Raw genomic sequence first — 111,174 nt, forward strand, 5'->3', positions numbered from 1 at the left:
GTCAGCGTATGCGCGTTTTGGGCCGGGTCGCTTTTGCCCGTCCCGAATTCGTAGAAGTTGTTGTAGGTGGTGATCTCTTCGAAGGTGTTGGGCTCCAGCGCATCTTGCGCCCGCGCCCGCCCGCCGATCATCCCGGCTCCCAGCAGCGCCGCGCCCCCTGCCATCAACTGGCGGCGGTTCATGTAGACCGACCGGGGCGTAACATCCGCCCATGTGAGGTCCGAGGTGTAACGATGGGCCATGGCCATTCTCCTTGATGCGTCTGTTCGCAGCCTGCACCGGATATGGGCCTTGTCCCAAGCACGGACATGCAGCCTCACGAAACTGTTGGCAAATCAACGGTCCGACTGAAACAAAACCCCTGTTTCGGGTCACGGATGATCACACCGTGTCACACCGTTTTGACTGGAACGGCGAAACTTCCGCCGCTTAGTCACGTTGCGCTGCCCGTCAAACGCCCCGGCGGAAATTCGCTTCGGTTGAAAGGATTTTTCGGCTGGCCATCTCGATGGGACACCGGGGGCGACCTGCCTCCGGTCCCACTCGAAAAGGAGCTATGACATGCGCAAGACACTTCTCGCCCTCACCGCCACCACCGCCCTCGCGGCACCGGCCATGGCGCAGGACATGAACATCGTCGAAACCGCGGTCGGCGCCGGTAACTTCACCACGCTTGTCGCTGCAGTCGAGGCCGCGGGCCTTGTCGAAACCCTGTCGGGCGACGGCCCCTTCACCGTCTTCGCCCCCACGGACGAAGCCTTTGCCGCCCTGCCCGAAGGCACGGTCGAAAGCCTGCTTCTCCCCGAGAACCGCGACCAGCTGGTGTCGATCCTGACCTACCACGTCGTCCCCGGTGCGGTCATGTCGACCGACCTGTCCGACGGGATGACCGCCGCAACCGTGCAAGGGTCCGAAATCACCATCGACCTCGACACTGGCGTCATGGTGAACGAGGCCAACGTGGTCACCGCGGATATCGCGGCATCGAACGGCGTCATCCATGTCATCGACGCGGTCATCCTGCCGCCGATGTAAGCCTAGGCTGCTCCGCAGGTCCGGCCCCGCGCCGGACCTGCACACCCGCAACTAAACGATCAGCAATACCTCACGTCGATTCTCGCTGTCTCTTCACCACCTCCGCCTCGGCATCGGTGGGTGGGCCGTCCTTGGTCGCGCACCTCATGCCACTCCCCGATCACCGACCAACGTTCTGCGCTCGCGGTGATCGGCAAAACCCGTAGCAAATGGAAACGCCCCCGGCCTTGCGGCGCGGGGGCGATGTGCGTCGTGGCACCGGGATCAGTAGCCCCGGGGCAAGTTGACGATCCGGCCATCGGCAAGCGTGATCGCATCGGCATAGATCTCCATCCGGAGACCGTCATCGACGACCCCCTCCACCCGGACAAGATCGCCGGGACGGACGGGCATGGCATTGGGCCCGATATAAACGCGGATCTCCCCGGTCGTGTCGGCAAGGATGAATTCATCCTCGTCCGTGATCCGTTCGACATTCCCCTCCACCACGGCCATCATCCCACGGCGCAATTCGCCGATTGCGATCGTCTCGGCCAGAACGGCACCGGCGGTCAGGGCCATCGTTACCCCCAGAAGCAAAGCGCGCATAATCTCGGGCCTCAATCCAGCGCCACGAGAACCACGATCAGCGCAACCACTCCGCCAAGAACCAGCGCCCAACCGGGCAGCGTCACGGTCACGTCCGATTTCAGCCAAGCCCGCAGCCGCTCGGTCGAATTGGTCCCGGTCGGGGTCGGGTTGTTCGTTTCTGTCATCTGTCCGTCTCCTTGATCGGTCGCACAGGACAAGAAATGGAGGGATGGACAAAACGATCAATCCTATCGTGTGGCGTTTTTCGATAGCTTTATCCTAACGTCACCGCCCCTACCCTTATAAGGACAGGGGCGGCGACCATCCGTGCCACCAATCAATGCACAACAGCATCCTCCGGCTTGGGCCTGGTCGAGGGTGCCACGCGGCTCCCCACGATCAACCCGTCGACCCCGGCATGGACCTCGACGGTGCTTCCATCCGTGACCTCACCCGCCAGGATCATCTCGGCCAACTGGTCCTGCAAGCTGCGCTGGATCACCCGCTTCAGCGGCCTTGCCCCGAACACCGGATCATAGCCTTCATCCGCCAGCCACCCCAGCGCGGCGTCATCCAGCGCCAGCGTGATCTTGCGCTGCGCCAACCGCTTCTCCAACCGCTTGAGCTGGATCTTCACGATCCCGTCCATGTCGTCCCGCGTCAGCCGGTCAAAGACGATCATGTCGTCCAGCCGGTTCAGGAACTCGGGCCGGAAATGCGCCCGAACCGCATCCATCACATCACGCTTGGCTTGGGCCGCGTCCGAACCGTCGGGCAATTGGCTCAACGCCTGCGACCCCAGGTTGGAGGTCAGCACGATCAGCGTTTGCTTGAAATCGACGCGCCGCCCCTGTCCATCGGTCAGGATGCCATCGTCCAGCACCTGCAACAGAACGTTGAAGACTTCCGGATGCGCCTTCTCGACCTCGTCGAACAGGATCACCTGGTAGGGCCTGCGGCGAACCGCTTCGGTCAGGACACCACCCTCGTCATAGCCGACATATCCCGGCGGGGCGCCGATCAAGCGCGCGACGGAATGCTTCTCCATGAACTCGCTCATGTCGATGCGCACCATGGCCTGATCATCGTCGAACAGGTATTCGGCCAGCGTCTTGGTCAATTCGGTCTTGCCCACGCCAGTCGGCCCGAGGAACAGGAACGACCCCAGCGGCCGGTTTTCGTCCTGCAACCCCGCCCGCGCGCGCCGCACGGCGCGGCTGACGGCCTGCACCGCCTGCATCTGGCCGATGACCCGCTTGCCCAGTTCCTCTTCCATCTTCAGCAGCTTCTCGCGCTCGCCTTCCAGCATCTTGGACATGGGGATACCGGTCCAGCGCTCGACCACCGCTGCGATCTGTTCGGGGCGCACGGCCTCTTCGACCATGACATCCTCGTCCTGCGCCTCGGCGGCGACCAGATCCTTTTCCAGCTGCGGAATGACGCCATAAGAAAGCTCGCCCGCGCGCGCGAGATCGCCGTTGCGCTTGGCCTGATCCAATTCCGCGCGTGCCTGATCCAGCCGCTCCTTGATGGTGCGCGCCTGATCCAGCTTGTCGCGTTCCGCCTGCCATTTCGCCGTCATCGCGGCCGATTGCTGTTGCAGATCGCCCAACTCCCGCACCAGCTTTTCCAGCCGATCCTTGGAGGCCTGGTCATCCTCTTTCTTCAGCGCCTCCGCCTCGATCTGCATCTGCAGGATCTGACGGTCGAGCGCGTCCAGTTCCTCGGGTTTGCTGTCGACTTCCATCCGCAACCGGCTGGCGGCCTCGTCCATCAGGTCGATGGCCTTGTCGGGCAGGAACCGGTCGGTGATGTAGCGATGGGACAGGGTGGCGGCCGCCACCAGCGCGGCGTCCGAAATCCGCACGCCGTGGTGCAGCTCGTACTTCTCCTTGATGCCGCGCAGGATCGACACGGTATCCTCGACCGTCGGCTCCTCCACCATCAGGGGTTGGAACCGCCGCGCCAGCGCCGCGTCTTTCTCCACGTACTTGCGGTATTCATCGAGCGTCGTGGCCCCCACGCAATGCAACTCGCCCCGCGCAAGCGCCGGCTTGATCAGGTTGGCGGCATCCATCGCACCATCCGATTTGCCCGCGCCCACCAGCGTGTGCATCTCATCGATGAAAAGGATGATCTCGCCGGCAGCCGCCGTGATTTCGCCCAGAACGGCCTTCAACCGCTCCTCGAATTCCCCGCGATATTTCGCGCCCGCAATCAACGCGCCCATATCCAGCGCCATCAGCGTCTTGTTGCGGAGCGATTCCGGCACATCGCCGTTGACGATGCGCAGCGCCAGACCCTCGGCGATGGCGGTCTTGCCCACGCCGGGTTCCCCGATCAGCACCGGGTTGTTCTTGGTCCGGCGGCTCAACACCTGCATCGCGCGGCGAATTTCCTCGTCGCGCCCGATGATCGGGTCGATCTTGCCCGCCCGCGCGGCCTCGGTCAGGTCGCGGGCGTATTTCTTGAGCGCCTCGTAACTGTCCTCCGCACCGGCGCTATCCGCCGTGCGGCCCTTGCGCAGATCGTTGATCGCGGCATTCAGCGCCTGCGCATTCACCGCGCCCGCCTCCAGCGCCTCGCGCGCCGGGCTTTGCACCACGGCCAGCGCGGTCAGCATGCGCTCCACGGCGACATAACTGTCCCCGGCTTTTTTCGAGATTTTCTCGGCCTCGTCCAAAACCTTGGCAGTCTGCTTGTCGACATAGATCTGGCCCGCGTCGCCCGTGACCTTGGGCAGTTTGGACATCGACAAATCAACGGCCTCGCGCACACGCTCGGGCGCACCGCCCGCACGCTTGATCAATGCGGTGGCCATGCCTTGGTCATCGTCCAAAAGAGCCTTGAGCAAATGCTCGGGCGCGAGTTTCTGATGATCCTCGCGACTGGCGATCGTCTGGGCGGCCTGAAGGAAACCGCGCGCGCGATCGGTGAACTTCTCCAAGTTCATGGTATTTCTCCTTGTCCAAGCGCCCGCTTGGCCACCACCCGGCATCGCGGCATGGTGGCCCTTGGGCCTCGGGGCATATGTGGGAACGTGCCGAGCCCATCACAAGGCGGAAAAACTGTACTAAAAGACAGGTTTTTATCATTTTCCCTCTTTTGCAAACTTTGGTGATCTGGCACCAAGGCCTTCGGGCGGTCGCGTGTGTACTGACCGCAGAGGGGGGCGCCTAACGCGGTGCTGGCGTCCCCCGTCTCTAATCGGTGGACAGCGCAGGCACCGATGCCTAGGAACGGGCAGCCCCCGTCCGAAAGGCCAAAGCCATGATCTCAAAAGCCGATGACCGCCTTATCGTTGCCCTCGATGTGGACAATGCCCTTCAGGGCCTGGCCCTTGCCGAACGGATTGGCGACGCCGCTTCCTTCTACAAGATCGGCCTCGGCATGCTGACCGGTGGCGGCCTCGCGCTGGCCAACGAACTCAAGCAAGAGCACGGCAAGCGCATCTTTCTCGACATGAAATTCTTCGACATCGGCGCGACCGTGGAAAAGGCCGTGCGTGGGATCGCCGCCTTTGACCTCGATTTTCTGACTGTCCACGGCGATCCGCAGGTGGTTGCCGCCGCGAAACAGGGTGCGTCGGGGACCGGGCTCAAGATCCTCGCCGTCACGATCCTCACCTCCAACGACCGCGCCGATCTCGATGCCAACCTGATCGTGCCGGGCGACATGGCCGAGATCGTGGCCGCCCGCGCCGCCCGCGCCTTCGAGGCCGGGGCCGATGGCGTCATCGCCTCCCCGCACGAGGCCGCGATGATCCGTGCCCTGCCTCAGGCCTCGAACCGCCTGATCGTCACCCCCGGCGTGCGTCCGGTGGGGAGCGACGCAGGCGATCAGAAACGCATCGCCACACCGGGCGCGGCCATCACCGCAGGCGCCGATCATATCGTCGTGGGCCGCCCCATCTGGCAGGCCGAAGATCCCGCCGCCGCCGCCCGCGCGATCATGGCCGACCTGCCCTGAGGCAGAAGTCAGCCCGACCTGTGGGCGCGCGCGCCACCCTCAGTCCTCGTTGATGTCCCGGTCAAAGGTCTTCACCTGCCCCCGGTAAACGCCGGCCCAGCGCCGTAGCGCCAGCCACGATCCCAGCGACACGACCGCAAAGATCAACAGCAGCAAGGGCAGCGATCCCGACACGCCCGCGCCCAGCGCCAAAAGACCGGCCACAACCCCCGCGCCCAAGGCGAATCCCAAAAGGACAAAGCCCGGCAATACCACCTCACCGATAGCGAGGATGACGCCCAGCGCACCCCAGATCCACCAGGCGGCCCACCACATCAGCCGCGTCCCTTCAGCATCTGGAACGCCTTGCCGAAGGCATCCACCGCATCGGCGGGCACGATGATCGTCTGGCTCCCCTGACCCTTCGCCACCTGCCCGATGGCCTTAACCTGCTCCAGCGCGATGTTGTATTGCACGGCCTCCAGCCCGCCCTTGGCGATGGCCTCCGCCACGACACCGGTGGCATAGGCCTCTGCGTCGGCCTCCACCCGGCGCGCCTCGGCTTGCTGGCGCGCGGCATAAAGCTCGGCATCGGCAGCCAGTTCCACCGCCCGCTTCTGTCCTTCGGCCCGCGTCACGGCGGCGCGCCGCTCGCGTTCCGCGTTCAGCTGCTGCAACATCGCGTCCCGTGTCGCCTGGTCCAGGCCCACATCCAGGATCTCGGCGCGCGTCACCTCGATCCCCCAATCGTTCACCGCGCCCTCGACGCTTTCCTTGATCCGCATGATCAGGCTGGCGCGGTTCGATTGCACCTCGTCCAGTTCCATCTTGCCGATCTCGGCCCGCACGATCCCCGCCACGGTCGTGGCGATGGCGGCATCCACGTCACGGATGCGGTAGACGGTCTTTTCAGGCTCAAGGACTCGGTAGAACACGCTCGTCTCGACCACCAGCAACACGTTGTCGAGCGTGATCGCATCCTGGCTCGCCGTGGGCAGTTGGCGCTCCAGCACCGATACGCGGTGCGCCACGCGGTCGAGGAAAGGGACGATGAAGTTGATCCCCGGCCCCAGCACCGATTTCAGCCGCCCGAACCGCTCCACCACATGCTGCTCGGATTGCGGCACGATCCGGATCGCCAGGAAAATGCACAGGATGAGGAACAGTGCCAGCAACAGCACGACAAGGCTCCCCCCCAACAGTTCGTTGATCAGCGCATCCATGGCTTGCCTCGCGGGTTGATCCTCGGGTTTCATGGCCGGAAATATGCGGCCATGCTCCGGTCCATGCTAGGTGAAAATGCGCCGTGTGACCGGGGGAATTCCCCACCGTGCTTCCCCCGCCGCACCTTCCGCCGATCGGCGCGCGCGCGTATGATCTTGCCATGCCCAGCCTGTGCCGCGATTGCCTGACCCAGTTCGACAGCGCCCGCCGCTGCCCCGCATGCGGCAGCCCGCGCCTCGTCGCGCATCCCGAGCTTTGGGATCTCTCCATCGCCCACATGGATTGCGATGCCTTCTACGCCTCGGTCGAGAAACGCGACAATCCCGACCTTCGCGACAAGCCGGTCATCATCGGCGGCGGGCGGCGCGGCGTGGTCTCGACCGCCTGCTACATCGCCCGGATCAAGGGCGTGCGCTCCGCGATGCCGATGTTCCAGGCTCTCAAACTCTGCCCCGAGGCTGTCGTCGTGAAAGGCCGGATGGATGTCTATGCCGAGGTCTCGCGCCAGATCCGCGCCATGATGGAGGATCTGACCCCGGCCATCGAACCCCTCTCGCTGGACGAGGCCTTCATGGACCTGACCGGCACCGCGCGGCTCCACGGCGCGCCGCCCGCCGTCCTGCTCGCCCGTCTCGTCAAACGGATGCAGGCCGAGCTTGGCATCACCGGGTCCATCGGCCTGTCGCACAACAAGTTCCTCGCCAAGCTTGCCTCCGACCTCGACAAGCCGCGCGGCTTTTCCGTCATCGGCCGTGCCGAAACCATGGATTTCCTGCGCGACAAACCCGTCCGGATGATCTGGGGCATCGGGGCCGCGGGTCAGGCCAGCCTCGACAAGATCGGCATCCGCAGCTTTGCCGACCTGCGCCGCTGGGACCGCGCCGATCTTCAGGCCCGCTTCGGCGCCATGGGCGATCGTCTCTGGCATCTCGCCCGGGGGCAGGATGATCGCCGCATCGCCCGCGACCGCGCCGTGAAATCCATCTCCAACGAAACCACCTTCGCCGAGGATATCACCGACCCCGACCTGCTCGACGGTCATATCTGGAGGCTGTCGGAAAAGATCGCCGACCGCGCCAAGGCCAAAGGGCTCGCGGGGCGCACCATCACGCTCAAGCTCAAGCGCGCCGATTTCAAACTCCTGACGCGCCGCCTGTCGCTTCCCGACGGTACCCAGATCGCCGACCGCATCTACCGTAACGCCCGCGCGCTCTACGACCAGACCGCGCATCCCGAACCCTACCGGCTGATCGGCGTCGGCCTTTCCGATCTTTTGCCCGCCGACAACGCCGACCGCGAAACCGACCTGCTCGACCCGCAGGCGCCCCGCCGGATCGGCGCCGAACGCGCCACCGACGCGATCCGCAAACGCTTCGGCGAAGACGCGATCCTCAAGGGCCGCGCCCTGCGCTGATCCGCGCCATCTTTGCTTCGAACATACTCCGGGGGGAGTCGCGGAACGCAGCGGGGGGCTGGCCGCCCTGCACCATCGCCGAACCGCTCCTGCCTATTCGGCGGCCAGCGCCATCCGCCCGGGCCGCGAGGCAATCACCCGCTCGATCACCCGCGTCACGATCCGCTTCACCACGTCGAACTCGGGATTGGGCCGCAAGGCCCGCTCGTTCATGTAAAGCGACCGGTCGATCTCGACCTGCACCGCATGTCGCCCGCGCGACGGCCGCCCATAATGCTGCGTGACGAAAGCCCCAGCAAAGGGCGCATTGCGGATCACGCACAGCCCCTCCGACACGAAACCCGCCTCCAGCGCATCAAGGATGTCGCCCGCCGCCGAGGCCCCGAACCGATCGCCCAGCACCACCTCTGGGCGCCGCTGGCCCGGGCGTGTCACGCTGTCCAGTGCCTCGTGCGGCATGGAATGGAAATCCAGCAGCACGGACTCGCCGAAATCCACCTCCGCTTCGGACAGCAAACCATCCAGCGCCGCGTGGTAGGGCCGCCAGACCGACGCGATCCGCGCCTCCGCCTCCGCCCTGTTCAGCTTGCCGCGATAGATCGCGCGCCCATTGGCGACGACCCGGGGAATCACCCCCAGCCCCGAGGATATCCGCGGCGTCTGCACCACCCGCCCAACGCCCTCGACCACGGCGGGGTCCATCTCCTCCGGGCTGCGGTTCAGGTCCAGCCAGGCGCGCGGATATTCCGCCGCGATCACCGGCGCGCCCAATCGCGGCGCTTCCTCGACCAGGATATCCATGAAGGCATCTTCCGAGGACCGGATCGTCCGCTCGTCCAGAACGCTGGCACGCAGGAACTCCGCAGGGTAATGCCGCCCGGAATGCGGCGAGGCCACCACCACCGGCGTCAAGATCCGGCGGGGTCGGTCAAGGCGATAGGGCGGGTGCATCGGGCTTCCGTTCAGGCTGCGTTACGACAGGATATAGCGGGATTTCTCGCCAAGCCAAAAGCCCTTGAACCACCCCCCCAATCCTTCTATAGACCGCTCACCCTAGCGGCGCGCCGTCGTCTCGGGCCGTCACGCTGTCGGTTCGAATCAAGATATGGGCGCTTCGTTTGACGGGATATCGGGCGGTTAGCTCAGCGGTAGAGCACTACGTTGACATCGTAGGGGTCACTGGTTCGATCCCAGTACCGCCCACCATCCCGGAAACGGGAAGAGATTTCGCCGGTTCCCTCGGGGGCCAGACAGCAACCCAAGGCGCATCGCCGCGCCGCGACGAAGGAGACAGGCCATGAAGGTCAAGAACTCGCTCCGCTCGCTCAAAGAGCGCCATCGCGACTGCCGCGTCGTGCGCCGTAAGGGCCGGGTCTACGTGATCAACAAGACCCAGCGCCGGTACAAGGCCCGTCAGGGCTGAGACCGCGCGACACGGATTGAAACGGGCCGCCCCTCAGGGCGGCCTTTTTCGTTCAGGCCCGCCTCAATCAAATAGGCCTGCCTCAATCAAAAAGGCGTCCGCCGATCGCCTCGGCCAAAAGCCGCACGACCGTGATCTGGTCCAGATACCCCGACGGCACCAATCCCCGCCCTTCCTGATAGGCCCGGATCGCGTCCCGCGTCTGCCGGTCGAACACGCCATCAGGCCGCCCCGGATCAAGTCCCACCTGCGCCAGCCGCTGTTCCACCAGCACCCGCACCGGCTGGCCGAGGTTCAGCGCCGCCTCGGCCTGCGCGGCACGCGCTTCGGCCTCGGGGCTCACACCCGATTCGATCTCGGCGATCCGGGCGCGCGCGGTCTCAACGAACAACCCGCTCGGATATTGCTCAAGGTAACTGCGGTAGGCCGCGACCGAATCCTCCCGGCGCACCGCATCCCATGCGTCCCGCTCATCGGCTTCGGCCTCGGCGCGCCGCGCGGCCTCGATATCGTCCAGCCGGGCGCGGGCGACATCGGCATAAAGCCCCCGGGGAAACCGCTCCAGATAGCTGCGCAGCCCCGGTTCGTCCTGTCCCTGCCCGATGGCCTGCCAGAACGCGCGGTCGGCCTGCTCCTCGGCCTCGCGCTGGCGCCGCGCCTCTTCCTCCAGTTCCGCTGCGCGCTGCGCCGCCGACTCGCGCAATCTCCCGATCTGGCGCGCCGTCAGGAACCCGGTCGCCTCATACCCCGACGCCTCCTGCCAAGTCCTGATCGCGCCGCGCGTGCCTGGGCCGAAAATGCCGTCGATCCCCCGCGTATTGTAGTCGAGCAGGGTCAGGTCGCGCTGGATCTGCTGGCGTGCCGCCCGGTTCAATTGCAGCGCCGTCTCCACGGCCTCGGCCTCGGCCAACGGATCGACCGGCACCACCGCCAATGCGGCCAGCGCCGCGCGCGCCTCCGCGGCATGGGCACCTTGCGGATAGCGCGTGAGATAGGCGTTGTAGGCCCCCGCCGTGTTCAATTCCCGCGCCGCCTGCCACAGCGCCGTTTCCTCGACCGACGGGCCGACAGGTGCAGCCACCACCGCGCCCGGATCGAGAAACGGCACCGCCGCCGACAGGAACCCGTGGCTGCGCAGGTTGCGCGAGCCTTCGACCGCGGCGGCAAGATCGGCACCCGGGCGCAACACCGCGTCCCGTGTGAACTCCGCCAGATCGTCAGGCGCGCCCGAGATCACGGTCACACCTTGCGGCGCATTGATCGGCCCAAGCCCCCGGCCAAGTCCCTCCCCCGTCTCGATCCCGCGCGGCTCCGTTCCGACCAGCACCATCGCCCGCCCCGGCACCTGCCCCGCAACCTCCAGAATCACGTCAAGCGACAGACCCTGCCGCCCCACTGTCGCAAGGTCGGGCGCCGCGGCCTCCGTCCCGAGAATCCATGTTCCCCTTTGCGACCGCACGACATGACCCGCCAAAGCGATGAACAGCCGCTCGGTCTCCTCGGCAGCGATCAGCGCCGACAGCCCCGCGCCCATCGCCTCCACAGTCCCGTTCTCGACCACGATCACCTCGAATCCGGCCTCGGTCAGCGGGCGTTCGAGCGCGGCGACCTCGTCGGCCTGCCGCAGGGATTGGCCATTGTCATGGCGCGTATTGGCGATCAGCAGCGCGGTATCGGCCAGCGCCGCAGGGGCGGTAAGCAGGCACAGGGCAACGGGCAACAGGGCACGCATGGGATAGGCCTCCGGCTAGGGTTTCATCTTGCCAGAGGGGTAGCATGGCCTGCGGCGGTTAAACGATAACACCGGTGCCGGGTCACTCGTACTTTCGTTGATCGTCTATGACCTTGCCGTCATTGGGCAGACTTCCGGGCGCCACGATCTCGACCTTGCCGCGCAGCTTCAACACCGCGGCCACGCTCTCGGACAGCGCTTCGGCGGCGATGCCCTCGGCCTCCACCTGCACAATCATCACGTCCATCTCGCCCTCGCGGTCCGCGACGACGCGGGCGCGCGTGACCTGCGGATGACGGGCGACGAATTCGGCCACCTGTTCGGGGCGCACGAACATGCCCTTGATCTTCGTGGTCTGGTCGGCCCGCCCCATCCAACCCTTGATCCGCATGTTGGTCCGCCCGCAGGGGCTTTCCCCCGGCAGAACCGCCGACAGATCGCCGGTGGCAAACCGGATCAGCGGGTAATCGGGGTTCAACGTGGTCACCACCACCTCGCCCACCTCGCCCGGCGCGACCGGATCGCCCGTGCCGGGGCGCACGATCTCCACGATCACGCCCTCGTCGACGATCATCCCCTCCATCGCCTCGCTCTCATAGGCGATGTTGCCCAGATCGGCGGTGGCGTAGCATTGCAGGCAGGCGATGCCGCGATCGGCGTATTCCTTGCGCAGCGATGGGAACAGCGCCCCACCGCCCACGGCGGCCCGAGTAAAGGACAGGGCAACCCCCATCTCCTCGGCCTTGTCGAGAATCACCTTGAGGTAATCGGGCGTCCCCGCATAGGCGGTGCAGCCCACATCGCGCGCCGCGCGCACCTGCAACTCGGTCTGGCCCACACCCGCGGGCAGCACCGCCGCCCCCACGGCCCGCGCCCCGCTTTCAAAGATCATGCCGGCAGGCGTCAGGTGATAGCCAAAGCAATTCTGCACCACGTCGCCCGGCCCTATCCCCACCGCATGCAGGAACCGCCCCATCCGCCACCAGTCATGGCTGACCCCGCCCGGCTCGTAGATCGGCCCCGGGCTCTGGAACACATGGGCAAGATTCGTCACGGGCAGCCCGCCAAAGGGCGGCTGTTCCGCCTGCCGCGCCACCAGCTCCGACTTGCGCAGCACCGGCAACCCCGCCAGATCCTCGAGCGCGGCCAACGCCGCGATCCCGTGCGAGGCCAGTTGCGCGTTCAATCCCACCAAGTGATCGGCGGCGCGCTCATCCGCGCTGCGCGTCTCCAGCGCGTCATAATGTTTGCGGTTCTCGTCCAGCATCAGCTCAACCACCTCTTGCGCCGCCGGTAGCTCCGGACATCGCGGAACGATTTCCGCCCCTCCTCGGACATGCCGAGATAGAATTCCTTCACATCCGGGTTCTCGCGCAGATCGGCCGCCGGCCCATCCATCACCACCCGCCCCGATTCGAGGATGTAGCCGTAATGCGCAAAGCGCAGCGCCACGTTGGTGTTCTGCTCCGCGAGCAGGAAGGTCACCCCCTGCTCCTCGTTCAACCGCTTCACGATGTCGAAGATCTGCTCCACCAGCTGCGGCGCCAAGCCCATGGACGGCTCGTCCAAAAGGATCGTCTCGGGCCGCGACATCAGCGCCCGCCCGATCGCCGTCATCTGCTGCTCACCGCCCGAGGTATAGCCCGCCTGGCTCGTTCGCCGTTCCTTCAGGCGCGGGAAATATTCATAGACCATCTCCAGGTCGGCAGCGATGGCGCCCTTGCCGTCCTTGCGCGTGTAGCTGCCGGTCAGCAGGTTCTCCTCGACCGTCAGGTGCTCGAAGCAATGCCGCCCTTCCATCACCTGGATCACGCCGCGCTCCACCAGTTCTGAGGGCGACAGATCCTGCACCCGCTCCCCGCGATAGGCGATCGTCCCCTTGGTCACCTCGCCACGCTCGGAATGGAGCAGGTTGGAAATCGCCTTGAGCGTCGTCGTCTTGCCCGCCCCGTTGCCACCAAGCAGCGCGGTGATGCCGCCTTTCGGCACCTTCAGGCTGACGCCCTTCAGCACCAGGATCACATGGTTGTAGATCACCTCGATGTTGGTGACCTCCAGAAGCGTCTCCGCCCCCTTCAGCTCCGGCGCGACGCCATCACCATGGCTTTCCAAAGGCTGGTCCAGCATGTCCGGGCTCTCCCCCTCTCGCGCTCACACAGGGCGCGGTCACATCCGGTTAAGGTTAACGGGCGGTCACGGACGGTGAACCACCCCCCTTCATCTTCCCCCAAATACGGGGGGTCCCGGCGGCGACGGCCCGCGCCGCCGCCGGGGTTTGGCTCAGCTTGCCGGGCAGGTGCGCGCCTCGATGCCGGCCTCGGCGGCGTAGGCTGCCGAATCCTCCAGCACGAGCGGCCCCGTCACGCTGTCGTCGGGCGCGATGAAATCGGTCAGCGTGACCCATTCCGTGCCGTTCCACTGCGTCATGATCGCCTGTCCGGTGCCGCCGTGATCGGCGCAGCTGACCGCGAACTCAGGCCCGATACCGGGCATGCCCAGTTCGTCCATCCGGGCATTGGTCATGACCAGCGCTTCCATCCCGTCGCGCATCATCTCGGCCGTGATGTCACCGACGCCATGGATCTCCTGCGCGGTGCGCGCGGCCTCGGCGGCCAGCATCGCGGCATACATGCCCCGGGTATACAGCACCGAACCCAGGTTCGTGCCGTCGCCCGCGGCAAGGCCCGCGTCGATCACGTGCTGCTGGATCTCCGCGAAGACCGGCATGTCGCCCAGACGGTTCATGTTCAGCGCGCGGTAACCCGCCGCCGCCGCCCCGGCCGAGGCCACGTCATGATCGGCACCCGCCCACCAGTTCCCGATGAAATTCTCCAGCGGGTAACGGATGTTGATCGCTTCCTGGATCGCCACCTGGTTCATCACGCCCCAGCCCCAGAACAGGACGTAATCGGGCCGCTCGCGGCGGATCTGCAGCCACTGGTTGCCCTGCTCCTGACCGGGGCTGTCGACCGCGATCTGCGTCAGGGTGAACCCATGCTGGGCTGCCAACGTCTCCAGCGTGCGGATCGGCTCCCGGCCATAGGCCGAGTTGTGATAGAGCAGCGTGATCGTCTTGCCCTCAAGCGAGCCGCCGTTTTCCTCCAGCAGCACGTTGATCATGACCGAGGCCGCGTCCCAGTAATTCGCCGGGTAATTGAACACGTGGCTGAAGATTTCGCCGTTCACGGCCGAGGTCCGGCCATAGCCCATCGTGTGCAGCGGGATGCCATCGGCGGTGGCGCGCGGGATCAACTGATAGGTGATGCCGGTCGACAGCGGCTGATAGACCAGCGCGCCATCGCCCTTGGTCGCCTCGTAGCATTCCACGCCGCGCTCGGTGTTATAGGCGGTTTCGCATTCCACCACCCGCACCGGCACGCCGCCGATGCCGCCGTCACGCTGGTTGAGCAGCGTGAAATAATCCTGGTAGCCATCCGAGAACGGGATGCCACCGGCGGCAAAGGGGCCGGTCCGATAGGACAGGTCGGGGAACATCAGGTCGGCAAAGGCCGGGGTGGCCAGCATGGCACCGGCGGCGACCGTGGTAAGCAGTTTCTTCATCGGGGTTATCCTCCCTTGGGTTGATCCGATTTTTTGTCTCGCCCCGGTTCGATGCCGGGTTTCTCGCTTGGCAGCCCCCGCCTCCCCGCGCGGGCCGCATCCTGTGGCGGGCGGCCTGCGCCCGCGCCTCCCGCTCAATGCGGGAAGGGCCACAACCTCAGCTTTTCCTTCATCAGAGCCCAAAGCCGGGCCAATCCATGCGGCTCCACGATCAGGAAGAACATGATCAAAAAGCCCACGATGACGAACTGGAAATGGGTGGCCAGCGCCGTGTCCCAGCCCATCGTATCGACCAGCAGCACCTTCAGCGCGACAGGCAACAGCACCATGAAGGCCGCGCCCGCGAAACTGCCGAACAGCGATCCAAGACCACCGATGATGATCATGAACAGCACGAGGAAAGATTTCTGGATGCCATAGGCCTCGCCCACCTCGACCGCGCCAAGATAGACGGTAAAGAGCAGCGCCCCCGAGATGCCGACGTAGAACGACGACACCGCGAAAGCCGACAGTTTCGCACGCAGCGGGTTCACCCCGATGATCTCGGCGGCGATATCCATGTCGCGGATCGCCATCCACTGCCGCCCCATCGCGCCCCGCGTCAGGTTGCGCGCCATCCAGGCCAGTGCGAACAGGAAGACAAGGCAGAACAGGTATTTCGCCCAAGCCTCGGCATTGGGCCCCGTGACCGCATGGCCGAGGATGAACCGCTCGGGCGCATTGATCTGGCCCGACGCGGAATAATTGTAGAACCACGGCACCTTGTTGAAGACCCAGACAAGGAAGAACTGCGCCGCCAGCGTCGCCACCGCGAGGTAGAACCCCTTGATCCGCAAGGATGGCAGGCCGAAGGCAAGGCCCACCATGGCCGTCATCGCCCCCGACAGGATCGTGATGGTGATCATGTCGAGCCCGGGAAAGGCCGTCATCAGCTTGTAGGAGGTATAGGCCCCCACCGCCATGAAACCGCCCGTGCCAAGGCTCACCTGCCCGCAATAGCCCGTCAGGATGTTCAGCCCGATGGCCGCGATCGCGTAGATGACAAAGGGGATCAGGATCGCGCTCGCCCAGTAATCGGTGATGACGAAGGGGATGATCCCCGCGCCGATGGCCAGCACGATGTAATAGCGGTAGCGGTCGAACCGGATCGGAAAGGTCTGGTTGTCCGCGGTGTAGCTCGTCTTGAAATCGCCGGCCTCACGATAGAACATGCCCGCCCTCCCCGATCTGAATCCAGCATGGCTCCGGATGGGGCGCCTGCCCCCCGGTTGCCTGCCAGACTTGGTGTGGTGATGTGCCCGCGCCGCGCGCGGTCAGCGCGCCTCGACCCTGCGCCGGGCGTAAAGGCCAAGGGCCAGACCCGCACCGCACAGGACCGGCATGGCCCATTGCATCGGCGCTCCGCCCACAAGGCTCGCCACGACGAACAGGCCCGCGATCCAGAACAGGCCGAAACCCACCGTGGTCGCGATGGCCCAAAGCTTGCGTTGCGCCGTCGATGCGCCCCGCGCGAAATCCGGCGTCCCGATATTGGGCTGCTGCAACTCGTCCAATGCCATGGCCATAGATCCTCCCAAGGGCGCGCGCATCCGAACCTCCCCGTCCGGACCCGGGCGCAGCCACAGCTTGCCGTGAAGCGGGCCGCACGTCAGCATCTATTTTCACCGTCAACCACATGACCCGGCTCACACCCTCTCGATGATCTTCTCGCCGAACAGGCCCTGCGGCCGGAACACGAGGAAGACGAGCGCCAGAACATAGGCGAACCAGTTCTCGGTCGCGCCGCCGATCATCGGGCCGATCGAGAATTCGAACAGCGCCTCGCCCACCCCGATGATCAGGCCCCCGATGATCGCCCCGGGGATCGAGGTGAAACCGCCCAGCATCAGCACCGGCAGCGCCTTGAGCGCGATCAGCGACAGGCTGAACTGCACGCCCAGCTTCGAGCCCCACATGATCCCCGCCACCAGCGCCACGATGCCCGCCAGCGACCAGACCAGAACCCAGACATAGTTGAGCTTGATGCCCACGCTCAGCGCGGCCTGATGGTCGTCGGCCACCGCCCGCATCGCACGGCCCTGCTTGGTGTATTGCGCAAAGGCGATCAGGCCCGTGACCAGCATCCCCGCCACGATGGCCGCCGAGATGTCGAGATTGTCGATGAAGAACCCGTAACCGAAGATCTCGAAGGTATTGGCGTCGATCCAATCGTTGATGCCCTGCGGCAATCCCACATCCATGTTGCGGATCTCCGACCCCCACATCAGGTCAGACACCCCTTCAAGGAAGTAGGCCAGACCGATGGTCGCCATGAACAGGATGATCGGCTCCTGCCCGACAAGGTGCTTGAACACGAAGCGCTGCACCAGCCACGCGAATCCCACCATCACCAGCACCGTCAGCGCGATGGCCGCCAGCGCAGGAACCTCCCAGCCGAAATAATGGATGTCGGTCCCGAAAATCTCGTTGATCAGATGGCCAAAGGGCACCCGCCCCTGCTGGATGCCCACCAGCGTCATGGCGGCGAACAAGGCCATGACGCCCTGCGCATAATTGAAGATCCCCGACGCCTTGAAGATCAGGACGAACCCCAGCGCCACAAGCGCATACATCACCCCGTTCAGAAGGCCGTTGAGCATGACCTCCATGGCAAAGATCAACTGGTCAGGCATCGCGGCCTCCCTCTGGTGCAATGGGGCGGATCGGGTGGGATTCAGTCATGGGCCACCCCCAGGTAGGCGTCGATGACCTCTTGGTTGCGGCGCACCTCGTCGGGCGTGCCGTCGCCGATCTTCTTGCCGTAATCCATCACGACCACACGGTCCGACAGGTCCATGACCACGCCCATGTCATGCTCGATCAGCACGATGGTCGTGCCGAACTCGTCGTTCACATCGAGGATGAAGCGGCTCATGTCTTCCTTCTCCTCGACGTTCATCCCCGCCATGGGTTCGTCGAGCAGCAGGATCTTGGGTTCCGCCACCAGCGCGCGCGCCAGCTCCACCCGCTTCTTCAGACCATAGGGCAGGCGGCCCACCGGCGTCTTGCGGATGTTCTGGATCTCAAGGAAATCGATGACCTCCTCGGCCTTGCGGCGGTTCTCCACCTCTTCGCGCTGCGCCTTGCCCCACCAGATCGCCTGATCGAGGATGGTGGCCTTCATATGGTTCAGACGGCCGGTCATCACGTTGTCCAGAACCGTCATCCCCTCGAAGAGCGCGATATTCTGGAACGTCCGCGCGATGCCTTGGCGGGCCACCTGAAACGGCTTCATCGGCGGGCGCTTCGACCCGCGATAGATCACCTCGCCCTCCTGCGGGTGGTAAAACCCCGAGATGACGTTGAGCATCGAGGATTTGCCCGCCCCATTGGGCCCGATGATCGCCCGGATCTCGCCCTCGCGGATGTCGAAACTGATGTCCTTGATCGCCACCACGCCACCGAACCGCAGCGTGATGTTGCGCATCTCCATGACCACGCCCCCGATGGTGCGCCCATCGGCGGTGACGGTCACATCCTGCCCGGCATCGTGCATCGCCATACCCCCCTGCGCGCCGCTCATTCCGCCGCCACCCGTGTCTCGGCCGCAGCCCCCACGACCATCGCGTCGCGCAATTCCAGCGTCGCGCTGATCTTGCCCTTGCGCCCGTCCTCGTAGGTCACTTCCGTCTCGGTGTATTGCTGGGCCTTGCCGGAATAGAGCGCGTCGATCAGATCGGCGAATTTCTCCTCGATGATCCGGCGGCGCACCTTGCGGGTGCGGGTCAACTCGCCGTCATCGGCATCCAGTTCCTTGTGCAGCACGAGGAAGCGATGCACCTGGCAGCCCGACAGCATCTCGTCGGCGGCAACGCTGCGGTTCACCTCTTCGACATGGCTCTGGATCATGGCCAGAACCCGCTCGTGCCCCGCCAGTTCCTGATAGGACCCATAGGCGATGTTGTTGCGCTCGGCCCAGTTGCCCACCGCCGTCAGGTCGATGTTGATGAAGGCGGTGCAGAAATCGCGGCCATTCCCGAACACCACCGCTTCCAGGATGTTGGGAAAGAATTTCAGCTTGTTCTCGACGTATTTGGGCGCGAACAGGCTGCCGTCGGCCATCTTGCCCACGTCCTTGGCCCGGTCGATGATCCTGAGGTGGCCTGTGCCTTCCTCGATGAAACCGGCATCGCCCGTGGCGACCCAACCTTCGGGATCCTTGGTCGAGGCCGTGGCCTCAGAGTTCTTGTAATATTCCACGAAAACGCCGGGGCTCCGGTAGAACACCTCGCCATTCTCCGCGATGCGCAATTCCACACCGGGCGAGGGCACGCCGACCGTATCGGGCCGCACCTCGTGATCGGGCTGCTGCGTGATGAAGACGCTCGCCTCCGTCTGTCCGTAAAGCTGCTTGAGGTTGATCCCCAGCGCCCGGTAGAAATCGAAGATCTCGGGGCCGATGGCTTCACCCGCCGTGTAGCCCACCCGGATCCGCGTCAGGCCCAGCGTGTTCTTGAGCGGCCCGATCACCAGAAAATTGCCCAAGGCGTATTTCAGCCGGTCCACCAGCCCGACCTGTTTGCCGTCCAGCAGTTGCGGCCCCACCGTCTTCGCGTGCTCCAGGAAATGGTGGAACATCTTGCGCTTGAACGCGCCCGCATCCTCCATCCGAATCATCACCTGCGTCAGCAGCGTCTCGAAAACGCGCGGCGGCGCAAAGTAATAGGTCGGCCCGATCTCGCGCAGATCGGTCATCATCGTTTCCGCCGATTCCGGACAGTTCACGCAAAACCCGGTCCAATAGGCCTGACCGATGGAAAAGATGAAATCGCCCACCCATGCCATCGGCAGATAGGCCAGAACCTCGTCATCCGCGCGCAGCCCGTCGAACTCGCTCGACGCCTTGGCGGTCATGATGATGTTGCGGTTGGACAGGACCACGCCCTTGGGCTTGCCGGTCGTGCCGCTGGTATAGAGCATCACGCAGGTCGAGTTGAAATCCAGCTCCGCCTGCCGCGCCGCCAGCTCCTGCCCAAGCCGCTCCTGCGCCCCGCGCCCTTCGGCCTGAACGCTCGTCAGCGAATGCAGCTTGCTGTGATCGTATTTCCTGAGGCCGCGCGAATCTTGATAGATGATATGCTCGATCTGGGGCACGCGCTCCTGCACCTCCAGAACCTTGTCGACCTGTTCCTGATCGCCGCAAATCACGAACCGCGCGAAACAATGCTCCAGCACATAGGCCATCTCTTCGGCCACCGCGTCCTGGTAGAGCGGCACGGGAACCGCCCCCACTTTCTGCGCCGCGACCATCGACCAATAAAGCGCGGGCCGGTTGCGCCCGATGATGGCGACATGATCGCCCCGGTCAACGCCCAGCGCCAAAAGACCCAGCGCGATGGCCTCGATTTCCTCGGCAGCCTCGGCCCAGCTCCAGCTTTGCCAGATGCCGAATTCCTTTTCCCGATAGGCGGGCTTGGAACCGAAGTTCGCCACGTTCCGCGCCAATAGCGCGGGCACGGAATTGGGAACACCCGCGGGTGCGTCTGTCTGAGCCAAAACCAATCCTCCCCTCGCCGGGCTCCTCTTCCCGGCGTCCACCATGTGCGGGCAGGGCCGCACCGCTCCACGATGACACATCATGGAAGTCGGTCAAGTTTTGCTCCAGTTTTGCGCAAATCTTTCGAATTGTAACAACAGCCCCGCCCCGGCTTGACGGATCGCCCGCGCCCGGTCAGCCATGAAGACCACGACAGGGCGGGGAGGAACGCCAAGGATGCTGCCACGCACAGGCACCGATCACCTGACGCGCGCCGGGTTGAACCTGATCCAGCAGGCGCTCTCGATCTATGATGCCGATCTGCGCCTTGCGGTCTGCAACCGCCCCTTCCAGACCATGTTCGGCCTGCCCGAACGTCTCGTCACCCCCGGCGCGCCCTTCGAAGATACGATCCGCTACCTCGTCGAAACCGGCGAATACGGCGAGATCGACGATATCGACACCTTCATCGGCACCCGCGTGGAACAGGCCCGCGCCTTCCAGCCCCATTACATGGAACGCCGCCGGGCCAATGGCCGCATGATCAGCGTCGAGGGCTCGCCGCTCCCCGAAGGCGGCTGGGTCACCGTTTACACCGACATCACCGCCATCAAGCGGCAGGAGGAATTGCTCCGCGCCCGGTCCGAGGAACTGTCCGAAAAGGTCCTGACCTATACCGAGGAACTGGCCGCCACCAACCGCGCGCTCGAAGCCACCATCGCCCAGCTCGAGGAAGCCAAGGCCGAACTGACCGAGATGGAGGCCCGCACCCGCCTCACCACCGAAATGACGCCCGCCCATATCGCCCGCGTCGACCGCGACGGCGTCTATACCTACACCAACCGCCGCCTGTCCTCGCTCCTGCCCGGTCGACAAAGCGATATCGTGGGCCTCACGTTCGAACAGGCACTGGGCATGCACACCGCGCTGCGCCTCCGCCCGCATCTCACCCGGGCGCTGGCGGGCGAGGCAAGCGTTCTGGAATTCACCGAAACCGACAGCGGGCGGCGCATTCGCACAGCCTTCACCCCCGACCAGACAGGCGCGGGCGACCCCATCACCGGCGTCTATCTCCTGTCCACCGACCTGACCGAGGAAACGCAGGCCAAGGCGGCGCTGGCCCAGACCCACAAACGCGAATTGGCCGCCCAGCTGACCAGCGGCCTTGCGCATGACTTCGCCAATCTGCTGACGATCATCCTCGGGCTACAGGGGCGGCTAGACCGGCTCGCCCTGCCCGATGGCGCGCGCGAGCTGACCGGCGCGACCCGTGCCGCCGCCCGGCGCGGGGGCGACCTTCTGAACAAGATCGCCCGCATGACCGGCCCCCATGACCCGCGCGAGGCGCCGACACGCCTTGCCGATTTCCTCGCCACCCTCGCGCCGCTCGCCCGCGCCACCCTGCCGCACGAGATCGACCTGACGCTCACCAATAACGTGGCCGCGCCCGCTCTCATGCTCGACACGGGCGGCTTGCAGGACAGCCTCCTCAACCTCGTTCTCAACGCCCGCGACGCCATCGGCCCGCACCCCGGACAGATCGCCATCCGCCTCGCCGCCGTGCAGGACACATGGCTCGACATCACCGTCACCGACACCGGCCCCGGCTTTTCGCCCGCCGCCCTCGCCCGCGCGCTCGACCCGTTCTTCACCACCAAGGGCGATGCCGGCTCGGGCCTCGGGCTTTCCATGGTCTATGATCAGACAAAACTGGCCGGCGGTCAGCTCAAGCTCGAAAACCGCCCCCAAGGGGGCGCCGCCGTCACCCTCCGCCTGCCCCTTCGCCCCGCCGAGGCCGAGGCGCGCCCCCTCCTCATCCTCCTCGTCGAAGATACCCCCGAAATCCGCGCGCAGGTCCGCGACGCCCTCACCGATCTCGGCCATCAGGTGATCGAGGCCGCCACCGCCGACGAAGGGCTGGCCCTGTCCGATATTCCCGGGATCGACTGGGTTCTGTCCGACATCCGCCTCGGCGCGGGCGATGGCGTCGATCTCCTGTCGCGCATCGCTGCCCGCGCGCCCGCGCTCCGGCTTGCCCTCATGACCTCGCTCCCCGCCACCGATCCCCGCCGCGCCACCGGCGCGCTCCGCTGGCCCGTGCTCCAAAAACCCGTGGACGGCTCCATGCTTCAGGCCCTTTTCCTTCAGGAGGCCGCGGCATGACCCAGCCCCTTGTCGCCATCCTCGACGACGAGCCGCAGATCCGCGCGCTTCTCTCCGACACGCTGACCGAAGCGGGCTTTCGCACCGCCACCTACGGACGCGCCGCCGATTTCGAGGCCGCACTCGCCCGCTCCACCCCCGATGTCTGCCTCGTCGATCTGGGCCTGCCCGACCGCGACGGGCTGGCGCTCGTCCACCGCCTCGCCCTCGAATCGGGCGCCGCGATCATCATCATCTCGGGCCGCGCGCAGGTGCAGGACCGCGTGACCGGGCTCGAGCTTGGGGCAGACGATTACATCATCAAACCCTTCGATCCGGCCGAGGTCGTGGCCCGCATTCGCGCCCGCCTCCGCTCGCCCAAGGCCCCGGGCCAAAGCCTCGACACCGCCCGCTTCAACGGCTGGACCGCCCATTTCGACCGCTACCTGCTCGTCGATGCCTCGGGCAGGGAGACCAGCTTTTCCCACGCCGAAGGCGAGGTGCTGCGCCTTTTCCTCGACGCGCCCAAACGCCTGATCTCGCGCCAGCAGATGCAGGAAAGCTTGGGGGGCGCTGCCGGCGAAAGCTTCGACCGCGCCATGGATGTCCGCATCTCGCGGCTGCGCACCAAGCTGGGCGAAGACCCGAAAAACCCCCGCCTGATCAAGACGATCTACGGCGCGGGGTATATCTTCCTGGGGGATGTGGTCTGGGGGTGAACCCCTGCTACTTAGGCTGCCCGCCCAAACACTTCTTCGCGGTGGTAACGCAGATAGTCGGGGTGCGGATGATCACGTCGGGATCTCGGCAGGATCAATTTTCGGCTCGGATGGAGCAATCGGTCGACGGTCGCCAGATCGACTTTGTTGTGCGAGACGAGAATGCTGTGATCCTCAGCAACAGAAATCAGACCTCGGTCGAACATCCAGTGAAGCGTTCCAGACAAGGCCAAACCATTCGGCACGATATCCGGACCGCTGTCGCCCACCGGCCTGATATGGGCGGCCTGCACTTCGGCCCGCCCGCCACCATTGCGCAAACTCAGGCCCGAGATGGCGCAGACTCCGCCATAGGCAGCTTTCACCATCCGCGCGAAGGCCGCGTCACGATAGGCACGATCAGACAAGAGGCGCACCCGCCCGGCGGCCAAAGGGGCGTCGCCATAGGGAGCCTGTACCTCGGCAAACCCGACGACGGGGCTGCGCGGCAAGGCATCGGGGCCTTCGGTTTCAGCCAATCCGGCCTCCACGATGGCAGCAAATTCCTTTGGGCTAATCCGCCGCACAGCTGATGTGTTGAGGCCCCCGGAGTAAGGTCGGCCATCAGCACCCATCAACCTGCGTTCATAGGTCTGCCCCTGCTTGTCCACACGAGGCACCGGTGTCTCAAACTGCAATAAGGTGCTCGGATCAAGCTCAGCGAAATACCAGCCTTTCCGCTTTGGGTCATCTACAAGGTCTACAACCTTTTGAGCACTGACGTAACCAAAGGCACCTTGCTTACTTTCATAGAAGACAACCCAGTCGCCAACCGTCTCACGCACCATGTTCACGTAGGTTGAGGGGAAATTGTACCTAAGACCGGGAAGGTCTGAATAAATAGAGTCCGGATTCTGGATAAAGACCGCGTTCGCCATGAGGAAAGGTTGCCGATAGGGTGCCTCAAAGACAAGGGTCCGGTCTTTTCATCCTCACCCCAACCGCGCCGCCGCCTCCGCCAGAACCTGCAACCCGGTGACCAGATCGGCCTCCGCCGTATCCTCCGCGAAATCGTGGGAAATCCCCCCGATGGAGGGGACAAACAGCATCCCCACCGGCATCAACCCCGCAAGGTTCGACGCGTCATGCAACGCGCCCGAGGGCATGGCCCGCCACCGTCCCGGCGCGACCGCCTCCGCCGCCGCCGACAGCGCCGCCTGCATCCCGGGATCCATCGGCATCGGTGCCAGATCATGGCGCAACCGCTCGGTCGTCACCGCGCAGCCGCTTTCGGCGGCCACATCCTGCAACAACCCCATGATCGCCGCTTCCATCCGGTCCAGCCGATCGGCATCGATATCGCGCCATTGCAGCGAAAACTCCGCCCGCCCCGGCACCACCGATGACGCCCCGGGGTGCAGCACGATATGCCCGATGGTCCAGACCGATTGCGGCGTCACGATATTGGCAAAGCGATCCGGCAGGGCCGTCGCGATCCGGGCCGCCACCGTAAAGGCATCCTTGCGATGCGCCATCGGCGTCGTGCCCGCGTGGTTCTGCTGACCGCGCACGGTGACCTGCACCTGCCGCAATCCCACGATCCCCGTCACCACGCCGATCGCCTCTTCCGCCTGATCCAGAACCGGCCCCTGTTCGATATGCATCTCGAGGAACCCGCTGAACCGCGCGGGGTCGACGAAATCCCCGACCCTCTCGCCCAAACCGGCCCGCGCCTGCGCAAATCCCGTCCCATCGGTCGCCACCAACCGGTCGGCATCCTCCAAGGACAGCTTGCCCGCCCAGACCGAACTGCCGGTCAGTGCGCCGAAACGGCCCTCTTCATCCTCGAAACTCACGACCGAAATCGGCGGCCCGCCCGCTTCCCGCGCCGCCCGCGCGATCTCCAAGGCGGCAATCACGCCCAGCGCGCCGTCCAGCCATCCGCCTTCGGGTTGCGTGTCCGAATGCGACCCCAGCAAAAGCGACCGCCCCTCCGCCAGACCAAAAACATTGCCAAGCGGGTCGATCCGCGCCTCCAGCCCCGCCTCCCGCATCCGCTCCGCCAGCCAATCGCGCGCGGCGATATCGGCCTCGGTCAGGGCGCGGCGGCGCACGCCCTTGGTGGCCTCATCGCCCCCAAAGCGGCGCAGCTGGTGAAGATCGGACAGGAAACGGGCGGGATCGACGGGAATTTTGCTCATGCAATGTTTCAATCACGCATGTCTCGCCCCGTCCAGCCGGGGTTGCGCCTGCCCGTCCTATCCCCCATCACCCGGGCGCACGGGCAGCAAGGAGACTGGAACATGGGCGAATTGGTGCTGGTCCGTCACGGACAGGCGAATTCCGCAGCCCAGGACGAAGACGGCTACGACCGTCTCTCCGACCTCGGCCACCAGCAGGCGCGCTGGTTGGGCGACTGGTTGCGAACCCATGACGCGCCCTTCGACCGGGTCCTGACCGGCTCGCTCCGCCGGCACCGCGAAACGCTGGCGGCCATGGGCGACATGGGCGCCCAGCCCGAGGTCGACGCCCGCCTGAATGAACTGGATTACTTCAACCTGACCCAGGCCCATGCCGCCCGCAACGGCACGTCCCCCACCACGCCCGAAAACTTCGTCCATCACATCACCGACGTGATGACGGCCTGGCAGCGCGCCGAGATCCAGGGCAACGAAAGCTATCTCTCTTTCGAATCCCGCGTGGCCGAGATGCTGACCATCGCCGCCCGCCCGGGCCGCCGGGTGCTCTGCGTCACCTCGGGCGGCGTGATCGGCATGATGGCGCGCCACCTCCTCGACCTCGACATCGCGCGCATGGCCCATCTGCTCGTGCCGATCCGCAATTGCTCGATCCACCGCGTGATGGTCCTGCCCGAGGCGCAGATCCTCTCGGGCTTCAATGCGACGCCCCATCTGGACACGCCCGACCGGCTCCACGCCCGCACGGAATACTGAACCCCCGCACCCCCGGCTTCATCTTCCCCCAAATACGGAAATCCTACGCCGGCCGCCCGGGCGGCTCACATGAGGTCGTCTTCCGCGCCGGCCACATCCAGCCCCATGGCCTCCGCCCCCGCCTCGAGGTGATCGGCGAAATGGGGACTGCCGAGCAAATAATCGGCGGTCGGTGTCGTGGCCTCCGCGCGGGCGGTCGCCACCGCCTCGGCCCAATCCTCGACCTCGAAACTGCCCCGACCGATCCAGTAGATGGCGACCAGTTCGGCCCGCGCATCCTCGGTCATGCCCTCGATGAAGGCGCGCAATTCGCCCTCCGCCCGTTCGATCTCGTGACCCATCAAGATCACCTGCGCCACAATGCTTGCCGGGATATCCATCGCGCCCATCCTCCTCGCGGTCCTGTGGCGACCATAGGACATGACCACACCGGCCCGGTCCTTGATCTGCCGCAAACCGCCGGGAGGTTTCAGAAGAACAGCCGCCGATAGATCCCGTGGGGCAAAAAGGCGCTCAACCGGAACACGAGGCTGAAGAGCGTCGGAAAACTCCGCACGAATCCCCCCGCCGTCATGTGTTCGAAGAACACGTCGGCCGCGGCCTCCGGCTCCATGATGAACGGCATCTTGAACTCGTTCTTGTCGGTCAGCCGCGTCTTGATGAAGCCGGGGTTCACCAGCTGCACCTCGACGCCCGTGTCCTTCAGATCGCCGTCGATCGATTCGGCCAGCGAATAAAGCCCCGCCTTCGAGGCCGCATAGCCGATGGCGCCGGGCAATCCGCGGAACCCGGACAGGCTTCCGGTCAACACGATGTGGCCCCGGTCCCGTTCGACGAACCCCGGCACCACTTCGCCCAGCACCCGCGCGGCCCCGGTCAGGTTCACGTCGAACATGGTCTCGACCGCTTCGGCATCCCAATTCTTGGCCGACAGCGGCCAATAGGCCCCCGCCAGAAAGATCATCCCGTCGATCTCGCCCACCTCGGCGCGGGCTGCCTTCACGCTCTCGCGGTCCGCGATATCGATGGTCACGACCGTCGCGCGCCCCGGCAATTCCGCCGCCAGATCCTGCAACCGCTCCGCCGACCGCGCCGACAGCACCAATTCCGCGCCCGCCCGGCTCATCTTCATGGCCAGCGCCCGGCCCAATCCCTCCGAGGCTCCGACCAGCCAGTAGCGTTTCCCGTTCCAGTCCCGCATCTCGTCTCCTTTCAGGTCGCTCTGCGCCGCCCGTCCCCGGGCAGCGCCGTGGTCGCCAGCACCGCCATCGCGCCCAGTTTCAGGACGCAAGGCACCAGCGCGTAAAGCCATGTCAAAAGGTCCAGCGCGCCTTGCGGGCTTTGCCCGCCCGACACGAACCCGGCCGCCTCCAGCGCGGGCAACAAAACCACCGCCGCAAAGGCGAGCGTCAGCTTGGACACGAAAGCCCAAAGCCCGAACCCCGCCGCGGCTTCCGGCGCGATCTCCTCCAGCCGCCGCGAAAACAGCGCGGGCAACAGCGCGAAATCCGCCCCCAACGCCGCGCCCGAGGCAAGGCAGATCACCGCGAACAGGATCGTATCCCCCGGCCCCAACCCCAGAACCAGCGAAAAGGACACAATCGCCAGCGCCATGGCCGACAGCAGCATCGCCCGCGCCCCGAACCGCGCCGCCAGCCGCGTCCAGACCGGCGCGGACCCCGCCGCCGCCAGAAAGAACAGCAGCAAGAGCGGCCCTTCCCACCCCGGCGCCTCCAGCACGCTTTCCACATAGAACAGGAACAAGGTGGACGAGACGGCGACAGGCGCCGCATTCATCAACGCCACGATCAACAAGCGCCGCGCCACCGGATCGGCCAGAACCACGCCGAAACCGCCCTCGCCCGCGACTGGCCCGGCGCCGCTCCAATCCCTGCGCATCAGCCACAGGGCCAGCGCGCAAACCCCGGCAAAGCCCAGCGCGAAATTGCCATAGGGATCGCCCGTCGCATCCAGAACCGTCGGCGCGACGGCGGCGATACACACCCCCAAAAGCGCCCCGGTCTCCCGCCACGCGGCAAGGTTCAGATAGCCCTGTTCGCCCAATCGTGGGGCCGCCGCGACGCCTTGGGCATACATGCAGATCGTCAGGAACGAAAAGCTCGAGAAAAGCCCCGTCATCATCAACGCAAACCACCAGACAGGCGCGATCGGTGGCGCGACGGCGAACAGCCCCAGCATCGATCCCGCCAGAACCGCGACACCCCCCGCCACCGCCAGCCCGCGCCGCTGCCGCAACCGCTGCGCCAACCAGCCAAGGCCCGGATCCTGCACCACGTCGAACAGACGCAGCACGAACAACACACCCGCCAGCGCACCAAGGCTCACGCCATAGCTGTCGACATAGACCTTGGGCGCGTGAATGTAGATCGGCAGGCCAGCGGCCGCCAACATGCCCGCGAACACCGCGTAACCCGGTCGCGATGGCACGGATGCCATACTCAGGACACTTCGCGCTCGGGCGGTTCCGGACGCACGCGATAGCGCGCCCCTTTCCACCACAGCTTCAGCGCCTGCCAATGGATCAGCGCCAGAACCCGCCGCGCCCCCAAGGGACGGCGCAGCGCGGAGCGCAGGATGCCAAGCGTGGTCAGGGCCGCGCGCCGCCCCGTCAAGGTCGCCAGAACGCCCTCGTTCCCGGTGGAATAATCGATCCAGATGCCCACCCGGTCCGCCCGGATGTCGAACCGGAACGTGTAGCCCCCCGCGATGGGCTGAAAGGGCGAGACATGCATGATCTTCTGCGCGCTCAACACGTCCTCGCGGGTGATCGGCTCCCGATCCTCGCGCGCACACAGATAGGAATGCCTATCGCCAAAGGTATTCGTCACCTCCGCGATCACCGCCCGCATCGCCCCCGCCGCGTCATGCGCCAGCCAGAACGACACCGGGTTGAACACATGGCCCAGCATCCGCGGCTGCGCGAGCAGCATCAGCTTACCCCCCGTCACGCCCGCCAGACCATGCGCCGCCAGCACCTCCCGCGCCCAAGGCGCGCCGCGCCCCGCTTTCGGCGGCCCGCCGTGGTCGGCATCGTGCAGCGCGGTCAGCCCCGCCCGGTTGCGCCCGAACAGCCACGGCGCGCGCGGCCGCGCCTCCTCGGCATCCAGCATCACGTAGTCGATGGAATAGGTGAAAGCATTCTCCACCGCCCCACGCCGCCCGTGAAAGGTCGACCCCGCGATATGGTCGACCGCGCTCATGCAGCCAGCGCCGCCCGATCCCGTTCCGCCATGGCGTTCACCACGTCGATGGCGCTCGAATATCCATCCTCGTGGAACCCGTTCTTCATCCATGCCCCGCAGAACCACGTGTTGTTCTGGCCGTTCATCGCGCGGACACTGCCCTGCGCGGCCAATGCGGCCAGATCATAGACCGGGTGACGGAATTCCGCCGTGTCATAGATCAATTTCTCGTCGATGGGCGCGCGGCTGTTCAGCGTCACGAACAACGGATCGCTTTCCGGGATCGGTTGCAGGCAGTTCATCCAATAGGTCAGATCGATGGGTCCGCCCTCGTGGCCCGCCCGCTCGGTGTAGTTCCACGACGACCACGTCACACGCCGCTGCGGCATGGCGCGCGGATCGGCATGCAGGACGGCGGTATTGGGTTGGTAGCGCACCGCCCCCAGGGCCGCGCTTTCCTGCGGGGTCGGGTCGGCCAGCATCCGCAGGCTGTCATCGGAATGGGTGGCGAAAACCACCTCGTCGAACCCTTCCCAATCGCCACCATGCAAGATGTCCACGCCGTTCGGCCCGCGCTTGACCGCCTCGATGGGGCTCGCCAGCCGGATATCCACGCCCTTGGCCCGCATCGCACGCTCCAGGCGGCAGACATATTCGATGGACCCGCCCCGGACGGTGTACCACTGGTGCTGCCCGGTCGCCTGCAACAGGTGGTGGTTGCGGAAAAACCGCACCAGCGCCTGCGCCGGGAAATCCATGATCTCTTCCTTCGGCGTCGACCAGATCGCGCCGGAAATCGGCGTCAGGTAATAGTCGCGGAACCATTGGCCCATGCCCATCTGGTCCATCAACTCGCCCAGCGTGATCGTGCTGTCGGTCGCCACCGCCTCGGCCTGCGCGTTGAACCGCATCAGGTCGCGCACCATCCGCAGGAACCCCGGCCGGACAAGGTTCGATTTCTGCGCGAACAGCGCGTTCAGGCTTTTCAGCCCGTATTCGATTCGCCCACCGCCGATGGAGGCGGCGAAACTCATGTCCGACGGGGCGACCGGCACTTCCAGCTCGTGGAACAGCTTGACCATGTGCGGATAGTTCACGTTGTTGAACACGATGAACCCGGTATCCACGGGTTGGTCTCCACGCTTGCCCGCGATGACGGTCCGCGCATGGCCGCCCAGCCGCCCCTCGGCCTCGAACAGGGTGACGGAATGGCTGTCGGCCAGATGATAGGCCGCTCCCATGCCGGAAATCCCTGCGCCGATCACGGCAATGCGTTTCGGCGCGTGGGCCGGCTGTTCGAATGGCATCTGTCGGTCGTTCCTTCGGTTGCGAATGTGGCGCTTTGTCAGGCTTACGAAACGCAACCCTGTACAGATCAAAGAATTTATTTTTGATCCGGTCTAGGGCAATCGACGTAACGAAGGTATGCTGTTGTCGAACGACCGTGCGGACCATACAGCCGAAGGCCAGACCGTCGCCCCCGCGGCGCGGGCGATGGCGTTCGAGCGTGAAAGGCGGCGTGAGGCGGTGACAGCACAAGACACCATCGACGTGCAATGGGCGGACAGGATTGCCGCCATCGCACGCTCACAGGATCAGGCTGCCTTTGCCGAGGTGTTTCGTCACTTCGCACCGCGGGTAAAGGCTTTCTTGATGAAATCCGGGGCCGACGAGGCCCTGGCCGAGGAATGTATGCAGGACGTGATGGCCACGCTCTGGAACAAGGCGCATCTCTACGACCCTTCGCGGGCCGCCGTGTCGACGTGGATTTTCACCATCGCACGCAACCGCAAGATCGACCTGTTGCGCCGCTACGCCCGCCCCGAACCCGAGGAATTGCCCTGGGGTCCGGAAGAATCACCCGACCAGGCCGATATCCTCGCCCTGCAACAAGAGACGACCAAGCTGGCGGATGCGATCCGCACGCTTCCCGAAAAACAGCGGCAATTGATCGAAAGGGCGTATTTCGGCGACCTCACCCACAGTGAAATCGCGGCAGAAACCGGATTGCCCCTTGGCACGATCAAGTCCCGCATTAGGTTGGCGCTGGAAAGGTTGCGCCACGCAATGACCTGAGAAAGGCGACGAATGCAGACCATTCGCCACAATATTCCCGATAACCTGCTGATGAGCTACGCCGCCGGCGTGCTGCCGCAGGCGTTCGATCTCGTGGTTGCGACCCACGTTTCCCTCAGCGACGACGCCCGCGCGCGTCTTGCCGGGTTCGAGGCGGTCGGCGGCGCGATGCTCGACGACATGGACGAGGCGCCCATCGCGTCCGACAGTCTGGAACAGACCATGGCCCGGATCGCCGGCATGAAGCCGACGCGCCGCACCCCGCCCGCACAGGGCATCTTCCCCGAACCGCTCCGCCGCATGGTCGGCGGGGACGCCGATGCCGTGAAATGGCGCAGCATCGGCCTCGGCGCGCGGCAATCCGTGATCTATTCCGATGGCGATGCGACGGCCCGCCTGATCTGCATTCCCGCCGGTCAGGCCATGCCGCAGCACTCCCACCGGGGTCTCGAGATGACTTTGGTTCTTCAGGGCGCCTTCCGCGACGACGATGGCGTCTATGCCCGCGGCGATATCGAGGTGGCCGACCAAGAGGTCGATCATACCCCCGTCGCCGAACCGGGCGAGGATTGCATCTGCCTCATCGCGACCGATGGGCGGCTCAAGTTCAACGGCCTCCTGCCCCGGATCGCGCAGCCCTTCCTCGGCATCTGATCCGGTCCGCCCCGAAACTCCCGAACGCCGCGCCCTCACCAGCGCGGCGTTTCGCGTTTTCGCCCCCAACGTTGCAATTGCAACGTTCCTGTGCCATGTCCCTCCCAGATGACGGAGGCTCGACATGACCGACCAAAGCACCCCCCGCCCGATGGTGCAGGCCCAAGGGCCAACCGGCCCGCATCAGGGCTACATGCCCGGCTTCGGCAATGATTTCGAGACCGAGGCGCTGACCGGTGCCCTGCCGCAGGGCATGAACAGCCCCCAGAAATGCGCCTATGGCCTTTACGGCGAACAGCTGTCGGGCACCGCCTTCACCGCCACGCGGCCCGAACGCACATGGTGCTACCGCATCCGGCCTTCGGTGAAGCACTCGCGCCGCTACGAAAAGATCGCGCTGCCCTACTGGAAAACCGCGCCCCACATCGACCCCGATGTGATCAGCCTCGGCCAATACCGCTGGGATGCTGTTCCCCATTCCTCCGACGCTCTGACCTGGCTTACCGGCATGCGCACCATGACCACGGCGGGCGACGTGAACACTCAGGTGGGCATGGCCTCCCACATCTATCTCGTCACCGCCTCCATGGTGGACGATTACTTCTATTCCGCCGACAGTGAATTGCTCGTCGTCCCCCAACAGGGCCGCCTGCGCTTCCTGACCGAACTGGGCGTGATCGACCTCGCCCCGCAAGAAATCGCCATCCTCCCCCGTGGCCTCGTCTACCGCGTCGAACTCATCGACGGCCCCGCCCGCGGCTTCGTCTGCGAGAATTACGGCCAGAAATTCGAGCTTCCGGGCCGTGGCCCCATCGGCGCGAATTGCATGGCCAATCCCCGCGATTTCAAAACCCCCGTCGCCGCCTTCGAGGACCGCGAGGTTCCCTCCACCCTCACCGTCAAATGGTGCGGACAATTCCACCGGACCGAAATCGCCCAATCCCCGCTCGACGTGGTGGCGTGGCACGGCAATTACGCGCCCTGCAAATACGACCTGACCACCTATTGCCCGGTCGGCGCGATCCTCTTCGACCATCCCGATCCGTCGATCTTCACCGTGCTGACCGCCCCTTCGGGCCAGCCGGGCACGGCCAATATCGATTTTGTCCTGTTCCGCGAACGCTGGCTCGTGGCCGAAAACACCTTCCGCCCGCCGTGGTACCACAAGAACGTCATGTCCGAGCTTATGGGCAACATCTACGGCCAGTATGACGCCAAACCGAAGGGCTTCGTCCCGGGCGGGCTGTCGCTTCACAACATGATGCTGCCCCACGGCCCCGACCGCGACGCCTTCGAGAAAGCCACCAATGCCGAGCTGAAACCCCACAAGCTCGAAAACACCATGTCCTTCATGTTCGAAACCCGCTTTCCCCAGCACCTGACCGCCTTCGCCGCGCACGAGGCCCCGCTTCAGGACGATTACATCGACTGCTGGACCTCGCTCGAAAAGAAATTCGACGGATCACTGCGCCCCAGCGGGGGCGACGGCACGCTGCGCCCCGACGGCGGCGACGGAACGCCGGAAAAGGGATGAGCAAATTCGGCCCCACACGCGGCGAGGTGAAACTCCGCCTCGCCATCAGCCTTGCCGGTCTTGCGCTCCTGATCGGGGCCTATGCCTTCAACGGGATCGGCGGCATCGCGTCGCTGGAAATCGCGATCATCGGGACTGCCTTCTTCGGCGGCTCCGCGCTATGGTGCATCCTCAGGTTGCGTCGAAAGGACGATTCATGAGCACCGGACAGATCATCCAGCTTGTCCTTCAGGGCCTCGTCTTCATCGCATGGGCGGGGCTGATGTTCCGTACCCTGTTCCTCTTGCGCGCCCGCGCGGCGGATCAGACCGGCACAACCTTTCCGGGTCCCGGTCAATTCATCGCCCAAGCCGGCCATTGGCTCCGCTCGGACGAAGATCGCGCCGAACGCAAGACGTTGGGCTTCATGACCTTCGTCCTGCTCGCCATGTCGCTGTCGACGGCCTTTCTCGGGTCGCCCGCCGCGGGCTAGATCATGTCGCGCAAAAATGGGAATTGGTTTTGCGCTCCCCGGACATGCGACATCAGAAGGTTAGAGAGCGGCGCGTGAATGCGCATGAACGCGACGCGCTCTAGGCGGCGTTCTGCGCCGCCGCCTCGCTCCGCAGGAATGCGGGCTTGCCCGGTTCGCTCAATTCGGGCGCATGGGCATAGCCGCCCAGATCGAACTCCAGAATGCTTTCAGGGTCGGTCAGCCGCCGCTCGATGATGAACCGCGCCATCGCGCCCCGCGCCTTCTTGGCGTAGAAACTGACGATCTTGGGACCCGTCGGCTTGTCCTCCAGAAATTGCGGCGTGATCACCCGCAGGCCCAGCGCCGCGCGGTCGGCCGCCGTGAAATACTCGACCGAGGCGCAATTGATAAGCACATCGGTGCCAAGGCTGCGGGCATCCTCGGCCAGCGCCTCCGCGATCCTGTCACCCCAATAGGCATGGAGATTCGGCCCCATGTCGTTTTGCAACCGGCTCCCCATCTCCAGCCGGTATTGCCGGATCGCATCCAGCGGGCGCAAAACCCCGTAAAGCCCCGACAAGATCCGCAACCGCTCCTGCGCGAACCGCAGATCCTCGGCGTCAAGGCTCGCCGCCTCCAACCCCTGGTAGGTGTCACCGGCAAAGGCAAGCGCCGCAGGCCGCACATCCGCCTCCGCCGCGTCGAAATCGCGAAACCGTTCGGCGTTCAGCTTGGCAAGGCTGGGCGAGATATCCATCAACTTGCCCAGCTCCGCCTCGCTCAACCCCCGCGCCACACCCGCCAGATGCACTGCATCGCCTGCGAAACGCGGTTCGGTCATGGCGATGTCCCGCTCGGCCCAGTCCAGACGCTTGGCAGGCGAAATCACGGTCAGCATGGGGCAAATCCTCTCGCGGCTTGTGTCCCGTCCTGACCTAGCGCCCCGATGGCCGCCAGACAACCGCGCCAAGACCCTATCCAAGCCCTTGAGATTATCCGCCGTTCCGCCCAAGCTTGCAGATGCAACCTCCGGGACAGACCCTTGATCGATCATCCAGACCAGCCCACGCCGCAGGGCGACAGCAGCGCGCGCCAGCGTCTCCAGACCGGGGCGCTTGTCATCATCGCCGCGGCGGTGATCCTGTTCCTTCTGGTGCAGGCGCGCTTCATGCTGACCTCGCTCGCCGTGGCGATCATCGTCTTCAGCCTGACCAGCGATGCGATCAGCTACATCTCCCGGCTCAAGGTCGGGCCGCTGCGCATCCCCAACTGGCTGGCGAGCCTCGCCGCCGTGCTCCTGATCTCGACCGGGCTTTTCATGCTCAGCTCGCTGGTTCTCTCGCAGGTCAACACCGTGCTCTCGACGACGCTCACCTATACCGAACGCGCGCCGGGGGCGGTGGCCGATCTCTTCGCCTGGATGGGCCCCGAGGTCGAAACCGCGATCCAGAACGCGATGGGCAGCATCGACGTCTCGGGCTACCTGCGCACTGTCGCGGGGCAGGCGGGCGGGCTGATGCAGGGCACGGTTCTCGTCATCCTCTTCGTCGGCTTCCTCTTTGCCGAACGGCTCTGGTTCGACGTGAAACTGACCAGCCTGATGGGGGGCGATGCCGCCCGCGCCCAGCAGGCCCAGCGCATCATCGGCGCGATCATGGGACGGGTGAACTATTACCTGCTCGTCAAAACCGTGGTCAGCGCGATCACCGGGCTGATGGCCTATGGTGTCAGCGTTCTGGTGGGGCTGGAACTGGCCGTGGCCATCGGCGTCCTGACCTTCATCCTCAACTACATCCCCAACATCGGCTCCATCGTGGCCACCGTTCTGGCCGTGCTGGTGGCCCATGTGCAGCTGGGCGAACCGGGGCCGACGCTGGCCTATTTCTTCGCGCTCTTCGTGATCCAGTTCATCAACGGCAACATCATCGACCCATGGCTGATGGGCCGGACGCTCAGGCTCTCGACCTTCGGGATCATCGTGTCGCTGGCGTTTTGGGGGGCAGTCTGGGGCATCGCGGGGATGTTCCTGTCGGTGCCGATCATGGTCGCGGTGATGATCGTGGCCAGCCACGTCCCCGGCCTGCGCCCCGTCGCCGTGCTGCTCTCGCGCGAAGGGCTCCCGGACGAGGCCACCGCCCCACTCCTGCGCAAAAGCGCCCCTGCGGAGTAGAGCATATCGCGCAAAAGTGGGAACCGGTTTTGCGCTCCCCGGACATGCGACATCAGAAGATTGGATAGCGGCGCGTGACTGCGAAGGAACGCGACGCGCTCTATTGGCCCCTCAGCCCGCCTCGCGCAGCACCTCGAGGAACGCGTCCCCGAACCGCTCCGCATGGCGTTCCCCCAACAGGCGCGCCAGCGCGGATCGGTCGGCGGGCCGCACCTCGGCCAGCTTGGCCAGTTGCGACGACGAACAGGTCATCGGCTTGTCCGTCCCATCCGCCCCCCGCGCCAGATCGGCCTGCGCCGCCACAAGCCGGTCATAGATCGCGCCCGCATCCCGCCCCGCCAGCTTGCGCCGCGCGGGGTGCAGCGCGTCAGGCGCATCGCCGGTGATCACCGCCAGAAAGACCGCGCCGTATTTCTCCAGCTTGCTCGCCCCGACGCCCCCGATCCGCGCCATCTGGTCCAGCGTCGCGGGCCGCGTCTCGGCCATCTCGATCAGCGTCTTGTCGGTGAAAATCACATAGGCCGGCACCCGCGCCGCTTCGGCCAGCGCGCGCCGCTTGGCCTTCAGCGCCGACAACAGCGGCGCATCCTCTTCGCTCACCAGCATCTTCACCTGCGGGCTGCGCGGTGCCTTGGCGATCGTGTCCCGGCGCAGCGTGATCCCCGCCTCGCCCCGCAGGATCGGCCGCGCCGCTTCCGTCATCCGCAGCGCACCATGCCGCCCCGGATCGGGCCGCACCAGATCATGCGCCGCCATCTGCCGGAACACCGCCTGCCAGCCGCGCTTGTCGAATTCCGTGCCCACCCCGTAGGTGGGCAGCATGTCATGCCCGCGCTCGCGCACCTTCTCCGTCGCCGTCCCGGTCAGCACGTCGATCAGATGCCCCGCCCCGAACCATTCGCCCGTCCGCAAGATCGCCGACAGCGCCTTTCTCACCGGCGTCGTGGCATCGAACACCTCGGGCGGGTTGGCGCAAAGATCGCAATTTCCGCAAGCCTCCGACACCTCCCCGAAATATCCCAACAGCACCCGCCGCCGACAGCCCAGCGCCTCGGCCAGCCCCAACAGCGCGTTCAGCCGCGCGTGATCGGCCTCCTTCCGCTCGGGCGGCGCCAGCCCCTCGTCGATCTGGCTCCGACGAAACCGGATGTCATCGGGCCCGAACAGCGTCAGCGTATCGGCCGGCGCCCCATCGCGCCCCGCGCGCCCGATCTCCTGGTAATACCCCTCGATCGACTTGGGCAGATCGGCATGGGCGACCCAGCGGATATCGGGCTTGTCCACCCCCATGCCAAAGGCGATGGTTGCCACCACGATCAACCCGTCCTCACCCGCGAACCGCCCCTCGACCACGCGGCGATCCTCGGCGTCCATCCCGCCATGATAGAAACACGCGCTATGCCCCGCCTCGCGCAAGGCCGCCGCCAGCGTTTCGGTCTTGGCCCGCGTCCCGCAATAGACGATCCCCGATTGCCCCTTGCGTGCCGCGGCGAAACTCAGGATCTGCGCCCGCGGGTTCTGCTTCACCTCGAAGGCCAGCGCCAGATTGGGCCGGTCGAACCCCCGCAAAAAGCTTTCGGGCGGCACCCCGTCGAACAGCCGCGCGACGATTTCCTCGCGCGTTTCGGCATCCGCCGTCGCGGTAAAGGCGGCCAGCGGCACATCCAGCGCGCGCCGCAATTCCCCGATCCGCAGGTAATCGGGCCGGAAATCATGGCCCCACTGGCTGACGCAATGCGCCTCGTCCACCGCGATCAGGCTCACACCCGCGCGCCGCAACATCCGCTCCGTCCCGGACGAGGCCAACCGCTCCGGCGCGATGTAGAGCAGCTTCAGGCTCCCCTCCTCCAACGCCGCCCAAACCGCGTCGGTTTCCTCCGGCGTGTTGCCCGAGGTCAGCGCGCCCGCGACAACGCCCGCCTCGCGCAATCCCCGCACCTGGTCCCGCATCAGCGCGATCAAGGGTGAGATCACCACCGTCACCCCTTCCCGCATCAACGCAGGCAACTGGAAACACAGCGATTTGCCCCCGCCCGTCGGCATGATCGCCAAGACGTTGCGCCCCCCGGCCACCGCCGCCACGATCTCTTCTTGTCCGGGGCGGAACTCGGAAAACCCGAACACGCGGGACAATAGGGCGGTCGCATCCTGCATGGGGCCTGTCGGGTCTTTCTGCGTTTGGCTCGATTTTTATGGACTTTCCCATGTTGAGAAGCCGTAAACAAGCCTCCGGACGCCAGATCGCGGGGGTCTTGGGGGGACATCCACAAGATATTCCCCTCTGCCTGCCTCTGGCCCGCGTCAGGTCGTCCCCTTACATGCAGCATCCCGGCCCGTTACGCCGGGGCAACCCGACCCCGATCAGCAAAGGATGGGCTGACATGTCGCTGCAAAATACCCTCGCCGCCGCCCTCGCGGGCCTCACGCTCGCCACCGCCGCCCCCGCACAGGAGGTGACACTGCGCTTCCAGCATTTCGTCTCGCCCGCGAGCGCCAATCCTACCTATTTCATGCAGCCTTGGGCCGACGCGATCATGGAACAATCGGGCGGCCGCATCCGGGTGGAAATCTACCCCTTCATGCAATTGGGCGGCACCGCCCCCGATCAATACGACCTCATCCGCGACGGCGTGATCGACGGCGGCTGGGTCATTCCCGGCTACCAGCCCGGCCGCTTCCCCGAGGCCGAGGCGCTGGAACTCCCCTTCATGACCACCAAATCCGCCGAGGAAGCCAGCCGCGCCGCCTGGACCTTCACCGAACAGCACCTGCTCGACGATTTCGCCGATGTGCACCTGATCGCGGCGCACATGCACGGGCGCGGCCTTGTCCATCTTCAGGGACCGGCCATCGAAACCCTGTCGGATTTCGACGGATTGCGCCTGCGCGGCCCGTCGCGCGCGGCCACGCTCCTCTTGGAACGGCTGGGCGCGACCCCCGTCGGCATGCCCGTCCCCGCCTTCCCCGAGGCGCTGTCGCGCGGCGTCGTCGATGGCGGCGTCATCACATGGGAACAGGCGCCCTCGCTCCGGCTGGATGAACTGACCGAAAGCCATACGGACGTTGCGGGCGATCACTCGCTCTACAATCTCTATTTCCTCTGGGCGATGAACCGCGACAGCTACAACGCCCTGCCCGATGATCTGCGCGCCGTGATCGACGCCAATTCCGGCCTCATGGCCTCCGCTTGGGCCGGGCGCGCCCATGACACCGGCGATGCCGTGGGGCGTCAGGCGATGGAGGATGCCGGCAACATCATCGCCGAGATGTCGCCCGAACTGACCGCCGAGATCGAGGCCTTGGGCGATGCCGTGATCGCCGACTGGATCGCGGAGGCCGATGCCGCAGGTCTCGACGGGGCGGGCCTTGTTGCCGCCGCCCGCGCGGCCATGGCAGCTGAAACTGGCAGCGCGCCCGCGCCCTACCGCGACTGATCCAGACCCAGAAGGGCCGCGACCTCATCCATATGCCGGATGATCGTCGCGCCCTCGGCGCTCAACCGATCGGGATGGCCCTCTGGCACATAGCCGAGACAAGCCATCCCGGCCCGCCGCGCGGCCTGCGCCCCCGTCGCGCTATCCTCGATCACCAGACAACGTTCCGGCGGCACACCCGCCGCCCGCGCCCCGATCAGGAACAGCTCCGGATCGGGTTTCGACACGCCCAGCGCATGGGCCGAATAGCGCCGCCCTGCAAATCGCGGCGCAAGCCCGGTCGCCCCCAACGTGATATCCATCTTCTCATCGCTGCCATTGGACGCGACGCAATAGGGAATGCCCGCCGCCTCCAGCGCATCCAGCAGCGCCGGAATGCCCGCGATCACATCGACCCCCCGCCGCAGCGCCCCATAGATCTCGGCATAGATCGCCTCGATCCAATCCTCGGGCAGATCGGCCCCCATCGCCCGCGCCTTGTCACGGACCGTGACCATGCTTCCCCCGACAAAGGTCGCCATCGTCTCGGACAGGCTCAGGGTCAGACCATGCCGCGACAGGTTCTCGGCCAGTATCGCGTTCGTCACCGTCTCGCTGTCGACCAGAACCCCGTCGCAATCGAAAATCACCAGATCGACGGACCGCATCATCCCTCGCCTTCCCGCAACAGCGTGATCACCGTGCCGCCATACCGCCGCTGATCCATGAGCACGAATCCCATCGGCGGCAGGGGGGCCATGCTCTCTTCCCAGACCACCAGCGCGCCGGGCGCGATCCATCCCCCATCGCGGGCCGACACCAGCGCCCGCTCCCCCAGACCCTTCCCATAAGGCGGATCGAGAAACACCAGATCAAAGCCCGGCCCCGTCACCGGCCCCAGCGCCGTCGCGTCCCGCCGGAACACCGATGTCGCCCCCTGCGCCGAACATAGCGCGATGTTTTCCCGCAGCAGCGCGCGCGCCGCGATCCCGTCGTCGACGAAGGTCACCTGCGCCGCACCTCGGCTGAACGCCTCCAACCCAAGGGCGCCGGTTCCCGCGAACAGGTCGAGCACCCGCCGCCCGGTGATCGGGTCGCCGTGCTTGCCGCTCGTCAGCAGGTTGAACAGGCTTTCGCGCACCCGGTCGCTCGTCGGGCGCAGATGCGCCGCCGCATCCCCCGCGCCCACATCAGCCAGTTTCTTGCCCCTTAACCTTCCGGCAACAATTCGCATCGGATTTTAACCTTTCGGCAGGATTTGGCGTCCCGCCTTAATCTTTGAGCAAGGGTTTGAGGTCGGTGTCAGGGTTTCCCACCATCTCGGGCGCGGGCGATTTCCCGGCCTCGATCAACCGCTTTCCGATCATGTAGCCGCGCGGATCGTTCATCGCATCGACCGCCAGAAGCGTGTTTTCCTTGTAATACCAATGGGATCGCGCGCCTTCACCGGCTCTCGTGACAACCCGGTCATAGCCCGTGTTCAACCCCGCGATCTGCAATTTCACATCGTACTGATCCGACCAGAACCACGGCTTCGGCTCGTATTTCTCGTTTTTTCCCAATATGTTACGCGCCACGGCCTCGGCCTGGTCGATGGCGTTCTGCACCGATTCCAGCCGGATCAGCGCGCCCCGATAGGGAAAGACCGCGCAATCCCCCGCAGCCCAGATCGCCGGGTCGCTCGTGCGCCCGTATTCATCGACCAAAATCCCATTTTCCACCTTCAAATCAGCATCTTGCGCCAGACCCGTCGCGGGTGCGATGCCGATCCCCACGATCACCACATCGACCGCCAACTCCGTCCCGTCCGACAAGATCGCGCCGGTCACATGATCCGTCCCGACAAGCCGTTTCAGCCCCACGCCTTCGCGGATGTCGACACCATGGGTGCGATGCAATTCCCGAAAGAAATCAGAGGTTTCCGCACAAGCGACCCGTTGCAGGATACGGTCGGCCATCTCGATCAGCACGACCTCCATCCCCCGCTTGCGCGCGACCGCCGCCGCCTCCAGCCCGATGTAGCCGCCGCCTACGATCAGGGCCTTTTTACCGGCAAGCATCTGTTTTTCCATGATATCCACGTCGCGCAACCCCCGCACGACATGCACACCGCCCAAGGCACCCCCGATCGCCTCCGGCAACCGCCGCGGCACCGAACCCGTGGCCAAAACCAGCTGGTCATATGGCACCGGCTCTCCTCCCACGACCACGTGGCGCGCGCCCCGGTCCAACCGCTCGACCGGCTGGCCGAGCATAAGGGCTATCCCATTGTCAACATAGTAACTTTCCGGCCTGAGATAGAGCCGCTCCAACGCCATCTCGCCCAACAGGTAAGCCTTGGACAACGGCGGCCGCTGGTAGGGCGGCACCGGTTCCTCTCCGATCAGGGTGATGGATCCGCCAAACCCCTCGGCCCGCAGCTTCATCACGCAAGAGGCCCCCGCCTGCCCCGCCCCGACCACGACGATCTTTTCCATTTCCCAAACCTTTCGCGTTGGCCGCCCGTCGCGCGGACCCTATATGCCGTTCAAACGGTTGAACAAGCGAGAGGGACCGCAAAAATGACCATTTCCGCAGGTGATACGCTGCCCGATGCCACCCTTCTGATCTTTGGCGAAAAAGGGCCCGAGCCGGTCAAGATGGCCGACAAGGTCAAGGGCCGCAAGGTTGTGATCTTCGGGCTGCCGGGCGCCTATACCCGCACCTGCACCGCCGCCCATGTGCCCAGTTTCATTCGCACAAAGGGCGATTTCGACGCCAAGGGCGTGGATGAGATCATCTGCGTCTCGGTGAACGACCCCTTCGTCATGGCCGCATGGGCCAAGGACACCGGCGCGGCCGAGGCGGGGCTGACCTTCCTGGGCGACGCAGGCGCGGAATTCACCAAGGCCATCGGCCTGAACTGGACCGCCGAAGGGGCCGGTTTCTATGACCGTTCGCGCCGCTACGCGCTTTACGCGGAGGATGGCGTGGTCAAGGTCATCAACATCGAGGAAGGCCCGGGCGTCTGCGAATTGTCGGCTGGCGAGACGCTTCTCGATCAAATCTGACAAAGGCCGGAACGGCAGTTTTGCCTGACGAACGACGGCTGTTTCTACGGGAGGAAAACTAGGGTTTTCCTCCCACCTTACCCGGCCAACATGTCCATCTTTTCGGCCAGTTTGGCGTCAAGATCGCTCAAACCGCCCACGTCATGGGTGCTGAGCGTCACCTCCACGGTCTTGTAGACATTGAACCATTCGGGATGGTGGTTCATTTTCTCGGCCACCAGAGCCGCCCGTGTCATCCAGCCGAATGCTTCGTTGAAATCCTTGAAAACAAAGCGTTTCGTGATGGCGTCGCGCCCATCGACAAGGCTCCATCCCCGATCCGTCAGAGCGGCGAGCGCCGTGTCACGATCTGATCCGTCAAGTTTCTTTGCCGCCATCAATCCTGCTCCTCAAGCTCTGTTCGTTTGAATGGGCCATAACCCGTCATAACCTCGATCTCTTCATCCACCGCCGCGCGTTCCGCGTGCAGGAACTGCTCGATGGCCCGCGCGAATCCTGCGTCGCGCACCCAATGCAGCGAATGGGTCTGCACCGGCATGTAGCCGCGCGCCAGCTTGTGCATGCCTTGCGCGCCCGCCTCGACCCGCGCCATGCCCTGTGCGATGGCATGGTCGATGGCCTGATAATAGCACAGCTCGAAATGCAGGCAGGGGTGATGCTCGGTGCAACCCCAGTAACGCCCGTAAAGCACCTCGCGCCCTATGAAATTCAGCGCGCCCGCCACCGGCCGCCCGTCGCGCAGCGCCAGAACCAGCAGCATGTCGTCGCGCATGGTATCCTGCGCCAGATCGAAAAACGCCCGCGTCAGGTAGGGTTGCCCCCATTTGCGCGCGCCCGTGTCCTGATAGAATTGCCAAAAGGCATCCCAATGCTCGGGCAAGATCGCATCGCCCGTCAGCGCCACGATGTCCCCGCCGAAACCCTGCGCCTCGGCGCGTTCCTTGCGGAGATTCTTGCGCTTGCGGGAACTCAGGGAGGCAAGGAAACCGTCGAAATCCGCGTAGTCGTCGTTTTCCCAATGAAATTGCTGGCTTGCTCGCGACATCAGGCCCATTTTCTCGCCCGCTTCGGCCTCTTCCGCGGTGCAGAAGGTGATGTGGAGAGAGCTCAACCCGTTCTCGTCGGCCAGTTGCACCGCCCCTTGAACAAGAGCCGCCATGCCGGTTTCACGCCATCCCGGCCGCGTCAGGAACCGCCGCCCTGTTGCGGGGGTGAACGGCACGGCCAACTGCAACTTCGGGTAATAGCGCCCGCCTGCCCGTTCATAGGCATGGGCCCAATTGTGATCGAAGATGTATTCGCCCTGGCTGTGCCCCTTGGCGTAAAGCGGCGCGACGGCGATCACCTGCCCTTCGGCGCGGGCAACGAGGTGACGAGGTGCCCAACCCGTGCCGGTGCCGACCGAGCGCGACACCTCGAGTGCCGAGAGAAAACGGTGCGTGGTGAACGGGTCAAAGGGCCGCCCGCCATCCGCCGTCTCGGGGCAGGCGCAGGCGTCCCAATCCTCTGCCGCGATCTGCGACAGGCTGGAAAGAACCTCGATTTCGATGGGGGTGCTACCGTCCATGTCCGGGCCGTTCACGTTGCGGGCTGTTCAACCGTCACATGGGGCGGCCCGCGCCCGCGTCAATCACCGGTCGCGGGAACGGGCGGTAGATAGCCTTCGAAGGTTACATTGTCGGCGACGCGACGCGCCTCGACCTCGGCCTCGGGGGATTTCACCGTCCAGCACAGGATCGGGACGCCCTGCGCCTTCAATTCGGCCACGCGCGGGCCGTCCAGATCGTGCCAGTCGTGGCTAATGAAACTGGCCCCAACGGCGTCGAAATGGGGGATGCTGCGCAATTCGGCGCAGATCTCGGGCGACAGGCGCGGCCATTGCGAAGGGATATAGCCGCAGGTCGTCAGACCACGCGGCAGATCGGGGGCAATCCGCTGCATGGCGGCAACCATGTGCGGATTGAACGACATCACCGCAACGTCGCCGGCATAGTCCGCAAGCAGCGCGGCTGTCGCCTCCTCCAGCTTGGTGTCGGCTTCGCCGAGGCCGTTCGACTGGTCCTTCAGTTCGATCAGCAGCGGCACCGCCCCCCCGATGCGGTCCAGCACGGCGGCCAGCGTCGGGATCCGATCCTCGGATCCCTTCAGGCGGATCTGACCCAGATCGCGGGCTGTTCGCTCGCGCACCGAGCCGCGTTCCGCCGTCAGCCGGTCGAGCGTGTCGTCATGAAAGACCATGGGCACGCCATCGGCGCTCAGCTGCAGGTCTATCTCGATACCGTAGCCAGCCCTGACCGCGCGGTCGATCGCCGCCGGACTGTTCTCGATCACGCCCGACGCCGCATCATGCAGGGCGCGATGGGCGATGGGCAGGGTCGTGAAACGGCCGGGCAGGCTGGGCATGGACAAATCTCAGACCGTCTTGATCTGGAAGATGCCTTCGACCTCGACCGCACAGCCAAAGGGCAGCGAACCCGCGCTGACCGCAGAACGGCTGTGCCGGCCCTTGTCGCCCAGAACCTCGACGAACAGGTCCGAGGCGCCGTTCACGACCTTCGGTTGATCCCCGAACTCGGGGGTGGAGTTGACGAACCCGGTCAGCTTCACGACGCGCACCAAGCGGTCAAGGTCGCCGTCGCAGGCTGCCTTGACCTGCGCCAGAAGGTTCATCGCGCAAAGCCGCGCGGCGGCGGCGGCGGCGGGGATGTCCATATCGGCACCGACCTTGCCCTTGATGATCGTGTCGAGGCCTGCCGCCGTCATCGGAACCTGACCGGAAACGAAGACCAGGTCGCCCGCCACGACATAGGGCACATAGTTTGCGCCGGGGGCGGGCGGCGGGCCGCTCAGCTCGATCCCCAGTTCCGCAAGGCGCGCGTCGATCTCTCCAGCCATGTCCGGTTATCTCCTACCCGTGGTTCGCTTTGGCGCGACGCTATCCGCGGGGCATGGAAAGGGAAAGGGGCCGCGCGCCTCAACTTTCGCGGAAGGCGCGGCTGATATAGCCGCGCAGCGGGTCGAGCAGATAGGCAAGCGGCGTGCGGTCGCGGGTCCGGATATAGGCTTCGACCGGCATGCCCGGTACCAGCTGGCGATCCTCCAACCGGGCGATCTCGTCATCCGTCAACGCGATCTCGACCCGGTAGAACCCGGCCCCGGTCGCCTCGTCGGTGAAGGCATCCGCCGAGACTTGCGTGACCGAGCCCACCAGATCGGGAAGGTTGCGCATGTCGAAGGCCGGAAAGCGCAAAGTGACGGGCTGGCCGGAAAACACCTCGTCTATCGCAGTGGCGGGAACGCGGGCGGTGATGATGAGCGGCCGCCCCTCGGGCACCAGATAGGCGACGGGTTCGGCCGCGCGAACGACGGCCTGCGCGCCGAAAACCTCAAGCCCGATGATGCGGCCCGCCATCGGCGCGCGCAGGTCCAGTTCTCCGACGCGGCGATCCAGATCGGCGACGCGCTGGCGCAATTCCTCTTCGCTGACGCGGATTTCGCGCAATTCGGCGATGGCCTCCTCGCGCCGGGTGCTGGTCAGTTGCAGGATCGCCAGTTCGGTCTCGATCACCCGCTCGGCGGCTTCGGCCTTGCGCGCCTCGATCTCGCCCAGCGATCCGCGCAGTTGTGCGGCGTCGCGTTGCAGCCGCAAGATCGGATCGCTCTGGATCAAGCCACGGCTGAGCAGATCTTGCTGGCGGTCGAGATCGGCGACGACAAGGGCCAATTGCTCGGCCAGCGCCCCCTCCTGCGCGTCGAGCGCGGCGATCTGCGCCGCGATCTGGGTGGCGCGGCCCGACAGGCGCGCGGCCTCGGATGACAGGCTTTCGGCGCGGGCCTGAAACAGGTTGGCCTGCCCGCGCAACAGGTCATAGAGATCGGGATCGGCGGTGGCGGCGGCCACCAGATCATCGGCAAAGCGCAGGTCGGGCGCGCCGTCACGCTCGGCCTCCAGCCGGGCGCGGCGCAGGCGGACTTCGAAGAGTTGCCCGCGCGCTACGGCCAGATCGCGCGCGAGCGTCCCGGGTTCCAGCCGCAAAACGGACTCTCCCGCAGCGACACGGTCGCCTTCGTCCACCAGCAATTCGGCGACGCGCCCCCCCTCGGGATGCTGGATCGCCTGCCGATTGCGGTCGACCTCGATCCGGCCCGAGGCGACGACGGCCCCAGCCAGTTGCGTGGTGACCGACCAAAGGCCGAAGCCCGCGACCAGAACGAGCATCGCCAGAAGACCGGTCAGGATCGGGCCACGGACCGACCAGGCGCGCGCGGGATCCGTCATGCCACGCCCCCTTGGGCCACGCCCGCAGCCTGAATGTCGGCGTAATTGGCGACGGTCTTGGCCAGCACCTCTTGCGTCGGGCCAAAGATCGTCGGCACACCGCCCGACAGAACCAGAAGCTTGTCGCATTCGCGGATCGCGGCGGGCCGGTGCGCCATGATCAGGACAGACCGTCCATCCGCCTTCATCGCCTTGATCGCGGCGTTCAGCGCTTGCGAGCCGTCATTGTCGAGGGCGGAGTTCGGCTCGTCCAGAACCAGCAGGACCGGGTCGCCGTAGAGCGCGCGGGCCAGCCCGATCCGTTGAACCTGCCCCCCCGACAGGCGCGCCCCAAGGCCCGATACCCGCGTCTCGTAACCATCGGGCAGATCGAGGATCATGTCATGGGCCGCGGCGGCGCGGGCGGCAGCCACGACTTTTTCGGTATCGGGGGCGGGGTCGAGACGGGCGATGTTTTCCGCGATGGTCCCGTCGAAAAGCGTCACGGATTGCGGCAGATAGCCGATGACACGGCCCAGCATGTCGGGGTCGTATTGGTCGAGCGTCGCGCCATCGAGCCGGATTTGCCCTGCGGCGGGCCGCCAGACGCCCGTGACGGCGCGGGCCAGCGTCGATTTACCGGATCCCGATGGGCCGATCACGCCAATCGCCTGACCGGGTTCGATGCGGAAACCGACGCCGCGCAAGGTGGCGGCCTGCCCGCCCGGCGGCACGACAGAAAGTTGCCCGACCTCCAGCCGCGCGCGGGGTCGGGGCAAGGCCATGCGCTGCGGTGGCACCGGGTTTTCCTGCAACAAAAGCCGAAGCCGCGCCCAAGCCCCCGCCGCCTCGGCAATGGCACCCCATTGGCCGACGGCCAGTTCCACCGGGGCAAGCGCCCGCCCCATGAGGATAGAGGCCGCGATCATCGCGCCCGCCGTCATCTCGGCCTGCAAGACAAGATAGGCCCCAAGACCGAGAATCGCCGACTGCAAAAACAGCCGAAAGGTCCGCGTCGCGGTGGCAAATCCCCCCATGACATCCGAGGCGCGCATCCCTTCGGAGAGGGCTAGGGCGCGCTGTCGCCGCCAGCGACCAAAGGCTGTGTCGCCCATGCCGAGCGCACGGATCAATTCGGCCTCGGCTTGCATCTCGGTCGCGGTCTGGTCGGCGGCCCGTGACGCAGCCAGAGTGCGGGACACCGGATCGTGGCTGATAGCGCGGTTGGCCAGCGTCACCGCCACCAGAACACCAGCACCCCCGGTGGCGAGCCATCCGAGCCAAGGATGAAACAGAAAGATCGTTCCCAGAAAAAGCGGCGTCCACGGCATGTCGAACAGCGCAAGGAAAACGGGCGATCCGGTCAGGCGCTGCACCAATCCCAGATCCTGAAGTCCGGTCTGCCGCTGACCCGACCGATGCGCCTGCGTCATCGCGGCCCGAAACACCCGCCCGTCCAGATTTTCCTGCAGACGTGCACCATAGCGGGCTGCCACGCGACCCCGCACATTGTCGAGAATGCCCATCATCAGGAACAGGAAGGCGACAAGAACGGTCAGCGCCAAAAGCGTTTCGCGCGAGCCTGATCCCAGCACGCGATCGTAGACCTGCAACATATAGATCGGCCCGGTCAGCATCAGCGCGTTCACGGCCATGCTGAAAACAGCGATTGACCACAAGAGCCAGGCATTGCGGCGCCGGAAAAGCGTCAGGTCGTCGGGGCCCGCTGCCCGCTCCGCTACAGGTGCCATCGGAACACTTTCATCACCTTCAGGCCGGTCGGGTCTTGTCCCGGTTCCCGTTTGGCCCAAAAACCATTAACACTACGTTTGACCGCTTGGTCGAACAGCGAATCCCTTTGATTTCGGCGGGGTGACGCTAGCTTGAACCTTGCCACCGCAGATTGTTACGGAAGCATAGACCTTGGCCAGACATTTTACACACCGCCGCTTGGCCGGACTGCCCGGCGTCGCGCTAGCCCTGATGCTTGCGGCCTGCGGGCCTGCCGCCCTGCCGCCCGGTGACACCATCATCGACGCGGACGAAGCGCAGAACCGCGAGGTTCATCGGTTCAACGTGGCGCTCGACCGTTCCTTCGTGCGACCCGTCGCGCAGGGCTACGGCACCGCTGTGCCCGGGCCGATTCGGCAGGGCGTCGACAATTTCGCCTCGAACCTCGCGCAGCCGTCTTATGTGCTGAACAACATCTTGCAGGTTCGTCTCGGCCAGGCGACGCACAACACCCTGCGGTTCCTCGTGAATTCGACCATCGGGATCGGTGGCCTGTTCGACCCTGCCACGGCCCTCGGTCTGGAGGCGCGCGAGACCGATTTCGGCGAGACGTTGCACATCTACGGCGCGCCGGAAGGGGATTTCGTCATGCTTCCCGTCTTCGGCCCGTCGACGACCCGTGACACCATGGGTCTCGTGGTGGACATGGCGACCAACCCGGCCAGCGTCTTCGTGTCGGCACCCCAAAGCCGCTATGTGTCGGGCAGTCGGGTTCTGGACGTGTTCGGAGAGCGCTACGACAACCGCAACGTGATCGACGGCGTGCTTTACGACAGCGCCGATGGCTATGCTCAATTGCGCTCCCTCTACCTTCAGAACCGGCGGTTCCAGCTTGGTGGCCCCGTGCTGGGGTTCGACGGGCTGGATGGTGCCGCGACCGACGCAGCTGACATCTACACGGACCCGTATGCCGATGCCCCTGTTCAATGATCCCCGCCCCACGCGCCGCGCGATCCTGATCGCGTCGGCCACCGCCGCGTTGGCCCCGCTCGTGCCGGGCAAGGCGCGCGCCGTGACGCCCGCCGCCGCAACGGCGCTTGTCGAACAGGTGGCAAGCGAGATCACGCGGATCATCAATTCCGGACGCTCTGAATCGTCGATGATCGGGGATTTCGAACGGATGATGGCGCGCTACGCCGACATGCCGACCATCGCGCAATCGGTGCTGGGACCTGCTGCGCGTTCGGCGAGCGGAGGGCAATTGTCAGCCTTTGCCGAGGCGTTTCGTGGCTATATGGCGCGCAAATACGGGCGGCAGTTCCGCGAATTCATCGGTGGCACGGTGACTGTCGTCGGCGCGCAGGATACCGGGCGCTACATCGAGGTGAATTCCACGGTGACCATGCCGGGACAGGGCCCGTTCGAGGTGCGCTTTCGCGTCTGGGATCGCTCGGGGCAGCCGCTCTTCATCGACCTGCTGATCGAGGGCGTGTCGCTCGTCATCTCGGAACGCTCCGAAATCGGCGCGGTTCTCGACCGCAACGGCGGGTCGATCGACGGGGCGACCCAGACCCTGCGTGGCATGGGTTGACCGGCCGCTCGGTGCCTGATCTCGCGCTGGATACACGGACGGGCTTGCCTGATGCGCTTCGCATCCTCCTGCGCGATTACCCGCGCGAAGGTTGGCAGGCCGATCCCGGCTTTCACGGGTTGGTAAGCTTTTGGCTGGAACGCCACATGATGTTCCGTCAGCTGATGGCGCGCATGACGGCCGATTCGCAGAGCTTTCTTGACGGACGGCACGATGCCCGTGGCTTTGCCGCAGGCATCGCGCAATTCGGGGGCATGTTCGTCAACCAGTTGCACGGCCACCACCAGATCGAAGACCACCATTATTTTCCGATCCTTCGGACCCGGGATAGCCGGATCGAGCGGGGCTTCGACCTGCTCGACGCGGATCACCATGCGCTGGACGGCATCCTTGCGCGCTTTGTCGAGCAGGCGAATGGCGCGATTCAGGGTGCAGGTGGATCGGACCCAAAGGTCGGGGCCGGGCGTCTGCTGACTGGGCTGTCGGATCTGGAGCGCCTGATCGACCGTCACCTGACCGACGAAGAAGATCTGATCGTGCCGGTCATCTTGCGCGACGGGCCCGGCGGCCTGGGCTGAGACGGGTCAGGCGCCACGAAAAAGACCCCCCGGGGCGCGCGTCGGCCACCGGGGGGCAAGGTTTCGGGACTGCTCGAAATAGGTCGGACGCCCGGCCCTTGGGGGACCTGTGACTGGACCGGGCGCCCATTCGACTTGCGACGGTCAGTCGAAGCCGAATTGGAAGGTCAGGCCCGCCTGACCGTTGCGCGTCTGGGCGACATTTGCCCGTGCGCCATTGCCGAACTGAAAAACGCCGTGGGACTGCCCATAGCCTTGCTGGTCGAGCATGGCGGAATGACCGTTCCCTTCTTGGTGGATGATGCCCTGCGATCCGGAACCAGCGATCTGGCGCAGGGCGGCTCCGTTCTGGCTGCCATCCTGATGGACGAAAGCCCCGCTTTCGATGCCCCGGGCGATCCGGTAAATCGCGAACCCCGCGCGGAGCAGATCGGCCTGCGCCCCCGATCCGGGCGTCAGGCTTAGGCTGAGTGTTCCCCCGGCCGCGGCGGGCAGGGCAGTCGTGGCAAGGATGGCGGCAAGAAGGGCGGAACGGATCATGGCAGTGGTCCTTAAAAGGTGAAATGGGAACGATGTGGACACGGGCGGGCCCTGCAGCCCGGGCGCTTCAGGTTTCTTCGGGGCAATGAAGGCGTCGGCCCCCGGTTTCGAGCGTCAGATCGACCTCCAGCCCCGCGGCGGGACCGTTAAGCGTGACCTGCCCAAGTTGCGCGGTTTCCCCGGCGCGGAGCGCAAAGTCGCCGCTCTGGTTCATCAGCACACCGCCCTGAGCAACGCGCAGGTGGTAGTCGCCCGCGATATCTTCGGTCGCGGTGACATGGCCCGTCACGGTTAGGGAGGCGCCCCGCGCCACCGTCTCGACGTGGCACGACATGGGGCCAACAGGCAGGGCGGATCGATCCGGGTTCCCCGCAAGGGCGGTGCACCCGAGGGCAAGGGCGGCCAGGCTGCCGCCAAGTGCGAAACTGGAAGGGGTGAGGGTCATTTCGTGATCCTTTCGCGACGGAAACCGGGGGTTCGGTCCCGGACACGGGCGAGCGATGCGCCCGATCCGGGGTCATGGGCGATCAATCCTGGATGATCAGGGTGACGTTGCCGTTGCCGTAGGTTCGCGCGGTGGCCGAATTGCCGTTGCCGACCTGGATCACGCCGACCGCGTTGCCAAAACCGCTGGTCTGGATGTCGGCGCGATTGTTGGCGCCGAATTGCGCAACGCCATTGGCATTGCCGCGCCCTGTCTGGCGGGAAATGACGGTGTTGTGCCAGCCGCGCTGACCGATGGCGGTGGTGTTCCGCGACCCGTCCGTCATGGCGATGGTCGTGTTTCCGCGGCCGTCCTGAATGATCGACGTGCCGTTGCAGCGACCGCTCTGGGTGATGCCGATGTCATTCCCGCGGCCCCATTGCTCCGTGTAGGCGGTGGCGCAATTTGCGAAGGCCGGGGCCGACAAGGCAACGACCAGCGAGGCAGAGGCGATGGCGGTCTTGAGCAGGGAAATGGTCATTGTCGGGATCCTCCGGGAAAAAGTTCGGGTTGCGGTAGCGTGTGTCGTCGGTGTCAGGCGCTGGTTGGTTTGTGCGCCGTCGGCCGATAACCAAACCCTGACCCCGAGGCCCGATGTCAGACAATTTCCGCGAAAAGACAGGGAATGACAGGCGGATGCCATCCGATAGCATCCGCTTAAATAATTGTTTTAATGTAATTTACTTCCAATCTTGTGCGGCTGCGCGTTCGGTATGGCCAGCACGAATCAAAAAGGCCCCCGCGCCGGATTGGCAGCGCGAGGGCCTTTCGTCAGGGATAGCGCTGGATCAGACCAGTTCGGTCTCGACCACGATATTGCCCTTGGTCGCGTTGGAATACGGGCAGATGAAATGGCCGCGTTCGACGATCTTTTCGGCAACATCCCGCTCCACACCGGGCAGCGAGACCTTCAGTCGGACCTGCAAGCCGAAGCCACCATCGCTGCGCGGCCCGATGCCGACTTCGGCGTCGACTTTCGCATCATCGGGCACATCGCCCAGCTTTTCGCTCTGGGCGGCAAAGCGCATCGCGCCGAGGTAGCAGGCCGCATAGCCGACCGCGAACAATTCCTCGGGGTTGTGGCCGGCACCGGAGCCGCCGAGTTCCTTGGGGCTGGCCATGGTGATGGTCAGCATCCCCGACGCGAGCGCGGACGACCCGTTGCGACCGCCACCCGTGGCGTGCGCCTTGGTCCAATACTTCGGATCAACAGACATGGCATATTCCTTTGTGTGCGATTTAATCGTGTAAGGTTTATATCCATCAGCATCCCATAGGTCAATCTCTTGCGAAAAGATCGTGCACAAGGTATTCGGGTCACATGACACTCGCCCCCGAAGACATGTTCTGTTTCGCGCTCTATTCCGCGACACAGGCGATGCAGCAGGTCTACCGCCCGCTCCTCGACCCGCTTGGGCTGACCTATCCGCAATATCTCGTGCTGACGGCACTCTGGACGGAAAAAGACGGGCTGACCGTGGGCGGCATCGGCCATCGTATCGGCCTAGATTCAAGCACCCTCACGCCGCTGCTGAAACGGATGGAGGCGGCGGGCCTCGTGGCCCGTTCCCGCAATCCGGAGGATGAACGGCAGGTTTGCGTAAGTCTGACAGCCGAAGGGCGGGCGATGGAGGCGCGCGCCGCGCATGTGCCGGCTTGCGTGCTGGAGCGCACAGGTCTGGACGCCGCAAGCCTTGGACGGTTGCAAGACCAGATCAACGCCGTGTCGGCCCGCCTGCGCGCCCCGGAGGGGGCGCGACAGCCCTAGAAGTCGAGATTCTCGACGCTCAGCGCATTGGCTTGGATGAACTCGCGCCGCGGCTCCACCACATCACCCATCAGCTTGGTGAAGATGTCGTCGGCTTCGGCCAGATCGTCGACCTTTACCTGCAGAAGGGTCCGCGCCTCGGGGTCCAGCGTGGTTTCCCACAACTGGCTCGGGTTCATCTCGCCCAGACCCTTGTAGCGCTGCATCTGCTGGCCCTTGGCGCCTTCGTCAAGAATCGCGTTCAGCAATTCCGACGGCCCGTGGATCAACTGCTCGCGGTCCTTGCGGCCCAGCTTCGCCGGGTTGCGATACACCTCGCGGCTGTCGCGGCTGACTTCGGAGATCTTGCGCGCCTCGCCCGAACGCAGCACCGCGCCGTCCAGCGTGCGGATCTCTTCGACGCCGCGCAGGACGCGGGACAGGCGGATGCCGTGATCTTGCGTGATGCGCCCGGTCCAACCGCGTTCGTATTCCACCGCGACCTGATCCAGCCGCTTGGCCACGTCATCGGCGACCCGCTGCAGATCGGCATCCGCCCGGCCCGGATCAAAGGCTCCGGCGATGGCCGCCTGTTCGATGATGTGGCGCGGATAATGCGTCGGGAAGGCGTCGAGGATACGCCGGAACTGCCGCGCGCCATCGACGACGCGGGTAAGATCTGCACCCGCAATTTCTTCGCCATTCGGCAGGCGCAGCACTGCGCCTTCGATCCCTTGCGCGATCAGGTAATCCTCGAGGGCCGCCTGATCCTTGAGATAGACCTCGGACTTGCCGCGGCTGACCTTGTAAAGGGGCGGCTGCGCGATGTAGAGGTATCCGCCTTCGATGATCTGCGGCATCTGCCGGAAGAAGAAGGTCAACAGAAGCGTCCGGATATGCGCGCCGTCCACGTCTGCGTCGGTCATGATGACGATCTTGTGGTAGCGCAGCTTGTCGATGTTGAATTCGTCCCGCCCGATCCCGGTGCCAAGCGCGGTGATCAGCGTGCCGATTTCCTGACTGCCCAACATCCGATCGAACCGCGCGCGTTCCACGTTCAGGATCTTGCCGCGGAGCGGCAGAACCGCCTGGTTGTGGCGCGACCGGCCCTGTTTGGCCGACCCGCCCGCGCTGTCGCCCTCGACGAGGAACAGCTCGGATTTCGCCGGGTCTTTCTCCTGGCAATCCGCCAGCTTGCCGGGGAGCGAGGCGACATCCATCGCGGTCTTGCGCCGGGTCAGTTCGCGGGCCTTGCGTGCCGCCTCGCGCGCCAGCGCGGCTTCGATGATCTTGCCAACGATCACCCGCGCCTCTTGCGGATGCTCCTCGAACCATTCACCGAGCTTTTCGTTCATCAGGTTCTCGACCGCAGGACGCACCTCGGAAGAAACCAGCTTGTCCTTGGTCTGGCTGGAGAATTTCGGATCAGGCACCTTGACCGAAAGAACGCAGGTCAGACCTTCGCGCGCGTCATCCCCGGTGAAATTCACCTTCTCGCGTTTGGCGATACCGGACGATTGCGCATACAGGTTGATCGACCGCGTCAGCGCACCACGAAAGCCCGCCATATGCGTGCCGCCATCGCGCTGCGGGATGTTGTTGGTAAACGGCAGCACCATCTCGTTGTAGCTATCGTTCCACCACATCGCGACCTCGACGCCGATCCCGTCGCGCTCGCCCGAGACATAGATCGGCTCGGACATCACCGATGTCTTGGACCGGTCGAGGTAACGCACGAATTCGCGCACGCCGCCCTCATAGATCATCTCGACCCGCACGGGTTCGGCGTGGCGCAGATCCTCCAGCACGATCTTGACGCCGGAATTGAGGAAGGCGAGTTCGCGCAGCCGGTTTTCCAGCGTCTTGAAGTTGTAGTCGAGGTTCGAAAAGGTCGTGGTCGAGGCAAGGAACCGAACCTCTGTCCCCGTCTCGCCGCCGCTGTCGCCCACGACTTCCAGATGCTTGACCGTGTCGCCGCGTTCGAACCTCGCGTGATGTTCCTTGCCGTCGCGCCAGATACGCAGGTCCAGCCAGTCGGAAAGCGCATTCACCACCGACACGCCCACACCGTGCAGACCGCCCGAAACCTTGTAGGAATTCTGGTCGAATTTACCGCCCGCATGGAGCTGGGTCATGATGACCTCGGCGGCGGAAACGCCCTCTTCCTCGTGGATCCCGACGGGGATACCGCGCCCGTTGTCGCGCACGGAAACGCTGTCATCGGCATGCAGCGTCACATGGACATAATCGGCGTGACCGGCCAGCGCCTCGTCGATGCCGTTGTCCACGACCTCGTAGACCATATGATGCAGGCCCGAGCCGTCATCGGTATCGCCGATATACATGCCGGGGCGCTTGCGCACCGCCTCCAAGCCTTTGAGAACCTTGATGGAATCTGCGCCATAATCACTGGACGCGGGGGCGTTGTCTGCCATGCGGTGGTCTGCCTGTTTTGCTTGACGTTTGTATACCGCCCGCAGCGGGGAATGTCACGTCGCAGACACAAGATTTAGGCGTCCGACCGCAGGTCACCCCGAAGCCCTTGCGCCCTCAGACAAAGGGGATCGCCACACCCACAAGGATCAGCAAGATGCCCGATCCGATGTTGAGCCTGCGGATCGCCTGCGGGCTTTGCAAGAGCCGCCGCGCCCGATCCAGAAACAGCGCCAAACCAAGGTTTCCCAAAAGCGGCACAATGGCAGAAATCGCAAGAATCGCGGCGATGTCGGGGGCGGTGATCCGGGTGAGGTCGAAGAAACCGGGCAGAAAGCCCATGTAGAACAAGATCGCCTTGGGATTGCCGATCACGGCGGCGACGCCGACCGAAAACCCGGCCCAAAGACCGGGGCGCGTCATGCGGCTGTCGGTGCCGGGCGTCTTGGCGGGCGCGCGGAACAACATCAGGCCCATCCCGATGAAAACCCCCGCCGCGATCCAGCGCATCACGGCCAGCGCATCGCCGTACAGCGACAAGACCCAGGCCAGTCCCAGGATCGCGCACAAGGGCCAGATCAGGTCTCCCAGCGCGACACCCACGGCCAAGGGCCAAGCCCCCGCCATACCGCCCGAGAGCGCACGCGCCGTAAGCGCGACCCAGACCGGGCCCGGAATGACCCAAAGACCCGCCATGGCGGCGGCATAAAGCGCAAGTTGTTCGATAGTTACGGTCACGTAGGGCCCGCGGGTTCGATCCGGGCCTCGCTGGCCCCGCCGGTATCGGCGACCGCCACATACTGCGCCCGCGCGCCCAGTTCCACGAAAAGTTCGGGGCCCGTCCCCGTCATCCACGCCTGCGCGCCCAGCGCGCAGATCTCGTCGAACAACGCCGCGCGGCGGCCCGCATCCAGATGCGCCGCCACCTCGTCGAGCAGCACAAGCGGCGCCGCCTCCGTATCGGCCTTGAGCGCGCGGGCATTGGCAAGGATCAGCGAGATCAGAAGCGCCTTTTGCTCGCCCGTCGAACATTGCGCGGCGGGCATGTCCTTGTCTGCATAGATCGCCACAAGATCGGCGCGGTGCGGCCCGATAAGCGTGCGGCCCGCCGCCATGTCGCGATCCCGGTTCTGGGCCAAGGCCGCAGCGTGATCCTCGACGGTTGGCAGATCGTCGGTTTCCAGCGTCAACCGCGCGGCGGGAAAGGCGGTCGCCGCCCCCTCCTGCGCGGCAAGGATGCGCGAAATGGCGTCGCGCCGGTTCGCCGTCAGGATGGTTGCGCTTTCGGCCATCTGCCGTTCCAGCGCCATGTACCAGCGCGCATCGCTCACCTGATCCTTGAGCAGGCGGTTGCGTTCGCGCATCGCCTTTTCATGGGCCAGCGCCGCCTCGGCATGATCGGGCGTGAAACTGAGCGCGATCCGGTCGAGAAACCGCCGCCGCCCGTCCGCCCCCTCGATCCAGAGCCGATCCTGCGAGGGCACCAGCCAGACGATCCTGAGCAGCCGCGCCAGCGCGGTCTGGGGGCTGGGCTTGCCGTCGATGCGGGTCGCGCGCGGCTGGCCCGGTTCGGCGGTCAGCTCGATCTCGTGGCCCAGATGTCCGCCCGCGATCTCGGCCTGCACCTTCCAGCCCAGCGCTTCGGGGCGGCGGATGATCTCTTCGGCGGCGGCACGGCGCAGTCCGCGACCGGGCGAGAGCAAGGACACCGCCTCGACCAGGTTCGTCTTGCCTGCGCCGTTCGGACCGTGGATCGCCACGGGCCGCCCATCGAGGTCCAACCGCGCGCGGCGATGGCTGCGAAAATGGTTAAGGGTGAGGGCCGCGACGAAAACCGCGCTCATCGCCCCCTCTCCTTCATCTTTCCAAAAATATGCCCGCCGGAGGCTTTGAAACCTTGACCGAGGCCTGGGGTCACACCCGCATCGGCATCACGACATAGATCGCCGTCGTGTCATTGCCTTCGCGCATCAAGGTCGGCTCGCCCGGCGAGGAGAACAGGAAAACCGCGTTTTCCCGATCCACCTGGCTTGCGATTTCCAGCAGGTATTTCGCGTTGAACCCGATCTCCAGCCGGTCGTCGGCATAGGCCACGGCCAGTTCTTCCTCGGCATTGCCAGCATCGGGCGCGTTGACCGACAGCACCAGACGATCCTCGTCCAGCGCCAGCTTCACCGCACGCGAGCGTTCCGAGCTGACGGTCGCAACGCGGTCCACGGCCTTGGCGAAATCGGCGGCGTCCACCTCGAGCCTGCGGGTGTTGCCCGTCGGAATGACCCGCGCGTAATCAGGGAAGGTGCCGTCGATGACCTTGGAGGTCAGGGTGATCTCGGGCGTTGCGAACCGGATCTTTGTCTCACTGACCGATACGGCAATCTGCGCCTCGTCATCCTCCAAAAGCTTGCGCAATTCGCCCACGGTCTTGCGCGGCACGATCACGCCCGGCATCCCCGCCGCGCCATCGGGCAGCGTCGCGTCGATGCGCGCAAGGCGGTGACCATCGGTTGCGACCGCGCGCAGCACCGGGCCGGTTTCGCCCTCGGCCACGTGGAAATAGACGCCGTTCAGGTAGTACCGCGTCTCTTCGGTCGAGATGGCGAATTTCGACTTGTCGAACAGGCGGCGCAGCACGGGCGCAGGGGCCGCGAAATTCGCCGAATATTCGGTCGAGGTCATGACCGGGAAATCTTCCTTGGGCAGGGTTGCCAGCTGGAAATTCGACCGCCCCGCCTGCACCGTCAGGCGCCCCGCAGCCGCATCCGCGCTCAGCGTCACCAGCGCACCATCGGGCAGTTTGCGCACGATTTCATGCAGCGTGACAGCCGAGACGGTTGTCGCGCCCGCGCGTTCGACCATTGCAGGGGCCTTGTCCACCACCTCGATATCAAGATCGGTGGCGCGGAAACTGACCGTGTCGCCCTCGGCTTCGATCAGGACATTGGCAAGGATCGGAATGGTGTTGCGCCGCTCGACGACCGACTGCGCCTGAGAGACAGCGCGCAACAGCGTGGCGCGCTCGATCGACAATTTCATGACCCTTGCTCCGACAAGATGCGGGGGCTGCGACACTAGCCGCGTCCCCCGTCAGCACAAATGTTTTTTTTCAAGGAGTGTCCGTGCGGGCCGCGGGCGTCAAGCCCCCAACACCCGGTTACAGGACCCGGACCTCAGGCTTCCAGCATCCGACGCAGGATCTCGGCGTCTTCGGCGATCTGGCTGTCTATGGCCATCAATTCCTCGATCTTGCGCACACCGTAAAGAACCGTGGTGTGGTCGCGCCCACCCAGCTTGCGGGCGATCTCGGGATAGCTGCGGCTGGTCAGCGACTTGGAAAGATACATCGCCATCTGCCGGGGCCGCGCCACGGCGCGCGCGCGGCTGGTGCCGGTGATGTCGTTTTGCCGGATCTTGTAGTATTCGCAGCAGGTCTTGATGATCTGATCCAGCGTCACCCGGCGGTCGGTCGATTTGAGAATATCGGCAAGACAATCCTGAACCAGATCGACGGTGATCTCCCGGCGTACTAGATCGGCAAAGGCGAACAGGCGGATCAGGGCACCTTCGACGACGCGGATGTTGGTCGAGATGCGCAGCGCCATGAATTCCAGCACACCCTCGGCCATGCGGATCTGCGGGTTGCGGGCCATGGCCTGTTCGGCCTTGTGCTGCAACACGCCCAGACGCAATTCGTAATCGGTCGGGTGCAGATCGACGACGAGGCCGCATTGCAGCCGCGAGGCGATGCGCGCGTCCAGCTCCTCCATATCCACGGGCGCGCGGTCACCCGAGATGATGATCTGTTTGCCCTCTTCCACCAAGGCATTGAACGTATGAAAGAATTCTTCCTGCGTTGAGGTCTTTCCTGCAATGAATTGCACGTCATCGACCATCAGCACATCGACCGACCGGAAGATCTGCTTGAAGGTCATCGTGTCCTGCTCGCGCAGAGCGCGAACAAAGCGGTACATGAACTGTTCGGCCGACAGGTACAGGATCCGCGCGCCGGGGAAACGGGCGCGCAAGTCCCAGGCGATGGCATGCATCAGATGCGTCTTGCCGAGGCCCACGCCACCATAGAGGAAGAGCGGGTTGAAGGTCACGTCGCGGCCCTCGGCCACGCGGCGGGCGGCGGCATGGGCCAATTCGTTGGGCTTGCCGACGATGAAATTGTCGAAGGTATAAAGCGGGTTGAGCGTCGCGCCCGGCAATTCGTCGGTGCCGGTCCTCAAGGTGGCAGCAGGCCGCGCGACAGGCGTTTCGACCGGCTGCGCGGGCGCGACATTGCTGTTGCCCGCGCGGCGCGGCAGGCCGTTGTCCACCGCGAATTCGACGCGGTCGACCCCGACGCCGGCCGAGATCAGGTGACGCAGGATGACATCGCCATAATTCTGCGAGACCCAAGAGCTGAAAAAATTCGTCGGAACGTGGAAGCGCGCCGTGCGCGCATCGAGGCGATCAAAGACAATCGGGTCGATCCAGGCAGAAAAGTTGTTTTCCCCGACAGACTTGAGCAGTTCGCCCCTGACTTGCCCCCACGTCTCGTGCGTCATCTTTCGTTCCATCCTCGTTCTTGTTGCCGACACCACGGTCGATCCCACACACGCACCACCACATACGTCGCAACGCAGGTTCCGGGGGCTGTCCCTCCCCCTGCCACGGATGCGTGCCGGATCACCGACTGGACAACACCCAACGGACCCGACCCAAGCAATCGGGTCAGCTGCGCCACGGTCTGTCATGAGCCGGAATTCCGGTCACCAAGGATCGATTTGAAGGAAAAAGAGTGACGCAGCCTCCGGCGAAACCAGAGAACACACCACTCACCTGTCACAAGGAAGGATCACACACGACATCAGGACTACCGCCCCGCTGGCCGCCTGCCATACCCACCGACACTATCCCTCAAGTCCGCCCCCCGAGGCGCCTGAATCGCCTGATCAAGCTAGCGGATGGCACGCAGCGCCTGCAACGACTCTTCAATCTTGACAGATATGTGAAGGGGTCGCGAATCTGCCGGACCGGCTTAGGGGCTTCTGACTCAAGGATATTTTCACTTGAAAAAAAGGCGCGCCCCGGTTCGGGACGCGCCTTTCATTTCAGCAGAGGTCGGTTCGGATCAGACCTTGAGCGCCTTAACCCGCGACGACAAACGCGACATTTTCCGCGCGACGGTGTTCTTGTGCATCACACCCTTGGTGACGCCGCGCATCAGTTCGGGCTGCGCGGTCTTGAGCGCCTCGGTGGCGGCGGCCTGATCGCCCGAGGCGATGGCTTCTTCGACCTTGCGCAGGAAGGTGCGGATGCGCGAGCGGCGCGCCTTGTTCACCGCATAGCGGCGTTCAGCCTGGCGGGCGCGTTTCTTGGACTGGGGCGTATTTGCCATGGTGTGTCTCTTTCGTCTGTCGGGTCGCGTTCAATATCACTTGCGCGGGAGATCCCGACCCCGGGTTCGTTACCGGGCGACTCTGGCCAATGGCGGGCCTCACACGCATGTCTGGCGTGGCGCTTAGCGGGAATCGCCGCCAGATGCAAATCCCGTTTGCACGCGGTTTGCGGGCAGGACAGGATCGCCGCGCAACCGCAAGGGGAGAGACGGCGATGCAACTGGAACGACGGGGCTGGGTGCCCGCACCTTGCGAAGATCGCGTGGCAGGGATCGCCGCGACGACGGCAGCGGCGGAGGCTGCGGACCTTGTGGCGCGGATCGAAGCTTTGGCATTTAAAAACAAGCAGATACACGAAAGGGACTGCTTCAACCTCAACCCCGCTACCAATGTGATGAACCCGCGCGCCGAAGCTTTGCTGGCTTCGGGGATCGGGACGCGGCCGTCGCTGGGCTATCCGGGCGACAAGTACGAGATGGGGCTGGAGGCGATCGAAGAGATCGAGGTGATCGCAGCCGAACTGGCGGCGGAGGTTTTCGGGGCGCGTTTCGCGGAAATCCGGGTGCCGTCGGGGGCGATGGCGAATCTCTTTGCCTTCATGGCGACCTGCAAGCCGGGCGATACGATCATCGCGCCGCCCGCCTCGGTGGGCGGGCATGTCACCCATCACGGGGCGGGATGTGCGGGGCTTTATGGCCTTCGGACGGTTCCGGCGCCCGTCTCTGCGGATGATTACTCGATCGATATCAACGCCTTGGCGGACATGGCCGAACGCGAGCGGCCAAAGCTGATCACGCTGGGTGCGTCGCTGAACCTGTTCGAGCATCCGGTGCGCGCGGTGCGCGAGATCGCCGACAGCGTGGGCGCGAAACTGATGTTCGACGCGGCGCATCAATGCGGGATCATCGCGGGCAAGGCGTGGTCCGATCCGCTGGCCGAAGGGGCGCATCTGATGACGATGTCGACCTACAAAAGCCTTGGGGGACCTGCGGGCGGGTTGATCGTCACCAATGACGCGGAATTGGCCAAGCGGTTGGATCATATCGCTTTTCCGGGGATGACGGCGAATTTCGACGCGGCGAAATCGGCGGCATTGGCGGTCAGCTTGCTGGATTGGCGGGTGCATGGGCGGGCCTATGCGCAAAAGATGATCGAAGTATCGCGGGCCTTGGCGGCGGCGTTTAAGGCACGTGGTGTGCCGGTGTTCGAAACGTCGCGCGGCATGACCGACAGCCACCAGTTCGCGGTTTTGGCGGCGGGGTACGGCGGTGGGCAGGCCGCGTCCAAGACCTTGAGAAAGGCCGGTTTTCTGGCCTGTGGCATCGGTTTGCCGGTGGCCGAGGTGCAAGGCGACATGAACGGGCTGAGAATCGGCACACCGGAATTGGTGCGCTGGGGCGTGGACATGGGCGATGTCGAGGCGCTGGCCGATCTGATCACGGAAGGGCTGAACGCCAATGATCCGGGCGCGGTTGCGGCGCGGACGGCGACGATGCGGGCCCGGTTCGACCGGTTGCACTACGTGGTGTGAGGGGGGGATGAAAGGGGGTGTGCAGGGGGTGTGGTGCGCCTGAAGGCGCACCCTACCGAAGGTTGAGAAAGTGTTGAGATTTTCCCCGGGACGTTACCGAGGGGTTAATTTTCGCGCGCATTCCCTGAAGAACGGTTGACGGGGGAGCGGACTGCTAACGCCCCGTCAACACATCGCCTCACTTGTCGCGGAATTGCGGCTCGCGTTTCTGGAGGAAGGCGGCCATCCCCTCCTTTTGGTCCTCGGTCGCGAACAGGCTGTGGAACAGCCGACGCTCGAACAGCAGGCCCTCGCGCAGCGTCGTCTCGTAGCTGCGGTTCACGGCCTCTTTCACGGCCAAGGTCGCCAGCATGGATTTTTCCGCGATCTTGGCGGCGGCGGCCATCGCCTCTTCCATCAGCTTCTTGGCGGGGACCACGCGGGAGACGAGGCCGCAGCGTTCGGCCTCTTCGGCGGTCATGAAGCGGCCGGTCAGGTGCATGTCCATGGATTTCGATTTGCCGACGAAACGGGTCAGGCGCTGGGTGCCGCCCATGCCCGCGACAACGCCCAGATTGATCTCGGGCTGGCCGAATTTCGCGGTATCGGCGGCGATGATGAAATCGCACATCATCGCCAATTCACAGCCGCCGCCCAAGGCATAGCCCGCGACGGCGGCGATGATCGGCTTGCGGGTGCGCAGCATCTGTTCGGCATCGGTGCCGAACATGTCCTCGGTATAGACATCGACGAAGGTCTTTTCGGCCATTTCCTTGATGTCGGCACCGGCGGCGAAGGCCTTTTCCGATCCGGTCAGGACGATGCATCGCACCTTGTCGTTTTCATCGGCCGATTTGAGCGCCTTTGCCAGTTCGGCAAGAAGGGTGCTGTTGAGCGCGTTCAGCGCATCGGGGCGGTTGAGCTTGATGAGCGCGATGTGATCCTCGATGTCGACGATCAGGGTCTCATAGGCCATGGTCCGGCTCTCCGGGATGTGGGTGCCACGAGGGCTTGAAGCGGCAGGGTTAGCACCCCGTCCAAGGGTTTCAAGCTATCTTTGACAGGTGACGCAATGGAAACTGGACCGGCCCGATTGCACGGTGCGGCGAATTATTCCTGCACATCCAGGGGTTTGGCAGGCTTCGCCCTCGCGGCCATAAACGCGGAAATTGTGTTGGAAATATCCCAGTTCGCCATCCGCCTGCCGGTAATCGCGCAGGGAGGAACCGCCCGCCTCGATCGCCTCCGAGAGAACCTCGCGGATGATCGGGACAAGGGCGGCCACCCGGGGCGCGGCGATGCGGCCCGCATGGCGCAAGGGAGAGATCCCCGCGCGATAGAGCGCTTCGCAGACGTAGATGTTGCCAAGGCCCGCGACGATGCGCTGGTCGAGAAGCGCGGATTTCACCGGGCTGCGCTTGCCCCGGAAGGCGGCGACCAGGTGATCCTCGTTGAAGGCATTGCCAAGCGGTTCGGGGCCGAGCCCCGCGATCAGCCAATGGCGGTCGAGCGCATCGGTGGGGCAAAGGTCCATCGCGCCGAAGCGGCGGGCATCGTTGAAGGTGACGCGCGCGCCAGCCTCGGTATCTAGGATCACGTGGTCATGTTTTTCGGGCGCGGGATGGAGATGGTGGAATTGCGCGAGCATGTCGCGCCCGCCCCCAAGCGCGGCATCGGGCGCTGAAACGATCATGCGGCCCGACATGCCCAGATGCACGATCAGGGTTTCGCCCGTGTCGAGATCAGCCAGAAGATATTTCGACCGCCGGCCCAGCCGGTCGATGCGCGCGCCGGTCAGACGCTCGGCCATGCGGGGCGGAAAGGGCCAGCGCAGATCGGGGCGATTGACCTGTGCGCGGGCGATCCGCGCGCCTTCGAGCACGGGGGCAAGGCCGCGACGGACTGTCTCGACTTCTGGAAGTTCGGGCACAGCGGGCTTTCCTTTGAGCGGGGCGAGGGTGTAACGCCCTGAGAAGGCCCTATAACAAGGGCGGGACATACGGAAGGACAAGCCCCGATGGCCGAGGACAAGAACGGGCCCACGACCCATTTCGGCTATCAAGAGGTGGCCGAGGACCAGAAGGCGGGTCTGGTCCATGGCGTGTTCACCAATGTCGCCTCGAAATACGACATCATGAACGACGTGATGAGCGTGGGCATCCACCGCGTCTGGAAAGACGCGATGATGGATTGGCTGGCGCCGCGCGACGGGCAGCGCCTGCTGGATGTGGCGGGCGGCACGGGCGATGTCGCGTTCCGGTTCCTCAAGCGCGCGCCGGGGGCGAGCGCGACGGTTCTGGACATGACCGAATCGATGCTGATCGAGGGGCAAAAGCGCGCCGAAGCCGCGCAGATGGCCGAAAAGCTCGAGTGGATCGTGGGCGATGCGATGGCCCTGCCGTTCCCCGACAATACGTTTGACCGCTACACGATCAGTTTCGGCATCCGCAACGTGACGCGCATCCCGCAAGCGCTGGCCGAGGCGTTTCGCGTTTTGCGCCCCGGTGGGCGGTTGATGGTGCTGGAATTCAGCCAATTGCCCAATGACGGGCTGCAAAAGCTGTATGATCTTTATTCCTTCAACGTGATCCCGCGCATGGGGCAGCTGATCGCGGGGGACAGGGACAGTTACCAATACCTCGTCGAATCGATCCGTCGGTTCCCCGATCAGGAGACATTCGCCGCGATGATCCGGAGCGCGGGGTTCGAGCAGGTGAGCTATCGCAACCTGTCGATGGGGATCGCCGCGCTGCATTCGGGGTGGAAGATCTGAGGTGAAGGGCCCGCACAACATCTGGCGGCTGGTCAGGACCGGCGCGACCTTCGAACGGACGGGCGCGATGAAGGCCGTGCTGGAAGCCGTGGACGCGCCTGCGCCGATCCGGGCGGCGGCGCGAATCTTGGGCTGGCCGTTCAAATGGCTGGGATTGCGGGGCGATCCGAGCGTGCCGCCGGTGCCCCGCGCGCTGACGGCGTTGGGGCCTGCCTACATCAAGTTCGGTCAGATCCTGTCGACGCGGCCCGATGTGGTCGGCCCCGAGATGGCGCTGGAATTGCAGGTCCTGCAGGACAAGCTGCCGCCCTTTGCCATGGCCGAAGCGCGGCGCGTGGTCGAACAGGAGATGGAGCGGCCGCTGGAGACCGTGTTTTCGGAGTTTTCCGAGCCGGTCGCGGCCGCATCGATTGCGCAGGTGCACAAGGCGCAGTTGGTGGGTGACGGGCGCGCGGTGGCGGTCAAAATCCTGCGGCCCGGCATCGAACGGGCGTTTCGCAAGGATATCGACGCGTTCTACCTGATAGCCTGGCTAGTCGAGACGCTGTCGCCCGCGTCGCGCCGATTGAGGCCGCGCGCGGTGATCGAGCATTTCGAGGGCGTGGTCATGCAGGAGTTGGACCTGCGGATCGAAGCCTCGGCCTGCGGGGAGTTTCACGCCAATACGGGGCGCGACGAAGGTTTTGTCGTGCCGGAGGTGGAATGGTTCCTGTCGTCGCGGCGGATGATGACGCTGGGCTGGGTCGAGGGGATCACGCTGTCGGATCTGGCGGCGATCGACGCGGCGGGCCATGACAAGAAGGCGTTGGGCGCGCGGGTGTTGCAGATGTTCCTGCGCCACGCGCTGCGCGACGGGTTCTTTCATGCCGACATGCATCAGGGCAACCTGAAGGTGGCGGCCAATGGCGATGTCGTGGCGCTGGATTTCGGGATCATGGGGCGGCTCGATGTCTATACGCGCCGGGTCTATGCCGAGATCCTGATGGGGTTCATCCGCAAGGATTACCGCCGCGTGGCCGAGGTGCATTTCGAGGCGGGATACGTTCCGGCGGATCGCAGCATCGACGAATTCGCGCAGGCGCTGCGGTCGGTGGGCGAGCCGATTTTCGGCATGGATGCGAGCCGGATCTCGATGGCGCGGCTGTTGGCCTATCTGTTCGAGGTCACGGAACGGTTCGGGATGGAGACGCGGACCGAGCTGATCTTGCTGCAGCGGACGATGGTGGTGGTCGAGGGGGTGGCGCGGTCGCTGGACCCCGATATCAACATCTGGGTGGTCGCACGGCCCGTGGTCGAGGAATACATCACCGAGCATGTCGGGCCCAAGGCGGCGCTGCGCGACCTGTGGCAGACGGTGCGGGTGCTGTCGCGGTTCGGGCCGCGTTTGCCCGCATTGGCGGAGCAGGCGCTGCTGGCGCAGGCGAACCCGCCGCGCCCGGAGCGGCGCAACCCCTGGCCCGAGCGGGTGGGTTTCGCGGCGGCGGGTCTTGTGATCGGCGGGGCGGTGGCCGCGGTCTTGGCGTTGATCTGAGCGCGGGTCGCGGCCGGGGTCAGCCGGGGTTTCGCAGGCCCTGAACCTCGGTGGCGGGCAGGCTGTGGCCGCCGTGAAGCGTCAGCCAGACCTCCCCGTCGCGCAGGCGCGCCTCTTGCACGGTGGCGTGGATGAGGGCGGGACGCTCGTCCAGGAGGGATTCGCCCGACCAGTATTCGAGCCCGAGGTTGTAGGTGCCGGTGGGCAGACGGTTGCCCGCGGCATCACGGCCATCCCAATCGAACCTGTCTGGGCCAAGGGGCACGGGGCTGCGTTGCACGATGGCGCCACGGTCATCGCGGACGACGAGTTCGCGCCGGTCGGCCAGCGCAGGCGGATCGCCCGAGAGCGTGATGGGCGTGCCGGTGAAGCGGATGGGCGTGTCGGCCTGCGCCTCCATCCCGATCCAGCCGCCGATCTGGCCCATCCCCAACGTGGCGAAGCCCGCCTGAAGACCTGTCAGCAATTCATTCGTGCGCACCTGTTGTTCGACGCCGGAGAATTGCGCGAGTTGGCTGGCGAATTCGGTCGAATCCATCGGATTGAGCGGATCTTGATGCTGCATCTGCGTGGTCAGGAGGCGAAGGAATGTCTCGAAATCCGAGGTGATCCGGCTGACCCCGGCGTCGGGCGCGGCGCGGCGCGGCACGGTTTCGGCGGCGGCGGTGGTGGAGAGGAGATCCATCTGCTGTCCTTTCTGAACAATCAAAGCCTGAGGTCGAGGCCATCGACGGTGGCGCGGTTGGGCGCCGGGGCGGGCGGTGGCGCAGGGCCGGTCGCGCCATCGGCCGCGCCCTGATGCGGCAGGGGCGCGCGGCCCGAACCGCCGCCGCCCGCGCCCTGATGCGAGACCTGCACCGAGGGCGCATCGAGGCCCGAGCGCAGGAATTCATCGGCCAGAAGGGCGAGGTGGCGGCGGATCAGGTCGGCGGTTTCCGGGCGTTCGGCCACGATGCTGAGGGTGAGGGTTCCGTTGACCTCGGTCAGGGCAAGGCGGAGGCGGCCAAGCTCGGGCGGATCGAGCGCGATGTCGATGGGCGCACCGGGGCTGCGCGGGGCATCGTCTTGCAAGGTGCGGAGGATCTGGGCGGCGACGGCCGTGGCCTGCGGCGCGGAGGGCGCTGTCGGGGGCGGGCCATTGGGCGGCGGATCGGCGACGCGAGACGCCGCCGCCTCGACCCCGAGGGGGATGTCGGCGGGCGCAGGGCGCGCAAGATCGACGGTCGTAGGCGCGGGTTTGGGGCCGCCGTACGGCGGGGCAGACGCCAGCGGGCCGCGCATGACGGTGTGAGGGGGAACCGCTGGCGCGGGCGGCAAGGGGTCCGTTGCCCGGGCATCCGTGATGCGCGCGTCGGGAATCGGGTCTCTGGCCGGGAGGGGCGCAGAGATTGCGGGCGGCGCGGCGAGGCCGGGAGGCTGCACAAGTGGGGCGGTGTTCGGCGTTGGGGATGGCGCGGGCGCGTCGGATTTTGCCGCGCCGGGGATGGGCGTGATGATCGGCGGGGGTGGCGGCGCAGGAAACATCGATGCGCCCGGTGTCGCGGCTTGGGGGATGGCGGGGGGCGGGACCGCCTGCGCTGGCGTGGCCTGCGCCGCGCCCAAGGGGGCGGGGGCAAGCGATGGGCCCTGTGGCGGTGCGGGCCGGGCTTCGGCGCGGGGCGGTTCCGGGTTCGACAGGTTGGAAACCTGCGTCGGGTTCAGCGCGGGCACCGTTCCGAAAGCGTTCGGTGACGGGGTCGTGTGCGACGCGAGGGCCAGGGGCGGGGGAGGATCCCCGCGCTGGATTCCCATGTACGCCACGATCGCCTGTGGCGGTGGAAAAGGCGCAATCGTGAAAGGCCGGGGCGCTGGGTGGGTATCGTCAGGCCGCGGCAGGGTCGGGGCGACGACGGGATGCGGCGCGGAGAGGGGCGGGGCCGCAAGAGTTTCCGGGTCGGCGGTGGCCGTTTCGCGGGGAAATACCGGCGACGGGGCAATATCGGTGCCCTCTTTCCGCAGCGCCCCGCTTTTCTCGATGGAGTGGAGAGGCAGGGGCGCGCCCGTTGGCTGCACGAGCCAGCCGGGAGGCTGTGGGGTGACAGGCTGCGTTTGCGTATCTGAATGGCGGGGTGTCGGCGCGATCGAAGGCATGGGCTGGCCCGGCGTGGAGGCCGCGAAGACGATGCCGCCACCGAGCGTCGGAAAGGGAGGAACTGCCGGGTCAGACGGCGTTGGATCGACCGGCGAGAGCGATGTTTCGGTATTGGTCGGGATGAGGGAATAGGGCGCAAGATCAACGAGGTCAGGCGTGGTCGTGGCGGTTTCGGGGGGCGGCGGACCGGTCCCGGTGTCGGGCGAGGCGTGTGATTGCGGGGCGTTGGCGGCCAAGAAGGTGCTGTACCCGTCATCTTGCGGTCCGTCGGGACGCGCGGGCCATGGTGGGGCGGCGGCCTCCATCGACGTGACGGGCGGGGGCGCCGCAGGCAGCGCCACGGCGGCATCGTCGGCTACCCTTTCCCCGGCGGGCGGCAGGAGGAAGGCGAGGAAGGCCGCATGCCCGTTGCCGTCGGGCCGCGACGAATCGGGTTTGGCCCCCGTCTGCGGCAGGTCGGGGCGACCCGACAGGATGAACATAAGCTCAGACATGGACGGCCCCGGTTTCCTCGATCCGGACCGGTATCGCGCCCGAACCCCTTACGTTTTCTTTACGTCCGCCTGCCAAGCTCGGCGAAATCCCTAGAATTGAGGAGATCGCCATGATGCTGCCAGCCTCCCTCCCCCAAGGCCCGATCGCACCCGATGCCACGGGCCGCGACCCGCCGGGCGACGATGTCGAGAGGCTGCGCAGGGTCGCGCGGGAGTTGGAGGCGAGTTTCCTGTCGGAAATGCTGAAACAGGCGGGATTCGGCGCAGGCCGGGGGACGCTGGGCGGTGGCGCGGGGGAGGAGCAGTTCGGCTCTTTCTTGCGGGCGGAACATGCGCGCGCGCTGGCAGAACGGGGCGGCATCGGGCTGGCCGAACAGCTGTTCGAGGCGCTGGTGGCGCGCACGCGCGGAACGGATCCGGCATGAGTGCCGCGCGGGAATTGTCGCGGGTGGAAAGCCTGCTGGTCGAACAGCGGCGCGCGCTGCTGGCGGGCGATCTGGTGGCGCTGGCCGCGATGCCGGAGCTGCTGGAGGCGGCGCTGCGAGGGCTGGCACGCGCCCCTGTGGCGGGGTCGGATCTGTCGCGGCTGGCCGGGCTGGCCGCCCGCAACGCGGAGCTGATCGGAGCGGCCACAGGGGCCGTCGCGCGGACCCGCGCCAGCCGGACGGACGCGGCGTCACCGGGCCTTGGAACCTATGACAGCGCCGGACAGCGCGCGGCAATGGCCGCGCCAGGCCGAATCCTCGCGCGTGGATGAGAGCGGCGCGCAACCGCTAAAATCCGCAAGAAATTCAGCCCGCCATTAGGAGATTTTTCAGCACCCGATCCGAGATTGGCGAAAGCACCCCGACGGGTGGCGTGACCCGAACCACAGGGTCGCAGGTGTCAGAAGGACATTCCCACGGGGCGGGCGACACAGGTCGCGCCACCCCGGTCACGCATGGCGCCGAACCTGCGCCCAGAACATGGAAGGGGACGAACATGTCCAGCATCTTGACCAATACCAGCGCCATGGTGGCGTTGCAGACGCTGAAATCGGTGAACACGAGCCTGCAAAAGACCCAATCCGAGATTTCCACAGGGAAATCCGTCGCCTCGGCCCGCGACAATTCCACGGTCTGTATGATCTTGGCGTTGGAGGAATAGGCGCGCTGGGTCTGGATCAACTGGGTCAGTTCGGCGGCCACATCGGTGGCGGATTCCTCGCGCGCATAGCCCACCATTTCGCCGGTCGGCCCCTCGCCCGCGTTCCAGAGGAAGAATTGGCCGCTGTCGGGCGAGATCGAATAGGTCTGGTTATCGCCGGTCGTCAGCCCGTTGAGATTGGGCACATCGACCACGGGGATCTGGTAGATCACGCGGGTGATCCCGCTGTCATAGATGGCATGAAGAAAGCCGTTGGCATCCACCTCCACCCGGCTGAGATCACCCACGGGAGAGCCGTTCTTGACCACCGGCGCGCGCGAGAAGGTGTCGGACAATTGCGTCAGGCCTCCCGCATCGCCGGGCCGGCCGATGCGCAGGTCCAAGGGGCCGCCCGCCACGGTCAGAGCGATGCGCCCGGTCGCTGGGTCATAGGCCCCACCCGACAGGACCGTGACACTGTCGAGATTGCCGCCGTTGCCGCGCGCATCGTCGAAGGTGACGCCATATTCCCCGATCACTGCCCCGCCCGAGGCGCTGTCGCGCACCTCCATCGTCCATTCATGGCTCATCCCGCTGGCCGGGACATTGGGGGAAAAGGTGATTTCCAGGTATTGGGAGGTTCCGAGATTGTCGAAATATTCCGCCGACATGACAAAGGGTTGTCCGTCAGATCCCGCATCGGTCGAGGTGGCGGGCAGGTTCACGGACAATTCCATGAAGGTGGTTGGATCGCCCGCGAACTGGTTGGAGTTGATCACTACGGGCTGCAACCCATCGAAGGTGTCGCGCGGGAAATTCGGTATCGAGCCATCGGCATTGGCGGGCCAGCCCATCAACACCTCCCCGGTCTGGGTGCGCAACACCCCCTCGGCATCGGGGCGGAAGGAGCCGGTGGTCATCAACCGCACCGGCAGATCGTCGCCTGGGCCGTTCAGCGCGGCGGCGCTGGTGACCGGCAACATGCCACGCCCGCCGATGGCAAGGTCGGTGGGGTTGGTCGTGGTGACAAGCGTGCCGCGCTGGTCGACCATCCGCGACGTGGAGGCGCGCACGCCACCGGCCGAATAGCTGCCATCGTTTTGCGTGATCACTAGCGAATGGAAATCGGCCACCACCCGTTTGTAGCCATAGGTGCTGGAATTGGCGATGTTGTCGGCGATGGTGGCCAATCGGCTGGCATTCACCTGCAGGCCCGCGACCCCGGAATTGAGCGAGGAGGAAATCGTCATCTCATGCGCCTTTCTGCTGCATCAGGGTTTTGGCCGACCATGGGCCCCAAGGTTTAACGCCGTCCTAACGTGTAAAATCCGACCCATTTTCGCGCCGCAGCTAGAGGTCGCGGCGCAGCACGATCACCTCCAGCCGGTCGTTGCGCAGTGCCATGGGATTGGCGGTGACCGGCACACGGTCGGCATGACCCGTGACGCGGCGGATGCGCCGGGGGGGCAGGCCGCCCGCCTCAAGCATCGCGCGAAACAGTTGCGCGCGATCGGTCGACACGCGCCAACGCGTCTCGCTGGCCACGACGACGGGTTCGGCGGCCACATGGCCACCCAGCGCGATGTCATTGATGACCGTGCCGAAAAGATCGGCCATCACCGCGGCAAGGTCAGGCAGCCATACCGCAGGCTGGCCGGTGTCGGGGTCAAAGATCGCCTGACCCGGACGCGAAAAGATCTCGATCACCAGACCCTCGTCGCTCAACCGCGTCTGGACGTGGGCCAGCAGGTTTTCGGGCAGGGCGCTGTCGCCGGTCAGTGCCGCCTCCAACGCCTCGAGTGCGGCCGCCTCCTCGGCCATGGCCTCGGCGTGGTCGGTGCCCGAAAGGCCAAGGCTCTGCCGCCCCTCCGTCGGGCGCAGGTTGGTGGCACCCGTGCCGTTTTGCGCGACGGAGGTTTCGGAAAACGGGCTGTCGCCGCCGAATGCCCCGTCGCCACCGCCCGAGATGCGGGTGATCGGAATCGTCGGGGAAAAGTAATCGGCGATGCCCTTGCGTTGCTGTTCTGTGGTGGCGTTCAAGAGCCACATCAGCATGAAGAACGCCATCATCGCGGTGACGAAATCGGCATAGGCCACTTTCCAGGCGCCGCCGTGGTGGCCGCCCCCGGCGATCACCTTCTTGCGTTTCACGATCAGGGGGCGCGTCTCGTTTCCAGCCATGCAGGCGGATGTAACAGGCAGGTCTGAACGCCGCGTTAATGCGCGACCGGATCAAGACGGCGGGCGGCGAGCGCGCTCAAGGCCAGCATCACGGACGCGGTGCCGAGACAGGCGGGCAGCCCGCCCAACTGGTAGGACAGCCCCGACAAAAGCGTGCCAAGCAGCCGCCCGGCGGCATTGGCCATGTAGTAAAAGCCCACGTCCATCGTGACCCGCTCGGCCCGGGTGAAGGCAAGGATCAGGTAGGAATGGAGGGCGGAATTCACCGCGAAAACCGCCCCGAACAGCAACAGCCCCACGACCACAACCGCCGTCAGCCATGGCGCAGGCGCGCCCGCCGCCCAGACCAGCAGGGCCAACGCCGCAGGCAAAAGCGCCAATCCCCCCGCCCAAAGCCAGGCCTGCCCGATCAGCGCCGCATCACCCCGCGCCTCGGCCCGCAGAATGCGGGGCGCCGTGGCCTGCACCGCGCCGTACAGAATGATCCAGCCCGCCATGAAGCTTCCGATCATGAAGAACGCCGCGCGGTTGCCCGCCACCGTGCCATCCGACAGGACCGCGTAGAAATAGATCGGGATGCCCACGACGAACCAGACATCCCGCGCCCCGAACAAGAACACGCGCGCCGCCGACAGCCAGTTCACATTGGCGGATTTCGAAAAGACCTCGGTGAATTTCGCGCCCTTGCGACCCACGGGCAGGCCCGATGGCATCCGCAGCACGATCACCACGAGGATCACGGCCAGAACCCCTGCCATGCTCAGCACCGCAGGCACGAACCCGGCCAGCGCCAGCAAGGCCGCGCCCAGCAGGAAGCCCAACCCCTTGACCGCATTCTTTGACCCGGTCAGGACCGCGACCCAGCGAAATAGCGCGCCACCTTGCGCCGGGGCCAACAGCTTGACCGCCGATTTCGACGACATCTTGGCCAGATCCTTGGCCACGCCCGACAGGCCCTGCACGACCATCACAAAGGCGACCGAGGCCGCGATGCCCCACGCAGGGTCGAGTTGCGCCAGCGCAAGAAGCGCCACGATCTGCACCCCCAGCCCGGCATAAAGCGTCGCGGTCAGGCCAAAGCGCGCGGCGATCCAGCCCGCCGACAGGTTCGTCACGATCCCCGCCAGTTCGTATAGAAGAAACAGGTAGGCGAGCTGTACCGGGGAAAAGCCCAGCGTGTGGAAATGCAGCAAGACCAGCATCCTGAGCGCGCCATCGGTCAGCATGAAGGCCCAATAGGCCGCCGTCACCGCCACATAGGCGGCGAAACCCTCCGGGCGCGCGGATGCGGTCATGGGGCCGCGCCCACCATCAGGGCGACATCGACGAGCCGATGGGCATAGCCCATTTCATTGTCATACCAGGCGTAGATCTTCACCTGCGTGCCGTTCACGACCATCGTGCTTGGCGCATCCACGATGCCCGACCGGGTGTCGTTGGTGTAATCGGCACTGACCAGCGGCAGCTCCTCGTAGCCGAGGATACCGGCAAGCGGGCCCGAAGCCGCCGCCTTGAACAACGCGTTCACCTCCTCCGCCGTCGTTTCCCGCTCCACCTCGAACACGCAATCGGTGAGCGAGGCATTGAGCAGCGGCACCCGCACGGCATGACCGTTCAGCTTTCCCTTAAGCTCCGGGTAGATCAGCGTGATCGCCGTGGCGCTGCCCGTGGTGGTGGGGATCAGGCTGTTCAACGCCGACCGCGCGCGGCGCAGGTCCTTGGCCGGGCGGTCCACGATGGTTTGCGTGTTCGTCACATCATGGATCGTGGTGATCGAACCGTGACGGATGCCAATCGCCTCGTGGATCACCTTGACCACGGGGGCCAGGCAATTGGTGGTGCAACTGGCCGCCGTGACGATCCGGTGCACCGCATGGTCATAGATGTCGTGGTTCACGCCATAGACGATGTTGGCCGCACCGCCGTCCTTGACCGGGGCGCTGACAACCACGCGCTTCACGCCCGCGTCGAAATAGGGCTGGATCTTGGCCGCCGTCTTGAACACGCCCGTGCAATCGATCACCACGTCGACGCCGGCAAGCGGCAGATTGGCCGGGTCGCGTTCGGCCAACACCGGCAGGCGCGTGCCATCGATGGTGATGCTGTCGGCATCGGCGGTGATGTCGGCCTGCCACCGTCCATGCACCGTGTCGAACTCCAACAGATGCGCATGCATCGCCGGATCGCCCACGGCGTCATTGATCCAGGCGATCTTCACCCCCCGCTCCAACAGCGGCTTGAGCGCCAGTTTCCCGATCCGGCCCAGCCCGTTCAGCGCATAGGTGGTCATGCCGCGCCCTCCGTCTTGGCGATCCCATCCAGCGCGCGCTGGAGCGAGATCCGGTCCAGCGTATCGAGAGGCAGGGCGGTGAAGGCCAGAATACGGTTGCGCAGCATCCCATAGGCCGACTGAAACGCCAGCATCCGCTCGGCCTCGGTGCCTTGCGCCTTCACCGGGTCGGGCGTCGACCAATGCGCCGACATGGGCTGACCCGGCCAGGGCGGGCAGGCCTCGTTCGCGGCGCGGTCACAGACGGTAAAGACGAAATCGAAAACCGGCGCGCCCGCGCCCTGAAACTCGGACAGGTTCTTTGACCGCAGCGCCGCGGTATCATGCCCCTTCAGGCGCAGCATCTCCACCGCCATCGGGTTCAACGCCGATTGCGGCTGGGTTCCGGCGGAAAACACCTCGAACCGGTCGCCGGCCATCTCGCGCAGGATCGTTTCGGCAAAGATCGACCGGGCGGAATTGCCGGTGCAGATGAACAAGACCTTGTAGCGGCCGTTGGGCATGATGCGGTCTCCGTCAGGGGCGGACAGGGAAAGGGGTGGGCAAAGGTCTGCACGGCCACGGCAACAATCGCGTAACAGGCCGTCGGTCATCATCCGCAAGCCATCCATGTCGGCCGCATAGCGCAGCGAGGTGCCAATCCGGTCGCGCGTGATCAGCCCGGCCTGCATCAGATCAGCCAGATAGGCGCTGAGCGTATTGGGCTTCAGCCCCAGCACCTCGGCAATCTCGCCCGCCGGAACCTTGTCGGGGTAGCGGCGGATCAACAATTGCACGACATCCAGACGGGCCGGATGGCTGAGGGCGGCGAATCGGTCTGTAAGCATTATTTCCATATTTCTCGAAATACCGAATAAATGGCAGCGCTCAAGTGAAGCTTTTGCGACAGAGCCGCCCATCCCCTGCCCGGTCGCTTGCATTCGCGGGAAATCCCGACAAAAGGTGTCGGATTGGATGACCCGTCAAAGAACAACCCCGCCGATGGCTAAAACCACCCGATCCCGCCGCCTGTCGGCCCTTGCATGGGCAGCCGCCGCGATCTGCATCCTGCCGATGGCCGCCGTGGCCGTGGCCGCCCTGACCGGTGGCATCGGCACGCTGACAAGCCTCGCCGGGTCCGTCTTGCCGCGTTATGCGGGGACCACAGCGCTTTTGGTGGTGATCGTCGGCATCGGCACGGCGGTCATCGGCACATCCACGGCATGGCTTGTGACCGCTACTCGGTTTCCGGGGCGGCGCCTGTTCGAGATCGCGCTGGCGCTGCCGCTGACCTTTCCGGCCTATGTGCTGGCCTATGCCTATACCGATCTGCTGGACCATCCCGGCTGGGTGCAATCGACCCTGCGCGAGGTGATGGGCTGGGGCCCGCGCGACTACTGGTTCCCCGAAATCCGCAGCCTCGGCGGGGCGGCGGCGATGCTGATCCTCGTCCTTTATCCCTACGTCTACCTGCTCGCGCGGGCGGCCTTCCTGCGCCAATCGGCGACGGCCTATATCGCCGCGCGCACCTTGGGGCAGGGTCCATGGGGCGCGTTTTTCCGCGTGTCGGTGCCCGTCGCGCGCCCCGCCATCGCGGGCGGCGTGCTGCTGGCGCTGATGGAAACCCTCGCCGATTACGGAACGGTGGCCTATTTCGGCGTCCAGACCTTCGCCACCGGCATCTATGTCAGCTGGTTCGGCCTCTTCGACCGGGGCGCGGCGGCGCAACTGGCGCTCTGCCTTCTGGTCGTGGCGCTCACCTTCGCCACGCTGGAACGCCGCCAGCGCCGCCACCTGCGCCACCACGACGCCGGTCGCCGCTTCGAACGGATGGAACCTGTGCGCCTGCGCGGCCGCGCCGCCGCCGGGGCCATCGCCGTCTGCGGTCTGCCCGTGTTTTTCGGCTTTCTCCTGCCCACGGGCATTCTGCTGTCCCTCGCCTCGGGTGCGAGCCAACTGCTGTTCACCCCCCGCTATCTCGCCTTTCTCCAGCATTCGCTGACGCTCGCCTCCATCGCCGCCGTGCTGACGGTGGCCGCCGCCATTGCGCTGGGGTTCAACGCGCGGCTGCATCCGACCAAGGGGTCACAAACGGCGCTACGCATCGCAGGCATCGGCTATGCCGTGCCGGGCGGTGTGATCGCGGTGGGGCTTCTGTTTCCCTTCGCCGCTTTCGACAATGCGCTCGACCGGTTCATGGAGGCGAATTTCGGCATCGACACGGGGCTTTTGATCACCGGGTCGATCTGGCTGATGATCATGGCCTACATGGTGCGGTTCATGGCGGTGGCGCTGAACACTTACGAATCGGGGCTGGCGACCGTGAACCCCAACATGGACGCCGTCGCCCGCACGCTCGGCCACGGGCCTGCCCCCATGCTGCGCCGCATCCACGTGCCGATCCTGCAACCCTCGATCCTGACCGCGCTCCTGATCGTCTTCGTCGACGTGATGAAGGAATTGCCCGCTACCCTGATCCTGCGGCCCTTCAATTACGATACGCTGGCGGTGCAGGCGCATCGCCTCGCCTCGGATGAACGGCTGGTCGAGGCGGCGGTGCCAAGCCTCGTGATCGGCGCGGTCGGGCTGATCCCGGTGGCGATCCTGTGCTGGAGCATCGGGCGCGAGGGGCGGCCCATGCGCAACGCCGTCGACGCCGCGCAAGGGCAGGTACAGCGGACGGCCTGACCGGCGCGATCCCTACCGATACCCGACCCATCCCCGATCATCCGTGAACGCGCGGGCGGGCGAAATCTCGGCCATCTCGTATCCCTCGGGCAGCTCCTCCAGCGGGGCCAGCGGTTCCTCGGAGGCGGCGAGCAGCACGTTGCCCTGCCCGTTCGGCCCGGTCGGGCCACGCACGGTGGCGACATGGGGGTAAAGCGCGCTCAGGATGGCATGGGTGCCGCGCGCAAGCGGGCCGTCCGGGGCGTCGATCAGGTTCACGTAAACCGGGCCCGCCACGATCTCGCGCAGCCGGGCAAAGGTTTCGTGCGTGACCAGATGCGCGGGCACCGAGGCCGAGGAAAAGGCATCCATCACGGCGGCATCGTATCGGCGCGTCGTCTCGTTCAGGTAGACGCGCCCATCGGCATGAACGATCCCCAGCCGCCCGGATGATGCCGTGCCCGGCATCTCCAGCCCAGCGTTATACCCGGTTTCCGTGATCATCGCGGCGGCGCGGGGCAGGTGCTGGCGGACAACCTCCGTGATCAGCGGATCGATCTCGACCGCTATGGCATGGGCCTCGGGCCGCGACGCCAAAAGCTGCGTCGGCAGCGTGTACCCCCCGCCCCCGATGAACAGGACCGATGCCGCTGGCCCAAGGTCGGCATCCATCCGGGCCCAGATCCAGCGGGTATAGGGAATGACCAGACCAACCGGCGCCTCCGGCCCCGCATCGGCGCGCAAGACGGGTTCCGCCGCCTGATGCGTGCGGTCGGAATACAGGCTGATGACCCCGCCCGTGCGGGTGATGTCGATGCAGGACAGACCGGATTCGTAGCGACAAACCGGCCCCAACGCCGCGCTGGCCAGAACCAGCGCCGCAATGGGGATCAGGGGCGCGACAGACGGCTTTTCCGCCTCCTCCCCGCCGCGTCCAGACCCACCGCCATCCCCCCGGTCGCACAGGAACGGAACGCAAAGGAGCGCCGCCGCGCCGCAGGCGGCGAAGGTCGCCACCGACCCAGCAAAGGGCAGCGCCACGAACCCCGCCAGAACCGCCCCAAGGATCGCCCCGAGCGATCCCGCCGCCAGCACCATGCCCAACGACGACCCCTCCCGGCCCGGCCGCGCCTCGACCGCCAGCCGCGCCAGCAAGGGCGAGGGTGCGGAGATCAGGACGGAGGCCGGAAAAAACGCCAAGATCACGCTGATGAGCATGCCCCCCGTGCCCCGCGCCCCAAGGCTGTAGATCAGCCCCAGGATCATGGGCGACAGCGCCGCCAGAACCGCCGTCACCACCAGAACCGCCCGCACCTGCCGCAGCGCCACCGCGCGCTCGCGCTCGGCCATGAACCCGCCCAGCGCATTGCCCAGCGAAAAGCCCGCCAGAACCGTGGCGATCACCGCCGTCCAGGTCACCAGCGATGTCCCGAAGAACGGCGCCAACACCCGCCCCGCCGCGATCTCGTAGGTCAGGCCCACGGCCGACAGCACAAGGATCAGGGCAATCGCCGTCCAGAATTTCATGATTTTCTTCCCGCTCCGCCTTCGCGGCCCGTCCTTCGGGGCTGGAGCCGCCGGCGTCAAGATAGCCGGACCGACCGAAAGGGCGAGCAGGCAGCGTCCGCCGGGCGGCGTCGCGGGGCAAGGGCCGCATCCCCGAAAACCGAAACGGGCGCCCCTTTCGGAGCGCCCGTCCAGATCTCAGGCCTTGGCCGGGATCATTCCCAGCCGGCGCTGTTCAGCACCTCGACCGCCATGCCGACATTCGCCGCGATGTCGCTCAGGTCGATCGCGTCGGGCCGGAAGATGCCCAGCGCCGCGACCGAGGGCGACAGGCCCACGCCCGGGACCGCCGGGTATTCGTCGTTACCGGCCGAGAAATACTGCTGCGCCTGATCCGAGGCGAGGTATTCGAGGAAGGCGATCGCATTCTCGCGGTTGGGCGCATGGGCGGCAACGCCACCCCCCGACACGTTCATATGCGCGCCGATGTCGTTCTGGTTCGGAAAGACCCAACCGATATTGGCCAGCTGCTCGGGCGTGATCTGGTCATCGCCTTCGCGGATGATGCGCGAGAAATAATAGGTGTTCGACATCGCGATGTCGCATTCGCCGGACGCGATGCCACGCAGCTGGTCGGTGTCGCCGCCCTGCGGGGCGCGGGCGAAGTTGCCGACAACGGCGGTCGCCCAATCCTCGACCGCTTCGGCCCCCATATGCGCGATCAGGGCCGCGGTGATGTTCTGGGTATAGACGTTCGACGCCGACCGGATGCAGACTTGGCCTGCGTAGTCCGGGCTGGCCAGATCCTGATAGGTCTGGGGCGGGTTCGCCACGTCGGTCCGGTCATAGAAAATGATCCGCGCCCTCTGCGAGAAGGCGAACCAGTTGTTGTCGTCATCTTGCAGATAGGCGGGAATGCGCGCCTCCAGCACCTCGCTTTCGACCGGCTGAAGCAGGCCCATCTCGGTCGCACGCGCCAACCGCACGGTGTCCACGGTCAGGAACACGTCGGCGGGGCTGTTCTCGCCCTCGGCCTGCATGCGCGCGATCAGCTCGTCGGCATTGCCTTCGATGCGGTTGATCGTGATGCCGGTCATTTCGGTGAAATCGGAATAGAGCCGCTCGTCCGTATCGTAATGGCGCGAGGAATACAGGTTCAGCTCCTGCGCCTGCGCGGCGGTCAAGGTCGAGGCCGCGATGGCCGTGCCCATCAGGGCGGCAAGGGTGCGGTTCATGGAGAAGGCTCCGTTGTTGTCCACGTCATATACCTGACTGAAATACTCAGCTGGGTCGCGGCCCTTGAACAGCATCCCGCGCCCCGTGTCAACAATCCTGACAAAATAGATCGGGAACCGCGCCCGCTTGTCGCGCCCATGCTCCCGGTGCAGGGTCGGCCGCAACACCGAAGGGCGGGGGAACAGACATGCGGGCCGGGATCGCGTTTCTTGTGGTGGCCTATACGCTCAGCCAGTTCTACCGCGCCTTTCTGGCGGTTCTGGCTCCGGTGCTGGAGGCCGAGATCGGGGCCACGACCGGCGATCTGGCGCGGGCCTCGGGGCTGTGGTTCGCGGCTTTCGCCCTGATGCAGCTGCCGGTGGGCTGGGCGCTCGACACGATCGGGCCGCGCCGCACGGCCTCTTTCCTGTTCCTGTTCGGGGCGGCGGGGGGCGCGGCGCTCTTCGCCTCTGCGCAGGGGCCGGGGACGATCACGCTGGCCATGGTGATGATCGGGATGGGCTGTGCCCCGGTCCTGATGTCGACCTATTACATCTACGCGCGCCAATTCTCGGCGGCCGTCTTCGGCACCTTGGCCGGCGTGACGGTGGGCTTGTCCTCGCTCGGCAACATCATGTCCGCGGCCCCGCTTGCCGCCCTGATCGAGATGTTCGGCTGGCGGCAGACGGTGTGGGCCTTCGCCGCCTTCACGGCCCTGATGGCACTGGCCATCGCGATCCTCGTCCGAGACCCGCCCAAGCCCGTGGGTGAGGCGCGGGGATCGCTCCTCGACCTGCTGAAAATGCCCGCGCTCTGGCCGCTGATGGTGATGATGTTCGTCTGCTACGCCCCTGCCGCAGGGCTCCGCGGGCTCTGGATCAGCCCCTATGTCAGCGACAGATTCGGGGCCGACCTGTCGCAGATCGGCATGGCGACGCTGGTGATGGGGCTTGCCATGGTGGCCGGCAATTTCCTCTACGGTCCTGCCGACCGCATCTTCGGCAGCCGCAAGCGGCCCATCCTGATCGGCAACGGGTTGGTCGCGATCCTGCTTCTGTCATTCTGGGTGATGCCGCCCAGTGGGCTTTGGTCCGCCATCGCGCTCTTTGGCGCGATCGGCGTTCTGGGCGCGTCCTACCCGATCGTCATAAGCCACGGGCGCAGCTTTTGCCCCCCGCACCTGACGGGGCGGGGGGTGACGCTGTTGAACCTGTTCGGAATGGGCGGGGCTGGCGTGATGCAATTCGCATCCGGCCCCACCTTCGCCGCACTGTCCCAGACGCGCGCCCCGGCCGAAGCCTATGGCGCGCTTTTCGGGATCATCGGCCTGCTGATCCTCGTCGGGCTGGCGATCTACAGCCGCGCCGAGGACAGGACGGGCTGAGGCCCGACAGGCTTAGGCCGCGCGGCGACGCGGGCGGCGGCCCTTCGGCTTGGCATCGGCAAAGGGCCGGCCATGGGCGGGTTTCGGCTTGCCCTGTCCCTGCCCCGGACCGCGACCACGGCCACCGCCGCCACGCTGCGGCTTTTCCATCTTCACGGCCTTGGGGCGCGTGCCCGATGCGACCGGGATCTCCACCTTCATCAGCTTTTCGATCTGGACCAGCAGATCGACCTCTTCGGCACAGCAAAACGCGATCGCCTCGCCCTCGCGGCCCGCCCGCGCGGTCCGGCCGATCCGGTGGACGTAATTATCGGGCGTGTCGGGCAATTCGTAGTTGATCACATAGGCCACGCCCGGAATGTCGATGCCGCGCGCGGCGACATCGGTGGCGACCAGAATGTTGATCCGGCCATCCCGGAACCCGCTGATCGCGCGGTCGCGCTGGCCCTGGCTCTTGTTGCCGTGGATCGAGGCCGCGTTGAACCCGTCGGCCACCAGCCCGTTCATCAGCTTTTCCGCGCCATGCTTGGTGCGGGCAAACACAAGCGTCAGCGCCTCGGGATCCCGGCTCAGGATCTCGCGCAGGACCTTGGGCTTGTCGGCCTTTTCCATGTAACGCACCGATTGCGTCACCTTGTCGGCCGCCTTGCCCGGAGGCGCGACCTGCACCCGGCGCGGATTGGTCAGGTAGGCACGCGACAGCTCTTCCATCTGCTTGGGCATCGTGGCCGAAAACAGCATGGTCTGGCGCGGCGAACCCAGCTTGGGCGCGATCTGGCGCAAAGCGTGGATGAACCCGAGGTCCAGCATCTGGTCAGCCTCGTCCAGCACAAGGTGCCGGGCCTGCCGCAAATCGACCGCGCCCCGCTCCATCAGGTCGATCAGACGCCCCGGTGTCGCCACCAGAATGTCGACGCCCCGCGCCAAGGTGCCGATCTGGCGGTTGATCGACTGGCCGCCGACCACGGTGGCGATCTTGATCGGGGTGTTATGGGTGAAATGGCGCAGGCTGTCGGCGATCTGGTTCACCAGTTCGCGCGTCGGGGCCAGGATCAGCGCACGCGCCGTCCGGGTCTGGGGGCGCGTATCCGCTTCCATCAGATGGGCAATCAGCGGCAGGCCAAAGGCTAGCGTCTTGCCGGTGCCGGTCTGGGCAAGACCCAGAATGTCATGACCGTCCATCGCCAGCGGGATCGCCTGGTTCTGGATCGGGGTGGGTTTGTCAAAGCCGCCGGCCTTGAGCGCGTTGAGCAGAACCTTGTTCAGGCCCAGCATGTCGAAATCGAACAAATCATATCCTTTCGGGCGCCGCATCCATGCGCGCGCCGCAGATGATGCCCCGGCGCACGCAAAATGCGGCACGAGGCGAACGAAGGGTGCGACCGGGCCGCTCATGCGGTCCGCGATCGTCAGAACCCTGCGTGAATGGGAACTGGGGTTTTCATCTGTCACCGTCAGGTGTTCGGGACGCTGGTTATCTGCGTCCACCCTCCGACTGCTCACGCGGCAGCGCGGCGACATGGGGGGCACATGCGCTCTCGCGGGCCACAAGTCAAGCCGCACCGAGGGCGTGGTGTCCCTGTCGTTACGAATGCACGACAGATTCCCTACAGGATCACGACGCGAAGCCTACGCCCTTTTTCCCGGCTTTTCCGCCACATCCCGCTCAGACCGCGACGCGCTGCCCCTTCCCCTCGCTAGGCACCTCCTGTAAGCGCGCAGCCATTCATTACCCCGAAGGACCAAGGATCATGGGATACCGAGTCGTCGTCGCGGGTGCCACGGGCAACGTGGGCCGCGAAATGCTGAACATCCTCGCCGAGCGGGAATTCCCCGTGGACGAGATCGTCGCGCTGGCCAGCCGGAAATCGCTGGGCACCGAATGCAGCTTTGGCGACAAGACCCTGAAAACAAAGGATCTTGATACCTTCGATTTCACCGGTTGGGACATCGCGCTCTTTGCCATCGGCTCCGAGGCGACGGCGATCTACGCGCCCAAGGCGGCCAAGGCCGGCTGCATCGTGATCGATAATTCCTCGCTCTACCGCTACGATCCCGAAGTGCCGCTGGTGGTTCCCGAAGTGAACCCGGAGGCGGTCGAGGGCTACGCGAAAAAGAACATCATCGCCAATCCCAACTGCTCCACCGCGCAGATGGTGGTGGCGCTCAAGCCCTTGCACGATCGTGCAAAAATCAAGCGTGTCGTCGTCTCGACCTATCAATCCGTTTCCGGCGCAGGCAAGGCTGGCATGGATGAGCTGTGGGATCAGACCAAGGGCATGTATGTGCCCGGTCAGGAACGCGCGCCCGCCAAGTTCACCAAGCAGATCGCCTTCAACGTGATCCCCCACATCGACAAGTTCATGGAGGACGGGTCGACCAAGGAAGAATGGAAAATGGTGGTCGAGACCAAGAAAATCCTCGATCCCAAGATCAAGGTCACCGCGACCTGCGTCCGCGTTCCAGTCTTCGTCGGCCATTCCGAAGCGATCAACATCGAGTTCGAGGATTTCCTCGACGAGGAAGAAGCCCGCGATATCCTGCGCGAAGCGCCCGGTATCATGGTCATCGACAAGCGCGAGGATGGCGGCTACGTCACCCCCATCGAATGCGTGGGCGATTACGCCACCTTCATCAGCCGCATCCGTCAGGACAGCACGCTCGACAATGGCCTGAACCTGTGGTGCGTCTCCGACAACCTGCGCAAGGGCGCGGCGCTGAACGCGGTGCAGATCGCCGAAACGCTGGGCAATCGCGTCCTGAAAAAGGGCTGATCGGTCTTTTTTCCAAGAATTCAAGCGGCTGGTCGGACCCTGTCTGGCCAGCCGTTTTTCTTTGCCCGTGGGCAAAGCGCCGCCGGAGCGCGGCCATCGGTCATCGTGTTATTGTGCGACAGACGCGAAAGGCGCACCCCTGTGGCGGGACCGTCGCCACCAAGGAACATCCGACCATGCGTTTTGCCCTGAGCCTGACCGCTGCCCTTCTGTGCGGGACCGCCGCCCTTGCCGATGACATCGTGATCCGCGCCGATATCGACGCCGCGACCGTCTTTCTGTCAGGCGCCGAGATCACGCGGCGGGGCAGCGTCACGATTCCCGCAGGCACCCACAGGCTTCTGATCGCCATGCCCGATGCGGCCGAGGCCGAGCGCATCGGCATCACCGGCCCGGAAGGTCTGTCGCTGGGCGTGCCGCAGCCCTTTTCCGGCCAGTTGATCGCCGAGGGCGCGCTCGACGATGCCGAACAGGCCGCCGCGCGCGCCGCCGTGACGGAGGCCGAGACTGCGTTGCAGCTGGCGCAGGACGATCTGGCGGCGGCCGATGCCGGGCTGCGCGCGCTGGAGACGCAATTGTCCTATCTGTCCGCCCTGTCGCGCGGCGGGCCGGAGGGCGCGGCCATGCCCGCCGATCTTGCGGCGCTGCCCCAGCTTCTGGCCACATTGGGTGCAGAGACGGAGCGGGTTCAGACCGCCATCCTCGCCGCGCAGATCGCCCGCCGCGATCTGACCGGGGCCGTGGAAGACCGGCAGACGGAGCTGGACCGCGCCATAAACGCGCTCGCGCAATTGCGCCCGCTTGGGCCCGGTTTCGAGGGTGTCGAGGTGCGCGTGACCGCCGAGACGGAAACCACGGCGGACCTGATGCTCCAGTATCTGAGTTTCAATGCGGGGTGGGAGCCGTCCTACGAATTCCGCCTCGACAGCGCGACCGGCGCGCTGGAGGTGGCGCGCTATGTCACGCTCTACACCGATGGCGATGCGCATTGGCAGGATGTGGACGTCACCGTCTCGACCGCCGAACCGAACCGGCAGCGCAGCCCGTCCGAGGTCTACCCCACGCCCGCGCGGATCATGGAACCCGCACCGCCCATCGCGATGGAAACCAGCCGTATCGGGGGTTTCGCCCTCGAGATGGCCGATGCCGCGCCCGTCATCGCCGCCGAACCGGTGGCGACGGTGGCCGTGGAGGGTCTGTCGCTCAGCTATGTCCTGCGCGACCCTGTCAGCATCGGGCCGGCGGGCGCGGCGGTTCTGCCGCTCGACACCCTGACCCTTGCGACGGAGACAGAGGCGCGGGCCGTGCCGCGCGTGGATGACACGGCCTTCCTCGTCGCCAGCGGGCGGAACGACACGCGCGAGCCGATCCTGCCGGGACATGCCGCCTTTTTCCGCGATGGCGCGCTGGTGGGGGAGGACATGACCACGATGATCCCCGCCGGGGCCGAGATGGAACTGGCCTTCGGGCCGCTCGATCACCTGCGGCTGGTCTGGATCGACCGGACATTGGCCGAAGGGGATCGGGGCGTCTTCACCACCTCCAACACGCAGGACCGCGCGATCGCTTTCGGGGTGGAAAACACATCGGGCAGCGCGGAAGAGGTCCGGCTGATCTACGCCACCCCCTTTGCCGAGCAAGAGGATCTGGACATCGACGTGACACTTGCCCCCGCGCCCGATGCGCGCGACATCGACGACCGGCGCGGCATCCATGCGTGGAACCTGACCGTCGCGCCGGGCGAGACACAGCTGATCGAGATGGGCGTCACGCTGGAATGGCCCGAGGGGCAGGTGCTGACCTGGTGGCCGTGACGGTCAATCGGGGTCGATGAGGATAGGGTCGTCATCGTCCCAGACCGGTGGGTCGGGGTGCATCACGGGGGTTGCGGCCGGATCGCCGCCGAGAATGCGGGGAACGAGGTGTCGGTGGGAATGCCCCGGAAAGGGCGCGCGAAACCGGCGCATCAGATCGGCATAGGCCGCCCCGATCTCGGACCCTTTGCAGAGCCTTTCGCCGTCGGACAGGCGGTGGAGCGCAAGCCCGCCGCCGCGTTCGCGAAAGATGTAGCCCTTGGCCCGCATGCGGGATTGAAGATCGTCCCACCCGGTGGCCTGTCCGATATCGGCGGCGACGCGCGCCCGGACGGGCGCAAGAAGCCGTTCCTCGGTCCGTCCGGACCGCGTCACGGCGCAGGGATCGGGTGGCAGCGATTTCCGCAATCGATGGCGCAATTCCTCGTGCAGGCTGCGGCCCTTTGCTGACGCCGCCTCGGACAGGGCGGCGAACAGGGGCTCGGGCAGGTCAAGGATCAGGCGGCGCATTGCACTCATGCCCGCAGCCTCGGCCAGTTTGGTTAAGGCCGGGTAAACCGCGCCTCAGAACCGTTCCGCGCGCAAAACCTCGCAATCGGTGACGGTGACGACCCCGATATGCCGCTCGACCACGGCAAAGGCCGCGTCCAGCAATCCGTCCAGCCGTTCGGGCCGGATGATGCAGACGACGCTGACCATGCCCCCCGCGCGGCTGACCTGTCCCTCGCGGCTCCATTGGCCCGACCGACCCGACCCGCCCAGCACGGGCAGGATGGTGAAACCCGTCACCCCCGCCTTGACCAGGGCGTTGGTCAACCGCGTCTCCATCACCGCCTCGATGGTGATCTCGACCCGTTTCGCCTTGTGGGTCTGCATGTCTGTCAGGCTCCGGTCACGAGGCTGGCCACCGCGAGATAGAGCGGGATGCCCAGCGTCAGGTTGAAGGGAAAGGTCACCCCGAGCGACAAGGTGAGATAGACGGAAGGGTTGGCCTCGGGAAGGGCGACGCGCATGGCGGCGGGCACCGCGATATAGGAGGCCGAGGCGCAGAGCGTCATGAACAGCACGACGCCACCCGTGGACAGGCCCAGCAAAAGCCCCGCCATCAACCCAAGGCTCGCGCCGATGGGCGGCATGATGACCCCAAAGAGGAAAACGCCGGGTGTCAGGACCGACCGCGCATCGCGCAGGCCACGGCCTGCGACCAGCCCCATGTCGAGGAGGAACAGGCACAACACCCCCTGAAACGGCGCAACGATTAGAGGCGAGATCATCGCCATCCCCTCCGCCCCGGTGATCCAGCCGATGGCGAAAGAGCCGACCAGCAGAACGATGGACCCGTTGAGCAGGATTTCCCGCATCAACCCCTCTTCCATCTCTGCGCCAGCCTTGCCGAACCGCGCGATGAGCCAAAGCGCCGACAGGATCGCGGGCGCCTCCATCACGGCGGCGACGGCGACCATGTAGCCTTCGGACGTCAGGCCCGCGGAGCCGATGACCGATGTGGCCGCGACGAAGGTCACGATGGAGATCGATCCGTAATGCGCCGCGACCGCTGCCGCATCGGTCACATCCAGCCGGGTCATGCTGCGCAACAGGGCAAAGGCGATCAGCGGAATGCTGAAGGACAGGATCAGCCCCGCCACCAAAGACAGCAGCAGCGTTGCGTCGATGCCGTGATCCGAAACGCTGACCCCGCCCTTGAAGCCGATCGAAACCAGCAGGTAGATCGACATGCCCTTGGCGATCGCCTCGGGGATCGACAGGTCGGACCGGGCAAGGCTGGCCAGCAGGCCCAGCGCGAAGAACAGGATTATCGGCGACAGGAGGTTTCCGGCCGCAAGCGCCAGTATTCCGTCCATCCTCAGGCCCCCCGGATCAGCACAGCGTCGCGCCCGTGTAGTCGGCGCGCCCGCGGCGGTAAAGTTCAGCCTTTGACGAAATGGCGCACAGTCCCGTCGAATGTCTCGAGGTTCATCTCGGCCAGATCGGTCCAGAGCCCATGCAACGTGACATCGCCCGCATCAACCGCCTCGGCGACGAAGGGATAGCTGAGCAGGTTTTCGAGGCTGATCTGGATGCCTTCCTTTTCCAGCGCGGTCTGGCGATCCTCGGGATTGGTGATGTCCGCGATCCGGGCCACGGCAGGCCGCAACGTGTCGAGCCAGCGCCCGATGAAGCTTTCCTGCCGCTCAAGGTCGGGGGCCTCGCCCGCGCACATCTGAAGGCACCCGCGCACGCCGCCGCAGTTCGAATGGCCCATCACAATGATATGGCCGACATGCAGGTATTTCACCGCGAATTCCACCGCGGCCGCCGTGCCGTGGTGGCGCCCGTCGGGCGTATAGGGCGAGACGAGGTTGGCGATGTTGCGATGCACGAAGACCTCGCCCACCTGTTGCGCAAAGACGGCTTCGATCGCGACGCGGCTGTCGCAGCAGGCGATGACCATGGCGCGCGGCGTCTGGCCTTCGATGGCGAGCCTGCGGAAAAGGTCGCGGTTGCCGGGAAATTCATGGGTTTTCCAGTCACGATACCGGTGCAGCAGGTAATCGGGCAGGGATTTCACACGGTGCATGGGTCTCGGCCTTGATCTCGTTCCGGTTGAATAGACCGGATTGCTGACAAATTGGAGCTTCTTCTTGCGCCGCGCTCAAGGGTTTCTTCAGCGCCTTGCGGCATCTTCCCGCAATCCCGTGGTGGGGGTGATCTGTGGAGCGTGTTGATGACGGCGGTGGTGACGATGCTTCCGCTGGGGGAACCTGCGCGGTTCAACCCCGGCCAGCTTGAGAAATTATGCGAGAAACTGGGCGATCTGCGCGCCGAGACCGAGGTGGCGCATGCCCTTGACCGGTTGTCCGCGTTGCTGGACGAACTGGCGCGCTACAGCGGTGGCCCCGATCACACCGATATGGCGGCGCTGCTGGACGGTGTGGTCCGCGATGCGCAATTGATCGGCATGGCGACACTGGCCCGTGTCGGGCAGAACGCGGCCGATTGCCTGCGCGGCGGCGATCCCACGGCCTTGGCGGCAACATTGGCCCGGCTGCTGCGCGTCGGCGACCGGTCGATCCACGCGATCTGGGACCTTGAGGATGTTTCCGGCTAAGCCCACTTGCGGCGGCGGGGGCGGGCGCTAGTGTGCGGCCCGACCAAGGAAAGCCCCGATGACATGACCCGATCCCTGTGTTTCGCCCCCGCCTCGCCCGATGCCATCGCCCTGCACCTCGTCGCGCCCGATGCGCTGGAGGCGCGGCTGGAAAACCTGCCCACGGCACAGGCGGCTTGGGCCCGGCATCACGGGTTTGCCGCAACGCTGGGGCAGGTCTGCGCGCTGCCCGGGGATGCCGGGCGGCCCGCCGCGATCCTGATCGGAACCGGCACGCCGCACGACCGTGCGCGCCAACGGTTCGCCATCGGGGCAGCCATCGCCGGCTTGCCGGAGGCGGATTACGCGCTGATCGACCCGCTTGTTGGGACAGAGGGTGAGGAAATCGCGCTTGGCTACCTGTTGTCGCTCTACCGCTTCGACCGCTATCGTACCCAATCCCGGCCCAAGGCCCGGCTGGTCGCGCCGCAGGGTGTCGACAGCGCGCATCTGGAACGCATCGCGGCGGCCGAGGCGCTGACCCGCGACCTGATCAATACCCCCGCCGAAGACATGGGGCCGGATGCGCTGGAGGCTGCCGCCCGCACGCTGGCCGAAGAATTCGGGGCGGAGATTTCCGTGACCGCTGGCGATGAGCTTCTGGCCCGCAACTTTCCCCTGATCAACACCGTCGGGCGCGCCGCGGCGCGCGCGCCCCGCCTGATCGATCTGCGTTGGGGCAGGGGCGCGCGATCGGTCACGCTGGTGGGCAAGGGCGTGTGTTTCGACACCGGGGGCCTGAACCTCAAGCCCGGTGCGTCCATGGGCCTGATGAAAAAGGACATGGGCGGGGCGGCGACCGTTCTGGGCCTTGCCCGCATGATCATGGCCGAGGGGCTGGACCTGTCGTTGCGGGTGTTGATCCCAGCGGTGGAAAACGCGGTGGCAGGCAATTCCTTTCGGCCCGGCGATATCTTCACCGCGCGCAACGGCAAGACGGTCGAGATCAACAACACCGATGCCGAGGGGCGGCTGGTTCTGGCGGATGCGCTGGCTTTGGCCAACGAAACACCCGCCGATCTGACCATCTCCATGGCCACACTGACCGGGGCCGCCCGTGTCGCGGTGGGCGCCGATCTTGCACCCTTTTTCACAGATGACGAAGGGTTTGCCACAGCCTTGACCCAAGCGGCGGCGCAGGTGGCCGACCCGGTCTGGCGTCTGCCGTTCCACGCACCCTACGAGACGATGATCGAACCCGGCATCGCGGATCTCGACAATGCGCCCTCGGGCGGGATGGCGGGCGCGATCACAGCCGCGCTTTTCCTGCGCCGCTTTGTGCCAGATGTTCCGAAATACGCGCATTTCGACATCTACGGCTGGTCGCCCTCGAATGCGCCCGCGCGGCCCAAGGGCGGCGTCGGGATGGGCGCGCGCGCCATCTTCCGCGCCCTGATCGACGGAACCGCACCATGACGCGCGATCCGCGCCTGACCCCGTCCAACGGGCGTGTGGCCCACGCCTCGCTGGAAGGCGAGGTCGAGGCCGAACGCTTCGTCAAAGGTCGCTGGATGAGCGTTCAGCAGCCCATGGTCAACATCACCGAAACGCCGCGCGGGGCGCGGGCCAGCCAGCTTTTGTTCGGGGAGCGGTTCCTAGCGCTCGAGACCGACGAGGGCTTCACCTTCGGCATGGCCGAACGGGATGGCTACTGCGGCTATGTCCTGTCTGGCGCGCTGACCGGCGCGGTCGATGCGACGCATTGGGTCATCGCGCCGGCAACCCATCTCTACCCCAAGCCCGACATCAAGACCGCGCCGGATGTGGCGCTGTTCTTCGGCAGTCGGGTGCAGGTGACGGGCGACCGGGACGGGTTCCAGCGGATCCAGACCGGCCATTACATCCCCGGCCAACACCTGATGCCGATCAAGGCGCGGTTTTCCGACCCGGTGGGGATCGCCGACCTGTTTCTGGGCACGCCCTACCTGTGGGGCGGGTGCAGCCGCTGGGGGATCGATTGCTCGGGTCTCGTGCAAACGGCACTGATCGCCTGCGGCATCGACTGTCCGCGCGACAGCGACCAGCAATTCGCCGCCCTCGGGCAGGATGTGCCGCAAGATGCGCCGTTGGAACGGGGCGATCTGGTGTTCTGGCGCGGGCATGTGGGCCTGATGTCGAGCGACACGATGCTGCTTCATGCCAATGCCCATCACATGGCGGTCGCCTATGAACCGCTGGCCGAAGCCGCCGAGCGGATCGCGGCGCGCGAATTCGGCGACATCACGGCCATTCGCCGTTTGCCAGGTCTTGGTTAGGGTTCGACCGCTCGGATCAGCTTGCGTTCCAGCACCCGCAAGACCGTCTTGAGGTCGTGCCCGCGCTTGAGGATCTGCCCATCCATCCCGATGACCGCATACATGCCCTGCCGCTCACGCAGGCGCGGGCGCTTTTCGATGCGGTAGATCGGATGCTCGGCCGTGCGGCGAAAGATGGAAAAGACGGCGACATCCGACAGGTGCGAAATGCCGTAATCCCGCCATTCGCCCGCAGCGACCATACGGCCATAGAGCGTCAGGATCACGCTCAGCTCCTTGCGGTCGAAGGCAACCTGATCCGTGCGCGTGGCGGGCCCGATGGGCTGGAACTGCATCACCATAAGGGAATGGTGGGCGTGATGGGGGCGGAAATCAAGCGCTGAACGCAAAACGACCCCGGACATGCCGGGGCCGTTCTCGAAAGCTCAGGCGAGGGTCACGCCCGGACCAGCGCCTCGTAAGCGTCGGACATGTGGCGCGTCAGGTTGCCGACCTCGAAATTGTAATCCCCGATCTGGCCCACCGGCGTGACCTCAGCGGCGGTGCCGGTCAGCCAGCATTGTTCGAAACCTTCCAGTTCCTCGGGCATGATGTGGCGTTCGTGGACCTTGATCTGGCGCTCGTTCAACATGCCGATCACGGTCTGCCGCGTGATCCCGTTGAGGAAGCAATCGGGCTTGGGCGTATGCACCTCGCCATCCTTGACGAAGAAGATGTTCGCGCCCGTCGCCTCGGCGATGTAGCCGCGATAGTCGAACATCATCGCGTCCGAGCAGCCCTTGGCCTCGGCGGCATGCTTGGACATGGTCGCGATCATGTAAAGACCCGCCGCCTTGGCCTGATAGGGCGCGGTTTCGGGGGCCGGGCGGCGCCATTTGGCGATGTCGAGCTTGGCGCCCTTGGTCTTGGCGTCGCCGTAGTAATTGCCCCAGCTCCAGGCCGCGACGGCCATCCGCACCGGGTTGCGCTTGGACGAAACACCCATGTCGTCGCCCGCCCCACGCCACGCGATCGCGCGGACATAGGCGTCGGTCAGGCCATTGGCCTGCATGACCGCGTATTTCGCGGCCTCGATCTCGTCGACGGTATAGGTGATCGGCATGTCGATCATCTCGCCCGATTTAAGAAGGCGCTCGGAATGCCAGCGGGATTCAAAGATCTTGCCGTTATAGGCCCGCTCCCCCTCGAACACGGAGGAGGCGTAGTGCATCGCATGGGTCAGGATGTGCACATTGGCGGACCGCCAATCCACCAGCGCCCCATCCAACCAGATCTTGCCGTCACGATCGTCATAGGCCCCGGCCATCGTCCTGATCCTCGTCTCTGTCACCGGCTCTTCCCACCGGATCGTTTTTCGAATGTTGCGCGGAAAATGCCCGAAGCGGACATAATATTGCGCAAAACGCCCTATTCGCTAACAATTGATTCTTGGAAAGTCAACAAGGCTGACTTAAACTGCCGGAAAATCCCGAAGGGGAAAACGGAAGGGACAGCCATATGGCAGATCGCAACGCGGCGAACCTGATGGGGCGCGGGGAAAGCCTTCTGTTTCTCACCGACGACCAGTTGCGCCGGGGGATCGAGGCCATGTTCTTCGCCTATCGGGGCTTCACCGCCGACCCTGACCGCATCTTGCAGGATTTTGGATATGGCCGCGCGCATCATCGCGCGATCCATTTCATCAACCGCTCCCCCGGAACGACGGTAAACAACCTGCTTTCGATCCTTGGCGTCACCAAGCAATCCCTGAACCGCGTCTTGCGCACGCTGGTCGAGGATGGGCTGGTCGACAGCCGCGTCGGCACACGGGACAAGCGCGAACGCCACCTGTTCCTGACGCAGAAAGGCGCCGATCTGGAACGCGCCCTGTCCGAGGCACAGCGCAACCGGATGCGCGACGCCTTTCGCAATGCCGGACCCGATGCGGTGGCAGGCTTTCGCGCGGTGCTGGAGCAGATGATGGACCCCGACATGCGCCGCCACTACCAGGAAGGCGGGGACGGTAGCCGATGACGACGGATATCGGCGCGCATCTGTTGATCGTGGATGATGACGAACGCATCCGTGGCCTGTTGCAGAAATTCCTGATCCGGCACGGGTTCATGGCAACCGTCGCCCGCGACGCGGCACAGGCGCGGCGGCTGCTGGCGGGCCTTTCCTTCGACCTGATCGTGCTGGACGTAATGATGCCGGGCGAGGACGGATTGAGCCTGTGCCGCGATATCCGCGAGGCCCATGGCACACCCATCTTGCTGTTGACGGCACGGGGCGAGACAGGCGACCGGATCAGCGGGCTCGAGGCCGGGGCGGATGATTATCTCGCCAAACCCTTCGAACCCAAGGAGCTGCTGCTTAGGATCAATGCGATCCTGCGCCGGATGCCCAAGCCCGAGCGCGAGACCGAGGTGCCGCAGATCCTGCATCTGGGGCCGATCCGCTACGATCTGGACCGGGGTGAATTGTGGCATGGCGCGCAGCCCGTGCGCCTGACCGCGACCGAAGCGGCGCTGATGCGCATTTTCACCGGCGGGCCGAACAAGGCCTTCAGCCGCGCGGAACTGGTGACGTTGCTCAACCGCGACAAGATCGGCGCAGAGCAGGTGCAGGAACGCGCCGTGGACGTGCAGATCACGCGCCTGCGCCGCAAGATCGAGCCGGACCCAAAGCAGCCGCGCTATTTGCAGACGGTGCGCGGCGCGGGTTACATGCTGTCACCCGACTGACCCCGGAAGGCGCAAGACCATGACGCTTCTCGTCGAAAACCCCGCAGGGCTCGACCATCTGACGCCGCCCGGCCACCCCGAGCGTGTCGAACGGCTCGAAGCGGTCAACAAGGCGCTGTCGGCCCCCGAATTCGACGACCTGACGCGGATCATCGCGCCCATGGCCGATGAGGCCGCGCTCCTCCTTGGTCATCCGCAAGACTACATCGACCATGTCCGCGCCAGCATGCCCGACAGCGGCATGGTCGGTCTTGACCCCGATACATGGGCCAGTCCCGGATCGTGGGAGGCGGCGCTGCGCGGTGTGGGCGGATGCCTTGCCGCCGTCGATGCGGTTCTGGCCGGAACCAACCGGAACGCCTTTGTTGCCACCCGCCCGCCCGGCCATCACGCCGAACGCGACCGGGCGATGGGCTTTTGCCTGTTCTCCAACGTCGCCATCGCAGCGCGCCATGCGCTTGAGGTGCATGGGCTGTCTCGCGTTGCGGTGGTGGATTTCGACGTTCATCACGGCAACGGCACACAGGACGTTCTGTGGAATGAACCGCGCGCGCTGTTTGTCTCGTCACAGCAGATCCCGCTTTATCCCGGAACGGGGGCGGCCAGCGAACGCGGCGGGTCGAACAACATGTTGAACCTGCCGCTTCCGCCCGGATCGGGCGGGGCCGAGATGCGGCGCGCCTACCAGACACAGGCCTTTGACCGTCTGCGTACGTGGCAGCCCGAACTGATCCTGATTTCAGCGGGCTTTGACGCGCATGCCGATGATCCGCTGGCCAATCTGAGCTGGACCGAAGCGGATTTCGCATGGCTCACGCGGGCGCTGTGCGACATCGCGGATGAGGTTTGCGCCGGGCGCGTGGTCTCGACTCTCGAAGGCGGCTATGATCTGCCCGCATTGGCGGCTTCGGTCGCGGTGCATGTCACGGAATTGAAGGAGCGGGGCGCATGAGCCAAGGCAAGCCGATCGGCGAGATGAGTTTCGAGGAAGCCATTCGCGAGCTTGAGCAGGTCGTGACCGCGCTGGACCGCGGCGATGTCGCGCTGGAAGACTCCATCAAGCTTTATGAACGCGGCGCGGCGCTCAAGGCGCGCTGCGAGGCGAAGCTGAAAGAAGCCGAGGAAAAAGTCGCGCAGATCACGCTCGACGCCAGTGGCCAGCCGACCGGGACCACACCGGTCGAAGGTCTCTGACAAGTGTTCACGCAGGCGCTTGATGCGACCCAGAGGGCCATCACCGGCTTTCTGTCCGAAGAAATGGCGCGGCTTGGTCCGGATCGGGTGGCCGAGGGGATGCGCTATGCCACCGATGGCGGCAAAAGACTGCGCGGTTTCCTTGTTCTGGAAAGCGCGGGGTTGTTCGATGTGCCGGCCGCGCAGGCGCTCTTTGCGGCGGGGGCGGTCGAATGCCTGCATGCCTACAGCCTTGTCCATGACGATCTGCCCTGCATGGATGACGACGATCTGCGCCGGGGGCGTCCCACGGTGCATGTGAAATGGGACGAGGCGACCGCCGTTCTGGTCGGAGATGCGCTTCAGACCTTTGCCTTTGAATTGCTGGCCGATCCGCGCGCGGGTGATGCGACGCAGCGCGTTTCCCTGATCGGCAGCCTGGCACGCGCGTCGGGCGCGCAGGGGATGGTTCTGGGACAGGCGCAGGATATCGCGGCCGAAACCGCCGCCCTGCCGCTCACACTTGACCAGATCACCGAATTGCAGGGCAACAAGACCGGCCGCCTGATCGAATGGCCCGCCGAAGCGGGGGCGATCTTGGGCGGTGCTGATCCCGCACCGCTTAGGGTCTATGCGCGCGCCATCGGCCTCGCCTTCCAGATCGCCGATGACATCCTTGACGTGACGGGCGATGCCGCGACGGCGGGCAAGGCGCTGCAAAAGGATGCGGCGGCGGGCAAGGCGACCTTCGTGTCCCTGCTGGGCCTTGACGGGGCAAAAGCGCGCGCCGCCGATCTGGTGGAAGAGGCGCAAACAGCCCTCGCGCCCTATGGCAATAAAGCGCATAACCTTGCGGCGCTCGCGCGCTACATCATCGACCGTGACAAATAAGCCCGGAAGGAGGTCCGGCCCGTGACCGACCGCCCCAGCACCCCGATCCTCGACCGCGTGACGTCGCCCGCCGATCTCAAGCGGTTGAGCGATGGCGACTTGCGCCGCCTTGCCGACGAATTGCGCAGCGAGACCATCTGGTCGGTCAGCCGCACCGGCGGTCATTTCGGCGCGGGCCTTGGCGTCGTGGAGATGACCGTCGCGATCCATGCGGTGTTCGATACACCGCGCGACAAGCTGATCTGGGACGTGAGCCATCAATGCTATCCCCACAAGATCCTGACCGGACGGCGCGAAAAGATGGGCACGATCCGACAAAAGGATGGCCTGTCGGGTTTCACCAAACGCTCTGAATCGCCCTATGACCCGTTCGGCGCGGCGCATTCTTCCACAAGCATTTCGGCTGCCCTAGGCTTTGCCGTGGCGCGCGATCTGGGTGGCGATTGCGACACCGGACATGGCGATGCGATCGCGGTGATCGGCGATGGCGCACTGTCGGGCGGCATGGCCTATGAGGCGATGAACAACGCGGGCCACCTTGGCAAGCGGCTGATCGTGATCCTGAACGACAACGAGATGTCGATCGCGCCGCCCACCGGCGCCATGTCCTCCTACCTGTCGCGGCTTTACGCGGGCGCGCCGTTCCAGGAACTGAAGGCAGCAGCCAAGGGCGCGGTTTCTCTCCTGCCCGAACCCTTTCAGGAAGGCGCGCGTCGGGCGAAGGAATTGCTCAAGGCAGCGACCGTGGGCGGGACGCTCTTCGAGGAATTGGGGTTTTCCTACATCGGCCCCATCGACGGGCACGACATGGACCAGCTTCTGGCGATCCTGCGCACGGTCAAGGCGCGGGCGGATGGCCCGATGCTGATCCACGCGATCACGAAAAAGGGCAAAGGCTACGCCGAAGACCGGCCCGACCGGGGGCACGCCACGGCGCGTTTCGACATCCGCACCGGCGAACAGGCCAAGGCCCCGGCCAATGCGCCGAGCTACACCAAGGTTTTCGCCCAAACCCTGATCCGCGAGGCGGAAGAGGATACCAAAATCGTCGCCGTCACCGCCGCCATGCCCGATGGCACCGGTCTAGACCTGTTCGGGCAGCGTTTTCCGGGCCGCACGTTTGACGTGGGCATCGCCGAACAGCACGCCGTGACCTTTTGCGCGGGCATGGCGGCGGGCGGGCTGAAACCCTTTGCCGCGATCTATTCCACGTTTCTCCAGCGCGGCTACGACCAGGTGGTCCATGACGTGGCGATCCAACGCCTGCCCGTCCGCTTTGCCATCGACCGCGCCGGGCTTGTTGGGGCCGACGGTGCGACCCATGCCGGCAGCTATGACGTGGCATTCCTGTCCAACCTTCCCGGGTTCGTCGTGATGGCCGCCGCTGACGAGGCAGAGCTGCGCCACATGGTCGTGACCGCATTGGCGATCGACGACCGCCCCTCTGCCTTCCGTTTTCCGCGCGGCGAAGGTGTGGGGGTCGACCTGCCGGAGCGGGGGCAGGTTCTGGAGATCGGAAAGGGTCGCCTGATCGCCGAGGGCAACCGCGTCGCGATCTTGAACTTCGGCGCGCGCCTGAAGGAGGTGAAGGAAGCGGCCGAGGCACTGGCGCAAAAGGGTATCACGCCGACCATCGCCGATGCCCGTTTCGCCAAGCCGCTCGACCGCGACCTGATCTTGCAGCTGGCGCGTCACCACGAGGTGCTGATCACGCTGGAGGAAGGGGCAGTGGGCGGCTTCGGCTCCCATGTCGCGCATCTGTTGGCGGAAGAAGGCGTGTTCGACACCGGGTTGAAATTCCGGTCCATGGTCTTGCCCGATATCTTCATCGATCAGGCAAGTCCTGAAGACATGTACGCGGTCGCCCGGATGAACGCCGAGGATATCGAGGCCAAGGTGCTGGATGTGCTGGGCGTCGCGCGGTTGGAGAAACGGGCGTAGGGTGGGCGATCCGCCCACCATCACCACCGGTGGGCAAATTGCCCACCTTACTTCAAACGTTCCTCGATCTTCCTGAGCCGCTCCAGCACCTCGTCGCGGTAGGCATCCGTCGCGGCATTGCTTTCCTCGGCATGGGCATCTTGCATGGAATTCACCACCAGACCCACGATCAGGTTCACCACGGCGAATGTCGTGACCATGATGAAGGGCACGAAGAACGCCCAAGCATAGGGATAGACCTCAAGCACGGGGCGCACGATGCCCATCGACCAGCTTTCCAGCGTCATCACCTGAAAGAGCGTGTAGAGCGAGGCGCCGATAGACCCGAACCATTCGGGGAAGCTGGCCGAGAACAGCTTCGTCGCCATCACCGCGCCGATGTAGAAGATGATCGACATCAGCAAGAACACTGACCCCATCCCCGGTAGCGCGGTCAAAAGCCCCTCGACCACGCGGCGGAGCGACGGCACCGCCGAGACGATCCTGAGAACCCGCAGGATGCGCAAGGCGCGCAAGACAGAAAGCCCCTGCGCAGCGGGCACCAGCGCGATGCCGACGATCACGAAATCGAAGATGTTCCAGCCCGACCGAAAGAACCGCGGCCCCAAAGCGACCAGTTTCAGCAGCAATTCCAAGACGAAGATGGCCAGACAGGCCCGGTCGAGCATCAGGATCAGGGGGCCTGCGACCGACATCACCGTCGCCGAGGTTTCAAGGCCAAGGATCACGGCGTTGAACAGGATCACGCCGATGATCGTGTTGCGGATGACTGGCTGGTCCAGCCACGCCTCCAGACGATTTCGGTATCCCAAACCCTCACCCACAGTGTCGCGCATCATGCCCCTCGTTCAGTTTGCGCTCAGATGGGGCAGCGACAGGCTGGCCGCAAGCTCCACATGGGGCGACCAGCGAAATTGATCGACCGGTTGCACCCAATTCAGGCGATAGCCCGCCTGCGTGAGCAGCGCCGCATCCCGGGCAAAAGTCACCGGGTTGCACGAGACCATGGCGATCCGGGCTACGCGCGCCTGGGCCAAGGCACGGGTCTGCGCCTCGGCCCCGGCGCGGGGTGGGTCGATCACAACGCCGTCGAACCGTGCAAGTTCTTCGGGCAAGAGCGGACGGCGGAACAGGTCACGTGTTTCGGTCGTCACCGGACGCAGGCCCGGCGCATGGCGCGCGCCGTGCAACAGCGCGGCAACCAGCGCATCGTCCCCCTCGACAGCATGGACAGGTGCGTGGGTGGCAAGCGGCAGGGCAAAGGTGCCGCACCCCGCGAACAGGTCCGCGATACGCGTCGCACCCTCCAGCGCCTCGGACACAGCGGCGTATAACGCTCCCTCGCCCTCGGCAGTGGCCTGAAGGAACGCGCCCGGCGGTGGATTGACGGTGACAGGCCCAAAGGACAGGCGCGGGGCCGTGTCGGCATAGACCGGCTCGCCCCCCCATGTCAGACGCGTGATCCGGTCGCGGAACCGGGGCAGCGCCGCGCGCAGCGGACCGTCAAGCGGCTTGCCCCCGCTAACCGCGCAATCGATGCCGGTTTCGGTCAGGGTCAGCGCAAAGGACAGCGTGGCAGAGCGTGACGCGCCCAGCTTCACGATCTCTTCCAGAACCGGGATCAACGCGAACAATTCCGGCGCGATCACATGGCATTCCGTCAACGACACGATCACGTCCGACCGCCGCCCGTGAAACCCGACCAATGCGCCCTTCTTGGTGCGCCGCCCGGACAGGGTCGCGCGCCGCCGCGACCGCGCGGGCGAGGTGAGTGTGGGACGCATCTCGGCCGTCAGGCCATGGGCGGCCAGTGCCGTTTCGATGACCTGCGCCTTCCACGTCGCAACAAAACCGTCAGAGGCATGCATCAGCGCGCATCCCCCGCAGGTCTTGAAATGCGGACACGGCGCACGCACCCGGTCGGAGGACGGGGTGACGATGCGCGGCGCGTCCATCCGGTCGCCCTCGACAGCACCCGCCACGACCTCTCCCGGCAGGGTCAGCGGTACGAAGACAGGGCCGGGTGCGATGCCGTCGCCCTGATGGCCCAGACGATGGATGGTCAGTTGCGTTTCGGTCATTTGACGGGGATCGCCGGGGAAAAGGCATAACCTTCGGGGGACAGGATCGTGCCTTCGCGCAGGCCATGCGGCTTGTCGCGGGCGGGTTCCAGCACGACATGCCCCGCGGTCGTCGCGCGTGCAATGGCCGCATCGGGGTCGATCCCGAAAAGATAGATCTGCACCCCACCCCCGCGCGGCGGGTTTTCAGGGATCAGGCCGGGAAGCGGATGGCGGGCAAAGGCCGCGTCGGAATGAAGCTGGATCATCATGTCACCGTGCCGGATGATCGCGAAATCCTGCGACAGGCGATGTACCGACAGTCCAAGAACCTCTGACAGGAAATCGGCGAGCCCCCGCACATCGCGGCTGAGCAGGTTGAGGCCCACACCGGTCAGGCTGCGCCCCAATTCCGCAGCATCTACTGTTTCAAGATCCATCGCATCCCCCGGATTGCTCCGGCGATGCTGCCCCGAAGCCCATCGTGCGGAAAGCCTTATTCGGCCGCGTCATTCAGACCGATGAACCCGCCCGATTGCCGGTTCCAGTAGCGCGCATAAAGCCCGCCATGCGCCAGCAGGCTGTCATGGGTCCCATCCTCGGCGATCCGTCCACGATCGAGCACGACGATCCGGTCCATTGCGGATAGGGTCGACAGCCTGTGCGCGATGGCGATCACGGTCTTTCCGTCCATCACCTGCCCCAGCGTGTCCTGAATCGCCGCCTCGACCTCGCTGTCGAGGGCGCTCGTTGCCTCGTCCAGAACCAGAACCGGCGCGTTCTTGAGGAAGGCGCGGGCAAGTGCGATCCGCTGCCGCTGGCCGCCCGACAGTTTGACACCCCGCTCGCCAAGGAAGGCACTGTAGCCCTTCCGCCCGCGATGGTCGATCAGCCCTTGAATGAACCCGTGCGCCTCCGCCCGTTCGGCGGCGGCGTGAACCTCGGCCTCCGTCGCGTCAGGACGGCCATAGAGGATGTTGTCATAGGCCGAGCGGTTGAACATCGCCGTATCTTGCGTGACCATCGCGATCTGGCGCCGCAGGCTGTCTTGCTTGATTGTCCGCACGTCGATGCCATCGAGCGTCACACGACCCGCCTCGGCATCGTAGAGGCGCAGGAGCAGCGCCACCAAGGTCGATTTCCCGGCACCCGAGGCGCCCACGATGCCGATCTTTTGCCCGGGTTCGACGACCAGATCGATGCCATCGACCCCGCCGCCGGTTTCGCGTCCATAGGCGAAACTGACGCCTTCGAAAGCGATGCGCCCCTTGGCCGCCTTTACCTCGACCGCGCCCTCGGCATCGGTCAGGTCATGGGGCGGGGTCAGCGTGCGCATCCCGTCCTCGACCTCGCCGACATTGGCGTAGATAGCCATCAGCGTGAAACTGACCCAGCCCGTCATCTGCGCGATCCGCATCGATACGGCACCCGTCGCCGCGATCTCGCCCGCCGTGACGCTGCCCATCTGCCACAGAACGACCGCCCCCAGCACCAGCGCCACCGGCAAAGCCCCCGCCGTCGCCATCAGCGCAAAGCGAAACCCGGTGGACAGGAACCCGAAATCGAGCGCGGCGTTGCGATAGCCCTTCATCGCCTCGATGGCGGTCTCATCCTCGTAATCGACGTGACCGAACAGCTTGACCGTCTTGATGTTCGTGATCGTGTCCACGATCTGCCCGGTCACATTCGCGCGCGCCGCCGCCCGTGTTTTCGACAGCTTGCGGATGCGCGGCATGAACCAACGGATCATGTAGAGGTAGCCCACCGTCCACACGAGCAGCACCAACCCGATGCGCCAATCGATGGCCGCCAGCATCACCACCGCGCCGACCAGCGTCGCAATCGCAAAGGCGCCTGCGTTGATGACCTCGGTCACCACATTCACCAGCGCGGCGGCGGTCTGCATCTGCTTTTGCGCAATGCGACCTGCGAAATCGTTGTCGAAAAAGCTGACGGCATGGCCAAGCGACCAACGGTGCAATCGGCTCTGAATCAGGGGCGCGAGGTTGGGAGGCAAAACGATCCCGTTGAACGCCGCCGAGGCCCCGAAAAACACCGGGCGCAAAAGCAGGTAGAAGGCGACATAGACCCCGATCAGCAACGCGTTTTCAGTGAAATACCCCTCGGGGCCGTTCGACAGCGCACTGTCGATCACCACACCCAAGAGCCAAGCGGACGCCACTTCCATCGCGCCGGCCAGCGCGGAAAAAAGCGTTGCAACCCAGATCACAGGCCATGCCCCGGCAAGACACCAGCGCAGAAACGGCCAAAGCGTGCGGGGCGGCGCGCCTTCGGCGGGGGCGAAGCCGTCGATCAGATTGGCCAGCCACAAAAGAATGGGGCGGAAAACACGGGTCATTCCGCGGCCTCCGTTTCGAGTCCGATGAAGCCGCCCGATTGCCGCGCCCAGAACCCGGCATAAAGCCCGCCCTTGGCCAGCAATTCGGCATGTGTGCCTTCCTCGGCGACATGGCCGCCGTCCAGCACCACGATCCGGTCCATCTGGGCGATGGTCGACAGCCGGTGCGCGATGGCGATGACCGTCTTGCCCTGCATCACGCCGTAAAGCGTGTCTTGGATCGCCGCCTCGACCTCACTGTCGAGGGCCGATGTCGCCTCGTCCAGAACAAGGATCGGCGCGTCCTTGAGGATCACGCGCGCAAGCGTCACGCGCTGGCGCTGACCGCCGGACAGTTTCACGCCGCGTTCACCGACATGGGCGTCATAGCCGCACCGGCCCTGCGGGTCCTCCAGCGTCAGGATGAAATCATGCGCCTCGGCGCGCTTGGCGGCGGCGATCATCTGATCCTCGGTCGCATCGGGGCGACCGTACAAGATGTTGTCGCGGACCGAGCGATGAAGGAGCGAGCTGTCTTGCTGCACCATGCCGATCTCGCGGCGCAAACTGTCTTGGGTCACGCCACGGATATCCTGCCCGTCGATCAGGATGCGCCCTTCCTCTACGTCGTAGAAGCGCAGGAGCAGTTTGACGATCGTGGACTTGCCCGCGCCCGACCGCCCAACAAGCCCCAGTTTCTCGCCCGGTCGGATCGTCAGGCTGACCCTGTCCAGCCCGCCCGCGCCGCGTCCGTAATGATGGCTTACGGCGTCAAAGGTGATCTCGCCCTGCGCCATTTTCAGCGGCTTTGCATCGCTGGCATCGGTCAAAGTGATCGGTTCGGCAATCGTCTCCATTCCCTCGGCCACCACGCCGAGCGAGCGGAAAAGCGTCGAAACGGCCCACATGATCCAGCCCGTCATCGCGTTGAGCCGCAGCGTCAGAGCCGTTGCCGCCGCAACCGCGCCAACCGAAGCCGCGCCGACCGACCACAGCCAGATGGCCCAACCGACGACCGCAACGATCAAGAACCCGTTCAGCGCCGTCAACGCCACGTCCATGATGGTGAAAAGCCGCATTTCGCGCCCGAAGGTCTGGCGCGTTTCCTCGATCGCTTCCTTGGCATAGGCGATTTCGCGGTCATGATGGGCGAACAGCTTGACCGAATGGATGTTGGTGTAGCTGTCCACCACGCGCCCCGTTGTCATCGACCGCGCATCCGCGCTGGCCTTGGACGCCGGCCCAATGCGGATGATCGTCCAGCGCAGCAGCAGACCATAAAGTGCGAACCAGGCCACAAGCGGGATCGCGAGCCGCAGATCGGCATCGGCCAGCAGGATCGCAGCCCCGACCAGATAGGCGAGCGAAAAGGTGATGGCATCGAAGATCTGGAAGATCGCGTCGCCCGCGCTGCCCGGTGTCTGCATGATCCGGTTCGCGATCCGGCCTGCGAAATCGTTCTCGAACCAGCCGACGGACTGGCGCAGCACCTGCCTGTGCGCGCGCCAGCGGATCAGCGCGCCGAATTGCGGCAAGATGGAATTGTTCAGAAGCGCCACGTCGATGCCTTGGATCAGCGGGCGCAGCGTCAGGATGAAGATCGCGGCTGCGATCAATTCCCAACCATGCGCGGCCAGCACGCTGGCCGGATCGCCGTTCGACATCAGGTCGACGACACGACCCATGTACCAGATCAGCCCGATTTCGACGACGGCAACGAAGACGGACATGATGGCCGTCAGCGCGAATACCCGTTTGAACGGCTGCGAATACACCCACAGGAACGGCCAGAGCCGACGCGGCGGCGCGTCGGTTTCCTCATAGGCCGTATAGGGATCGACCAGATTTTCGAAGAAGCGGAACATGGGGGCTTTCGATCCTGAACCCCTGATATAGGCCGCAGATCAGAGAAAGACCATGACAGCAGAGGCGCCAAGACCCGCAGCCATGACACGGGCGAAGATCCGCCATGCAAGCGGCGTGGTCAGAAGTATCGCCAAAAGCGACCCCGCCCACGACCAGAACAAGCAGACGAAGAGGTTGAGACCGGCAAAGGCCAAGGCAAGGCGCTGTGCCTCGCCCCAAGGTGTCAGGCCGGCGGCATACCCCGAGGCCGCAGCAAGCGCCACGGCCCAGACCTTGGGATTGACCCACTGGAACAAGATCGCCTCCAGCATGGTGAAGGGTCGCGCGCCCGAGCTCGCGCCGCCCGCTGCCGAAGACCGCCAGAGTGACAGCGCCATCCATCCGATCCATAGCGCCGCCGCGATCTTGAGGGCCAGTGCCAAGGCCGGTTGCGCAAGAAGCAGGGCAGCGATGCCCAACCCGGTCAGGCCCGCCGTGATGCCGACGCCCAGTGCTACGCCCAGAACATGCGGAAGCGTCGCGCGGAACCCGAACCGCGCGCCCGAGGCGGTCAGCAAGATGACATTGGGACCGGGGCTGAAAAGACCAAGGAAAACGAAAGGATAAAGCGGGTCCAAGGCGCGCTCCGAACAAGGGCTGGCGCGACGTGATGGCCGCGGGCGGCGATTGTCAAGCGGCGCGCGCTTGGGCCTTTCGGGTCCGATCGGTCAACCTGACGAACTGCTGGTGCGAAGGGTCGGCACGGCCGCATCGCCGCTCCGACCGGTCGCCAGAACCTACCCCACGCTGTCGAGGATATAACGCGCCACCATCAGGTCCAGATGCGCGCCGCCGCCATTCTTGAACAGCGTGATTTCCGTGTCGGACCGCCGCGCGAAGCGACCAGAGGGCAGATCGTAATAATCCGCCAGAACATCGCTCTCGGTGATCGCGCCGGATGCCAGCGGGATCTTCAGTTCGCCGATATGGCCGATGGTCGTGTCCCGGCTGTCGACGAAGATCCGGGCCCGTTGCAACGCACGATCATCCGTTTCGCGCATATCCGGACGATAGGCGCCGATCAGGTCCAGATGCTGACCCGGCTGCAACCAGTCGCCGTAGATCACGGGCGCGGTGGACATCGTGGCGCAGGTGATGATGTCGGCCCCTTTCACCGCCTCCTCCAGGTTATGAACCTGCTCGGTGTCGGGGAATTCGGTCAGCAACCGCTCTTCGCACAGGGGGCTGCGGTTCCAGATCCAGAACTGCGCCTGCGGAAAGGCCGCGCCATAAGCTTGTCGCAGCGACCGGCCCACCGTGCCCGCGCCGACGATCAAGATCACGCGGCTGTCGGGGCGGGCGAGGATACGGGCGGCGCACAGACTGTCGCCTGCCGTCTTCCATTTGGTCAGCAGGTGGAAATCCACGATGGCCGCCAGCGTTCCGTCGGTGTCGGAATAGACCGCAGCCGAGCCGTTGACGGCAGGTTTGTCGATATCCTTGTTGCCCGGAAAGATCGTCGCCGTCTTGACCAACTGGCCCAGACCATCGATCCACGCTGCCCGGCTCAGCAGCGTGTCCTGTCCCCGGTACAAAAAGATATCCGCGATCTCGGCCTTGGGCAGGCGATGCCCCACCTCGATCGCCTTGCACAAGGCCAGCCAATCCAGCCGCGCCTCGGCCTCGGGTCCGATCATCTGCACCGTCATGTCACCGCCTCCGCCTCGGGCAACAGCCCCGCCGCGACCAGCCGCGCGGCCCAGCCTTCGGGACCTTCGAAAAGATGCGTCTGCCAGCCGCGCGCCGCCGCCGCCGCGATGTTGTCCGGACGGTCATCGGCAAACAAAAGCGCGCCGGGGGCGATGCCGGTGTCGCGCTCGAGCCTTTCGTAGATCGCCGGGTCAGGCTTCATCACGCCCAAATGGCCCGAGATGAATTCGGCGTCGAATTCGTTCAGAAAATCATAGACGCCTTGCGCGATCTGGTAGGTATCGACACCGAAATTCGACAGGGCAAAGACAGGTATCCCCCGCGCCCGCAAGTTCCTGAGCAACGCGACCGAACCGGGGATCGCGGGGCTGCACATCTCGACCCAGCCCTCGCGCCACGCAAGGATCTCGGGGCGCCAGTCTGGATGGGCGGTCGCCATCGCCTCCACCTCTGCGGCGAATGGCGCGCCAAGATCGACGCGCAGGTTCATCGCATGCAGATCGACCTGCGCAAACAGCGCCTTGCGCCGCTCGGGCCCGATCAGCCCATCGTAATGGCGTTCGGGGTGCCATTCGACAAGCACGTTGCCGATGTCGAAAACCACGGCTTCGGGCGTCATGCGCGCACCCCGTAAAGCGCCTCTGCGTGAAAGGTCACGTGATCCTCCATGAAGCTCGAGACGAAATAATAGCTGTGATCGTACCCCGGCTGCAGGCGCAGGGTGGCATGCTGGCGGCGGGCCGCCATCGCCTCGGCCAGAACTTCGGTCCTGAGCAGATCCGCGAACTGATCCGCCGTGCCTGTGTCGATCAGGATCGGCCCGGCGAACCCGCGTTCCCGCATCAGGCGGCTCGCGTCATGCGCCTCCCACAAGGCGGTATTGGAACCCAGATAGGCGGTGAACTGCTTCTGGCCCCAATCGCTGTCCATCGGGTTGCAGATCGGCGCAAAGGCCGAGACGCTGGCGAACCGCTCGGGGTGATGCATGGCGATGGTCAGCGCGCCATGCCCGCCCATGGAATGCCCGGTGATCGCCTGCCGCGCCTCGTCCAACGCAAAGCGGTGGAACAAGGCTTGGGGCAATTCTTCGGTGATGTAGCTCCACATCTGGAAATGCTCGGCCCACGGGTCTTGGACCGCGTTCAGGTAGAACCCTGCCCCCTGCCCCAGATCATAGGCGGCATCGTCGGGCACGCCCGGCCCGCGCGGACTGGTATCGGGAAAAACCAGCGCGATGCCCTGTTCGGCGGCCCATTGCTGGGCGCCCGCCTTTTCCATCGCATTGGCATGTGTGCAGGTCAGCCCCGACAGGTACCACAAGACGGGCACCGGCCCATCCTCCGCCTCGGTGGGCAGGAACAGGCCGAATGTCATGTCGGTTCCCGTCGCCTCCGAGGCATGGCGGTAGACGCCCTGTGTGCCGTCGAAACACCGGTTTTCCGAGATCGTTTCCATCGCGCCCTCCTGTCGCCGCCCGCTCAAGCCGTAGCGCGGCCCTGCCCCCCACCGCAAGCGGATCAGCCCCCCGGCACGATCCCGGCCATGCCCGACACCCACGCGATCACTGCCGAAACGGTCAGGATGCTGAGCGCGGTGGAAATCAGGATCGAGGCCGAGACGCGCTGCGGCGCAACCCCGTAGTGCTGCGCAAGGATATAGACATTGCCCGCCACCGGCAGGGAGGACGCCGCGATCATCACGGCGGCATCGAAGGTGTCGACCGGAAACAGCCACAAGGCTGCAAAGGCCACGGCCAGAGGATGCAGGACCAGCTTGCAGAAACTGAGCCAGCCCGCGACCTGGATCCGTTCCGCCGATTTCCCCGCAAGCGATGCGCCGATGGCAAAAAGCGCCCCGGGCGTCGCCGCCGCTCCGAGGATGCCCAGAAACTCGTTCACCGGGCCGGGCACCACCCATCCTGTCCCCGACCAGGCCAGCCCAAGGGTCATCGACACGATCATCGGGTTCTTCACGAGGCCCAAGCCCACCGTCCGCAAGATGCCGAGCGACATCCGCCCGTCCCGGCTGCCTGTGATCAGGATCACGATGAGCGAGGAGAATACGATCAGGTCCAGCGACAGAACCATCAGGACCGGGCCCGCCGCTGCCTCACCCATCAGCACGATCAGCATGGGCACACCCAGAAAGCCGGTATTGCCGATCACGGCACACTGCGCCTCGACAGCCGCCTCCTCGATCGAGCGGCGGCGCAAAAAGGCCACGGCGGTGGCGATGGCATAGACCACGAAACAGCCCCAGAGATAGGCCGCCACGAACCACCAATCGAAGATCTCGGCCAAGGACAGGTTGGCGGCAAAGCGGAACAGCATCGCCGAAAGCGCGAAATAGAATACGAATTTCGTCAAATAAGCCGCCGCCTCGGCCGTGAAGAACCCGGATCGGCAGGCTTGGTAGCCCAGCCCGATCAGGGCAAAGAACGGCAACGTCTTGAGAAAGATCTCGATCATGCGCCTTGGCTAATCCGCGCCCCTGTCAGAGTCCATGGTGCGAAAGCCGCGGGTGCCGGCGCGAAGTCCTTGCCGCAACTGAACCGGATGGTTTACATTGTCACGACAAGCGGGGGGACGCAGATGAACGCCGAGGCGCAGATCAAGAAGGGGCGCAAGTTCGACCAAGTGGTCGAAGGCGCGCGCAGCGTGTTCCTCCGCGAAGGCTACGAAGGCGCCAGCGTGGACGAGATCGCGCGTGACGCCGGCGTCTCCAAGGCGACGCTCTACAGCTACTTTCCCGACAAGCAGCACCTGTTCCTCGCCGTGCTCGAAATCGAATGCGCCCAACAGGCCGAGGTCGATTTCCTGATGGATTCTGGCGAATTGAGCGTCGAGGAAACATTGCACGGGATCTGCACCGCGCTCATCACCTTCATCCTGTCGCGCTTTGGGCAGGACATGTTCCGCGTCTGCGTCGCCGAGGCGCAGCGCTTTCCCGACCTGGGGCGCACCTTCTATGACAGTGGCCCGAAGAAATGGGGGCGCAAGATCGCCCAATATCTGGACAGTCCCAAGGCCCGCGCCATGCTCGACATCGAGGATACCGCGCTGGCCGCCGATCAGCTGGCACAGCTCTGTCGCGCCGACCTGATGCTCAAGGTTCTCTTCGGGATCGAGAAAGACCCGCAAGGGGCGGAAATCGACCGCGTGGCTGCCGAAGCCGTGAAAACTTTCCTCGCCCGTTACCGCAGGGCCTGACACCTCAACCGATCATCAAGGTTAACGGCCCTCTTCATCTTGGCCCGAAAACTCCGGGGGGGCCGCCCGGAACGGGCGGCGGGGGCAGAGCCCCCCTCCACGCCTCAATCCAGCCGACGCACGAGCAGCTGGTTGCCCGCGCCGCGCTTGACTTCCAGCATCTTCAGGCTTTGCACGAGGTCCGACAGCTTGCGCTTGCCATAGGTGCGCGTGTCGAAATCGGGATTGGCGGCAGTGATGAACTGGCCGATCTGGCCCAGCGAATACCAGTCGTCATCCTGTTCGATACCGTCCATGGCGCGAAAGATCAGGTCGCGCGCCTCCGTCAGGGGCAGCTTGTCGGGGCTCTTTCCCTCCGACTTCTCGTCCTTGGGATCGGCGGGCAGGATGTTCTCGACAAAGATGAACCGTTTGCAGGCCCGGCGGAACGCTTCGGGCGTCTTTTGCTGACCGATGCCGTAGACCTCCAGCCCCTGTTCGCGCAGACGCTGTGCCAACCGAGTGAAATCGCTGTCGGAACTGACCAGGACGAAGCCGTCGAACCGACCGGTGTGCATCAGATCCATCGCGTCGATCACCAGCGCGATGTCGCTCGCGTTCTTGCCCACCGTATTTGCAGGCTGGTGATGCGGCACGATGCCGAATTCGGCCTGCACCGCCGACCACCCCTTCATGTGCGTCGAGGAGAAATCTCCGTAGATCCGCCTTACGCTGGCCTCGCCGAAACCCGCGATCTCGTCGAAGATCGCGCGCGCATGCTTGTGGCTGGTGTTGTCGGCGTCGATCAGGACCGCGAGAAGCGGTGTCTTGTCATTGGCCATCGGGAAATACCTCCGGCCCCAGCCTGTCACATCGTGCCCGCCCCTGCCAGAGCGCACGCAGCGCCTCGCCCCGGGCGGCATTCGTGTCGGGCAAATAAAGGGTGCCGGTATCATTCACGGCCTCGACCCGCGTCTCCAACAGGACATGACCGCAAAGGCTTATGATGAAG

The 111,174-nt window shown here is 65.3% G+C and carries 111 protein-coding genes, 1 tRNA gene and 2 pseudogenes (2 of these 114 only partly in view); 40 read left to right on the forward strand and 74 right to left on the reverse strand.

Annotated features, from left to right (window positions below; genetic code table 11):
- Nucleotides 1–242, reverse strand: the 5' end (the start) of a protein-coding gene (gene msrP, locus QQK63_RS05275; protein ID WP_277825191.1) for a protein-methionine-sulfoxide reductase catalytic subunit MsrP. Its footprint begins 664 nt before the window's first position; only the first 242 of its 906 coding nucleotides appear in the window; the start codon lies at nt 240–242; its stop codon lies beyond the left edge, outside the window.
- Nucleotides 243–561: 319 nt separating this feature from the next.
- Between msrP and QQK63_RS05280 the strand changes: the two genes are divergently transcribed.
- The gene (locus QQK63_RS05280) at nt 562–1,035 is read left to right on the forward strand and encodes a fasciclin domain-containing protein (RefSeq protein ID WP_277825193.1); all 474 of its coding nucleotides are present in this window, start codon (nt 562–564) and stop codon (nt 1,033–1,035) included.
- A gap of 264 nt (nt 1,036–1,299) precedes the next feature.
- On the opposite strand, the gene QQK63_RS05285 is transcribed toward QQK63_RS05280, so the two are convergent.
- From QQK63_RS05285 to clpB, 3 genes are all read right to left on the reverse strand, one after another.
- Nucleotides 1,300–1,623 carry a NirD/YgiW/YdeI family stress tolerance protein gene (locus tag QQK63_RS05285; RefSeq protein ID WP_284283179.1) on the reverse strand — a complete coding sequence of 108 codons (324 nt, stop codon included), beginning with the start codon at nt 1,621–1,623 and terminating at the stop codon, nt 1,300–1,302.
- Between the two features lie 11 nt (nt 1,624–1,634).
- Nucleotides 1,635–1,790: a hypothetical protein gene (locus tag QQK63_RS05290; RefSeq protein ID WP_277825197.1), complete on the reverse strand. Its 156-nt coding sequence runs from the start codon at nt 1,788–1,790 to the stop codon at nt 1,635–1,637.
- 152 nt (nt 1,791–1,942) lie between these two features.
- Nucleotides 1,943–4,558 (reverse strand): ATP-dependent chaperone ClpB, encoded by a 2,616-nt coding sequence (gene clpB / locus QQK63_RS05295; RefSeq protein ID WP_277825199.1) that lies wholly within the window; start codon nt 4,556–4,558, stop codon nt 1,943–1,945.
- A gap of 317 nt (nt 4,559–4,875) precedes the next feature.
- Between clpB and pyrF the strand changes: the two genes are divergently transcribed.
- On the forward strand, nt 4,876–5,574 hold the full coding sequence (gene pyrF, locus QQK63_RS05300) for an orotidine-5'-phosphate decarboxylase (RefSeq protein WP_277825202.1): 699 nt from the start codon (nt 4,876–4,878) through the stop codon (nt 5,572–5,574).
- Nucleotides 5,575–5,613: 39 nt separating this feature from the next.
- On the opposite strand, the gene QQK63_RS05305 is transcribed toward pyrF, so the two are convergent.
- On the reverse strand, nt 5,614–5,889 hold the full coding sequence (locus QQK63_RS05305; RefSeq protein WP_277825204.1) for an NfeD family protein: 276 nt from the start codon (nt 5,887–5,889) through the stop codon (nt 5,614–5,616).
- Nucleotides 5,889–6,776, reverse strand: a complete 888-nt coding sequence (locus QQK63_RS05310; RefSeq protein ID WP_277825206.1) for an SPFH domain-containing protein — start codon at nt 6,774–6,776, stop codon at nt 5,889–5,891. The genes QQK63_RS05305 and QQK63_RS05310 overlap by 1 nt, the downstream gene beginning before the upstream one ends.
- 161 nt (nt 6,777–6,937) lie before the next feature.
- Between QQK63_RS05310 and QQK63_RS05315 the strand changes: the two genes are divergently transcribed.
- Nucleotides 6,938–8,191 carry a DNA polymerase IV gene (locus tag QQK63_RS05315; protein ID WP_277825208.1) on the forward strand — a complete coding sequence of 418 codons (1,254 nt, stop codon included), beginning with the start codon at nt 6,938–6,940 and terminating at the stop codon, nt 8,189–8,191.
- 93 nt (nt 8,192–8,284) lie between these two features.
- On the opposite strand, the gene QQK63_RS05320 is transcribed toward QQK63_RS05315, so the two are convergent.
- Complete coding sequence (locus QQK63_RS05320) at nt 8,285–9,142, reverse strand: N-formylglutamate amidohydrolase (RefSeq protein ID WP_277825210.1); 858 nt, start codon at nt 9,140–9,142, stop codon at nt 8,285–8,287.
- Nucleotides 9,143–9,322: 180 nt separating this feature from the next.
- On the opposite strand from QQK63_RS05320, the gene QQK63_RS05325 reads away from it, so the two are divergent.
- Both QQK63_RS05325 and ykgO read left to right on the forward strand, forming a co-directional pair.
- Nucleotides 9,323–9,397, forward strand: a tRNA-Val gene (locus tag QQK63_RS05325).
- 91 nt (nt 9,398–9,488) lie between these two features.
- Complete coding sequence (ykgO, locus tag QQK63_RS05330) at nt 9,489–9,614, forward strand: type B 50S ribosomal protein L36 (RefSeq protein ID WP_109668736.1); 126 nt, start codon at nt 9,489–9,491, stop codon at nt 9,612–9,614.
- An 82-nt stretch (nt 9,615–9,696) separates the two neighbouring features.
- Here the strand turns inward: ykgO and QQK63_RS05335 are convergent, their stop codons facing one another.
- The 9 genes from QQK63_RS05335 to QQK63_RS05375 form a co-directional block, all read right to left on the reverse strand.
- On the reverse strand, nt 9,697–11,346 hold the full coding sequence (locus QQK63_RS05335; RefSeq protein ID WP_277825212.1) for a peptidoglycan-binding domain-containing protein: 1,650 nt from the start codon (nt 11,344–11,346) through the stop codon (nt 9,697–9,699).
- Between the two features lie 82 nt (nt 11,347–11,428).
- A complete protein-coding gene (locus tag QQK63_RS05340) occupies nt 11,429–12,613 on the reverse strand; it encodes a phenylacetate--CoA ligase family protein (protein WP_277825214.1) in 1,185 nt (394 codons plus the stop codon).
- On the reverse strand, nt 12,613–13,473 hold the full coding sequence (locus QQK63_RS05345) for an ABC transporter ATP-binding protein (RefSeq protein ID WP_277825217.1): 861 nt from the start codon (nt 13,471–13,473) through the stop codon (nt 12,613–12,615). The genes QQK63_RS05340 and QQK63_RS05345 overlap by 1 nt, the downstream gene beginning before the upstream one ends.
- A gap of 153 nt (nt 13,474–13,626) precedes the next feature.
- Nucleotides 13,627–14,907: an ABC transporter substrate-binding protein gene (locus QQK63_RS05350; RefSeq protein ID WP_277825219.1), complete on the reverse strand. Its 1,281-nt coding sequence runs from the start codon at nt 14,905–14,907 to the stop codon at nt 13,627–13,629.
- Between the two features lie 134 nt (nt 14,908–15,041).
- Nucleotides 15,042–16,118 carry a branched-chain amino acid ABC transporter permease gene (locus QQK63_RS05355; RefSeq protein ID WP_277825221.1) on the reverse strand — a complete coding sequence of 359 codons (1,077 nt, stop codon included), beginning with the start codon at nt 16,116–16,118 and terminating at the stop codon, nt 15,042–15,044.
- A gap of 102 nt (nt 16,119–16,220) precedes the next feature.
- Nucleotides 16,221–16,466 (reverse strand): hypothetical protein, encoded by a 246-nt coding sequence (locus tag QQK63_RS05360; RefSeq protein WP_277825223.1) that lies wholly within the window; start codon nt 16,464–16,466, stop codon nt 16,221–16,223.
- A 126-nt stretch (nt 16,467–16,592) separates the two neighbouring features.
- Nucleotides 16,593–17,579, reverse strand: a complete 987-nt coding sequence (locus QQK63_RS05365; protein WP_277825225.1) for a branched-chain amino acid ABC transporter permease — start codon at nt 17,577–17,579, stop codon at nt 16,593–16,595.
- Between the two features lie 41 nt (nt 17,580–17,620).
- Nucleotides 17,621–18,442 (reverse strand): ABC transporter ATP-binding protein, encoded by an 822-nt coding sequence (locus tag QQK63_RS05370; RefSeq protein WP_277825937.1) that lies wholly within the window; start codon nt 18,440–18,442, stop codon nt 17,621–17,623.
- Between the two features lie 23 nt (nt 18,443–18,465).
- Nucleotides 18,466–20,442, reverse strand: a complete 1,977-nt coding sequence (locus QQK63_RS05375; RefSeq protein ID WP_277825227.1) for an AMP-binding protein — start codon at nt 20,440–20,442, stop codon at nt 18,466–18,468.
- 217 nt (nt 20,443–20,659) lie between these two features.
- Between QQK63_RS05375 and QQK63_RS05380 the strand changes: the two genes are divergently transcribed.
- A complete protein-coding gene (locus QQK63_RS05380; protein ID WP_277825229.1) occupies nt 20,660–22,585 on the forward strand; it encodes a PAS-domain containing protein in 1,926 nt (641 codons plus the stop codon).
- A complete protein-coding gene (locus QQK63_RS05385) occupies nt 22,582–23,283 on the forward strand; it encodes a response regulator transcription factor (RefSeq protein WP_277825231.1) in 702 nt (233 codons plus the stop codon). The genes QQK63_RS05380 and QQK63_RS05385 overlap by 4 nt, the downstream gene beginning before the upstream one ends.
- Nucleotides 23,284–23,294: 11 nt before the next feature.
- Here QQK63_RS05385 and QQK63_RS05390 read toward each other — a convergent pair whose 3' ends face one another.
- Complete coding sequence (locus QQK63_RS05390; RefSeq protein WP_277825233.1) at nt 23,295–24,200, reverse strand: HNH endonuclease; 906 nt, start codon at nt 24,198–24,200, stop codon at nt 23,295–23,297.
- A gap of 54 nt (nt 24,201–24,254) precedes the next feature.
- On the reverse strand, nt 24,255–25,463 hold the full coding sequence (locus tag QQK63_RS05395) for a hydantoinase/carbamoylase family amidase (protein ID WP_277825235.1): 1,209 nt from the start codon (nt 25,461–25,463) through the stop codon (nt 24,255–24,257).
- A gap of 102 nt (nt 25,464–25,565) precedes the next feature.
- Between QQK63_RS05395 and QQK63_RS05400 the strand changes: the two genes are divergently transcribed.
- A complete protein-coding gene (locus tag QQK63_RS05400; protein ID WP_277825237.1) occupies nt 25,566–26,216 on the forward strand; it encodes a histidine phosphatase family protein in 651 nt (216 codons plus the stop codon).
- A 65-nt stretch (nt 26,217–26,281) separates the two neighbouring features.
- On the opposite strand, the gene QQK63_RS05405 is transcribed toward QQK63_RS05400, so the two are convergent.
- The 5 genes from QQK63_RS05405 to QQK63_RS05425 all read right to left on the reverse strand — a co-directional run bounded on the left by QQK63_RS05405 (nt 26,282) and on the right by QQK63_RS05425 (nt 30,726).
- Nucleotides 26,282–26,596 (reverse strand): DUF3775 domain-containing protein, encoded by a 315-nt coding sequence (locus QQK63_RS05405; RefSeq protein ID WP_277825239.1) that lies wholly within the window; start codon nt 26,594–26,596, stop codon nt 26,282–26,284.
- 89 nt (nt 26,597–26,685) lie between these two features.
- Nucleotides 26,686–27,417, reverse strand: coding sequence for an SDR family NAD(P)-dependent oxidoreductase (locus tag QQK63_RS05410; protein ID WP_277825241.1), 732 nt, complete (start codon nt 27,415–27,417; stop codon nt 26,686–26,688).
- An 11-nt stretch (nt 27,418–27,428) separates the two neighbouring features.
- Nucleotides 27,429–28,673, reverse strand: coding sequence for an MFS transporter (locus tag QQK63_RS05415; protein WP_277825243.1), 1,245 nt, complete (start codon nt 28,671–28,673; stop codon nt 27,429–27,431).
- A 2-nt stretch (nt 28,674–28,675) separates the two neighbouring features.
- Entirely contained in the window at nt 28,676–29,437 is a 762-nt protein-coding gene (locus tag QQK63_RS05420) for a DUF1365 domain-containing protein (RefSeq protein ID WP_277825245.1), read from the reverse strand.
- Nucleotides 29,434–30,726, reverse strand: a complete 1,293-nt coding sequence (locus QQK63_RS05425) for an NAD(P)/FAD-dependent oxidoreductase (protein ID WP_277825247.1) — start codon at nt 30,724–30,726, stop codon at nt 29,434–29,436. Before QQK63_RS05425 ends, QQK63_RS05420 begins: the two co-directional genes overlap by 4 nt.
- A 118-nt stretch (nt 30,727–30,844) precedes the next feature.
- Between QQK63_RS05425 and QQK63_RS05430 the strand changes: the two genes are divergently transcribed.
- From QQK63_RS05430 to QQK63_RS05450, 5 genes are all read left to right on the forward strand, one after another.
- Entirely contained in the window at nt 30,845–31,495 is a 651-nt protein-coding gene (locus tag QQK63_RS05430) for a sigma-70 family RNA polymerase sigma factor (protein WP_277825249.1), read from the forward strand.
- Nucleotides 31,496–31,507: 12 nt separating this feature from the next.
- On the forward strand, nt 31,508–32,149 hold the full coding sequence (locus tag QQK63_RS05435; RefSeq protein WP_277825252.1) for a ChrR family anti-sigma-E factor: 642 nt from the start codon (nt 31,508–31,510) through the stop codon (nt 32,147–32,149).
- A gap of 124 nt (nt 32,150–32,273) precedes the next feature.
- Nucleotides 32,274–33,683, forward strand: coding sequence for a homogentisate 1,2-dioxygenase (gene hmgA / locus QQK63_RS05440; RefSeq protein ID WP_377133859.1), 1,410 nt, complete (start codon nt 32,274–32,276; stop codon nt 33,681–33,683).
- Nucleotides 33,680–33,883, forward strand: a complete 204-nt coding sequence (locus QQK63_RS05445; RefSeq protein ID WP_277825254.1) for a hypothetical protein — start codon at nt 33,680–33,682, stop codon at nt 33,881–33,883. The genes hmgA and QQK63_RS05445 overlap by 4 nt, the downstream gene beginning before the upstream one ends.
- Nucleotides 33,880–34,155 (forward strand): hypothetical protein, encoded by a 276-nt coding sequence (locus QQK63_RS05450; RefSeq protein ID WP_277825256.1) that lies wholly within the window; start codon nt 33,880–33,882, stop codon nt 34,153–34,155. Before QQK63_RS05445 ends, QQK63_RS05450 begins: the two co-directional genes overlap by 4 nt.
- A 100-nt stretch (nt 34,156–34,255) precedes the next feature.
- On the opposite strand, the gene yaaA is transcribed toward QQK63_RS05450, so the two are convergent.
- Complete coding sequence (yaaA, locus tag QQK63_RS05455; RefSeq protein WP_277825258.1) at nt 34,256–35,035, reverse strand: peroxide stress protein YaaA; 780 nt, start codon at nt 35,033–35,035, stop codon at nt 34,256–34,258.
- A 144-nt stretch (nt 35,036–35,179) separates the two neighbouring features.
- Here yaaA and QQK63_RS05460 point away from each other — a divergent pair, with 144 nt between their 5' ends.
- The gene (locus QQK63_RS05460) at nt 35,180–36,307 is read left to right on the forward strand and encodes an AI-2E family transporter (RefSeq protein ID WP_277825260.1); all 1,128 of its coding nucleotides are present in this window, start codon (nt 35,180–35,182) and stop codon (nt 36,305–36,307) included.
- A gap of 111 nt (nt 36,308–36,418) precedes the next feature.
- Here the strand turns inward: QQK63_RS05460 and recQ are convergent, their stop codons facing one another.
- Entirely contained in the window at nt 36,419–38,461 is a 2,043-nt protein-coding gene (recQ, locus tag QQK63_RS05465; RefSeq protein WP_277825262.1) for a DNA helicase RecQ, read from the reverse strand.
- Between the two features lie 227 nt (nt 38,462–38,688).
- Here recQ and QQK63_RS05470 point away from each other — a divergent pair, with 227 nt between their 5' ends.
- Nucleotides 38,689–39,741, forward strand: coding sequence for a TRAP transporter substrate-binding protein (locus QQK63_RS05470; RefSeq protein ID WP_277825263.1), 1,053 nt, complete (start codon nt 38,689–38,691; stop codon nt 39,739–39,741).
- On the opposite strand, the gene QQK63_RS05475 is transcribed toward QQK63_RS05470, so the two are convergent.
- The 3 genes from QQK63_RS05475 to QQK63_RS05485 are packed head-to-tail and all read right to left on the reverse strand — an operon-like array spanning nt 39,729 to nt 42,197.
- Nucleotides 39,729–40,391: an HAD family hydrolase gene (locus QQK63_RS05475; RefSeq protein ID WP_277825265.1), complete on the reverse strand. Its 663-nt coding sequence runs from the start codon at nt 40,389–40,391 to the stop codon at nt 39,729–39,731. The genes QQK63_RS05470 and QQK63_RS05475 overlap by 13 nt on opposite strands.
- Nucleotides 40,388–40,954: a 16S rRNA (guanine(966)-N(2))-methyltransferase RsmD gene (rsmD, locus tag QQK63_RS05480; protein WP_277825267.1), complete on the reverse strand. Its 567-nt coding sequence runs from the start codon at nt 40,952–40,954 to the stop codon at nt 40,388–40,390. The genes QQK63_RS05475 and rsmD overlap by 4 nt, the downstream gene beginning before the upstream one ends.
- A 37-nt stretch (nt 40,955–40,991) precedes the next feature.
- Nucleotides 40,992–42,197: an NAD(P)/FAD-dependent oxidoreductase gene (locus QQK63_RS05485; protein ID WP_277825269.1), complete on the reverse strand. Its 1,206-nt coding sequence runs from the start codon at nt 42,195–42,197 to the stop codon at nt 40,992–40,994.
- 84 nt (nt 42,198–42,281) lie between these two features.
- Between QQK63_RS05485 and QQK63_RS05490 the strand changes: the two genes are divergently transcribed.
- Nucleotides 42,282–42,770 (forward strand): peroxiredoxin, encoded by a 489-nt coding sequence (locus QQK63_RS05490; protein WP_277825271.1) that lies wholly within the window; start codon nt 42,282–42,284, stop codon nt 42,768–42,770.
- A gap of 77 nt (nt 42,771–42,847) precedes the next feature.
- Here the strand turns inward: QQK63_RS05490 and QQK63_RS05495 are convergent, their stop codons facing one another.
- The 6 genes from QQK63_RS05495 to QQK63_RS05520 all read right to left on the reverse strand — a co-directional run bounded on the left by QQK63_RS05495 (nt 42,848) and on the right by QQK63_RS05520 (nt 48,779).
- Nucleotides 42,848–43,147 carry a 4a-hydroxytetrahydrobiopterin dehydratase gene (locus QQK63_RS05495; protein WP_277825273.1) on the reverse strand — a complete coding sequence of 100 codons (300 nt, stop codon included), beginning with the start codon at nt 43,145–43,147 and terminating at the stop codon, nt 42,848–42,850.
- On the reverse strand, nt 43,147–44,337 hold the full coding sequence (locus tag QQK63_RS05500) for a GNAT family N-acetyltransferase (RefSeq protein WP_277825275.1): 1,191 nt from the start codon (nt 44,335–44,337) through the stop codon (nt 43,147–43,149). The genes QQK63_RS05495 and QQK63_RS05500 overlap by 1 nt, the downstream gene beginning before the upstream one ends.
- A 59-nt stretch (nt 44,338–44,396) precedes the next feature.
- Complete coding sequence (locus tag QQK63_RS05505; RefSeq protein ID WP_277825277.1) at nt 44,397–45,173, reverse strand: glycerophosphodiester phosphodiesterase family protein; 777 nt, start codon at nt 45,171–45,173, stop codon at nt 44,397–44,399.
- Between the two features lie 9 nt (nt 45,174–45,182).
- Entirely contained in the window at nt 45,183–45,665 is a 483-nt protein-coding gene (locus QQK63_RS05510) for a RidA family protein (RefSeq protein ID WP_277825279.1), read from the reverse strand.
- Between the two features lie 79 nt (nt 45,666–45,744).
- Nucleotides 45,745–47,049, reverse strand: a complete 1,305-nt coding sequence (locus tag QQK63_RS05515) for an HlyD family type I secretion periplasmic adaptor subunit (protein ID WP_277825281.1) — start codon at nt 47,047–47,049, stop codon at nt 45,745–45,747.
- Nucleotides 47,046–48,779 (reverse strand): type I secretion system permease/ATPase, encoded by a 1,734-nt coding sequence (locus tag QQK63_RS05520; RefSeq protein WP_277825283.1) that lies wholly within the window; start codon nt 48,777–48,779, stop codon nt 47,046–47,048. Before QQK63_RS05520 ends, QQK63_RS05515 begins: the two co-directional genes overlap by 4 nt.
- A gap of 199 nt (nt 48,780–48,978) precedes the next feature.
- On the opposite strand from QQK63_RS05520, the gene QQK63_RS05525 reads away from it, so the two are divergent.
- The 3 genes from QQK63_RS05525 to QQK63_RS05535 are packed head-to-tail and all read left to right on the forward strand — an operon-like array spanning nt 48,979 to nt 50,928.
- A complete protein-coding gene (locus QQK63_RS05525; protein WP_284283180.1) occupies nt 48,979–49,749 on the forward strand; it encodes an MlaA family lipoprotein in 771 nt (256 codons plus the stop codon).
- On the forward strand, nt 49,733–50,350 hold the full coding sequence (locus QQK63_RS05530) for an MlaC/ttg2D family ABC transporter substrate-binding protein (RefSeq protein ID WP_277825287.1): 618 nt from the start codon (nt 49,733–49,735) through the stop codon (nt 50,348–50,350). Before QQK63_RS05525 ends, QQK63_RS05530 begins: the two co-directional genes overlap by 17 nt.
- A gap of 44 nt (nt 50,351–50,394) precedes the next feature.
- Entirely contained in the window at nt 50,395–50,928 is a 534-nt protein-coding gene (locus tag QQK63_RS05535; protein WP_277825289.1) for a hemerythrin domain-containing protein, read from the forward strand.
- 144 nt (nt 50,929–51,072) lie between these two features.
- Here QQK63_RS05535 and QQK63_RS05540 read toward each other — a convergent pair whose 3' ends face one another.
- The 4 genes from QQK63_RS05540 to QQK63_RS05555 form a co-directional block, all read right to left on the reverse strand.
- A complete protein-coding gene (locus tag QQK63_RS05540) occupies nt 51,073–51,468 on the reverse strand; it encodes a hypothetical protein (protein ID WP_277825291.1) in 396 nt (131 codons plus the stop codon).
- A gap of 67 nt (nt 51,469–51,535) precedes the next feature.
- Nucleotides 51,536–51,913, reverse strand: coding sequence for a curli-like amyloid fiber formation chaperone CsgH (gene csgH, locus QQK63_RS05545; protein WP_277825293.1), 378 nt, complete (start codon nt 51,911–51,913; stop codon nt 51,536–51,538).
- An 82-nt stretch (nt 51,914–51,995) separates the two neighbouring features.
- The gene (locus QQK63_RS05550) at nt 51,996–52,433 is read right to left on the reverse strand and encodes a hypothetical protein (protein ID WP_277825295.1); all 438 of its coding nucleotides are present in this window, start codon (nt 52,431–52,433) and stop codon (nt 51,996–51,998) included.
- Between the two features lie 307 nt (nt 52,434–52,740).
- On the reverse strand, nt 52,741–53,169 hold the full coding sequence (locus QQK63_RS05555; RefSeq protein ID WP_277825297.1) for an organic hydroperoxide resistance protein: 429 nt from the start codon (nt 53,167–53,169) through the stop codon (nt 52,741–52,743).
- A gap of 104 nt (nt 53,170–53,273) precedes the next feature.
- Here QQK63_RS05555 and QQK63_RS05560 point away from each other — a divergent pair, with 104 nt between their 5' ends.
- The gene (locus QQK63_RS05560) at nt 53,274–53,720 is read left to right on the forward strand and encodes a MarR family winged helix-turn-helix transcriptional regulator (protein WP_277825298.1); all 447 of its coding nucleotides are present in this window, start codon (nt 53,274–53,276) and stop codon (nt 53,718–53,720) included.
- Here the strand turns inward: QQK63_RS05560 and gyrB are convergent.
- The 6 genes from gyrB to rpsT all read right to left on the reverse strand — a co-directional run bounded on the left by gyrB (nt 53,717) and on the right by rpsT (nt 61,515).
- On the reverse strand, nt 53,717–56,134 hold the full coding sequence (gene gyrB, locus QQK63_RS05565; RefSeq protein ID WP_277825300.1) for a DNA topoisomerase (ATP-hydrolyzing) subunit B: 2,418 nt from the start codon (nt 56,132–56,134) through the stop codon (nt 53,717–53,719). The two genes, QQK63_RS05560 and gyrB, sit on opposite strands and share 4 nt — an antisense overlap.
- 115 nt (nt 56,135–56,249) lie before the next feature.
- Complete coding sequence (locus QQK63_RS05570; RefSeq protein WP_277825302.1) at nt 56,250–56,870, reverse strand: LysE family translocator; 621 nt, start codon at nt 56,868–56,870, stop codon at nt 56,250–56,252.
- Entirely contained in the window at nt 56,867–57,976 is a 1,110-nt protein-coding gene (gene recF, locus QQK63_RS05575) for a DNA replication/repair protein RecF (protein WP_277825304.1), read from the reverse strand. Before recF ends, QQK63_RS05570 begins: the two co-directional genes overlap by 4 nt.
- 70 nt (nt 57,977–58,046) lie before the next feature.
- Nucleotides 58,047–59,165 carry a DNA polymerase III subunit beta gene (gene dnaN / locus QQK63_RS05580; RefSeq protein WP_277825306.1) on the reverse strand — a complete coding sequence of 373 codons (1,119 nt, stop codon included), beginning with the start codon at nt 59,163–59,165 and terminating at the stop codon, nt 58,047–58,049.
- Between the two features lie 134 nt (nt 59,166–59,299).
- Nucleotides 59,300–60,682: a chromosomal replication initiator protein DnaA gene (gene dnaA / locus QQK63_RS05585; protein WP_277825308.1), complete on the reverse strand. Its 1,383-nt coding sequence runs from the start codon at nt 60,680–60,682 to the stop codon at nt 59,300–59,302.
- 566 nt (nt 60,683–61,248) lie between these two features.
- Nucleotides 61,249–61,515: a 30S ribosomal protein S20 gene (rpsT, locus tag QQK63_RS05590; protein WP_277825310.1), complete on the reverse strand. Its 267-nt coding sequence runs from the start codon at nt 61,513–61,515 to the stop codon at nt 61,249–61,251.
- Nucleotides 61,516–61,730: 215 nt separating this feature from the next.
- Between rpsT and glyA the strand changes: the two genes are divergently transcribed.
- Entirely contained in the window at nt 61,731–63,047 is a 1,317-nt protein-coding gene (gene glyA, locus QQK63_RS05595; RefSeq protein ID WP_277825312.1) for a serine hydroxymethyltransferase, read from the forward strand.
- A 178-nt stretch (nt 63,048–63,225) separates the two neighbouring features.
- Here the strand turns inward: glyA and QQK63_RS05600 are convergent, their stop codons facing one another.
- Nucleotides 63,226–64,002 carry an enoyl-CoA hydratase gene (locus QQK63_RS05600; RefSeq protein ID WP_277825314.1) on the reverse strand — a complete coding sequence of 259 codons (777 nt, stop codon included), beginning with the start codon at nt 64,000–64,002 and terminating at the stop codon, nt 63,226–63,228.
- Nucleotides 64,003–64,077: 75 nt separating this feature from the next.
- Nucleotides 64,078–64,956: a bifunctional DNA-formamidopyrimidine glycosylase/DNA-(apurinic or apyrimidinic site) lyase gene (gene mutM / locus QQK63_RS05605; protein WP_277825316.1), complete on the reverse strand. Its 879-nt coding sequence runs from the start codon at nt 64,954–64,956 to the stop codon at nt 64,078–64,080.
- A gap of 87 nt (nt 64,957–65,043) precedes the next feature.
- Between mutM and ubiE the strand changes: the two genes are divergently transcribed.
- Entirely contained in the window at nt 65,044–65,799 is a 756-nt protein-coding gene (ubiE, locus tag QQK63_RS05610; RefSeq protein ID WP_277825318.1) for a bifunctional demethylmenaquinone methyltransferase/2-methoxy-6-polyprenyl-1,4-benzoquinol methylase UbiE, read from the forward strand.
- A gap of 1 nt (nt 65,800) precedes the next feature.
- A complete protein-coding gene (gene ubiB / locus QQK63_RS05615; RefSeq protein WP_277825320.1) occupies nt 65,801–67,330 on the forward strand; it encodes a 2-polyprenylphenol 6-hydroxylase in 1,530 nt (509 codons plus the stop codon).
- 19 nt (nt 67,331–67,349) lie between these two features.
- On the opposite strand, the gene QQK63_RS05620 is transcribed toward ubiB, so the two are convergent.
- Nucleotides 67,350–68,015 (reverse strand): flagellar hook capping FlgD N-terminal domain-containing protein, encoded by a 666-nt coding sequence (locus QQK63_RS05620; RefSeq protein ID WP_277825322.1) that lies wholly within the window; start codon nt 68,013–68,015, stop codon nt 67,350–67,352.
- A gap of 20 nt (nt 68,016–68,035) precedes the next feature.
- Nucleotides 68,036–69,955: a flagellar hook-length control protein FliK gene (gene fliK, locus QQK63_RS05625; RefSeq protein ID WP_277825324.1), complete on the reverse strand. Its 1,920-nt coding sequence runs from the start codon at nt 69,953–69,955 to the stop codon at nt 68,036–68,038.
- A gap of 110 nt (nt 69,956–70,065) precedes the next feature.
- On the opposite strand from fliK, the gene QQK63_RS05630 reads away from it, so the two are divergent.
- From QQK63_RS05630 to QQK63_RS05640, 3 genes and pseudogenes are all read left to right on the forward strand, one after another.
- Nucleotides 70,066–70,380, forward strand: coding sequence for a rod-binding protein (locus QQK63_RS05630; protein WP_277825326.1), 315 nt, complete (start codon nt 70,066–70,068; stop codon nt 70,378–70,380).
- Nucleotides 70,377–70,712, forward strand: coding sequence for a hypothetical protein (locus tag QQK63_RS05635; RefSeq protein ID WP_277825328.1), 336 nt, complete (start codon nt 70,377–70,379; stop codon nt 70,710–70,712). Before QQK63_RS05630 ends, QQK63_RS05635 begins: the two co-directional genes overlap by 4 nt.
- 224 nt (nt 70,713–70,936) lie before the next feature.
- A pseudogene (locus QQK63_RS05640) lies at nt 70,937–71,098 on the forward strand (flagellin N-terminal helical domain-containing protein); the annotation flags it as partial.
- A gap of 11 nt (nt 71,099–71,109) precedes the next feature.
- Here the strand turns inward: QQK63_RS05640 and QQK63_RS05645 are convergent.
- The 5 genes and pseudogenes from QQK63_RS05645 to QQK63_RS05665 all read right to left on the reverse strand — a co-directional run.
- A pseudogene (locus tag QQK63_RS05645) lies at nt 71,110–72,330 on the reverse strand (flagellar hook protein FlgE); the annotation flags it as partial.
- A gap of 100 nt (nt 72,331–72,430) precedes the next feature.
- Complete coding sequence (locus QQK63_RS05650) at nt 72,431–73,261, reverse strand: flagellar motor protein MotB (RefSeq protein WP_277825330.1); 831 nt, start codon at nt 73,259–73,261, stop codon at nt 72,431–72,433.
- A 35-nt stretch (nt 73,262–73,296) separates the two neighbouring features.
- Nucleotides 73,297–74,556, reverse strand: coding sequence for an organoarsenical effux MFS transporter ArsJ (gene arsJ / locus QQK63_RS05655; RefSeq protein WP_277825332.1), 1,260 nt, complete (start codon nt 74,554–74,556; stop codon nt 73,297–73,299).
- The gene (locus QQK63_RS05660) at nt 74,553–75,551 is read right to left on the reverse strand and encodes an ArsJ-associated glyceraldehyde-3-phosphate dehydrogenase (protein WP_277825334.1); all 999 of its coding nucleotides are present in this window, start codon (nt 75,549–75,551) and stop codon (nt 74,553–74,555) included. Before QQK63_RS05660 ends, arsJ begins: the two co-directional genes overlap by 4 nt.
- A complete protein-coding gene (locus tag QQK63_RS05665) occupies nt 75,548–76,387 on the reverse strand; it encodes an arsenate reductase/protein-tyrosine-phosphatase family protein (RefSeq protein ID WP_277825336.1) in 840 nt (279 codons plus the stop codon). The genes QQK63_RS05660 and QQK63_RS05665 overlap by 4 nt, the downstream gene beginning before the upstream one ends.
- Nucleotides 76,388–76,532: 145 nt before the next feature.
- Between QQK63_RS05665 and QQK63_RS05670 the strand changes: the two genes are divergently transcribed.
- Entirely contained in the window at nt 76,533–78,218 is a 1,686-nt protein-coding gene (locus tag QQK63_RS05670) for an ABC transporter permease (RefSeq protein ID WP_277825337.1), read from the forward strand.
- A gap of 12 nt (nt 78,219–78,230) precedes the next feature.
- On the opposite strand, the gene QQK63_RS05675 is transcribed toward QQK63_RS05670, so the two are convergent.
- Both QQK63_RS05675 and QQK63_RS05680 read right to left on the reverse strand, forming a co-directional pair.
- Complete coding sequence (locus QQK63_RS05675) at nt 78,231–79,724, reverse strand: fused MFS/spermidine synthase (protein WP_277825339.1); 1,494 nt, start codon at nt 79,722–79,724, stop codon at nt 78,231–78,233.
- Nucleotides 79,725–79,918: 194 nt separating this feature from the next.
- Nucleotides 79,919–80,938 (reverse strand): extracellular solute-binding protein, encoded by a 1,020-nt coding sequence (locus tag QQK63_RS05680; protein WP_377133892.1) that lies wholly within the window; start codon nt 80,936–80,938, stop codon nt 79,919–79,921.
- Nucleotides 80,939–81,126: 188 nt separating this feature from the next.
- Between QQK63_RS05680 and QQK63_RS05685 the strand changes: the two genes are divergently transcribed.
- Entirely contained in the window at nt 81,127–82,302 is a 1,176-nt protein-coding gene (locus tag QQK63_RS05685; protein ID WP_277825340.1) for an MFS transporter, read from the forward strand.
- Between the two features lie 12 nt (nt 82,303–82,314).
- Here the strand turns inward: QQK63_RS05685 and QQK63_RS05690 are convergent, their stop codons facing one another.
- Nucleotides 82,315–83,592, reverse strand: a complete 1,278-nt coding sequence (locus QQK63_RS05690; protein ID WP_277825342.1) for a DEAD/DEAH box helicase — start codon at nt 83,590–83,592, stop codon at nt 82,315–82,317.
- Nucleotides 83,593–84,053: 461 nt separating this feature from the next.
- On the opposite strand from QQK63_RS05690, the gene QQK63_RS05695 reads away from it, so the two are divergent.
- Together QQK63_RS05695 and QQK63_RS05700 are read left to right on the forward strand one after the other, a co-directional pair.
- Nucleotides 84,054–85,076 carry an aspartate-semialdehyde dehydrogenase gene (locus QQK63_RS05695; protein WP_277825344.1) on the forward strand — a complete coding sequence of 341 codons (1,023 nt, stop codon included), beginning with the start codon at nt 84,054–84,056 and terminating at the stop codon, nt 85,074–85,076.
- Nucleotides 85,077–85,252: 176 nt separating this feature from the next.
- Entirely contained in the window at nt 85,253–86,890 is a 1,638-nt protein-coding gene (locus QQK63_RS05700; protein ID WP_277825346.1) for a DUF4139 domain-containing protein, read from the forward strand.
- Nucleotides 86,891–86,893: 3 nt separating this feature from the next.
- Here QQK63_RS05700 and QQK63_RS05705 read toward each other — a convergent pair whose 3' ends face one another.
- The 4 genes from QQK63_RS05705 to QQK63_RS05720 all read right to left on the reverse strand — a co-directional run bounded on the left by QQK63_RS05705 (nt 86,894) and on the right by QQK63_RS05720 (nt 89,468).
- Nucleotides 86,894–87,409 carry a relaxase family protein gene (locus QQK63_RS05705; RefSeq protein ID WP_277825348.1) on the reverse strand — a complete coding sequence of 172 codons (516 nt, stop codon included), beginning with the start codon at nt 87,407–87,409 and terminating at the stop codon, nt 86,894–86,896.
- Between the two features lie 45 nt (nt 87,410–87,454).
- Nucleotides 87,455–87,766, reverse strand: coding sequence for a P-II family nitrogen regulator (locus QQK63_RS05710; protein ID WP_277825350.1), 312 nt, complete (start codon nt 87,764–87,766; stop codon nt 87,455–87,457).
- A 5-nt stretch (nt 87,767–87,771) separates the two neighbouring features.
- On the reverse strand, nt 87,772–88,752 hold the full coding sequence (locus QQK63_RS05715; RefSeq protein WP_277825352.1) for a sodium-dependent bicarbonate transport family permease: 981 nt from the start codon (nt 88,750–88,752) through the stop codon (nt 87,772–87,774).
- Between the two features lie 65 nt (nt 88,753–88,817).
- Nucleotides 88,818–89,468, reverse strand: coding sequence for a carbonic anhydrase (locus QQK63_RS05720; RefSeq protein ID WP_277825354.1), 651 nt, complete (start codon nt 89,466–89,468; stop codon nt 88,818–88,820).
- 165 nt (nt 89,469–89,633) lie between these two features.
- On the opposite strand from QQK63_RS05720, the gene QQK63_RS05725 reads away from it, so the two are divergent.
- From QQK63_RS05725 to QQK63_RS05735, 3 genes are all read left to right on the forward strand, one after another.
- Complete coding sequence (locus QQK63_RS05725) at nt 89,634–89,999, forward strand: hypothetical protein (RefSeq protein WP_284283189.1); 366 nt, start codon at nt 89,634–89,636, stop codon at nt 89,997–89,999.
- Nucleotides 90,000–90,062: 63 nt separating this feature from the next.
- Nucleotides 90,063–91,454 carry a leucyl aminopeptidase family protein gene (locus tag QQK63_RS05730; RefSeq protein ID WP_277825358.1) on the forward strand — a complete coding sequence of 464 codons (1,392 nt, stop codon included), beginning with the start codon at nt 90,063–90,065 and terminating at the stop codon, nt 91,452–91,454.
- Nucleotides 91,451–92,293, forward strand: a complete 843-nt coding sequence (locus QQK63_RS05735; RefSeq protein WP_277825360.1) for a C40 family peptidase — start codon at nt 91,451–91,453, stop codon at nt 92,291–92,293. The genes QQK63_RS05730 and QQK63_RS05735 overlap by 4 nt, the downstream gene beginning before the upstream one ends.
- Here the strand turns inward: QQK63_RS05735 and QQK63_RS05740 are convergent.
- Nucleotides 92,290–92,634 (reverse strand): DUF2794 domain-containing protein, encoded by a 345-nt coding sequence (locus tag QQK63_RS05740; RefSeq protein ID WP_277825943.1) that lies wholly within the window; start codon nt 92,632–92,634, stop codon nt 92,290–92,292. The two genes, QQK63_RS05735 and QQK63_RS05740, sit on opposite strands and share 4 nt — an antisense overlap.
- Before the next feature lie 95 nt (nt 92,635–92,729).
- Nucleotides 92,730–93,599, reverse strand: coding sequence for a branched-chain amino acid aminotransferase (locus QQK63_RS05745; RefSeq protein ID WP_277825362.1), 870 nt, complete (start codon nt 93,597–93,599; stop codon nt 92,730–92,732).
- Nucleotides 93,600–93,790: 191 nt separating this feature from the next.
- Between QQK63_RS05745 and QQK63_RS05750 the strand changes: the two genes are divergently transcribed.
- From QQK63_RS05750 to dxs, 6 genes are read left to right on the forward strand one after another with little or no spacing between them, the layout of a single operon-like run.
- Nucleotides 93,791–94,306, forward strand: coding sequence for a MarR family winged helix-turn-helix transcriptional regulator (locus QQK63_RS05750; RefSeq protein WP_277825364.1), 516 nt, complete (start codon nt 93,791–93,793; stop codon nt 94,304–94,306).
- Nucleotides 94,303–95,016, forward strand: a complete 714-nt coding sequence (locus tag QQK63_RS05755) for a response regulator (RefSeq protein WP_277825366.1) — start codon at nt 94,303–94,305, stop codon at nt 95,014–95,016. The genes QQK63_RS05750 and QQK63_RS05755 overlap by 4 nt, the downstream gene beginning before the upstream one ends.
- A 19-nt stretch (nt 95,017–95,035) precedes the next feature.
- The gene (locus QQK63_RS05760) at nt 95,036–95,968 is read left to right on the forward strand and encodes a histone deacetylase family protein (protein ID WP_277825368.1); all 933 of its coding nucleotides are present in this window, start codon (nt 95,036–95,038) and stop codon (nt 95,966–95,968) included.
- Nucleotides 95,965–96,210, forward strand: coding sequence for an exodeoxyribonuclease VII small subunit (locus tag QQK63_RS05765; RefSeq protein ID WP_277825370.1), 246 nt, complete (start codon nt 95,965–95,967; stop codon nt 96,208–96,210). Before QQK63_RS05760 ends, QQK63_RS05765 begins: the two co-directional genes overlap by 4 nt.
- A 3-nt stretch (nt 96,211–96,213) precedes the next feature.
- Nucleotides 96,214–97,080: a polyprenyl synthetase family protein gene (locus QQK63_RS05770; RefSeq protein WP_377133906.1), complete on the forward strand. Its 867-nt coding sequence runs from the start codon at nt 96,214–96,216 to the stop codon at nt 97,078–97,080.
- Nucleotides 97,081–97,101: 21 nt separating this feature from the next.
- Nucleotides 97,102–99,021, forward strand: a complete 1,920-nt coding sequence (dxs, locus tag QQK63_RS05775) for a 1-deoxy-D-xylulose-5-phosphate synthase (protein ID WP_277825372.1) — start codon at nt 97,102–97,104, stop codon at nt 99,019–99,021.
- Nucleotides 99,022–99,068: 47 nt separating this feature from the next.
- Here the strand turns inward: dxs and QQK63_RS05780 are convergent, their stop codons facing one another.
- From QQK63_RS05780 to QQK63_RS05825, 10 genes are all read right to left on the reverse strand, one after another.
- Entirely contained in the window at nt 99,069–99,860 is a 792-nt protein-coding gene (locus QQK63_RS05780) for an ion transporter (protein WP_284283181.1), read from the reverse strand.
- 9 nt (nt 99,861–99,869) lie between these two features.
- A complete protein-coding gene (locus QQK63_RS05785) occupies nt 99,870–101,102 on the reverse strand; it encodes a class I SAM-dependent RNA methyltransferase (protein ID WP_277825376.1) in 1,233 nt (410 codons plus the stop codon).
- Complete coding sequence (locus QQK63_RS05790) at nt 101,099–101,521, reverse strand: VOC family protein (RefSeq protein WP_277825378.1); 423 nt, start codon at nt 101,519–101,521, stop codon at nt 101,099–101,101. Before QQK63_RS05790 ends, QQK63_RS05785 begins: the two co-directional genes overlap by 4 nt.
- 56 nt (nt 101,522–101,577) lie before the next feature.
- Nucleotides 101,578–103,440, reverse strand: coding sequence for an ABC transporter ATP-binding protein (locus QQK63_RS05795; protein WP_277825380.1), 1,863 nt, complete (start codon nt 103,438–103,440; stop codon nt 101,578–101,580).
- A complete protein-coding gene (locus QQK63_RS05800) occupies nt 103,437–105,284 on the reverse strand; it encodes an ABC transporter ATP-binding protein (protein WP_277825382.1) in 1,848 nt (615 codons plus the stop codon). Before QQK63_RS05800 ends, QQK63_RS05795 begins: the two co-directional genes overlap by 4 nt.
- A gap of 39 nt (nt 105,285–105,323) precedes the next feature.
- Entirely contained in the window at nt 105,324–105,902 is a 579-nt protein-coding gene (locus tag QQK63_RS05805) for a LysE family translocator (RefSeq protein ID WP_277825384.1), read from the reverse strand.
- A gap of 159 nt (nt 105,903–106,061) precedes the next feature.
- Nucleotides 106,062–106,973, reverse strand: coding sequence for an ornithine cyclodeaminase family protein (locus QQK63_RS05810; protein ID WP_277825386.1), 912 nt, complete (start codon nt 106,971–106,973; stop codon nt 106,062–106,064).
- Nucleotides 106,970–107,593, reverse strand: coding sequence for an HAD family hydrolase (locus QQK63_RS05815; protein ID WP_277825388.1), 624 nt, complete (start codon nt 107,591–107,593; stop codon nt 106,970–106,972). The genes QQK63_RS05810 and QQK63_RS05815 overlap by 4 nt, the downstream gene beginning before the upstream one ends.
- Nucleotides 107,590–108,429 (reverse strand): S-formylglutathione hydrolase, encoded by an 840-nt coding sequence (gene fghA / locus QQK63_RS05820; RefSeq protein ID WP_277825390.1) that lies wholly within the window; start codon nt 108,427–108,429, stop codon nt 107,590–107,592. Before fghA ends, QQK63_RS05815 begins: the two co-directional genes overlap by 4 nt.
- A 62-nt stretch (nt 108,430–108,491) precedes the next feature.
- Nucleotides 108,492–109,442 (reverse strand): AEC family transporter, encoded by a 951-nt coding sequence (locus QQK63_RS05825; RefSeq protein WP_277825392.1) that lies wholly within the window; start codon nt 109,440–109,442, stop codon nt 108,492–108,494.
- Nucleotides 109,443–109,565: 123 nt separating this feature from the next.
- On the opposite strand from QQK63_RS05825, the gene QQK63_RS05830 reads away from it, so the two are divergent.
- Nucleotides 109,566–110,183: a TetR/AcrR family transcriptional regulator gene (locus QQK63_RS05830; protein ID WP_277825394.1), complete on the forward strand. Its 618-nt coding sequence runs from the start codon at nt 109,566–109,568 to the stop codon at nt 110,181–110,183.
- A gap of 104 nt (nt 110,184–110,287) precedes the next feature.
- Here QQK63_RS05830 and QQK63_RS05835 read toward each other — a convergent pair whose 3' ends face one another.
- Nucleotides 110,288–111,004 carry an NYN domain-containing protein gene (locus QQK63_RS05835; protein WP_277825396.1) on the reverse strand — a complete coding sequence of 239 codons (717 nt, stop codon included), beginning with the start codon at nt 111,002–111,004 and terminating at the stop codon, nt 110,288–110,290.
- Nucleotides 110,994–111,174 carry the final stretch of a hypothetical protein gene (locus QQK63_RS05840; protein ID WP_277825398.1) on the reverse strand. It continues 284 nt past the right edge of the window, so 181 of the gene's 465 nt are visible here — the last part of the coding sequence; the start codon falls outside the window, past its right edge; its stop codon occupies nt 110,994–110,996. Before QQK63_RS05840 ends, QQK63_RS05835 begins: the two co-directional genes overlap by 11 nt.

Source organism: Roseicyclus marinus, from assembly GCF_030163795.1.
Lineage (GTDB): Bacteria > Pseudomonadota > Alphaproteobacteria > Rhodobacterales > Rhodobacteraceae > Roseicyclus > Roseicyclus marinus.

Bases quoted from the DNA above. Each gene is read 5' to 3' on its own strand.
- QQK63_RS05495 (WP_277825273.1), bottom strand. From the start codon at position 43,147: ATGGCGGCAAAGAAACTTGACGGATCAGATCGTGACACGGCGCTCGCC.
- QQK63_RS05720 (WP_277825354.1), bottom strand. From the start codon at position 89,468: ATGCACCGTGTGAAATCCCTGCCCGATTACCTGCTGCACCGGTATCGT.
- QQK63_RS05815 (WP_277825388.1), bottom strand. From the start codon at position 107,593: ATGACGCCCGAAGCCGTGGTTTTCGACATCGGCAACGTGCTTGTCGAA.
- fghA (WP_277825390.1), bottom strand. From the start codon at position 108,429: ATGGAAACGATCTCGGAAAACCGGTGTTTCGACGGCACACAGGGCGTC.
- QQK63_RS05800 (WP_277825382.1), bottom strand. From the start codon at position 105,284: ATGTTCCGCTTCTTCGAAAATCTGGTCGATCCCTATACGGCCTATGAG.
- QQK63_RS05315 (WP_277825208.1), top strand. From the start codon at position 6,938: ATGCCCAGCCTGTGCCGCGATTGCCTGACCCAGTTCGACAGCGCCCGC.
- QQK63_RS05515 (WP_277825281.1), bottom strand. From the start codon at position 47,049: ATGACGGATCCCGCGCGCGCCTGGTCGGTCCGTGGCCCGATCCTGACC.
- QQK63_RS05665 (WP_277825336.1), bottom strand. From the start codon at position 76,387: ATGGAAATAATGCTTACAGACCGATTCGCCGCCCTCAGCCATCCGGCC.
- QQK63_RS05830 (WP_277825394.1), top strand. From the start codon at position 109,566: ATGAACGCCGAGGCGCAGATCAAGAAGGGGCGCAAGTTCGACCAAGTG.
- QQK63_RS05415 (WP_277825243.1), bottom strand. From the start codon at position 28,673: ATGGCATCCGTGCCATCGCGACCGGGTTACGCGGTGTTCGCGGGCATG.
- QQK63_RS05700 (WP_277825346.1), top strand. From the start codon at position 85,253: ATGCGTTTTGCCCTGAGCCTGACCGCTGCCCTTCTGTGCGGGACCGCC.
- arsJ (WP_277825332.1), bottom strand. From the start codon at position 74,556: ATGACCGCATCCGCGCGCCCGGAGGGTTTCGCCGCCTATGTGGCGGTG.
- clpB (WP_277825199.1), bottom strand. From the start codon at position 4,558: ATGAACTTGGAGAAGTTCACCGATCGCGCGCGCGGTTTCCTTCAGGCC.
- hmgA (WP_377133859.1), top strand. From the start codon at position 32,274: ATGACCGACCAAAGCACCCCCCGCCCGATGGTGCAGGCCCAAGGGCCA.
- fliK (WP_277825324.1), bottom strand. From the start codon at position 69,955: ATGTCTGAGCTTATGTTCATCCTGTCGGGTCGCCCCGACCTGCCGCAG.
- QQK63_RS05715 (WP_277825352.1), bottom strand. From the start codon at position 88,752: ATGGACGGAATACTGGCGCTTGCGGCCGGAAACCTCCTGTCGCCGATA.
- QQK63_RS05725 (WP_284283189.1), top strand. From the start codon at position 89,634: ATGCTTCCGCTGGGGGAACCTGCGCGGTTCAACCCCGGCCAGCTTGAG.
- QQK63_RS05500 (WP_277825275.1), bottom strand. From the start codon at position 44,337: ATGGACGGTAGCACCCCCATCGAAATCGAGGTTCTTTCCAGCCTGTCG.
- QQK63_RS05675 (WP_277825339.1), bottom strand. From the start codon at position 79,724: ATGAAATTCTGGACGGCGATTGCCCTGATCCTTGTGCTGTCGGCCGTG.
- QQK63_RS05370 (WP_277825937.1), bottom strand. From the start codon at position 18,442: ATGCACGATGCCGGGCAGGATGTGACCGTCACCGCCGATGGGCGCACC.
- QQK63_RS05410 (WP_277825241.1), bottom strand. From the start codon at position 27,417: ATGCGGGACTGGAACGGGAAACGCTACTGGCTGGTCGGAGCCTCGGAG.
- QQK63_RS05430 (WP_277825249.1), top strand. From the start codon at position 30,845: ATGCTGTTGTCGAACGACCGTGCGGACCATACAGCCGAAGGCCAGACC.
- recQ (WP_277825262.1), bottom strand. From the start codon at position 38,461: ATGCAGGATGCGACCGCCCTATTGTCCCGCGTGTTCGGGTTTTCCGAG.
- ubiE (WP_277825318.1), top strand. From the start codon at position 65,044: ATGGCCGAGGACAAGAACGGGCCCACGACCCATTTCGGCTATCAAGAG.
- QQK63_RS05320 (WP_277825210.1), bottom strand. From the start codon at position 9,142: ATGCACCCGCCCTATCGCCTTGACCGACCCCGCCGGATCTTGACGCCG.
- QQK63_RS05745 (WP_277825362.1), bottom strand. From the start codon at position 93,599: ATGGCCGGGGCCTATGACGATCGTGACGGCAAGATCTGGTTGGATGGG.
- QQK63_RS05400 (WP_277825237.1), top strand. From the start codon at position 25,566: ATGGGCGAATTGGTGCTGGTCCGTCACGGACAGGCGAATTCCGCAGCC.
- QQK63_RS05350 (WP_277825219.1), bottom strand. From the start codon at position 14,907: ATGAAGAAACTGCTTACCACGGTCGCCGCCGGTGCCATGCTGGCCACC.
- QQK63_RS05835 (WP_277825396.1), bottom strand. From the start codon at position 111,004: ATGGCCAATGACAAGACACCGCTTCTCGCGGTCCTGATCGACGCCGAC.
- QQK63_RS05355 (WP_277825221.1), bottom strand. From the start codon at position 16,118: ATGTTCTATCGTGAGGCCGGCGATTTCAAGACGAGCTACACCGCGGAC.
- QQK63_RS05280 (WP_277825193.1), top strand. From the start codon at position 562: ATGCGCAAGACACTTCTCGCCCTCACCGCCACCACCGCCCTCGCGGCA.
- QQK63_RS05600 (WP_277825314.1), bottom strand. From the start codon at position 64,002: ATGGCCTATGAGACCCTGATCGTCGACATCGAGGATCACATCGCGCTC.
- QQK63_RS05730 (WP_277825358.1), top strand. From the start codon at position 90,063: ATGACCCGATCCCTGTGTTTCGCCCCCGCCTCGCCCGATGCCATCGCC.
- QQK63_RS05790 (WP_277825378.1), bottom strand. From the start codon at position 101,521: ATGGATCTTGAAACAGTAGATGCTGCGGAATTGGGGCGCAGCCTGACC.
- QQK63_RS05485 (WP_277825269.1), bottom strand. From the start codon at position 42,197: ATGGAAAAGATCGTCGTGGTCGGGGCGGGGCAGGCGGGGGCCTCTTGC.
- QQK63_RS05710 (WP_277825350.1), bottom strand. From the start codon at position 87,766: ATGCAGACCCACAAGGCGAAACGGGTCGAGATCACCATCGAGGCGGTG.
- QQK63_RS05735 (WP_277825360.1), top strand. From the start codon at position 91,451: ATGACGCGCGATCCGCGCCTGACCCCGTCCAACGGGCGTGTGGCCCAC.
- QQK63_RS05505 (WP_277825277.1), bottom strand. From the start codon at position 45,173: ATGCCCAGCCTGCCCGGCCGTTTCACGACCCTGCCCATCGCCCATCGC.
- QQK63_RS05705 (WP_277825348.1), bottom strand. From the start codon at position 87,409: ATGAGTGCAATGCGCCGCCTGATCCTTGACCTGCCCGAGCCCCTGTTC.
- QQK63_RS05385 (WP_277825231.1), top strand. From the start codon at position 22,582: ATGACCCAGCCCCTTGTCGCCATCCTCGACGACGAGCCGCAGATCCGC.
- QQK63_RS05795 (WP_277825380.1), bottom strand. From the start codon at position 103,440: ATGACCCGTGTTTTCCGCCCCATTCTTTTGTGGCTGGCCAATCTGATC.
- pyrF (WP_277825202.1), top strand. From the start codon at position 4,876: ATGATCTCAAAAGCCGATGACCGCCTTATCGTTGCCCTCGATGTGGAC.
- QQK63_RS05685 (WP_277825340.1), top strand. From the start codon at position 81,127: ATGCGGGCCGGGATCGCGTTTCTTGTGGTGGCCTATACGCTCAGCCAG.
- QQK63_RS05380 (WP_277825229.1), top strand. From the start codon at position 20,660: ATGCTGCCACGCACAGGCACCGATCACCTGACGCGCGCCGGGTTGAAC.
- QQK63_RS05345 (WP_277825217.1), bottom strand. From the start codon at position 13,473: ATGCTGGACCAGCCTTTGGAAAGCCATGGTGATGGCGTCGCGCCGGAG.
- QQK63_RS05780 (WP_284283181.1), bottom strand. From the start codon at position 99,860: ATGATGCGCGACACTGTGGGTGAGGGTTTGGGATACCGAAATCGTCTG.
- QQK63_RS05425 (WP_277825247.1), bottom strand. From the start codon at position 30,726: ATGCCATTCGAACAGCCGGCCCACGCGCCGAAACGCATTGCCGTGATC.
- QQK63_RS05695 (WP_277825344.1), top strand. From the start codon at position 84,054: ATGGGATACCGAGTCGTCGTCGCGGGTGCCACGGGCAACGTGGGCCGC.
- QQK63_RS05560 (WP_277825298.1), top strand. From the start codon at position 53,274: ATGACACTCGCCCCCGAAGACATGTTCTGTTTCGCGCTCTATTCCGCG.
- QQK63_RS05750 (WP_277825364.1), top strand. From the start codon at position 93,791: ATGGCAGATCGCAACGCGGCGAACCTGATGGGGCGCGGGGAAAGCCTT.
- QQK63_RS05555 (WP_277825297.1), bottom strand. From the start codon at position 53,169: ATGTCTGTTGATCCGAAGTATTGGACCAAGGCGCACGCCACGGGTGGC.
- recF (WP_277825304.1), bottom strand. From the start codon at position 57,976: ATGAGCGCGGTTTTCGTCGCGGCCCTCACCCTTAACCATTTTCGCAGC.
- glyA (WP_277825312.1), top strand. From the start codon at position 61,731: ATGCAACTGGAACGACGGGGCTGGGTGCCCGCACCTTGCGAAGATCGC.
- QQK63_RS05530 (WP_277825287.1), top strand. From the start codon at position 49,733: ATGCCCCTGTTCAATGATCCCCGCCCCACGCGCCGCGCGATCCTGATC.
- QQK63_RS05490 (WP_277825271.1), top strand. From the start codon at position 42,282: ATGACCATTTCCGCAGGTGATACGCTGCCCGATGCCACCCTTCTGATC.
- QQK63_RS05755 (WP_277825366.1), top strand. From the start codon at position 94,303: ATGACGACGGATATCGGCGCGCATCTGTTGATCGTGGATGATGACGAA.
- QQK63_RS05470 (WP_277825263.1), top strand. From the start codon at position 38,689: ATGTCGCTGCAAAATACCCTCGCCGCCGCCCTCGCGGGCCTCACGCTC.
- QQK63_RS05290 (WP_277825197.1), bottom strand. From the start codon at position 1,790: ATGACAGAAACGAACAACCCGACCCCGACCGGGACCAATTCGACCGAG.
- QQK63_RS05310 (WP_277825206.1), bottom strand. From the start codon at position 6,776: ATGGATGCGCTGATCAACGAACTGTTGGGGGGGAGCCTTGTCGTGCTG.
- yaaA (WP_277825258.1), bottom strand. From the start codon at position 35,035: ATGCTGACCGTGATTTCGCCTGCCAAGCGTCTGGACTGGGCCGAGCGG.
- gyrB (WP_277825300.1), bottom strand. From the start codon at position 56,134: ATGGCAGACAACGCCCCCGCGTCCAGTGATTATGGCGCAGATTCCATC.
- QQK63_RS05765 (WP_277825370.1), top strand. From the start codon at position 95,965: ATGAGCCAAGGCAAGCCGATCGGCGAGATGAGTTTCGAGGAAGCCATT.
- QQK63_RS05405 (WP_277825239.1), bottom strand. From the start codon at position 26,596: ATGGATATCCCGGCAAGCATTGTGGCGCAGGTGATCTTGATGGGTCAC.
- QQK63_RS05520 (WP_277825283.1), bottom strand. From the start codon at position 48,779: ATGGCACCTGTAGCGGAGCGGGCAGCGGGCCCCGACGACCTGACGCTT.
- QQK63_RS05335 (WP_277825212.1), bottom strand. From the start codon at position 11,346: ATGCGTGCCCTGTTGCCCGTTGCCCTGTGCCTGCTTACCGCCCCTGCG.
- QQK63_RS05340 (WP_277825214.1), bottom strand. From the start codon at position 12,613: ATGCTGGACGAGAACCGCAAACATTATGACGCGCTGGAGACGCGCAGC.
- rpsT (WP_277825310.1), bottom strand. From the start codon at position 61,515: ATGGCAAATACGCCCCAGTCCAAGAAACGCGCCCGCCAGGCTGAACGC.
- ykgO (WP_109668736.1), top strand. From the start codon at position 9,489: ATGAAGGTCAAGAACTCGCTCCGCTCGCTCAAAGAGCGCCATCGCGAC.
- QQK63_RS05680 (WP_377133892.1), bottom strand. From the start codon at position 80,938: ATGAACCGCACCCTTGCCGCCCTGATGGGCACGGCCATCGCGGCCTCG.
- QQK63_RS05475 (WP_277825265.1), bottom strand. From the start codon at position 40,391: ATGATGCGGTCCGTCGATCTGGTGATTTTCGATTGCGACGGGGTTCTG.
- dnaA (WP_277825308.1), bottom strand. From the start codon at position 60,682: ATGACGCACGAGACGTGGGGGCAAGTCAGGGGCGAACTGCTCAAGTCT.
- rsmD (WP_277825267.1), bottom strand. From the start codon at position 40,954: ATGCGAATTGTTGCCGGAAGGTTAAGGGGCAAGAAACTGGCTGATGTG.
- QQK63_RS05825 (WP_277825392.1), bottom strand. From the start codon at position 109,442: ATGATCGAGATCTTTCTCAAGACGTTGCCGTTCTTTGCCCTGATCGGG.
- QQK63_RS05540 (WP_277825291.1), bottom strand. From the start codon at position 51,468: ATGATCCGTTCCGCCCTTCTTGCCGCCATCCTTGCCACGACTGCCCTG.
- QQK63_RS05450 (WP_277825256.1), top strand. From the start codon at position 33,880: ATGAGCACCGGACAGATCATCCAGCTTGTCCTTCAGGGCCTCGTCTTC.
- QQK63_RS05510 (WP_277825279.1), bottom strand. From the start codon at position 45,665: ATGGCTGGAGAGATCGACGCGCGCCTTGCGGAACTGGGGATCGAGCTG.
- QQK63_RS05740 (WP_277825943.1), bottom strand. From the start codon at position 92,634: ATGGTGATGCAGTTCCAGCCCATCGGGCCCGCCACGCGCACGGATCAG.
- QQK63_RS05810 (WP_277825386.1), bottom strand. From the start codon at position 106,973: ATGACGGTGCAGATGATCGGACCCGAGGCCGAGGCGCGGCTGGATTGG.
- QQK63_RS05305 (WP_277825204.1), bottom strand. From the start codon at position 5,889: ATGTGGTGGGCCGCCTGGTGGATCTGGGGTGCGCTGGGCGTCATCCTC.
- QQK63_RS05660 (WP_277825334.1), bottom strand. From the start codon at position 75,551: ATGACCACCTATGCGCTGAACGGGCTGGGCCGGATCGGGAAACTGGCG.
- QQK63_RS05420 (WP_277825245.1), bottom strand. From the start codon at position 29,437: ATGAGCGCGGTCGACCATATCGCGGGGTCGACCTTTCACGGGCGGCGT.
- QQK63_RS05550 (WP_277825295.1), bottom strand. From the start codon at position 52,433: ATGACCATTTCCCTGCTCAAGACCGCCATCGCCTCTGCCTCGCTGGTC.
- QQK63_RS05760 (WP_277825368.1), top strand. From the start codon at position 95,036: ATGACGCTTCTCGTCGAAAACCCCGCAGGGCTCGACCATCTGACGCCG.
- QQK63_RS05285 (WP_284283179.1), bottom strand. From the start codon at position 1,623: ATGCGCGCTTTGCTTCTGGGGGTAACGATGGCCCTGACCGCCGGTGCC.
- QQK63_RS05630 (WP_277825326.1), top strand. From the start codon at position 70,066: ATGATGCTGCCAGCCTCCCTCCCCCAAGGCCCGATCGCACCCGATGCC.
- QQK63_RS05390 (WP_277825233.1), bottom strand. From the start codon at position 24,200: ATGGCGAACGCGGTCTTTATCCAGAATCCGGACTCTATTTATTCAGAC.
- QQK63_RS05635 (WP_277825328.1), top strand. From the start codon at position 70,377: ATGAGTGCCGCGCGGGAATTGTCGCGGGTGGAAAGCCTGCTGGTCGAA.
- QQK63_RS05435 (WP_277825252.1), top strand. From the start codon at position 31,508: ATGCAGACCATTCGCCACAATATTCCCGATAACCTGCTGATGAGCTAC.
- QQK63_RS05395 (WP_277825235.1), bottom strand. From the start codon at position 25,463: ATGAGCAAAATTCCCGTCGATCCCGCCCGTTTCCTGTCCGATCTTCAC.
- QQK63_RS05365 (WP_277825225.1), bottom strand. From the start codon at position 17,579: ATGCCTGACCAGTTGATCTTTGCCATGGAGGTCATGCTCAACGGCCTT.
- QQK63_RS05650 (WP_277825330.1), bottom strand. From the start codon at position 73,261: ATGGCTGGAAACGAGACGCGCCCCCTGATCGTGAAACGCAAGAAGGTG.
- dnaN (WP_277825306.1), bottom strand. From the start codon at position 59,165: ATGAAATTGTCGATCGAGCGCGCCACGCTGTTGCGCGCTGTCTCTCAG.
- QQK63_RS05670 (WP_277825337.1), top strand. From the start codon at position 76,533: ATGGCTAAAACCACCCGATCCCGCCGCCTGTCGGCCCTTGCATGGGCA.
- QQK63_RS05360 (WP_277825223.1), bottom strand. From the start codon at position 16,466: ATGGCATTGGACGAGTTGCAGCAGCCCAATATCGGGACGCCGGATTTC.
- csgH (WP_277825293.1), bottom strand. From the start codon at position 51,913: ATGACCCTCACCCCTTCCAGTTTCGCACTTGGCGGCAGCCTGGCCGCC.
- QQK63_RS05620 (WP_277825322.1), bottom strand. From the start codon at position 68,015: ATGGATCTCCTCTCCACCACCGCCGCCGCCGAAACCGTGCCGCGCCGC.
- QQK63_RS05785 (WP_277825376.1), bottom strand. From the start codon at position 101,102: ATGACCGAAACGCAACTGACCATCCATCGTCTGGGCCATCAGGGCGAC.
- QQK63_RS05445 (WP_277825254.1), top strand. From the start codon at position 33,680: ATGAGCAAATTCGGCCCCACACGCGGCGAGGTGAAACTCCGCCTCGCC.